The organism is Diaphorobacter limosus (genome assembly GCF_033100095.1).
Classification (GTDB): Bacteria; Pseudomonadota; Gammaproteobacteria; order Burkholderiales; family Burkholderiaceae_C; genus Alicycliphilus; species Alicycliphilus limosus.
The window spans coordinates 763,700-879,042 of sequence record NZ_CP136921.1 but is presented as its reverse complement, the minus strand read 5'-3'; the positions used below and the strand labels follow the sequence as shown (position 1 = coordinate 879,042).

The following is a 115,343-nucleotide window of genomic DNA, read 5'->3' as shown; positions in this document are numbered from 1 at the left end:
CTGGTGCGCATGAACCAGAAGTTTTGCGACCTGCTGGGCTATACCGAGCAGGAGCTGCAGCAGCTGCGCTTCCAGGACATCACCGTGGCCGAGGATCTGCAGGACGATCTGGCGCAAATGGCGCGCCTGCGCGCCGGCGAGCTGCGCGACTTCCGGATGGAGAAGCGCTACCGGCGCAAGGATGGTGGCGTCGTATGGGCCGAGCTGTCGGTGTCACGCCTGCGCCTGGCCGATGGCACTGGCTACCACCTGGCCGTGGTGCAGGACATCAGCGAGCGCAAGCGCATGGAGCAGGCCCTGCGCGGCAGCGAGCAGCGCTTGCTCGGCATCCTGAACCACATGCCCGTGGGCGTGAACCTGGTGCAGGACGAGCGCATCGTGTTCCGCAATGCCAGCCATGTGCAGATCTGCGGCTATGGCGCCGACGAAGCGCCCGATGTGGACAGTCTGTGGAGCCTGACCATCCCCGACGCCGCGCAGCGCGAGCAGGTGCGGCGCTCCTGGCAGGCCGCCTGCGCAGCGGCGCGCCGGGCCGCAGTGGATGGCGGCGCCGCCATCGCGCCGCTGGAATGCGTGATCACCGCCAAGTCCGGCGTGCAGCACATCGTCGAGCTGTCCGGCATGATGCTGGAGGACAGCCACATCGTCACCATGGTGGATTTGAGCCAGCGCCGCCGGGCCGAGCAGGAGGTGCGCTATCTGGCCTACAACGACCCGCTGACCGGCCTGCCCAACCGGCGCCTGCTGCTTGACCGCCTGCAGCAGGCGCTGGCCATCAGCGCGCGGCACCAATGGTGCGGCGCGCTGTTGATGCTGGACCTGGACAACTTCAAGCAGATCAACGAGACCCTGGGCCACGACATGGGCGACCGACTGCTGCAGGCCGTGGCCGAGCGCCTGCGCGCCTGTGTGCCGGACGACGACACGCTGGCGCGCCATGGCGGCGACGAGTTCGTGGTGGTGCTCAAGGATCTGGGCGCCACGCCGGCGGAGGCCGCAGCCAGGGCCGAGGAGGCCGCGCAGAAGATGCTGCAGGCCATGCGCGCGCCTTTCGTGATCGATGGCGGCGAGCCGCGCCACTCCACGCTGAGCGTGGGCATCGCCGTCTTCCAGGGCCAGCGCGAGTCGGCCGATGAACTGCTCAAGCGCAGCGACATGGCCATGTACGAGGCCAAGGCGGCCGGGCGCGACGCACTGCGCTTCTTCGACCCGCAGATGCAGGCCCAGATGGCCGAGCGCGTGGCGCTGGAGGCCGACATGCGCGCCGGGCTGGACAGTGGCCAGTTCGAACTGTTCTACCAGCCGAAGATGGTGCGCGGCCAGATCACGGGCGCCGAGGCGCTGCTGCGCTGGCGCCACCCTGTCAAGGGCTACGTGTCCCCGGCCGAATTCATTCCGCTGGCCGAGCAATGCGGCCTGATCCTGCGCCTGGGCCAATGGGTGTTGCGCACGGCCTGCGAGCGGCTGGCGCACTGGCAGGAGCACCCAGTGCTGGGCCAGCTGACGGTGGCGGTGAACGTCAGCCCGCGCCAGTTCTACGAGGCCGGCTTCGTACCCCAGGTGCTGGAGGCATTGGCCGGCGCCGGCGCCGATGCGCGGCGCCTGCGCCTGGAGCTCACCGAGGGCCTGCTGCTGCAGGACGTGGAGGACACCATTGCCAAGATGGTGCAGCTGCGCGGCTATGGCGTGGGCTTTTCGCTGGACGACTTTGGCACCGGCTATTCATCGCTGGCCTACCTGAAGCGCCTGCCGCTGCACGAGCTGAAGATCGACCAGAGCTTTGTGCGCGACGTGCTCACCGACCCCAACGACGCAGCCATCGCCCGCACCATCGTCGCCCTGGGCACCAGCCTGGGCCTGCAGGTGACGGCCGAAGGGGTGGAGACCGAGGCGCAGCGCCTGTTCCTGGAGCGCGCAGGCTGTCATGCCTGGCAGGGTTACTTGCTCAGCCGCCCGGTGCCGGGTCTGGCATTCGAGGACCTGGTGCTGGCACATGCAGCCGCCGTCGGCCCCCATGTCCCATAGTGCCGCCAGCGCAGAAGCCTGCGCAGTCCCGTCATGCAGGTAGTCACCACCCTGGCCCTGTTCCTGGCCACGGCGCTGGCCGAGATCCTCGGCTGCTATCTGCCCTGGCTGTGGCTGCGCCAGGGGCGCAGCGCCTGGCTGCTGCTGCCGGCCGCCGCCAGCCTGGCCCTGTTTGCCTGGCTGCTGACGTTGCACCCGGCCGCCGCCGGGCGTGTGTATGCGGCCTACGGCGGCGTCTATGTGGCCGTGGCATTGGCCTGGCTGTGGGCGGTGGATGGCATACGCCCCGGCCCCTGGGACTGGCTGGGCGTGGCCGTCACGCTGTGCGGCATGGCCATCATTGCCTTTGCGCCGCGCGGCTGACGGCAGTCACGGATGCATAATTGATAGCTGCATGCCATTGTTGTACAGGCGTTTCAGGACATTTTTGCTAAAAAAACAAAAGCGCTCGATGAGCGCTTTTTGAGGACGACAGAACTGCTTAGAGTTCTGGGTGCTCAAACCGGCTTGCGACGGCGGGCCAGCGCGGCGCCGAGCAGGCCCAGGCCCACCAGGGTGATCGAGGCAGGTTCTGGCACCTGCTTCGTCGTGCCTCCGCAGTTGAGTGTGCCCGAAATGCAGCCCGCGAATTCATGCGAGCCGCCGCCGTTGCCAACGCTTTGAAACTTCGCGTCAAAAGGGTTTTCGAATGTGATGCCATTTGTCAGAAAGTTGCCGGCGGTCGTCAGGGTCAGGACAAAGTCGGCGGCTTTCAATTGACCGAGACCCGCGTTGCCGCCGCCGGAACAGTTGTTGCCGGCATAAAGGCACAGATCCACGTTCTGGAAACCGGGGAGCGTCGTGTTGAGCTTGGTGCCCTTCCAATCACCGGTGGCCGTAGCCTTCGTGATTGAGGGGCTGACTATGTCGATGCCGATCGAAGTAAGCGTGTTTTTGCCCGGACCAGACGAGTCGTTCGCGACATGCACAGCAAAGGTGGCGCTGGTAGCCGTCCACGCAGTGAGGGTGAAGTCCACCGTGACAGACAACGTGGCGCCATCTTGGGTCGTGGAAAACAGGATCGAATTCTTTTCGTTCACATGATCGAACAACATTGCCGCGGCATGGCTGCTGGCCATGCCCGCCAAGCCACAGCACAAGACCAAGGCGCGCAGGACTGTCTTGAGTTTCATGGGGAATTCCTCCGAAGGGGGATGTTTAGTGATATGCGCAGAAAAAGCACGCATTTTTTATGCCAAGTAGGGATGTCGCTGCAATTGGAATTAGTGGGTATTAACTCGGCACAAAAACGTCGGTGATATGTAAAAAAAATCGACAGTCATGGAGAGTGAGCGCCGCAGCGGATAGACGATGCCCACCCGCGCCTGCACTGGACAGGGCCTGCCAGCTGCCTCAGGTAACATTCATGCTTTAAACCGCCGGGCCCGCCAGCGGCGCGGTGTTACAGGTAATTCGTGCGTCTCAATTCCATCAAACTCGCTGGCTTCAAGTCGTTTGCCGAGCCCACCCACTTCCAGTTGCCGGGCCAGCTCGTGGGCGTGGTGGGCCCCAACGGCTGCGGCAAGTCCAACATCATGGACGCGGTGCGCTGGGTACTGGGCGAGTCCAAGGCCAGCGAGCTGCGCGGCGAGTCCATGCAGGACGTGATCTTCAACGGCACCACGAGCCGCAAGCCCGCCAGCCGCTCCAGCGTGGAGCTGGTCTTCGACAACCACGACCACCGCGCCGGCGGGCAGTGGAACCAGTTCACCGAGATCGCCGTCAAGCGCGTGCTCACGCGCGACGGCACCAGCAGCTACTACATCAACAACCAGCCGGTGCGCCGGCGCGACGTGCAGGACGTGTTCCTGGGCACGGGCCTGGGGCCGCGCGCCTACGCCATCATCGGCCAGGGCACGATCAGCCGCATCATCGAAAGCCGGCCCGAGGAGCTGCGCCTGTTCCTCGAAGAGGCCGCGGGCGTGTCCAAGTACAAGGAACGCCGGCGCGAGACCGAGAACCGCCTGGCCGACACGCGCGAGAACCTGACACGCGTCGAAGACATCCTGCGCGAGCTGAACGCCAACCTCGAAAAGCTGGAGAAGCAGGCCGAGGTGGCGGCGCGCTACAACGCGCTGCAGGCCGACGTGACGCTCAAACAGCACCAGCTGTGGTTCCTGAAGCGCGCCGACGCTGAAGCCGAGATGGCGCGCGTGCGCACCGAGGGTCTGCAGGCCGTGAACGACCTCGAATCGCGCATGGCCGACCTGCGCCATGTGGAGGCCGACCTCGAATCCATACGCCAGGCGCATTACGAGGCCGGCGACCAGGTCAACCAGGCCCAGGGCCGGCTGTACGAGGCCACGGCCGAGGTCGGCAAGCTGGAGGCCGAGATCCGCTACGTGGTCGAGGGCCGCCAGCGCGTGGAGCAGCGCCTGCTGCAGTTGGCCGAGCAGATCCAGCAATGGTCGGCGCGCAAGGAAGAGGCCGAGGCCGAGGCCGAGCACCTGGCCGGCGCGGGCGAGAACGCCGAGGAACAGGCCGAGCTGCTGGCAGCCCAGGTCGAAGAACAGGCCATGCAGCTGCCGGATCTGGAAGACGCCCTGCGCCAGGCCCAGCAGCGCAGCGAACAGCAGCGCAGCGCCGTGGTGCAGATACAGCAGCAAATCCAGGTGCTGGCCGCCGAGCAGCGCAGCCTGGGCGAGCAAAGCCGCCAGTTGGACGTGCGCCATGAACGCCTGCGCAGCGACAGGAACGCCCTGGCCGCGCCCGACGAGGCGCGCCTGGCGAACCTGCGCCAGCAACTACAAGAGGCCGAGGAGGGCGCCGAACTGACCGCCGCGCGCCAGGAGGAGCTGCAGGACAGCGTGCCCCAGCTTGACGAAGAGCGGCGCCAGCGCCAGCAGACCGTGAACCACGAGGCCGCGCGCCAGGCCGACCTGTCGGCACGCCTGGAGGCTCTCAAGGCGCTGCAGGAAAAGCTGAAGGTCGATGGCAAGCTGCAGCCCTGGCTGGCCAGGCATGGGCTGGATGGCCTGCAGGGTCTGTGGAGCCGCATCCACATCGAGCCCGGCTGGGAGAACGCCCTGGAAGCCGCGCTGCGCGAGCGCCTGGCGGCCTTGCCCGTGGGGCGGCTGGACATGGTGCGCGGCTTTCTGGGTGCCGGCGGCGCTGATGCCCCGCCCGCGCGCCTGGCCTTCTACAGCGCCCCAGCCACCCCGCAACCCGAGCCCACCGCCACGCAGCCGCGCCTGTCCGACCTGCTGCGCGTGGACAACAGCGGCCTGCGTGCCGTGCTGGTGGACTGGCTGCATGGCTGCTTTACGGCGCAGACCCTGGACGAGGCGCTGGACCGCCGCGCGCAGCTGCAGCCGGGCCAGGCCATCTATGTGGCCGCGGGCCATGCTGTAGCGGCGCACAGCCTGAGCTTCTTTGCCCAGGACTCCGAACAGTCCGGCCTGCTGGCGCGCGCCCAGGAAATCGAGCACCTGGAAAAGGAGCTGCGCGCCCAGCAGCTGATTGCCGAAGAGGCGCGCACCGCCCTGGTGCGGGCCGAGGCCGCCTATGCCGACGCATCCCAGCGCCTGGTGGCCGCGCGCCGCGAGGCCAGCGAGGCCCAGGGCCGCGCGCACGAGCTGCAGGTGCAGACGCTGCAACTGACCCAGCTGGCCGAGCAGGCGCGCGCGCGCGGCGCGCAGATCAGCGCCGACCTGGCAGAGGTCGAGGCGCAGCTGTCCGATCTGCAGGAGCGCCGCGTGCAGTCCGAGGCGCGCTTCGAGGAGCTGGACATGCAGCTGGCCGACAGCCAGGAGCGCCATGCGCAGCTGGGCGACCGCGTGATCGAGGCCGAGCGCCGATTGAACGAATGCCGCGAGCAACAGCGCAGCCTGGAGCGGCGCGTGCAGGAGGCGCAGTTCTCCCACCGCAGCCTGCTGGCGCGGCGTGCCGAGCTGGCCCGCACCATGGACACGGCCGCCACGCAGGCGCGCACGCTGCACGACGAGCGCCAGCGCGCACAGGACGAGCTGGCACGCCTGTCCGACGCGGCGGCCCAGGGCGGGCTGCAGCAGGCGCTGGAGCTGAAGCTGGAGCGCGAGAGGCTGCTCGGTGCCCAGCGCAGCCAGTACGACGAGCTCACGGCCCGGCTGCGTGCCAGCGACGAGCGGCGCATGCAGCACGAGCGCCAGCTCGACCCGCTGCGCGCGCGCATCACCGAATTCCAGCTCAAGGAGCAGGCCGCGCGCCTGGGGCTGGAGCAGTACAGCAGCCTGCTGCAGGATGCCCAGGCCGACCTGCAGGCCGTGGCGCTGTCCATCGAGGAAGGCGGCGTGCGCGCCGCCGGCCTGCAGGGCGAGATCGACCGCCTGCAGCGCGAGATCACGGCCCTGGGCGCGGTCAACCTGGCGGCGCTGGAGGAGCTGACCCTGGCGCGCGAGCGCAAGGGCTTTCTGGACGCGCAGACCGAGGACCTGACGCTGGCCATGACCACGCTGGAGGATGCGATCAAGAAGATCGACGGCGAGACGCGCAGCCTGCTGCAGGGCACCTTCGACGCCGTCAACGGCCACTTTGGCCGCATGTTCCCCGAGCTGTTCGGCGGCGGCCAGGCGCGCCTCATCATGACCGGCGACGAGATCCTCGACTCGGGCGTGCAGGTCATGGCCCAGCCGCCGGGCAAGAAGAACCAGACCATCCACCTGCTGTCGGGCGGCGAGAAGGCGCTCACCGCGATTGCGCTGGTGTTCGCCATCTTCCAGCTCAACCCCGCACCGTTCTGCCTGCTTGACGAGGTGGACGCGCCGCTGGACGACGCCAACACCGAGCGCTATGCCAAGCTGGTCTCCGCCATGTCGCGCGGCACGCAGTTTTTGTTCATCAGCCACAACAAGATCGCCATGGAGATGGCCGAACAGTTGATCGGCGTGACCATGCAGGAGCAGGGCGTCTCGCGCATCGTGGCCGTGGACATGCAGTCCGCGCTGTCCATGGCCGAGGCTTAACTTCATACACCATGAGCAACTTCCAACTCAGCCTCATCATCATCGGCGCCCTGGTGCTGATCGTCGTCATTGCCTACAACGCCTGGACCACCCGGCGCAACACGCCCAAGCGTGCCAGCCCGCGCGAGGGCGACAAGGGGCAGGAGCCGGCCGTGCGCCAGGAGCCGGCGTTCGACGGTGCCGGGCTGGGGCAGGTCGATGCCGCCCAGGCCAGCGCCGCAGAGCCCCATTTCGAAGGCCATGCCGTGGATGCGCGCGACGCGCTGGATCTGCCCGTGCCACAGCCTGAGCGCCGCGGCGGGCTCGATCCGCTCATTGACGTGATCGCCCCCATCGTCGCCGAGCAGCAGGTCTCGGGCGACGCCGCCCTGGCGGCCCTGCCGCCCACGCGCCGCGCGGGCAGCAAGCCCTTTGCCATCGAGGGCCTGAATCTGGCCAGCAACCAGTGGGAGCAGCCCCAGCCCGGCCAGCGCTATGTGCAGTTCCAGGCCGGGGTGCAGCTGGCCAACCGCGTGGGCGCGCTCAACGAGATCGAGTTCTCGGAGTTCGTCATGAAGGCCCAGGCCTTTGCCGACGCCATCAACGCCACGCCCGACTTTCCCGACATGCTGCACGAGGTGGCGCGGGCGCGCGAGCTCGATCAGTTCGCCAGCGACCATGACGCCCAGCTGTCCTTCATGCTGCGCGCGCGCCAGGCCGCCTGGAGCCCCGGCTATGTGCAGCAGAATGCAGCGCGTTGCGGCTTCGTGGCCGGTGCGATTCCGGGGCGTCTGGTGCTGGCGGCCAGCGGCGTCGGCCTTCCACCCATGCTGACCCTGGGTTACGACAGCCAGGCCGCCATGTCCGACGACCCCGAGCAGTCCGCCGTGCGCGACATCATGCTCAGCCTGGACATTGCCCAGGTACACCGCAGCGAACAGCCCTTCGCCCGCCTGCGCGAGGTGGCCGCCCAGCTTGCCGAGGCCATGGACGGCGTGCTCTGCGACCAGAACGGCACACCGCTGCCTGCCATGACCATGGAACCCATCGCGGCCGACCTGGAGCAGCTCTACGACCAGCTGGACAGCCATGAGCTGTCGGCCGGCTCGGTGCTGGCGCGGCGGCTGTTCAGCTAACAACATGGCCGCCCTGAGTCGCCTTCGGCGCCTTCCCCCCAGGGGGACGCCACCAGCGCGGCGGGCCGGCCCTTGCGCGGTGGCCCCGGCCTGGGTTGCGCCAGTTGCATGCGCCGCGGGTGACGCGCAGCGCCGTGGAAAATCAAGATGACCGAGAGTTTGGATCTTTTTTCGGCTCCAGCGCCCGCTGCGTCAGCGTTGGTAGCTACAAAAATTGAGAATCTGCGGGCGCAGCTCAACCGCTGGGCGCACGAGTACTACGTGCAGGACGCACCCAGCGTGCCCGACGCCGAGTACGACCGCGTGTTCCAGCAGCTGCAGGCGCTGGAGGGCGCCTACCCAGGCCTGGTGACGCCCGACTCGCCCACGCAGCGCGTGATAGGCGCGGTGATGGATGGGCTGGCGAGCGTGCGCCACAGCGTGCCCATGCTCAGCATCCAGACCGAGACGGATACCGAGGCCAGCGGCGCCGAGGCCTTCGACGCCCGCGTACGCCGCGAGCTGGGCCTCGATGCATCAGCCCCGCCCGTGGAATACGTGGCCGAGCCCAAGTTCGACGGCCTGGCCATGAGCCTGCGCTACGAGCACGGCCGCCTCACGCAGGCCGCCACGCGCGGCGACGGCGAGGTGGGCGAGGACGTGACGCACAACATCCGCACCATCCGGCAGATCCCGCTGACGCTTCCGGCCGACGTGCCGCCGGTGCTGGAGGTGCGCGGCGAGGTCTATATGCGCCGCGCCGACTTCGGCGCGTTGAACGAACGCCAGCGCGAGCGGGGCGAGAAGACCTTCGTCAACCCGCGCAACGCCGCCGCCGGCGCGGTGCGCCAGCTCGACTCAGGGATAACCGCCAAGCGCCCGCTGTCCTTCTTTGCCTATGGCCTGGGCGAGATCACGCCGGCGGAGCAGGGCGGGCCCGACTTTGGCACGCATTACGCGCTGCTGCAGCAACTCAAAACCTGGGGGTTTCCGGTTGCACCCCAGGTTCAGATTGCGCTAGGCGCTTCTGAACTAATAGCATTCCACCGCCGCCTGGGCGCCGAGCGCGATGCGCTCCCCTACGACATCGACGGCGTGGTCTACAAGGTCAACAGCCTGGCGCTGCAGCGCCAGATGGGCTTCAAGACGCGCGAGCCGCGCTGGGCCGTGGCGCACAAGTACCCGGCGCAGGAGATGCTGACGCGCTGCGAAGGCATAGACGTGCAGGTCGGCCGCACCGGCAAGCTGACACCCGTGGCGCGGCTGGCGCCGGTGTTCGTGGGCGGCGTCACGGTGACGAATGCCACGCTGCACAACCTGTTCGAGATCCGCAAGAAGGGCGTGCGTGTGGGCGACCAGGTCATCGTGCGCCGCGCGGGCGACGTGATTCCAGAGGTGGTGGGCGTGGTCGCCGGCCAGCGCCCGGCCTACGTGCCCAACTTCCGCATGCCGCGCCAATGCCCGGTGTGCGGCAGTGCCGTGGTGCGCGAGGCCGGCGAGATGAACCACCGCTGCTCGGGCGGGCTGTTTTGCCCGGCCCAGCGCAAGCAGGCGCTGCTGCACTACGCGCAGCGCCGCGCCCTGGACATCGAGGGGCTGGGCGAAAAGCTGGTCGATCAGCTGGTCGATGGTGAGCTGGTGCGCAGCCTGGCAGACCTGTACCGCCTGGATCTGCCCACGCTGGCGCCCCTGGAGCGCATGGCCGAGAAGTCGGCGCAGAACCTGCTGGATGCGCTGCAAAAATCAAAGCGCACCACGCTACCGCGGTTTCTGTTCGGCCTGGGGGTGCGCCATGTGGGCGAGGCCACGGCCAAGGATCTGGCACGGCATTTCGGCAGCCTCGACGCCATCATGGACGCGGGAGCGGAGCAGCTCTTGCAGGTGAACGACGTGGGGCCCGTGGTGGCCGATTCCATCCATACCTTCTTCGCCCAGCCGCACAACCGCGAGGTGGTCGCTGCGTTGCGCGCGCATGGCGTGACCTGGGAGGAGGGTGCACCCGCCGAGCACACCGCTTTGCCCCTGGCCGGCAAGACCGTGGTGCTGACCGGCACTCTGCCGACCTTGAGTCGCGACGCGGCCAAGGATTTGCTGGAGGCCGCCGGCGCCAAGGTGGCAGGCTCGGTCAGCAAGAAGACGCACTACGTCGTCGCCGGTGCCGAGGCGGGCAGCAAGCTCGCCAGGGCCGAGGAGTTGGGCATCCCGGTGCTGGACGAGGACGGCCTGCGCGCGCTGCTGCGCGGGGCGCTGTAGCCATGGCCCTGGCACGGCGCGAACCCAAGGTAGGCCTGGCGCTGGGCAGCGGCTCGGCGCGCGGCTGGGCGCATATCGGCGTGCTGCAGGTGTTGCGCGACGAGGGCGTGCACCTTGACATGGTCTGCGGCTCGTCGATCGGCGCCCTGGTGGGCGCGGCCTATGCGGCGGGCGAGCTGGAGCGCTTTGCCGAATGGGTGCAGACCCTGGGGCTGCGCGAGGTGTTCGGCTTCATGGACTTCAATCTGGCGGGCGGCATGCTCAAGGGCGAAAAGCTGATCGCCTTCTGGCGCCGGCATTTTGCCGACTTCGACATCGATGCGTCTCCGCTGCCCTTCGCCTGTGTGGCGACCGATCTGCACTCGGGCGCCGAGGTCTGGCTGCGCGACGGCTCGATCGCCGACGCCGTGCGCGCATCGATTGCACTGCCCGGTCTGTTCACGCCGGTGGTGCATGCCGACGGGCGGCTGCTGGTCGATGGCGGCCTGGTGAATCCCGTGCCCACCTCGCTGGCGCGTGCCATGGGGGCCGACATCGTCATCGGCGTGGACTTGAACGCCGACATCGTGCAGCGCCATATGCACCCCCTGGCCGTGGTGCGCGAGAGCCAGCCGGGCGACGGCCCCGAGGCCCTGCCCGCGCCCGAACCCGCGCACAACGGCGACTGGATGCGGCGCCTGAAGTTCTGGGCCGGCAGCAATGGCAAGGCGCCGGCACCCAAGCAGCCGTCGATGCTGGACGTGATGATGACCAGCGTGAACATCATGCAGATGCGCATCACGCGAAGCCGCATGGCCGGCGACCCGCCCGAGGTGGTGATAGCGCCGCGCCTGTCGCACCTGGGCCAGCTGGACTTTCACCGCGCCCAGGAGGCCATCGACGAAGGCCGCCGCGCTGCCCAGGCCAGCCTGCCGCAGCTGCGTCAGTTCATGGGCTGAACGTTTGGAAAAACCTGTAAACCGTTGATTTCAAAGGATTGGCGGTATAAAGCACGCCTGTCGTCACCGCGGCGCCGGGCGCCGCACCATCGCCGGCCTTTCAGCGGCCCGCGCAGACGCTTTCAAATTTATAGCTGTTAGCGCTTTATCCATAAGCGCTACAGGCACTTTTTATCAACATTTATGGTGTTTTTCGATTCCTTGCGTGCGCGCACGGCCGGGCTGTGCGCGGCGCTGGTGCGCCGGCCCGACTCCTGGCTGTCCGCCCATGGCCTGCTGTGGCTGCTGGCGGTGCTGGCGCTGGCGGTTGTTCTGTACGTGCTGGCGCTGATCCCGTTCACGCCCGCCATCAGCGACATCCGCAAGGCCAAGAGCGATCAGCCGGCGCAGCTGGTCTCCAGCGACGGGCGCCTGCTGGCCGAATACCGCTGGGTGAACCGCGAATGGGTGCCGCTTTCCACCATCGCCAGGCCGGTGGTGGATGCGCTGATCGCCACCGAGGACCACCGCTTTTATGAGCACTTTGGCCTGGACTGGCGGCGCACTGCATCGGCCATGGTGCGCACCTTTGGGGGCGAGCGCCAGGGCGGCTCCACCATCACCCAGCAGCTGGCGCGCAACCTGTACCCTGAGGACATTGGCCGCGCCCCCACGCTCACACGCAAGATCAAGGAGGCCATCACGGCGCTGAAGATCGAGTGGTTGTACTCCAAGGACGAGATCCTGGAGACCTACCTGAACACCGTGCCCTTTCTCTACAACGCCTATGGCATAGAGATGGCTGCGCGTACCTATTTCGACAAATCGGCCGACAGGCTGACGGTGCTGGAGAGTGCCACGCTGGTCGGCATGCTCAAGGGCACGGCCTACTACAACCCGGTGCTCAACCCGGAGCGCGCGCAAGAGCGGCGCAACACCGTGCTGGCGCAGATGAAGAAGCGCGGCAAGCTCGCGAGCGCCGAGTACGACAAGCTCGCCAAGCGCCCGCTGCGCATACGCTTCGAGCGCCAGAGCGAGCTGTCCGGCCTGGCCCCGCACCTGGCGCAGCAGCTGCGCCGCCAGCTCATCGACTGGGCCGATCGCAATGGCTACAGCCTGTACAGCGACGGCCTGGTGATACGCACCACCATCGACGGCCGGCTGCAGGAAATGGCAAACCAGGCCGTGCAGCGCCAGGGCCGGCAGCTGCAGGGCGTGGCCGATGTCGCCTGGGCGCCACGCGCCGCCTGGAGCGCCAGGAGCCCGCTGGTGCAGCAGCTGGTGCGCGAGTCGCCCCAGTACGACAAGGCCGTGGCGGCCGGCGCCACGCCCGAGGAGGCGCTGCAGCAACTGCTGGCCGATGGCGATTTTTTGCGCCGGCTGCGCGCCGCCAAGACGCGCGTGCAGGCCGGCTTCCTGGCGCTCGATCCGAGGAGCGGGGCGGTGCTGGCCTGGGTGGGCAGCCGCGACTTCGAGCAGGACCCGTTCGACCATGTGCAGGCCGCCCGGCGCCAGCCCGGCTCCACCTTCAAGCCCTTCGTCTACGGCGCGGCCTTCGCCAAGGGCATGCTGCCCACCGACCAGCTGATGGATCAGGCCGTGGAGATACCACTGGGCGGCAAGCAGGTCTGGCGCCCCACGGACGGGCGCACGCCGCCCAGCAACGAGCCCATGCAGCTGCGCGACGGCCTGGCGTATTCCAAGAACACCATCACCGCCCAGCTGATGCAGCAGGTGGGGCCGCAGCAGGTGGCGCAGCTGGCACGCGCCATGGGCGTGCGCGAATCCAGGCTGGAGGCCGTGCCCGCGCTGGCTCTGGGCACCAGCGCGGTCACCTTGAAGGAAATGGTGGCCGCCTACGGCACCATCGCCAGCGGCGGGCTCTACCGGGCGCCCACGGTGATCACCCGCATCGAGGACAAGAACGGCAAGCTGCTCGAAGCCTTCCAGAGCGCTGCGCCCGAGCGCGCGCTGGGCCTGGCCGCCGCACAGCAGCTGCGCGACGCGCTGCGCGGCGCCGTGGACAAGGGTACGGGCGTGGCGATACGCGCGCGCTACGGCATCACCGCCGACGTGGCCGGCAAGACCGGCACCACGCAGGACAACACCGACGGCTGGTTCATCCTGATGCACCCGCAGCTGGTGGCCGGCGCCTGGGCCGGCTTCAACGACGGGCGCATCACGCTGCGCAGCGACTACTGGGGCCAGGGCGCGCACAGCGCACTGCCCATGGTGGGCGATGTGTTCCGCCAGGCGCTGCGCGGCAAGATCATCGATGCGCGCGAGCGCTTCATCGACGAGGAGGAAAGCAGCTGGATCGCCACGGCCACGGGCACGCTGCGCAACTGGGTCTATGACCTGTTTGGCCGCCCCACAGGCCAGCAGGCCAGCCCGGCTGCCGTGCCCGCGCCCGAGGCGCCCCGCGCCCCCGTGCCTGCGGCCAGCGCCCCGCCGCAGGACGAGCGTCCCGAGATTACCGAGGCACCGCTGGTGCCGCTGCAGGAAGTGGCACCGCGCGCCCCGGCGGCCGATCCGCCGGTATGGGTGGACCAGCCCGATGCGCAGCCGGTGCAACCGTACGCGCCGCCGCCGGCAATGGATTCGGCCGCCTTGCAGCCGGCGACTTTCAATCTCGATCGCTAAAGAATGTCGTAGGAGTGCACGCCGAACTGCCCACCGCGGCGGTCGGCAAAAAAGCATTCCAGCGTGCGCTTGACGGTCCGAAAGGCGATCTCGTCCCAGGGGATTTCGTCCTCGGCAAAGAGCCGCGCCTCCAGCGTCTCGTGGCCGGGGTCGAAGCGCTCGCTGAGCACCGTCGCCAGGTAGAAGATATGCACCTGCCCCACCTGGGGCACGCTGAGCAGGGAGAACAGCGGCCCCATCGTGATCAGGGCGCCGGCCTCTTCGTCGGTCTCGCGCGCGGCGCCTTGTTCGGCCGTTTCGCCCAGCTCCATGAAGCCGGCCGGCAGCGTCCACTTGCCCCAGCGCGGCTCGATGTTGCGCTTGCACAGCAGCACGCGCTCGCCCAGCACGGGCACCGTGCCCACCACCATCAACGGGTTCTCGTAATGGATGGTGTTGCAGGCCGGGCATATGGCGCGTGCGCGCGTGTCGCCATCGTCGGGCAGGCGGTAGGTCACGGCCGCGCCGCATTCGCGGCAATGCTTGATGGGGCGGCGAAAGATCATGCTATGTTATTAAAAATTGGCTCTAGCGCTCATGTATCAAGCGCGAACAGCTATATTTAATATAGTAAACTGGGTCAGGCCACGGCCACGCGCAGCGGGCACAGGCCGTCGATGCCGCCCTCCAGCACATCGCCGCGCGCCACCGCGTTCACGCCCTCGGGCGTGCCGGTGAAGATCAGGTCGCCGGGCCGCAGCTCCCAGGCTTGTGACAGATGTTCAATGGTCTCGGCGATGTTCCAGATCAGCTGGCTGACGTTGCTGCGCTGGCGGTCTGCGCCGTTGACCTGCAACCAGATCGCGGCCTGCTGCACATTGCCGGCCTGAGCCGCAGGAGTGATGGGGCCGATGGGCGCGCTGGCGTCAAAGCCCTTGGCGATGCACCAGGGGCGGCCCTGCTTCTTGGCCTCGGCCTGCAGGTCGCGGCGCGTCATGTCCAGGCCCACGGCGTAGCCCCAGACATGCTGCAGCGCATCCTGCGCGGCGATGTTGCTGCCGCCCTGGCCTATGGCCACGACGAGTTCGATCTCGTGGTGCAGATCCTGGGTCAGCGTGGGGTAGGGCAGGTGGCCGGTCTCGCCCTGGGCCACGGGCAGTACGGCGTCGGCCGGCTTCATGAAGAAGAACGGCGGCTCGCGCCCGGTAAAGCCCATCTCCCTGGCGTGCTCGGCGTAGTTGCGGCCCACGCAGTAGATGCGGTGCACGGCAAAACGCTCGGCGCGGCCGACAACGGGTACGCTGGCCGGGGCTGCGGGGGGGATGACATAGCTCATGGAGAAACCTCTGACGCTGGTGTTGCGGGCGAAATCGTCGCAGTGTGCCATGGGCCCGCGGCGCTTATGCTGCGGGGCATGAAGCTCTACAACTACTTTCGCTCCTCGGCCTCGTTTCGCGTGCGCATTGCGTTGGAGCTCAAGGGCCTGCCCTACGACTATGTGGCGGTGAACCTGCTCAAGGGCGAACAGCTGCTGCCCGCCTACGCCAGCCAGCTGGGCGACGCGCTGGTGCCGGCGCTTGAGTTGGACGACGGCCGGCTGTTGGCGCAGTCCATGGCCATCATCGAATACCTGGACGAAACCCATCCGGCGCCCGCATTGCTGCCGGGCGACCCCATCGCCCGCGCCCATGTGCGCGCCCTGGCGCAGCTCGTGGCCTGCGAGATCCACCCCTTGAACAATCTGCGTGTGCTCAAGTACCTCAAGCGCCAGCTGCAGCTGGACGACGCCGCCAAGGATGCCTGGTACAGCCACTGGGCACGCCAGGGCCTGCAGGCCTTCGAGCGCCAGCTGCTGCTGCTCGACGCCGAGCGCAAGGCCACCGGCCAGGCTCCCTCGCGCCTGTGCTGGGGCGACCAGCCCACGCTGGCCGACTGTTGCCTGGTGCCGCAAATCTTCAATGCCCAGCGTTTCCATGTCGAACTGCATGACCTGGCGCGCACCATGGCGGCTTTCCAGGCCTGCATGGCGTTGCCGGCTTTCCAGCGCGCCCAGCCGTCGGCCTGCCCGGACCATGGGGTTTGATGCCATGACGCACCGCATTCCCCACGACTGGCTGCAACCCGACTGGCCCGCCCCGGCCCATGTGCATGCGCTGTGCACCACGCGCAATGGCGGCGTGAGCGCGCCGCCCTGGGACAGCTTCAACCTGGGCCGCTACGTAGGCGACGCGCCCGAGGCCGTGGCCGCCAACTGGGCGGCATTGCAGGCGGCTGTCAGCGCGCGCGGCCAGCCGGTGCGCCCGGTGTATCTGCGCCAGGTGCATGGCACGGCGCTGGCGGCCCTGCAGGCCGACACGCCCGACGGCGGCGATGCCGATGCCTGCGCCACACGGGTGCCGGGCGTGGCCTGCACCGTCATGGCCGCGGACTGCCTGCCCGTGCTGTTCACCAACCGCGCCGGCACGCAGGTGGCCGCTGCCCATGCCGGCTGGCGCGGGCTGGCCGCCGGTGTGCTGGAGGCAGCCGTACAGTCATTTCAGGCTGAAAGCCTTGTTGATAAAGCGCATCAAGCTACAACAAATATAGCTCATCAGGCGCCACAGGAATTGCTGGCCTGGATGGGACCCTGCATAGGCCCGCAGGCCTTCGAGGTCGGCCCCGAGGTGCGCGAGGCCTTTTGCGCCCATGACCTGCGGGCCGCTGCCTGCTTCAAGCCCCATGGCCGGGCCGGCAAGCTGCTGGCCGACCTGGCAGGCCTGGCGCGCCAGCGCCTGCGCGCCATGGGCGTGGATGCGATCCATGGCAACGACAGCAGCCCGGCCTGGTGCACGGTGGCCAACCCGTCACGGTTCTTTTCGCACCGGCGCGACAGCCCCGTCCTGGGCACCAGCGGGCGCATGGCTGCCTGCATCTGGATCAGCGGCTGATGCGGCCAGGGCCTGCTCGCGCGCGCGAATGGCGCGTTTGCGCGCGGGCGTGCCCAGGATGTAGCCCACGATGGCGATAGGCAGCAGGCCATAGAGCACAAAGGTGATGCCCGCGCCCAGCAGCGTGCCCTGGGCCGACGTTGCCTCGGCCACCGCCATCATCACGGTTACATAAAGCCAGGCTATTAACACCAAATACATGATTGACTTCAAGCAAAATAGCCCCCTATTGTGAACTGCCACGTCGCTGCCACGCGCATGCAAAACCCTGTAGCACTGCTGAGGACTCTTGTGTGGCCGGGGACTGCTCGGCAACAATGACCACCTGTGCCTGCTTCCGGGCATATTCATGGAGACCGTATGAGCAACGACGCCGCATGGGCCGAAAGTGTCCAGCAATTTCAGCAAATGCTCAGCCAGAGCTGGGGCAACATGCTGCAGGCCATGCAGCCGGGGGAGCTGAACAAGGCCATGGCCATGCCACCGAGCACGCCGGTGAACTTTGCCGGCGACAAGTTGCTGGAGCTGCAGCAGCAGTACCTGCAGGACATGCGCGCGCTGTGGGGCCAGGGCATGCTGCCGCAAATGCCCAAGACCGGCGACAGGCGCTTTGCCGGTGAGAACTGGGCACAGAACCCGCTGTCGGTGTATTCGGTCACGGCCTACCAGATGCAGGCGCGCGCCCTGATGGGCATGGTGGATGCCGTGGAGGCCGACGAAAAGACCCGCGCACGCATCCGCTTCGGCGTCGAGCAATGGCTGGCCGCGATGTCGCCCAGCAACTTCCTGGCCTTCAATGCCGACGCGCAGAAGAAGGCGATAGAAACCCACGGCGAGAGCATCGCCAAGGGCGTGGCCAACCTGCTGCACGACATGCGCCAGGGCCATATCTCCATGACCGACGAGAGCCGCTTCGAGGTCGGCCGCAACGTGGCCACGACCGAAGGCGCCGTGGTGTTCGAGAACGAGCTGTTCCAGCTCCTCGAATACAAGCCGCTCACGGCCAAGGTGTACGAGCGCCCCTTCCTCATGGTGCCGCCCTGCATCAACAAGTACTACATCCTGGATCTGCAGCCCGAGAACTCGGTCATCCGCTACGCCGTATCGCAGGGCCACCGCACCTTTGTGATCAGCTGGCGCAACCCCGATGAGTCGCTGGGCCACAAGACCTGGGACGATTACATCGAGCAGGCGGTGCTCACCGCCATCGCCAAGACGCAGGAAATCTCCGGCGTCGAAAAGATCAACGCTCTGGGCTTTTGCGTGGGCGGCACCATGCTCACCAACGCCCTGGCAGTGCTGGCCGCGCGCGGCCAGGATGTGGTGGCCAGCGCCACCTTCCTCACCACGCTGATCAACTTTGCCGACACCGGCATCCTCGACGTTTTCATCGACGAAAACTTCGTGCGCATGCGCGAGATGCAAATGGGACAGGGCGGCCTCATGAAGGGGCAGGATCTGGCCTCCACCTTCAGCTTCCTGCGCCCCAACGAGCTGGTCTGGAACTACGTCGTCGGCAACTACCTCAAGGGCGAGACGCCGCCTCCGTTCGACCTGCTGTACTGGAACAGCGACAGCACCAACCTGCCCGGGCCGTACTACGCCTGGTATCTGCGCAACTTCTACCTGGAGAACAAGCTCATCGAGCCCGGCGCCCTCACGGTGTGCGGCGAACAGCTGGATCTGCGCCAGGTCAAGCTGCCGGTCTACATCTACGGCTCGCGTGAAGACCATATCGTGCCGGCCGATGCCGCCTACGCATCCACCCAGGTGCTGCCGGGCAAGAAGCGCTTCGTCATGGGCGCCTCGGGCCATATCGCCGGCGTGATCAACCCCCCGGCCAAGAACAAGCGCAGCCACTGGGTGCGCGAGGACGGCAAGCTGCCCGCCACGCTGCAAGGCTGGCTGGCCGGGGCCGATGAGCTGCCCGGCAGCTGGTGGGATGACTGGAGCGAATGGCTCAAGGGCCATGCCGGCAAGCAGATCGCCGCCCCCAAGGATTACGGCAGGGCGCCCGAATTCAAGGCCATCGAGCCCGCACCGGGGCGTTACGTCAAGCAAAAGGCCTGATAGGATTCATCCGCCCGGCGCAAGGCGCTGCCGGGCATTACTTCAGAGAGGACTCACATGGAAGACATCGTCATCGTTTCCGCCGTACGCACCCCCGTGGGCAAGTTTGGCGGCACACTCGCCAAGACCGCGGCCACGGATCTTGGCGCCATCGTCATCAAGGAGGCCCTGGCACGCGCCAAGGTGGGGCTGGATCAGGTGGGCGAGGTCATCATGGGCCAGGTGCTGGCGGCCGGCTGCGGCCAGAACCCGGCGCGCCAGGCGCTGATGAAGGCCGGCGTCGCCAAGGAAACCCCGGCCCTGACCATCAACGCCGTCTGCGGCTCGGGCCTGAAGGCCGTCATGTTGGCGGCCCAGGCCGTGGCCACGGGCGACAGCGAAATCGTCGTCGCCGGCGGCCAGGAGAACATGAGCCTGTCGCCCCATGTGCTGAATGGCTCGCGCGACGGCCAGCGCATGGGCGACTGGAAAATGGTGGACACCATGATCGTGGACGGCCTGTGGGACGTGTACAACCAGTACCACATGGGCATCACCGCCGAGAACGTGGCCAAGGCCTACGGCATCACGCGCGAGATGCAGGATGCGCTGGCCCTGGCCAGCCAGCAAAAGGCCGCCGCGGCCCAGGACGCCGGCCGCTTTGCCGACGAAATCGTCGGCGTCTCGCTGGCGCAGAAAAAGGGCGACCCAATTCTGTTCAATGCCGACGAATACCTGAACCGCAAGACCAATGCCGAAGCCCTGGCCGGTCTGCGCCCGGCGTTTGACAAGGCCGGGTCGGTGACGGCCGGCAATGCCTCGGGCATCAACGACGGCGCTGCCGCCGTGGTGGTGATGAGCGCCAAGAAGGCGGCGGCCCTGGGCCTCAAGCCCCTGGCGCGCATCGCCGCCTACGGCACCTCCGGCCTGGATCCGGCCACCATGGGCATGGGCCCGGTGCCGGCATCGCGCAAGGCACTGGCCCGCGCCGGCTGGAACGCCGCCGATGTCGACCTGTTCGAGCTCAACGAAGCCTTCGCCGCCCAGGCCTGCGCCGTCAACAAGGAGCTGGCCATCGACCCGGCGCGTGTCAACGTCAACGGCGGGGCGATTGCCATCGGTCACCCCATCGGCGCCTCGGGCTGCCGCGTGCTGGTGACGCTGCTGCACGAGATGCAGCGCCGCGACGCCAGGAAGGGCCTGGCTGCGCTGTGCATTGGCGGCGGCATGGGCGTGTCGCTGGCGCTGGAGCGCTAAGCCGTCAGAGATTCGGGCCTTCGCGTCATAGTCGAGTCAGTCGCCTGCGAGACAATGGCCAAGGCCCGTGTTTACCTTGATCGCACAGATCAGGATCTTGGGTAGAGTGTTTACGGATTTTTCCACCACACAAGGAGCACACAATGAGTCAGAAAGTCGCATACGTCACCGGAGGCATGGGTGGAATCGGCACGGCCATTTGCCAACGCCTGCACAAGGAAGGCTTGAAGGTCATCGCTGGCTGCGGCCCCACGCGCGACTACGCCAAGTGGCTGGCCGAGCAGAAGGCCCTGGGCTACACCTTCTACGCCTCTGCAGGCAATGTGGGTGACTGGGATTCCACGGTGGAGGCCTTCGCCAAGGCCAAGGCCGAGCATGGCAGCATCGATGTGCTGGTGAACAACGCCGGCATCACGCGCGACCGCATGTTCGTGAAGATGACGCGCGAGGACTGGGACGCCGTCATCGAAACCAACCTCAACAGCATGTTCAACGTGACCAAGCAGGTTGTTGCCGACATGGTGGAAAAGGGCTGGGGGCGCATCGTCAACATCAGCTCGGTCAATGGGGAAAAGGGCCAGGCCGGCCAGACCAACTACTCGGCCGCCAAGGCCGGCATGCACGGCTTCTCCATGGCGCTGGCGCAGGAACTGGCCTCCAAGGGCGTAACGGTGAATACCGTGGCGCCGGGCTATATCGGTACCGACATGGTCAAGGCGATTCGCCCCGATGTGCTGGAGAAGATTGTCGGCACCGTCCCCGTCAAGCGCCTGGGCGAGCCCAGCGAAATTGCCTCCATCGTCGCCTGGCTGGCCTCTGACGAGGGTGGCTACGCCACTGGCGCAGAGTTCTCCGTCAACGGTGGCCTACACATGCGCTGATACAGTGAAGAGCATTCCCGGCAACTGCTGCCGGGAATGGGCCATAAAAAAAAGGAACGTCACCAGACGTTCCTTTTTTTTCGGGCCACTGGTGCACTACCGCACTTCGACTTGAACCCGGTGGGCCGCGCCGCCCACGCAGGACTGGCGTACAGGGGGAGCCTGTCAACTCCCGAAATCAGGGCCTCGCAAGGCCGCAGGATGCCCTTACAGGCGGGTTGGCGCGCGCTTGCGATCGCGTTCGTCTTCGGGCCAGGCAGAGAGCATTGCAGTCATGGTCATGGGAAAAACTCCTTTGATGTAACCACAACGCGAACCCCGGGCGCAGCGTTGACAGCGAGTGGAAAGAAAGTGCAACCCCTGGATAGCACCTGTTTTTGCTCTCGATACAAGAGCTATAAATCCATGCTGCAAAAGCGCTAACGGGCAATTTCTTCCGTGTGTTATCCGGGCAGGCCGCCGCTATCGGCTCAATTCTTCAAGAGTCGTGGACATATCCAGCCACTTTTCTTCCAGTACTTCGATCTCGTCGGCGCAGGCTTTCAGGCGCCGCCCGCAGTCGGCAATCTCTGCCGCTGGCAGGGCTTGCATCAGGCGCTCTTCCAGCGCTGCCTTTTCCTGGCCCAGGGCTGCCAGGCGCTGGTCGATCTTGTCGAGCTCGCGCTTTAGCGGCCGAGTCTTCTCGGCCAGCAACTGGCGCGCCTGGGCGTCCAGGCGGCGCTGTTCGCGTGCGTCGCGCTGGGGTGGCGCAGCGGCCGCCGGCGCCGATACCGCGCTGCTGGCCGTGCGGGCCTGCTCGCGCAGACGCTTGGATTCTTCCAGCAGGTAGCGCTGGTAATCATCGAGGTCGCCATCAAAGGGGCCGACCTGGCCGCGGCCGACAAGCCAGAACTCGTCGCACACGGCGCGCAGCAGGGCCCGGTCATGGCTCACCAGCATCACCGTGCCCTCGAACTCGTTGAGCGCCATGGCCAGGGCCTCGCGCGTGGCCAGGTCCAGGTGGTTGGTGGGCTCGTCGAGCAGCAGCAGGTTGGGCCGCTGCCAGACGATCATGGCCAGTACCAGGCGGGCTTTTTCGCCGCCGCTCATGCTGCCCACGGCCTGCAGCACCATGTCGCCGCTGAAATTGAATGACCCGAGGAAGTTGCGCAAATCCTGTTCGCGCGCGTCCACGCCCAGCTCGCGCGCCAGGCGCACCATGTGCCCCAGCGGGTGATCATCCGGGTGCAGCACATCGAGTTCCTGCTGGGCGAAGTAGCCAATCGCCAGGCCCTTGCCCTCGGTGACCTTGCCCGAGAGCGGCGCCATGGTGCGGGCGATGGTTTTGACCAGCGTGGACTTGCCCTGGCCGTTGGCGCCCAGAATGCCTATGCGCTGGCCGGCCAGCACCGTTTTGCTGACGCCGGTGAGTATCGTGCTCTCGGCGCCGTCTTCACTGGGGTAGCCAAAGGCCGCATCGGTCAGCGCCAGCATGGGGTTGGGCAGGTTGGCCGGCTCCTGGAATTCAAAGGTGAATTCGGCGCTGGCTAGCACCGGGGCGATCTTTTCCATGCGCTCCAGCGCCTTGACGCGGCTTTGCGCCTGGCGTGCCTTGGTGGCCTTGGCCTTGAAGCGGTCGATGAACTTCTGCAGGTGGGCGATCTTTGCCTGCTGGCGCTCGAACGACGCCTGCTGCAGGGTCAGCTGCTGCGCCCGCAGCTCCTCGAACTGGCTGTAGTTGCCGCCGTAGCGCGTGAGCGTACCGTTGTCGATGTGCAGCGTGACGCCGGTCACGGCATCCAGAAACTCGCGGTCGTGGCTGATGACGATGAGCGTGCCCTCGTAGCGCTTGAGCCAGGCCTCCAGCCACACCAGCGCGTCCAGGTCCAAGTGATTGGTGGGCTCGTCCAGCAGCAGCAGGTCGGACGGGCACATCAGCGCGCGCGCCAGCTGCAGACGCATGCGCCAGCCGCCGGAGAAGCTGTTTACGGGGCGATCGAGTTCGGCCACCTGAAACCCCAGGCCCAGGATCAGCGCCTGCGCGCGTGCGGGCGCGTCATGCGCGCCGGCATCCTGCAGGTCGGCATGCGCCTGGGCGATGGCCATACCATCGCCGGTACGCTCTGCTTTTGATAGCTTATTGCGCAGACTGGACAAGCGTGTATCGCCATCCAGCACAAAATCCGTGGCCGGCTCGTCGGTCTCGGGCATATGCTGCGCGACTTGCGCCATGCGCCACTGCGGCGGCATGAAGAAATCGCCGCCGTCTTCGTGCAGCGTGCCGTTCAAGAGCGCAAACAGGGTGGACTTGCCCGCGCCGTTGCGGCCTACCAGGCCGACCTGTTCACCAGGGTTGATGGTGGCGCTGACGCCGTCTAGGAGCACCTTGCTGCCGCGGCGCAAGGTGACGTTTTTCAGAGTGATCATGCAGAAAAATGCGCCAGGGCGGCACGCGTGACGAGCAGCACCTGGTCTTCGCCGGCACTGGTGGGCAACCAGAACACGGGCAATTGGGGGAAGGCGGCCTCGAAGTGGGCGCGCTCGTTGCCGATCTCCAGCACCAGCACGGCATCCTGGCTCATGTGCGTGGGGGCGTCCTGCAGCAGGCGGCGGACGAAGTCCATGCCGTCTGCGCCGCCGGCCAGGGCCAGCGCGGGCTCGGCGCGGTACTCCTGCGGCAGGGCGGCCATGCTCTGGGCGTTGACATAGGGCGGGTTGCACAGGATCAGGTCCCAGGGGCCGGGGCAGGCGGCCAGGCCGTCGGACTCGATCAGGCGCACGCGCTGCTGCAGGCCATGTTTGTCGACGTTGATGCGCGCCACGGCCAGGGCGTCCGGCGAGATGTCGGCGCCGGTCACTGCTACCTCGGGCCAGGCCATGGCCGCCAGACAGGCCAGGCTGCCGTTGCCGGTACACAGGTCGAGCACGTTCCTGGTCTGGTCGCTGAGCCAGTCGTCGATGCCGCCGCCTGCCAGCAGCTCGGCGATGAAGCTGCGCGGCACGATGGCGCGCTCGTCCACGTAGAAGGGCACGCCCTGCAGCCAGGCCTCGCGCGTCAGGTAGGCGGCGGGCTTGCGCGTGGCGATGCGCTCTTCAAAAAGAGTAGCTACCAGCGCTTGATTGGCGGGCGTTACGGTTCGATTTTCAACTGAATCAGCCACACCTTCTTCGAGTACGCTGTCCAGCGGCAGGCCCAGGCGCCACAGCACCAGCCAGGCGGCCTCGTCCCAGGCGTTGGTCGTGCCATGGCCAAAGACCACGCCGGCCTGGGCCAGCTGTTCCGCACCGCTTTGGATCAGCGCGCCCACGGTGGCGCCTTGTACGGCCTGTGTCATGCCGCGGCCCGCGCGTTCAGGTTCTCCAGCGTGCGGCGGTAGATGTTCGTCAGGGGCTCTATGTCCACCAGGCGGATGTTCTCGTCGATCTTGTGGATGCTGTCGTTGGGCGGGCCGAGTTCGACCACCTCGGGGCAGATCTGGGCGATGAAGCGGCCGTCGCTGGTGCCGCCGGTGGTGGAGAGCTCGGTGGCCAGGCCGGTTTCGGCGGCAATGGCCTGCTGCACGGCATCGACCAGCTCGCCCGGCGTGGTCAGGAAGGGCTGGCCGCCCAGCGTCCAGGCCAGGTCGTAGTCCAGGCCGTGGCGATCGAGCAGCGCATGCACGCGGGCCTTCAGGCCATCGGCGGTGGATTCGGTACTGAAGCGGAAGTTGAAGTCGATCACCACCTGGCCGGGGATGACGTTGGTCGCGCCGGTGCCGGCGTGGATGTTGCTCATCTGCCAGCTGGTCGGCTGGAAGAAGGCGTTGCCCTGGTCCCACTCGGTGGCGGCCAGCTCGGCCAGCGCGGGCACCGCCTGGTGGATGGGGTTGCGCGCCAGCTGCGGGTAGGCGATATGGCCTTGCACGCCCTTCACGGCGAGCCGGCCCGAGAGCGTGCCGCGACGGCCGTTCTTGATCATGTCGCCGGTGCTCGTGACCGATGTCGGTTCGCCCACGATGCACCAGTCCAGGCGCTCGCCGCGTGCGCGCAGCCTCTCGACCACCACCTTCGTGCCGTCCACCGACGGGCCTTCCTCGTCGCTGGTGAGCAAAAAGGCGATGGCGATGGCCGGCTCGGGCGTGGCGGCCAGGAACTCCTCGACGGCGACGATGAAGGCGGCGATCGACGTCTTCATGTCGCTGGCACCGCGCCCGTACAGCCGGCCGTCGCGCTGCGTGGGCTGGAACGGCGGGCTGCCCCATTGCTCCACGGGGCCGGTGGGCACCACGTCGGTATGGCCGGCAAACACTATTGTTTTAATAGCTTCTTGCGCTTTATTGACGGACGCTGCAGGCCTTTTTGCCCATAGATTGCTGACGCGGAAGCTGGGCGGCCCGCTGTCCAGCCGCTCGCAGGCAAAGCCCAGCGGGGCCAGGCGTTCGGTCAGCAGATCCAGGCAGCCCGCGTCCTCGGGGGTGATGGAGGGGCGGGCGATGAGTTGTTCGGTCAGTTGCAGGGTGGGGGACATCGGGTGGGCGGTAGAGAGGCCGGCGCGCGAGCCGGCTGGGGCCGTCAGGCAGGCTTGACGTCCAGCACGATCTCGGTGAACGAAGGCTCTTCGTCCTCGGGCTGCTGGCTCGCCTCCTGCTGCGCCTTGGCGGCGCGGGCGGCGATGGTGAAGTCGTTTTGCAGGCGCCACATGAGGTTGGTGGGCGAGTCGGCGTAGGACAGGCCTTCCTTGCGGTCGATCTTGTCGCTCAGGATCATCTGCGCCAGGGCTTCCTCGAAAGTCTGCGAGCCTTCGGCCATGGATTTCTCCATGGCCTCGCGCACGCCGGAGAAGTCGCTCTGCTCGATCAGGTCGGCCACCAGCTTGGTGTTGAGCATGATCTCGGCCGCCGGCAGGCGCTCGCCCGTCTTGGTGCGCACCAGGCGCTGCGAGATGATGGCCTTGAGGGCCGAGCCCAGGTCGCCCAGCATGGTGGAGCGCACCTCGACTGGGTAGAACGACAAAATGCGGTTGAGCGCGTGGTAGCTGTTGTTGCCATGCAGCGTGGCCAGGCACAGGTGGCCCGACTGGGCATAGGCGATGGCCGCCGACATGGTCTCGCGGTCGCGGATCTCGCCAATCAGGATCACGTCCGGCGCCTGGCGCAGGGCGTTCTTCAACGCCGTCTGCAGCGACTGCGTGTCGCCGCCGATCTCGCGCTGGTTGACGATGGACTTCTTGTTCTTGAACTGGTATTCGACCGGGTCTTCGACGGTGAGGATATGGCCCGTCATGGCCTCGTTGCGCTCGTCGATCATGGCCGCCAGTGTCGTGCTCTTGCCTGAACCGGTGGCGCCGACGACCAGGATCAGGCCGCGCTTTTCCATGATCAGCTCGCTGAGCACGGGCGGCAGATTCAGGGTGGACAGCTTGGGTATCTCTTGGGCGATGAAACGGATCACCACCGCGTAGGTGCCGCGCTGGCGCATGGCGCTGACACGAAAGCGCCCCACGCCAGCGAGCGGGACACCCATGTTGAGCTCTCCCGTCTCCTCCAGCTCCTCGATGCGGTCGGGCGGCACGATCTCGGCCAGCAGGTTGCGCGGCGCATCGGGCGGCAGCAGCTGGTTGTTGATGGGCACGCATTCGCCGTTGATCTTGATCAGGGCCGGCGCATTCGCCGACAGGTAGACGTCGGAGGCCTTCTTCTCGCCCATCAGGCGCAATATGCGTTCCATCGTGCTCATGCTTGCTCCCTCTCTCGCGGTCGTGTGTATTGGTTATCCACTGCGGTTCGCGCGTCGCCCGCGACGCATGCAACTGGCGCGGCCCCACGCAGCGGACGCCGCGCAAGGGCCGCCCCGCCGCGCTGGCGTCGTCCCCCTGCCCGCGAAGCGAGAGCGGGGGTGAAGGCGCGAAGCGCCTCAGGGGGGTGTCGCATATCAATCGCGCAACAGGTCGTTCAGGCTGGTGGAGGCGCGCGTCTTGGCGTCCACCTTCTTGACGATGATGGCGGCGTACATGCTGTAGCGCCCGCCATCCTTGGGCAGGTTGCCACTGACCACGACCGAGCCCGCCGGCACTCGGCCGTAGGTGGTTTCGCCCGTGGCGCGGTCGTAGATCGGGGTGCTCTTGCCGATGTACACGCCCATGGAGATGACGGAGTTTTCCTCGACGATCACGCCCTCGACGATCTCGGAGCGCGCGCCGATGAAGCAGTTGTCCTCGATGATGGTGGGGCCGGCCTGCAGCGGCTCCAGCACACCGCCCAAGCCCACGCCGCCCGACAGGTGCACATGCTTGCCCACCTGGGCGCAGGAGCCCACGGTGGCCCAGGTATCGACCATGGTGCCCTCATCCACATAGGCGCCGATGTTCACGTAGCTGGGCATGAGGATGGCACCCTTGGCGATGAAGCTGCCGCGGCGCGCCACGGCCGGCGGCACCACGCGCACGCCGGTGGCGGCCATCTCGTCGGGCGTGAGATGGGAGAACTTTGGCGGCACCTTGTCGAAGAAGGCCAGGTCGCCGGCGCGCATGACGGCGTTGTCCTTCAGGCGGAAGGACAGCAGCACGGCCTTTTTGATCCACTGGTGCACCGTCCACTGGCCCACGCCTTCACGCGTGGCCACGCGCAACTGGCCGTTGTTGAGCTCGGCAATCACATGCTCGACGGCATCTTCGATCTCTTTGGGGGCGGCACCGGGCGCCAGGCTGGCGCGGTTGTCCCAGGCGTTGTCTATCAGGGTCTGCAGTTGTTGTGTCATGAAAGGAATCAGGTATGGGAGCGGATGAATTGCACGATGCGCTGGGCGGCCTGCAGGCACTCGTCGGCCTCGGCCACCAGGGCCATGCGCACGCGCTGGGCGCCAGGATTGATGCCATCCGTCTCGCGCGCCAGGTAGCTGCCCGGCAGCACCGTCACATTGTATTGAGCCAGCAGTTGGCGGGCGAAGTCGGTATCGCTCATGCCCAGCGCCTCGGGAACCTGGGCCCAGAGGTAGAAGCCGGCGTCGGGCAGGCTGACCTGCATGGCCTGGTCCAGCAGCGGCGTGACCTGGGCAAACTTGGCACGGTACAGGGCGCGGTTGTCCTCCACATGGGCCTCGTCGTTCCATGCGGCTATGCTGGCCGCCTGCACCGCCAGGCCCATGGCGCTGCCGTGGTAGGTGCGGTAGAGCAAAAAGGCCTTGATGAGCGTGGCGTCGCCGGCGACAAAGCCGCTGCGCAGGCCGGGCACGTTGCTGCGCTTGGACAGGCTGGTGAAGGCGATCAGGTTGCGGTAATCGTCGCGCCCCAGTTTGGCCGCAGCCTCCAGGCCACCCAAAGGGGGCTCGTCGCGAAAGTAAATTTCGCTGTAGCACTCATCAGAGGCAATCACGAAGCCATGGCGGTCGCTGAGCGCAAACAGCTTCTCCCACTCGGCCAAGGGCATCACGGCGCCCGTGGGGTTGCCGGGAGAGCACACGAACAGCAGCTGCGTTCGCTGCCACACGGCATCGGGCACGCTGTCCCAGTCAACGGCAAAGTTGCGCGCCGGGTCACTGGGGGCGAAATGCGGGTTGGCGCCGGCCAGCAGGGTGGCACCTTCGTAGATTTGATAGAACGGATTGGGGCAGACCACGGTGGCACCGGGCCGCGAGGCATCGACCACCGTTTGTGTGAACGCGAATAAGGCCTCACGCGAGCCGTTGACGGGCAGCAGCTGTGTAGCCGCATCCACGGCAATGCCATAGCGGCGTTGCATCCAGGCCGCGCAGGCCTCGCGCAAGCGCGGCTCGCCCAAGGTTGATGGGTAGCTGGCCAGGCCCGCCAGGTTGGCGGCAAGCGCTTCCTGGATGAAACGCGGTGTGGCGTGGCGCGGCTCGCCAATGCCCAGGCTGATGGCACTGTGCTGCGCAGACGGGGTAACCCCCGCGAAAAGCTGTCGCAGCCGCTCGAATGGGTAGGGCTGCAGTCGGGAGAGCAGGGGGTTCATGGTGCCGATTATCAAGGATGGCCAGCAATGTCTTGGAGCGTACTCGGGTGCCTTGACCGAGTCGGCCTTAGCCTCGATTTCTGCATTGATTGAATGTGTTTACATTGTTACCATCGGAATCATAATCATATGGCGCTCTGAATTGCGAGGGAGTTCGAGACGATGGCAGATTTGTTCATTCTGCGACCAGGCATCTGGCTGATGCGTCGTCTGCGCTTTAGCGCCAAATTGGCCCTGCTGGCTGGTGTCGCCGTGCTGGCGCAAATGCTTGTTGCAGGCGTGCAGGGGCTGGGTTCGCAGGTGCACTGGTGGGTGTCCGGCTTGGCTGTGTTGGCGGTCGTGTATCTGGCAGTCGCCTTGCGGATCAGCGTGATCCAGGACATGCGGCAGTTGAGCATGTCAATGCATCGGGCGGCACATGGCGATCTGTGCGCGCGCGTGCAGCTGAAGGGTGCGGATGAACTGGCGCACATGGGCTTGCAACTCGATCGCATGGTGCTCACGTTGTCCGCCATGGTGGCCGACATACGCAGCAACGCCGCCTTGGTCGCGCATGCGGGGCAGACCCTGGCGTCGGACAACCTGGAGCTCGCAGGCCGCACCGAGCAGCAGGCGGCAAGCCTGCAGCAGACGGTTGCCAGCGTGGCCCAGCTGTCCTCTGCAGTGAATGGCAACGCACAGACCGCGGGCGTGGCGGATCAACATGCCATTGAGCTGCGCACCATGGCCGAGGCCGGCACGCAGGCCATGGCGCGTGCCGTGGATTCGGTTCAGGGTATTCAGAATGATGCCCGTCGCATGGGCGAGATCATTCAGGTGATCGACAGCATTGCCTTTCAGACCAATATCCTGGCCCTCAATGCGGCCGTCGAAGCCGCCCGGGCAGGGGAACAGGGCCGAGGGTTTGCCGTCGTGGCGGCCGAGGTACGCATGCTTGCGCGTCGGTCCGCCGAGGCGGCACGCGAGATCCGCGGACTGATCAGCACCTCGGTACAACAGGTCGAGAGCAGTGCCGGCCTGATTCGCAGCTCCGGCGACGGTATTGCTTCCATGGCGAACGGCATTCGTGGCGTGGCGAGCCATGTGAGTGATATTTCGCATTCGGTGACCGAACAGCAGACCGGTCTGCAAGAAATCAGCGCGGCGGTGCAGCAGCTTGACCAAATCACCCAGCGCAACGCGTCCATGGCGGGCAATGCCCTGCATCAAGCCCAGGCACTGGAAAGTCGTGCCCACACCCTGTCACAGGCCGTGCGGAATTTCCGCCTGCAGCAGGGTACGGCCGATGAAGCAGTGGCCTTGGTCGAACGAGCGGCAGCGCTGCACGGTGGCTATTCGCGCGAGGCCTTTCTGCGCACCGTGAGCGATCCTGCGCAGCCCTACCATGACCGCGACATGTATGTGTTTGCCCTGGATGCCGCCGGAACCTACCGAGCATTTGGCGGTAACCCCGCTAAGGTTGGCAGCTGCGTACAGGACATCCCTGGGGTTGCGGGCGAACAGCTGCTGCACGCCATCGTGACTCAGGCCGAGCGGGCACCGGGTTGGGTGGAATACGACATCACGCACCCGACAACGGGCACGGTTCAAACCAAGATGTCCTTTGTGCGGCGCGCGGGGGATTTGTATCTTGGTTGCGGGGTCTACAAATCGCTCGCGGCTGCGGCGTAGCCCTGCTTCAGCGCCTGGCTCGCGCACGGGCCAATGCGGTAGCGATGGCGGCTTGCTTGGTGGCGGTTTCCACAGCAGCTGCCGCCTCAGGCGGATCGGCTGGTGACTGTCTGTCCGTGGACTCCGGCATGATCTGCGTCTGCTGCTCCCGCTGCAGGCGTTCTTGCCGGAACAGATAGCGGGTACGGGCCTGATCGGCTTGCAAGGCTGACCAGGCGGCCCAGCCTGTGGCCTCGCCGCTGATGTTTTCCATGCGAATGCAGTCCACGGGGCAGGCGGGAACGCACAGTTCGCAGCCCGTGCAATGCGGGGCAATGACGGTGTGCATGCGCTTGTTCAGGCCCAGGATCGCATCCGTGGGGCAGGCCTTGATGCACAGCGTGCAGCCTATGCACCAGTTTTCGTCGATGACGGCCACGGTGCGAGGTGCTTCCTGACCATGCTCGGCACTCAAGGGCTCAATCGGGCGGCCTGTGATGGTCGCCAGGCGCGCAATGCCCTGGGCGCCTCCGGGCGGGCATTGGTTGATGCCGGCCTCGCCACTGGCGACGGCCAGGGCGTATGCAGCGCAGTCGGGATAGCCGCAGCGCGTGCACTGGGTCTGGGGCAGGGCGGCGTTGATGCGTGCCGCCAGGGCCCGCAGCGCCTCTGTCGATGACAGCGACGGCAGCTCGGCCTCGACGGTGGACATGACGCGCTACTCAGGCGCTGCGCGCACGCTGCACGCGCGCGGCCGCAGCTGGCTGGCTGGGTTGGTTGGCGAGAATGAAGTCGCGCACCTGGGTGTACACATGCGTGCGCCAGCGCCGGCCGCTGAAGATGCCGTAGTGGCCCGCACCCTTGACTTCGTAGTGCGTGCGGCGTTCGGGGGGAATGCCGCTGCACAGGCCCTGTGCGGCCTCGGTCTGGCCGCAGCCGGAGATGTCGTCGAGTTCGCCCTCGACGGTCAGCAGCGCCGTGGTGGTGATGTCCTGCGGGCGCACGCGCTGGAGCTCACCGCTGGGCGCGCGCACATCCCAGGTGCCGTTGACCAGGCTGTAGTCCTGGAAAACGGTCTTGATGGTCTCCAGGTAATAGTGGGCGTCCATGTCGAGCACGGCGTTGTACTCGTCATAGAACTTGCGGTGGGCCTCGGCGCTGGCGCCGGCACCCTGGATCAAATCCCTGAAGTAGTCGTAGTGGCTGGTCGCGTGGCGATCGGGATTCATGGCCACGAAGCCCATGTGCTGCATGAAACCCGGATAGACGCGACGACCCGCTCCCGGGAAATTGCTCGGCACGCGGTAGATGACGTTGTTTTCAAACCATGAATAGCTACGTTTGGAGGCGAGGTTGTTCACCGCCGTGGGCGAGCGACGCGCGTCGATCGGGCCGCCCATCATGGTCATGGACAGCGGCGTGGTTTCGCCCCGGCTGGCCATCAGCGACACCGCGGCGAGCACCGGCACCGTTGGCTGGCAGACGCTCATCACATGGCAGTTGCCGTATTTTTCCTGCAGGTGACGAATGAACTCCTGTACGTAGTTCACATAGTCGTCGAGGTGGAAGTCGCCCTCGGACATGGGCACGGTGCGTGCGTTTTTCCAGTCGGTGATATAGACCTTGTGGCCCTGCAGCATGGAGCGCACCGTGTCGCGCAGCAGCGTGGCGTAATGCCCGGAAAGCGGCGCGACGATGAGCACCACGGGTTGTACCTTGAGCTTGAGCAAGGTGTCCGGATCGTCGGAGAAGCGCTTGAAACGGCGCAGCTCGCAGAACGGCTTGTCGATTTCGATGCGCTCGTGAATGGCGCAGCTGACACCGTCCACGTCCACGGTACGGATGCCAAACTCGGGCTTTTCATAGTCCTTGCCCAGGCGATGCATGAGATCGTAGCCGGCGGACAGGCGCTGGGCCAGTGGCGTCTCACTGAGGGGCGACAGCGGATTGCTGTAGAACTTGGCGGCCGCTTGTGCCAGATCGGCAAAGGGCTCCATCAGGGAGCGCTGGGATTCGTAGATGGTGTACAGCATATGAGCGATATTTTATGTTGCAGTGCACAATATGCAAGCAAATCGCTGTGTATGTGTGTAGGACTACCACGAATTTTACGTCTCGTAGGCGACAAAACAACCCAACTGTTGACTGGGGGGTTGATGGCAAATCGCGCTTTGTGGTAGGGGATTGATCCTTTTCTGGTGCCGGCTTGGGATCAGGTGGTTCCTTGCAGCCAGGCTTCGAAGGCCTCACGCGAAGTGTTGCGTAAAGCACGACGGAACAGCTGCTTGTCGCCCAGATACAGGCAGTGGCGCATCACCGTGAAGGGGTTGAAGCTGCTCTCGGGGTTGCGCTCTTCGTAATACTGCTTGTAGCGCTTGACGGTGGCCAGGGTTTCGCGCATCAGTGCATTGAAGCGGGCACGGGTGATGGCGGGTGACCAGGCGCGGATGTCGTCCACGAACTGATCGACCTTCTGGCCCTCGAATTCCACATCCTTGAAGAAGTGGTTGGCGATCTTCAAAAAGGTGAAAGCATTGAGCTCGCTGCCCGCTAGCGCGGGCCGGGCGCCGGGCGGGTCGGCCTCGGTGGTCTCGTCGGGCGCGCGTTGCAGCTCGGCCGCCGTCGCGTCGCGGATCTGAAGAAACTCGCGGTCGGCCAGCTCGAACAGCGCCGACAGCACGTTGATACGGCGCTTGAGCTGAGCCGGAATCGATTTTTTGTACTTGATCTTGTGATCCAGCACGCTCCACGCGTCCTGGATGATAGTGCGCACCTGTAACTCGAAGGGCTGATGGACATAAGCAGCATGCTGCGGCAAGGCGGCCTGGGCGGCGTTCAGGCGCAGATCCAGATGCAGGCCCTTGTAGCCGAAAGAGGCCTCGGTGCCCTCCATGGCGCTGACCTTGTCGGTTACGTCGATCACGTCGAAGTGCGATTGCACGATCTGCGCCACCTTCTCCAGCTCGTCCTCATACAGGCAGACCACGCGCACGCCTATCAGGTCGGTGATGTAGGGGCGGATTTCATAGGGAACGCCGCTTTCTTCCAGCGTCGTGCGGTACTTGCGCGAGAACTTGCGCAGACATTCGTCGCGGTCTTTCACGCGGCTTTCGATCTTGGCTATGTCGATGTGGCGCGCCTGCGCAAGAATGGTCTGCAGCAAATCCTTGAAAAAGACGCGGGCCTGCTCCAGGGCCGGGCGCTCCAGCGCATAGAAGGCGTGGAAGGCGGCTTCCTCGCGTGCAAGATGGGTGGAAGAAGACATGCGGTGGTAGGTGCCGTCGGGGGTGATGGCCGCCATCGTAGGGCAGCCGGTCGCTGCCTGCCAATGGTGGGCAGCAGTGCGTTCACGTCGTTGGTGGCCTGGTGCGCGCCAGGGTCATGACATCGCGCGCCGGCAGTGTCTTCAGGCGATGGTCGCTCCACACCTGGCGCCAGCGGCGCGCACCGGGCAGACCATGGCGCAGGCCCAGCATGTGGCGCGCAATCGCGTACCAATGCGTGCCGTGTTCTACGGCCTCGCGCTCCATGTAGGCCACCATGTCTTCCTCGACCTGCTCGCGTGTCAGCAGGCCCGGCGCCGCACCAAAGAACAGCTCGTCCCAGCGGGCCAACCACCAGGGGTTGTGATAGGCCTCGCGGCCCACCATCACGCCATCGACATGCGCCAGCTGTTCCTGGACGGCGGCATCGGTCTGAAAGCCGCCGTTGATGGCAATGGTCAGGTACGGGAAGTCGGCCTTCAGGCGTGCGGCGACGTCGTAGCGCAGGGGCGGAATCTCACGGTTTTCCTTCGGTGACAGGCCCTTGAGCCAGGCATTGCGCGCATGCACGATGAACACGGTGCAACCCGCGTCGGCCACGGTGCCGACAAAGTCGCGCACAAAACCATAGTCTTCCCCCTGGTCTATGCCTATGCGGTGCTTCACGGTGACGGGAATGTCCACCATGTCCCGCATGGCTTTCACGCAGTCGGCCACCAGGTGCGGCTCGTTCATCAGGCAGGCGCCAAAGGCGCCGCGCTGCACGCGCTCGCTGGGGCAGCCGCAGTTCAGGTTGATCTCGTCATAGCCCCATTGCGCGCCCAGGCGGGCGGCCTGCGCCAGGTCGGCGGGCTCGCTGCCGCCCAGCTGCAGCGCCACGGGGTGCTCGGCCTCGCCAAAGCGCAGGTGGCGCGGCACGTCGCCATGCAGCAGCGCGCCGGTGGTCACCATCTCGGTATAGAGCAGGGTGTGGCGCGACAGCAGGCGGTGCAGGTGGCGGCAATGCCTGTCGGTCCAGTCCATCATCGGCGCAACGGACATGCGCCAGGGGTTGTGTGGGGAGGAGGGAGGGGTGGGCTGCACGAAAGATCTTGGCGATGGGTGGCGCAGTATTGTCCCAGGTACCGCATCACGGATGCAGGCGGGCGGTTTTATGAGGTATTTTCGGCTTTCACGCCCGTAGTACAAGCGCCATAAGCTATTAAAATAATAGCAACCTCTGGTCACAGGGCGCAAGCCCGCCTACCATCAATGGCCATGCCCATGGCTTTGCAAGGAGGCGCACCATGCCGAACCATCAACCCCAGGGTGCGGCGCTGCGCACCGTGGTGATTCTGGGTGCGGGTCAGATCGGCCAGGCGATCGCACTCAAGTTGCTCGATGCCGGGGGCTATGCGCTGCTGGTGGCCGATCGCAATGCTGCCTCGCTGCAACGCTTGCATGCCTTGACGGGCATGCCCACGGCACATGTTCAGGACGCGGTGGCGCTTGAATCCGTGGTTGCCGGCGCCTATGCGGTGCTGAACGCCTTGCCATTTCACCAGGCAGCGCCGGTGGCCACCTTGTGCGCAAGGCATGGCGTGCATTATTTCGACCTGACCGAGGATGTGGCCAGCACGCAAGCCATACGCACCCTGGCGCGCGACGCGCGCAGCGTGCTGATGCCGCAGTGCGGTCTGGCGCCGGGTTTCATCGGGGTTGTGGGCAACGATCTGGCCGGGCGGCTGGATGTGGCGCGGTCGCTGCGCCTGCGCGTGGGGGCGCTGCCGCGCTATCCGCAGGGCAGCCTGCGCTACAGCCTGACCTGGAGCACCGAGGGCCTGATCAACGAATACTGCAAGCCCTGCGAGGTCATTGCCCAAGGCCGGCGCAGCACCGTACCGGCACTGGACGGCCTGGAGCCGCTGCTGATCGACGGCGTGGAGTACGAGGCCTTTCACACCTCGGGCGGCCTGGGCACGCTGACGCAGACCTGGGAGGGGCGTATCGAGCAGCTGGACTACAAGACCATCCGCTACCCAGGCCACCGCGCCGCCATGCAGCTGCTGCTGACCGAGTTGCGCCTGAGCGAGCGTCGCGAGCTGCTCAAGGAGCTGCTGGAAGGGGCGATTGCCGGCACCCAGCAGGATGTGATCGTCATCCTGGCCAGTGCCATGGGCCAGCGCGCAGGGCGCCTGGTGCAGGAGAGCTATGCCGCCCGCATCACCGGCACGCGGCTGCGCGGCACAACCCTGAGCGCCATACAGCACACCACGGCGGCCAGCATTTGCACGGCGCTCGACTTGGTATCTACCCAGCGACTGCCGCAGGCAGGCTTTGTCGGCCAAGAGCAGATGGCGTTGGCTGACTTTCTGGCAAACCGTTTTGGCTGCATTTACGACACCGGGCTCGGCCAGGCCTGATGCTCAGGCCGCCGCCTCCAGGCCCTGGGCGAAATGGTCGCGCATAGCGGCCATCGTGGCCTGCGCATCATGTGCGCGCAGTGCCGTCAATATGACCGCGTGCTCGGCCAGGGAGTCTTCTATGCGCCCCTGCTTGAGCAGGGAGTTGTGTCGGTTGAGCTTCATGACCTTGCGCAGATCCGCCACCATCTGGCTGCGCCAACGGTTGTCGGCCATCTCCAGCATGCGCATGTGGATGCGCTCGTTGATGGCAAAGAAGCGCTCGCGCTCGTCCAGGGCGGCGGCCAGGTCGGCGTGCAGCTGCTCCAGCTCGCGCAGCTGCTCGGGGGTCGCCCGCGCGGCCACCACGCCGGCGGCGTCGCTCTCCAGCAGCGCCAGCAGGTGGTACACGTCGCGCAAATCCTTGTCGCTCATTTCGGTGACGTAGGCGCCGCGCCGCACCTTCATGGTCACCAGGCCCTCGGCCGCCAGTACCTTCAGGGCCTCGCGCAGCGGCGTGCGGCTGATGCCGAATTCCTCGGCGATCTTCAGCTCGTCAATCCACCCGCCCGGCTCCAGCTCGCGCCGGAAGATGCGCTGGCGCAACTGCTCCGCCACCTGTTCGTAGAGCGCGCGCGGGGTCAGGGTGAGGGCGGACATGGGCAAATGGTAGCGCAAAAAGAGTTAAGAATTAATAATTACAGTTCGGGTAAACTCGGGAAAACCTGCGAAAAGCAGCGAGTGATCCTGCCCCTTTTTGCCATCTTTGCGAAAGCACCGCGCCACCATGAGCTCTGACAATCCCACTTTCCAGCCCGCCAGCCTTGACGCTTGGGTCCGCGCCGCCGCCAAGTCCGCTCCTGGCGGCGATGTGAACGCGCTCAACTGGGTGACGCCCGACGGCATCAGCGTCAAGCCGCTGTACACCGCCGCTGATACGCAGGATCTTCCCTACGCCAACACGCTGCCGGGGTTTGAGCCCTATCTGCGCGGCCCGCAGGCGACGATGTATTCCGTGCGGCCGTGGACGATTCGCCAATACGCCGGCTTTTCCACCGCTGAAGAGTCGAATGCGTTTTATCGCAAGGCGCTGGCCGCCGGCGGGCAGGGCGTGTCGGTGGCCTTCGACCTGGCCACGCACCGTGGCTACGACAGCGACCACCCGCGCGTCACGGGCGACGTGGGCAAGGCCGGGGTGGCGATCGACTCGGTCGAGGACATGAAGATTTTGTTCAACGAGATTCCGCTGGACAAGGTGAGCGTCTCCATGACCATGAACGGTGCGGTGCTGCCGGTGCTGGCGGGCTACGTGGTGGCGGCGGAAGAGCAGGGCGTGTCGCAGGAAAAGCTCTCGGGAACCATTCAGAACGACATTCTGAAAGAGTTCATGGTGCGCAACACCTACATCTACCCGCCCAAGCCGTCGATGCGCATCATCGGCGACATCATCGAGTACACGGCCAAGAATATGCCGAAGTTCAACTCGATCAGCATCAGCGGCTACCACATGCAGGAGGCCGGGGCGAACCAGGCGCTGGAACTGGCCTTTACCCTGGCCGACGGCAAGGAGTATGTGAAGACCGCCATCGCCAAAGGCATGGACGTGGACGAGTTCGCCGGACGCCTGTCCTTCTTCTGGGCGATTGGCATGAACTTCTACCTGGAGATCGCCAAGATGCGCGCCGCGCGCCTGCTGTGGTGCCGCATCATGAAGGGTTTTGACGCCAAAAACCCCAAGAGCCTGATGCTGCGCACGCATTGCCAGACATCGGGCTGGAGCCTGACCGAGCAGGACCCGTACAACAACGTGGTGAGGACGACGATCGAGGCCATGGCCGCCGTCTTTGGCGGCACGCAGTCCCTGCACACCAACGCGCTCGACGAGGCGATTGCCCTGCCGACCGAGTTTTCTGCTCGCATCGCCCGCAATACGCAGCTGATCATCCAGGAAGAGACACACATCACCAACGTCATCGACCCCTGGGCCGGCTCCTACATGATGGAGAAGCTGACGCAGGACATGGCGGATGCCGCCTGGAAGATCATCGAAGAGGTCGAAGGCATGGGCGGCATGACGGCCGCTGTCGATAGCGGCTGGGCCAAGCTCAAGATCGAGGCGGCGGCGGCGCAGAAGCAGGCGCTGATCGACTCTGGCAAGGAGGTCATCGTCGGCGTCAACAAGTACAAGCTGGCCAAAGAAGACCCGGTGGACATTCTGGAAGTGGACAACGTCAAGGTGCGGGACAGCCAGATTGCGCGCCTGAACAGCATCAAGCAAAAGCGAGATGCAGCCCAGGTGCAGCAAGCGCTGGCAGCTCTTACTTCTGCAGCAGAAAGCGGCACCGGCAACCTGCTCGACCTGGCGATCAAGGCCATCCGCCTGCGCGCCACCGTGGGCGAAGTCTCGGACGCCCTGGAAAAGTCTTTTGGCCGCCACCGCGCGGATACGCAAATGGTCACTGGTGTCTATGCCCAGGCCTACGAAGGCGCCGAGGGCTGGGAAAAGTTGAAGGGCGAGATCAACGCCTTTGCCGAACAACAAGGCCGCCGCCCGCGCGTGATGATCGCCAAACTGGGCCAGGACGGCCACGACCGCGGCGCCAAGGTGGTGTCCACGGCGTTTGCCGACCTGGGCTTTGACGTGGACATCGGCCCGCTGTTCCAGACCCCCGAGGAATGCGCGCGCCAGGCGATAGAGAACGACGTGCACGCGATCGGCGTCTCGACTCTGGCGGCTGGCCACAAGACCCTGGTGCCGGCCATCATCAACGCTTTGAGAGCGCAGGGCGCCGACGACATCATTGTTTTTGTCGGTGGCGTGATCCCGGCGCAGGACTACGATTTCCTGAACGCCGCGGGCGTCAAGGGCATCTTCGGCCCGGGCACGCCGATTCCGGCCAGCGCCAAGCAGGTGCTGGAGCAAATCAAGAGGAGTTTGACAGCTTGAAGATGTTGACATATACCTTTGGTATATATCAACACTAAAGGGATGAATCATGTCCGGCCTCGCCATTGCCAAGATCTTCATGAACGGTCGTAGCCAGGCGGTACGCTTGCCCAAGGAGTTCCGCTTCGACACCGACGAGGTGACGGTGGAGCGCCAGGAGGATGGCGCCGTCCTGTTGCGCCCCCGTCGCGCGACGCAGGACGAGTGGTGGGCGGCGCTGGAGGATCTCCTGGGGCGGTTCGAGGGCATGCCCGACGAAATCGAGCGTGACAAGACGCCGCCGCGCGACGTGCCAGGTTGGGATTAGAGCCATCCATGCCACGCTACTACCTGGATACCAATATCTGCATATATGCCTGGCAGCGCAGACATCCGCGCGTGCTGGAGCACATGCGCAAGGTGGATCACGAAGCCCTGGTCATTTCCGCGCTGGTGGCGGCGGAACTCGCCAGTGGCGTCATGCACAGCGCCCGTGCGGAACACAACCGGCTCCTGTTGGAAAAGGCATTGGCACTACACCGGGTTCAGCCCTGGGGGGCTGACGCCATCTGGCTCTATGGACAGCAATGGGCCCGGCTGCGCAAGGCGGGCACACCCATCGGCGCCGTGGATCTGCTGATTGGCTGCCAGGTGTTGGCCGACCCGGAGGGCGTCATGGTGACTCACAACGTAGGTGAATTCGAGCGCATCGAAGGCCTGCGCATAGAGGATTGGACTGGAGGTAAGTTGTAGTGGTCCGGACTGGTGAGAACAAGCAAAAAAAGGACCCGCATTTGTCCAGTGGCTGGGGCCATTGCTCGATGCATTGCGGGAGCTTGGAGGATCGGCAACTGCCAAGGAGGCAGTGGATGACGATGCTTTTTTCGCGCCCTTTCGTTGATTGAGAACACATGCAAGACGTCACTCAATTGATGAAATCCATTTGCGGGCACTCTGGGCCTATACAGCGCCGCGCCATGGCCAAGGCCATCACGCTGCTGGAATCGACCCGCGCCGATCACCGCACCCAGGGCGACGCCCTGCTGACGGCCCTGCTGCCGCACACCGGCCGCGCCCTGCGTTTAGGCATCAGCGGCGTGCCCGGCGTGGGCAAGTCCACCTTCATTGAGGCGCTGGGCCTGTACCTGGTGCGCCAGGGGCTCAAGGTGGCGGTGTTGGCCATAGACCCATCCTCGTCCGTCACCGGCGGCTCCATCCTGGGCGACAAGACGCGCATGGAGCAACTGTGCGCCGAAGAAGCCGCCTACATTCGCCCCAGCCCCAGCAGCGGCACGCTGGGCGGCGTCGCAGAGAAAACGCGCGAGGCCATGCTGGTGTGCGAGGCCGCAGGCTACGACGTGGTGATTGTTGAGACTGTGGGCGTGGGCCAGAGCGAGACGGCGGTGCACGGCATGACCGACATGTTCTGCGTGCTGCAGCTGCCCAATGCGGGCGACGACCTGCAGGCCATCAAAAAGGGCGTGATGGAGCTGGCCGACCTGGTGGTCATCAACAAGGCCGACATCGACCCGGCCGCCGCCACCCGCGCCCAGGCGCAGATCACGTCGAGCCTGCGCCTCTTGGGCTTTCACGGCAACCCCGAGCACGACCCGCACAACGCCCAGCAATGGACGCCCAAGGTATTGCAGATCAGCGCCTTGCAGCAGCAGGGCGTCGACGGCTTCTGGGCCGCCGTGCAGGACTACCGCCAGATGCAGAGCGCCAACGGCCGCCTGGCCGCGCGGCGCGAAAAGCAGGCCCTGGCCTGGATGTGGGAGCGCATCGACTTCGGCCTGAAGCAGGCTTTTCGTGCCCATCCGCAGGTGCAGGCGCTGCTGCCGCAGATGCAAGCCGATGTGGCCGCCGGCCGCATCGCCGCCAGTACTGCGGCAAGAAATCTGCTTGCAGCGCATATGGGATAAGCGCTACAAGCTATCAAGTTTATAGTTATCAGATTCCAACAAAGGACAGAACCGATGCAAACCATCCTCGACCAACTGGAGAAAAAGCGCGAACTCGCCCGCCTGGGCGGGGGCCAGAAACGCATTGACGCGCAGCACGCCAAGGGCAAGCTCACGGCGCGTGAGCGCATCGAGGTGCTGCTGGACGTCGGCTCATTCGAAGAGTGGGACATGTTCGTCGAGCACCGCTGTGCGGACTTCGGCATGGATGCCACGCATATTCCCGGCGACGGCGTGGTGACGGGCTACGGCACCATCAACGGGCGCCTGGTGTTCGTCTTCAGCCAGGACTTCACGGTGTTTGGCGGCGCGCTCTCCGAGGCGCATGCCGAGAAGATCTGCAAGGTGATGGATCAGGCCATGAAGGTCGGCGCTCCGGTCATCGGTCTGAACGACTCGGGCGGCGCGCGCATCCAGGAGGGTGTGGCCAGCCTGGGCGGCTATGCCGAGGTGTTTCAGCGCAACGTGATGGCCAGCGGCGTGATTCCGCAGATCAGCATGATCATGGGCCCCTGCGCCGGCGGCGCGGTGTATTCGCCCGCCATGACCGACTTCATCTTCATGGTCAAGGACACGAGCTACATGTTCGTCACCGGCCCCGAGGTGGTGAAGACCGTCACGCACGAGAGCGTCACGGCCGAGGAACTGGGCGGCGCGCTCACGCACAACACCAAGAGCGGCGTGGCCGACCTGGCTTTCGAGAACGACGTCGAGGCCCTCTTGATGCTGCGCCGCTTCTTCAACTACATCCCCGCCAGCAACCGCGAAAAGGCGCCGCACCGCCCCACGCAGGACCGCGTCGACCGCGCCGACCTGAGCCTGGACACCCTGGTGCCCGAGAACCCCAACCAGCCCTACGACATCAAGGAGGCCATCGTCAAGACGGTGGACGACGGCGAATTCTTCGAGCTGCAGCCCGACTACGCCGCCAACATCGTCATCGGCATGGCGCGCATGGACGGCCATGTGGTGGGCGTGGTGGCCAACCAGCCGCTGGTGCTGGCCGGCTGCCTGGACATCAAGAGCAGCATCAAGGCCGCGCGCTTCGTGCGCTTCTGCGACGCCTTCAACATCCCCGTCATCACCTTTGTCGACGTGCCCGGCTTCATGCCCGGCACTGCGCAAGAGTACGGCGGCATCATCAAGCATGGCGCCAAACTGCTCTACGCCTACGCCGAGTGCACGGTGCCCAAGATCACCGTCATCACCCGCAAGGCCTACGGCGGCGCCTACGACGTGATGAGCTCCAAGCACCTGCGTGGCGACGTGAATCTGGCCTGGCCGAATGCCGAGATCGCGGTGATGGGCGCCAAGGGCGCGGTGGAGATCATCTTCCGCGAGGAAAAGAAAGACCCCGCCAAGCTGGCCGCGCGCGAGGCCGAATACAAGGCCCGCTTTGCCAACCCCTTCGTCGCCGGCAGCCGCGGCTATATCGACGACGTAATCCAGCCGCACGAGACGCGCCAGCGCATCTGCCGCAGCCTGGCCATGCTCAAGGACAAGAAGCTGGACAACCCGTGGCGCAAGCACGGGAATATTCCGCTCTGATTTGAATAGCTGATCACGCAATGCCCAAGGCTGCCACCGCCCAACAGGCTGTCAAACTGACCGATATACCCAACATCGGCCCGTCGATTGCCGCCGATTTGAAGGGGCTTGGCGTGCATGCCCCAACCGACGTAGGACGCATGGACCCTTGGCATACCTACGACGCATTGCGTGGGCCCATGGGCCAGCGCCACGACCCCTGCGTGCTCGACGTGTTGTTGGCCGCGCACGAGTTCATGAATGGTGGCGCGGCCAAGCCCTGGTGGGTGTTCACGGCGCAGCGCAAAGCCCAGTGGGCGTCGCGGTTCAAGACCGCAGCGAAAGGCTTGAAGTGATGGTCTGGCTAGTGCAAGCCCAACACGGCGGCGAGCGCTTCGTCCAGCAGAAGCAGCGCATCGGCATCCAGGGTGTCGATGCGCTTGCGCAGTCGCGATTTATCCAGCACGCGCACCTGTTCAGGGCGAGCGCGGGTCTTGGAGCTGAAGCTGGGCAGGGCAATCAGCAAGGGCCAAACAGGCTCGGCCGTGGTGGTGGTGAGCGGCACGATGACAACGGTGCGCCGGATCGCGTTGAACTGCGTCGCCGAGACAACGACGCAGGGTCGAGTCTTGGCCATCTCGGAGCCGCGCACCGGGTCAAGGTCGGCCCAGTACACGTTGCCGCGTTCGATCTTCATCGCTTGGCCGGGAGAGCCGATTGGTTTCGGGTTTTCTGGGCTTCAGCCAGATCGCGCTCAAACATCTCGCGATCAAAGTCGGCGTCCCAGACATCGACCGAGTCGGTCAACTCGGCGGCTTCCCATTCACGGGCTTCCTGCAGCAACTCTGGATGCTTGGCTTCCAGTTCGTTCATGCGGTTGGCTGCATCGATCAACACCTGGTTTCGGGCCTCTTCTTGCTCGGCCAAGCCTTTGGCAAGCAGATCCACCAGAAACCGGTTGCGCTGGCGAGGTGCCACGGCGCGAGCCAGCTTTGCGGCCAGGTCTTCGGGCAGGCGCAGCAGCACCTGGCGGGGTGGGGCGTTCAACGTATGCATCATGATGTGATGATATCAAGTTATCAAAATTTAAGTTACTGAGAAAGAGATCACTATGTTCACCAAAATCCTGATAGCCAACCGCGGCGAGATCGCCTGCCGCATCATCACCACCGCCAAGCGCATGGGCATTGCCACCGTGGCGGTGTATTCCGACGCCGACAAGAACGCGCGCTTCGTGCAGCTGGCCGACGAGGCCGTGCGCCTGGGCCCGCCGCCGTCGCGCGAGTCCTACCTGCTGGCCGACAAGATCATCGAGGCCTGCAAGCAGACCGGCGCTCAGGCCGTGCATCCGGGCTATGGCTTTCTGTCCGAGAACGCCGAGTTCGCCAAGAAGGTGGAAGAGCAGGGCATCGCCTTCATCGGCCCCAAGCACGCTGCCATTGCCGCCATGGGTGACAAGATCGCCTCCAAGAAGCTGGCGGGCGAGGCCAGGGTCAGCACCATCCCCGGCTACAACGACGCGATAGAAACGCCCGAGAAGGCGGTGGAAATTGCCAAGGGCATTGGCTATCCGGTGATGATCAAGGCCAGCGCGGGCGGCGGCGGCAAGGGCCTGCGCGTGGCCTTCAATGACAAGGAGGCCTATGAAGGCTTTGCGTCCTGCAAGCACGAGGCGCTGAGCGCCTTTGGCGACGACCGCGTGTTCATCGAAAAATTCGTCGAGCAGCCGCGCCATATCGAGATCCAGGTGCTGGGCGACGCGCACGGCAACGTGGTCTATCTGAATGAGCGCGAATGCTCCATCCAGCGGCGCCATCAAAAGGTGATCGAGGAAGCGCCTTCGCCCTTCATCAGCGCCGCCACGCGCAAGGCCATGGGCGAGCAGGCGGTGCAGCTGGCCAAGGCCGTGGGCTACCAGAGCGCGGGCACGGTGGAGTTCGTGGTCGGCAAGGATCAGGATTTCTACTTCCTGGAGATGAACACCCGCCTGCAGGTCGAGCACCCGGTGACCGAGTTGATCACCGGCCTGGATCTGGTCGAGCAGATGATCCGCGTGGCGGCGGGCGAGAAGCTGGCCTTCACCCAAGCGGATGTCAAGTGCGAAGGCTGGGCCATGGAGTGCCGCATCAATGCCGAAGATCCGTTCCGCGGCTTCCTGCCCTCCACGGGGCGCCTGGTGCGCTTCGTACCGCCGGCGCAGGACCTGCACCAGGGCCTGCCTGCCACGGGGCTGGGCGTGCGCGTGGACACGGGCGTGCTGGACGGCGGCGAAATCCCGATGTACTACGACTCAATGATCGCCAAGCTGATCGTGCACGGCAAGGATCGTGCCGACGCCATTGCCCGCATGCGCGAGGCGCTCAACGGCTTCGTCATCAAGGGCGTGCAAAGCAACATCCCATTCCAGGCCGCGCTGCTGGCGCACCCGGATTTCGTCAGCGGCAACTTCAACACCGGCTTCATCGCCGAGCACTATGCACATGGCTTTCGGGCCGAGGATGTGCCGCATGAAGACCCGTCGTTCCTGCTGGCGCTGGCGGCGCATCTGCACATGTTCTACCGCAACCGCGCCAGCGGGCTGCAGGGCCAGTTCTGGGAGGGCTTCAAGCGCCTGCCGCGGCGCGAGTTCTCGGTATGCGTGCTGGGCGAGGGCGGGCACAACAGCTACACCCGGGCCACCGTGGCCGAAACCGAGCCCGGCCACGCCACGCCCGTGACCCTGCACCTGCCGGGTGGCGACAAGACCTACCACCTGAGCGTCGATCGCCACCTGGGCGAGGTGCGCATCACCGGCACGGTGGATGGCAAGGCCTTCACCGCGCAGGTCGAGCGCGGCAAGACGAGCAACCCGCTGGCCATCCGTGTGATCCACAACGGCACACGCCTGGACGCCATCGTCATGCACCCGCGCACCGCCGATCTGCACCGCCTGATGCCCTACAAGGCGCCGCCGGACTTGAGCAAGTTCGTGCTCTCGCCCATGCCCGGCCTGCTGGTGCAGGTGGCGGTGCAACCGGGGCAAGAGGTCAAGGCCGGCGAGCGCGTGGCCGTGATCGAGGCCATGAAGATGGAGAACGTGCTGCTGGCCAGCGCCGACGGCGTGGTCAAGGAAATCAAGGCGCAAAAGGGCGACAGCCTGGCGGTGGATCAGGCCATCGTCGAGTTCGAGTGAGCGTGGCGGGTTGAACGCCCGCGCAGAGGGTTTGGAGTGCGCTGTGCCACCTTGCTGGCCAACGACGGCGTGAATCCATGCCCCCGTCAACGCGGGCATGGCTGCACGTCTGATTTATGAAGAGAAAAATCGCTGTGACGCTTATGTGGCAAGCGCGGGCAGCTATTAAATCAATAGTTAAAGCGAAAAAGGAAGCCAATCCATGACACGCCCCTTCAAAGTCCTGGGCATCCAGCAGGTCGCCATCGGCGGCACCGACAAGGGCCGCATGAAAAAGCTCTGGGTGGACATGCTGGGTCTTGAGCAAACCGGCACGTTCCAGAGCGAGCGCGAGAACGTGGACGAGGACATCCTGGCCATGGGGCGCGGCGCGCACAAGGTCGAGGTGGACATCATGCAGCCGCTCGACATCGACAAGAAGCCGGCGGTGCACACCACGCCGCTGAACCATATCGGCCTGTGGATAGACGACCTGCCCAAGGCGGTGGAATGGCTCACGGCGCAAGGCGTGCGCTTTGCGCCCGGCGGCATCCGCAAGGGTGCGGCTGGCTACGACATCACCTTTTTGCACCCCAAGAGCAATGACGAGTTCCCCATAGCGGGCGAGGGCGTGCTCATCGAGCTGGTGCAGGCGCCGCCCGAGGTGATCGCCGCGCTGGGCTGAAACACGAGGCAGCGCCAGCGCGGCCGGCCGGGTTCTTACACTCGGCGCATGTCCACTGCCGCACCCCGACCATCCCCGGCCGCCCCGCGCGGCCAGCCGCGCGCGCTGGGCGCCTTGCTGCCCTTTCTGCGGCCCTATCGCTGGCCGATCGCCGCTGCGCTTGCCTTTCTGCTGCTGGCGGCACTGGCCACGCTGGCCTTTCCGCTGGCGCTGCGCCAGCTGATCGACCAGGGCGGCAGCAGCCAGGCGGCGGCGCTGCGCGATAACTTTGGCCTGCTGTTTGCCGTGGCCGTCGCCGTGGGCCTGTTCTCGGCCGCGCGCTACTACGCCATGAGCTGGCTGGGCGAACGCGTCACGGCCGACCTGCGCAGCCGCGTCTACGCCCATGTGCTCACGCAAAGCCCGGCCTTCTTCGAGACCACGCAGACCGGCGAGGTGCTCTCGCGCCTGACGGCCGACACCACCTTGGTGCAGACCGTCATCGGCTCGTCGTTCTCGCTGGGCCTGCGCAATGCCGTGCTGGGCCTGGGCGCGCTGGCCATGCTGGTGTGGACCAACCCCGTGGTGATGTCGGCGGCGCTGGCCGCCGTGTTGATGGTTGTGCTGCCCACCATGTGGATAGGCCGCAGCGTGCGCCGCCTGTCGCGCGCCAGCCAGGACCGCGTGGCCGATGCCAGCGCCATCGCCGCCGAGGTGCTGGGCGCCATTCCCATCGTGCAGGGCTTCACCGCCGAGCGGCGCGAGGCGGCGCGCTTTGCCGCCTCGGCCGAGGCCGCCTTCCAGACCGCCGTGCGCCGCAGCGGCGTACGTGCGCTGCTCGTGGCCTTCATCATCATCGCCAATGCCGCGCTGCTGCTGTGGGGTCTGTACCGCGGCAGCCAGGCGGTGCTGGCCGGGCAGATGAGCGCCGGCAGCCTGGGCCAGACCATCGTCTACGCGCTCTTCCTGGCCGGCGCCGTGGCCGTGCTGGGCGAGGTCTATGGCGACCTGCTGCGCGCGGCCGGCGCCATGGAGCGGCTGATGGAGCTGCTGGCCACGCGGCCCGCCATCCGCTCGCCCGAGGCCGGCACGCTGCAAGGGCTCGCCCCGGGCCAGCCGCTGGCCGTGGCCTTCGAGGCGGTGGATTTTCACTACCCCTCGCGCCCCGACCGGGCGGCGCTGGCGGGCTTCACGCTGCACCTGGCGCCCGGCGAGACGGTGGCGCTGGTGGGCGCCAGCGGCGCCGGCAAGTCCACCGTGTTCCAGCTGCTGCAGCGCTTCTACGACGTGCAGGCAGGGCGCATCCTGCTGGGCGGCCAGGACATCCGCGGCCTCGATCTGCACGCGCTGCGCGGGCGCATCGCCACCGTGCCGCAGGACGCGGTGATTTTTTCCAGCAGCGCGCTGGACAACATCCGCTACGCACGCCCCGAGGCGACGCGCGAAGAAGTCATCAACGCCGCACGTGCCGCCTTCGCGCACGACTTCATCGAGGCACTGCCGCAGGGCTACGACAGCTTCCTCGGCGAGCATGGCGTGCGCCTGTCGGGCGGCCAGCGCCAGCGCATCGCCATCGCCCGCGCACTGCTCAAGGATGCGCCGGTGCTGCTGCTGGACGAAGCCACCAGCGCCCTGGACGCGCACAGCGAGCGCGTGGTGCAGCAGGCGCTGGACGCGGCACTGCAAAGCCGCGCCGGCAGCCGCATCACCCTGGTCATCGCGCACCGCCTGGCCACGGTGCAGCATGCCGACCGCATCGTGGTGCTGGACCACGGCTGCATCGTCGAGCAGGGCAGCCATGCCGCCTTGATGGCCGCAGACGGCGCCTACGCGCGCCTGGCGGCGCTGCAGTTCACGGCGTGACGGCGGGCTCCTGCGATATTTCTGGCTTCATTTCGCCAGCGGTTTCGCCAGCATTCGCCGCAGTTGCCGCCTGATTGGCCGGCATTGGCGACGAATGGCGTTTGCGTCGTCATTTGCCTTCAAAAATGGCCAATTGGTCTGCTTCTGCCGCAAAAAATGAGCGCTTTTGGGCTGTTTTACAGGCAGAAATTAAGTGCCAACTATTTGCGGCGCGGGGGCTTCACAGCGCGCAACGGCATTCACACAATCGCAGCCGCCCTGCAGCCTGGCTGCGTTTTGGAGTGATGCATGACAACTGTTTTTCTGGCCGATGCGCCAACCCCCGCAAACCATGCCCGGCCCGCCCACGCGTCGCCTGCCGCGGCGCAGCGCTGGAGCGTACAGGCGGTGCAGGAGCTGCTGGATCGCCCCTTCATGGACTTGCTCTGGCAGGCCCAGGAGGTGCACCGCCAGCATTGGCCGGCGGGTGACATCGAACTGGCAACCCTGCTGTCAGTCAAGACCGGCGGCTGCGCCGAAAACTGCGGCTACTGCCCGCAGTCCAGTCATTTCGACACGGGGGTGCAGGCGCAAAAGCTGATGGCCGTGGACGAGGTGCGCAGCGCCGCCCAGGCGGCCAAAAATGCCGGCGCCACGCGCTTTTGCATGGGCGCGGCCTGGCGCGCGCCCAAGGAGCGCGACATTGAAAAGATGTCGGAGCTGATACGCACGGTGAAAGACCTGGGCCTGCAGACCTGCGCCACTCTGGGCATGCTGCAGCCGCAGCAGGCGCAGGCGTTGAAAGCCGCCGGGCTGGACTACTACAACCACAACCTGGATACCGCCCCCGAGTACTACCAGGACGTGGTCAGCACGCGCAGCTACCAGGATCGCCTGGACACCCTGCGGCATGTGCGCGCCGCGGGCATCCATGTGTGCTGCGGCGGCATCATCGGCATGGGCGAGGCGCCGGTGCACCGCGCCGGGCTGATCGCGCAGCTGGCCAACCTTGACCCGTACCCTGAATCCGTACCCATCAACAGCCTGGTGCCCGTGCCCGGCACGCCGCTGGCGGGCAGCGCGCCGGTTGATTCGCTGGATTTCGTGCGCGTGATTGCCGTAGCGCGCATCACCATGCCGCGCGCGCGCGTGCGCCTGTCGGCCGGGCGCGAGCAGCTGGGCGAGGCGGTGCAGGCGCTGTGCTTTCTGGCCGGGGCCAACTCCATCTTCTACGGCGAAAAGCTCTTGGTGACCGGCAACCCCGATGTCGCCGCTGATGAGCGGCTGTTGGCCAAGCTCGGCCTGCGCGCCCATGCCACCCATGGACAGGCGCAGCCGGCGGGGACTGACCGTGGTTGTGCATGCTCCTAAAATAGAAGCTGTTGGCGCTTATGGTGTATGAGATAAGGCCAAAAAAACCATAAACTTTTGATCCGCCTTCAAGCCGATCAGCAGCCCGGCTGTATGCCCAGCTTGCGCAGCATGGTCTCCAGCAGGCACCACTTGGTCAGCCCGCTTTGCAGCAGGTTGGCGCCCACGAAAGCCGTGAAGGCCAGCCACCATTGGCTGGCAAAAACCGGGCTGCCCGGAACGCCCAGCGCCAGCGACAGCAGGATGAAGAAGCCGGCAAAAATGCGGACGACGCGCCAAGAGGTCATGAGGGTTCTCCTAGAAAAAATTGATCAGCGGTACTGACCCAGATAGCGCGCCTCGAAACGGCGCTTGGCCCAGTGCATCAGGCGCAGCGGTGGCAGCACCAGGGTGCGCTGTGGGCTGCGCAGCACCAGGGTGCCGTGGCTGCCCGAGTCGATGATGCAGGCGAGCTGCGGCACAAAGCCGGCCTGCTCGGGCCTGCCCGCCAGGGCGTCCAGCAGGTTGGCCGCTGCCGCCTTGGCATGCAGTTCGGCCATGTGCGCCTGCTTGGGCGCCCATTCGGGGCCGGGAAAGCTGCCCGAGTCACCGACCACATAGCAGTGCTGCCAGCCCTCGATGCGGCATTGCGCGTCGGCGCGCAGCAGGCCACCGGGCGAGCGGGGCAGGGTGGTGGCATCGAACCAGGCATTGCCGGTCATACCGGGCATGAACAGGATCAGGTCGGCGGCGATCTCGCCGCCCTCGGTAACCACCTTGCCGGGCTCAAAGCGCAGCATCTTGTGGCCCAGGTGGGTGGCGATGCCGCGGCGCGCCATCTCGGCCAGCAGGCCCTGCACGGTCTTGGCGCCCAGGCGTGCGCCGGGCTCCTGGCTGGGGTTGAAGAACACCAGTTGGAAGCGCTCGCGCCGGCCTTCGCGGCGTAGCTGGGTATCGATGCCGAACAAAAATTCGAACATCGGCCCGCCGCGCACGGCCTGCGGCTCCTGCGGGTTGGCGGCAAAGCCGATGGCAATCGTGCCGCCCTGCATGGCGGCCAGGCGGTCGCGGATCAGCTCGGCCGCGGCAATGCCCTCGCAGGGCGTGATGGCGTTCTCAATGCCCGGCAGCTTCTTGAGGAAGCGCCCACCGGTGGCAATCACCAGCGCGTCGTTGTCGATGTCGCCGGCCGTGGTGTGCACGCTGCGGCCGTCATCCGTCAGCCCCGTGACCTCGGCCGCCACATGGCGCACGCCCATGCGCTCAAAGAACGGCCCCAGCGGCACGATCAGGTCCTCGCGCCGGCGCAGGCCGCTGGGTATCCAGATGATGCTGGGCAGGTAGTGCAGCTCAGGCCGCGGGGAGACGACGGTGATCTGCGCCCCCGCGTCGCGCCGGCGCAGCTCGCGCACCGTGGCCAGCGCGCCAAAGCCTGCGCCGAGGATGGTGATGCGGGCGGCCTGGGTCATGCGCGGCCTCCGAGGGCTTGCGCCAGGTAGCGCACGACCTGGGCCGGGCCCTGGTGGCCAGGGCCTTCGTCGAGCCATACTTCACCAGCCCAGGCCAGATGCTCGTGCAGGCCGGCGAAGTCCGTGCGCAGATCGTCCAGGGTGTAGCGCATGTCGGCATCCTTGGGCCCACCGCTGGTGTAGCGTAGTTGCTCGGGCGTGAAGGCCTCCAGAATCAGCCAGCCCCCGGGGCGCAGCGCCCGCACCAGGCGCTGGTGCACGTCTCGGCGCAGGGCCGAGGGCAGGTGGACAAAGGTCAGCACCACGCCGTCAAAGGCGCCCGGCGCGGGCTGCCAGCTGGTCAGGTCGGCCAGCTCGGTCTGCAGTGCCACGCCTTGCTCTGCGGCCCATTGCTGCGCCTTGCGCAGGCCGACGCCGGAGGCATCGACGGACAGCACCGCATGGCCTTGCGCCGCCAGCCAGACGCCGTTGCGCCCTTCGCCATCGCCGGGCACCAGCACACGGGCGGCAGGCCGCAGGCGATGGGCCTGCGCGCGCACGAAGGCATTGGGCGCAGTGCCGTATTTGAAGTGCGGCGTGTCGAAGGCTTGGTCCCAGAATGTCATGGTCAAATCACCGTGTAAGGCAATACAGATAAGCGCATGCAGCTATTGTTTTAGGGGTTGTATTGGCGCCAGGGCCTGATTCGCCTGGGCCAATGCAGCGGCATCGAGCTGACCGGCCAGCTGCGCCAGCTGCAGCCGGTGGATGACAAGCCGGCTGCGCGCCTGGGCCAGGGCCAGCGCGGTGGCGGCGCGGTCGTTGTCGGCGTGCAGCACGTCGAGCAGCGTGCGCTGGCCGACCTCGTAGCCGGTGCGCGTGGCGTCCTGCCGGGCGTCGCCGGCAATCAGGGCCTGCTGCAGCGCGCGCACCTGCTCGGTGCCCGCCTGCAGGCCCAGCCAGGCGGTATGCACCTGGCGCGCGACGGTTTCGCGCGTGGCGTCCAGCTGCGCCTGGGCTTCGTTCCATCGGGCCAGGCTTTCCTCCTCCTTGGCCGAGCGCCAGCCGCCGGTGTACAGAGGCACGGTGAGCTGCACGCCCAGCAGCGCGTTGGTCTGGCGGTTGCGCGCGCCGCTGCCGTAGTCGCCATGGCCTGACAGGCGCTGCTGCTCGGCCTGGGCCACCAGATCGAGCCTGGGCGCGGCGCTGGCGCGGTGCTTGTCCGCCTCGGCGCGTGCCAGGTCGGCGGCCAGCTGCTGCAGGCGTATGCCCAGATTGCCGGCGGCGGCCTGCTCCTGCCACAGCGCCAGGGCTTGCACCGGGGGCAAGACCGAGGAGGGCAGGCGCGCCTGCAGGCTGGCATCGGGCAGGCCGGTGGCATCGGCCAGCGCGCGGCGCTGGATGTCCAGCTCCGCCTGCGCGGCCAGGCGCCGTGCCTGCAGCTGGGCGCGCTGCGCGCTGGCCTCGTGCACGGCGGTGATCGGCGCGGCGCCTAGGTCGAAGCGGTCTTGCGCCTCGGTGGCGGCCTTGTCCACGGCGGTGAGCTGGCCGCCCAGCACGGCGAGCTGCTCTTGCGCCACGGCCAACGCCAGATAGCGCTCGCTGGTGCGCAGCATGGCGGCCTGCTGGGCTGCCTGCCATTGCAGCTCACCCATGTCGGCCTGCAGATTCAGTTGCTGCTGCTGGGCGCGGCGCTCGGGGTGGTAGAGCGGCTGGCTGGCCTGCAGGGCGACGCGCGTGGCCGCTCCGCTGGTGACCGAGGTGCCGAAGGCCACGCCGCTGCTCGTGCCCATGCCGGGGGCGGAGAACTGCGCGCCGCGCATCTCGCTCTCGCCATGGCCCCAGCCGGCGGCCGCCGTCACGCCCACGCCGGGACGCCACAGCGCGTCGGCCTGACGACGCAGCGGGTCGGCCGCGGCATGCGCGGCGCGCGCCACGGCCAGCTCGCGCTCATGCTGCTCGGCCGCCTGCCAGGCCTGCAGCAGATCGGTGGCTTTGGCATTGAATCCGGCCATGACGCCTACCAATAAAGCGCTGGCAGCTACATATTTCATAGTCATCATGCGCCTCCTTCTCCGCGCACCAGATCCACGCGCCGGCGGTAGGCCATGAAGTACAGAATGGGTATGACCACCAGCGTCAGCACGGTGGACACCGCGATGCCAAAGATCAGCGAGATCGCCAGGCCGTTGAAGATGGGGTCGTCGAGGATGAAGAAGGCGCCCAGCATGGCCGCCAGGCCGGTGAGCAAAATGGGCTGGGCGCGCGTGATGGCCGACTGCACGATGGCCTGCTTGAACTCCATGCCCGCCTGCACCTGCAGCCTGATGAAGTCCACCAGCAGGATGGAGTTGCGCACGATGATGCCGGCCAGCGCAATCATGCCGATCATGCTGGTGGCCGTGTACTGTGCGCCCAGGATGGCGTGGCCGGGCATGACGCCAATGATGGTGAGCGGTATCGGCGCCATGATGATCAGCGGCGTGAGGTAGGAGCCAAAGTGCGCGACGACCAGCAGGTAGATCAGGATCAGCCCCACGCCGTAGGCGGCGCCCATGTCGCGGAAGGTCTCGTAGGTGATTTGCCACTCGCCGTCCCACTTCAGGCTATAGCCGCGGTAGGGGTCGCTAGGCTGGCGGATGAAATATTCCTCGATCTGGCCGCCATCGGGCGCGGTGATCTGGTGAATAGCCGAACGCGCGTCAAACATGCCGTAGAGCGGGCTGTCCACCTTGCCCGCCATATCGGCCACGACCAGATTCACCGGCAGCAAATCCTTGTGGTAGATGGGCTGCTCCCTCAGCGTGTCGGTGATCGTCACCAGCTCGCGAATGGGCACGGTGCTGCCTGCGCTGGTGCGCACCGGCAGCTGCAAGAGCGCGTCCAGGCTGCCCTGCTGCTCGGCGGGCAGTTGCAGCAACACCGGCGTTGCGTATTTGCTCTGGCCATCGCGCAGCCAGGTGGCGTTCTCGCCGGCCAGGCCTGCGTGCAGGGCGCTGACGATGGCGCCCTGCGCCACGCCCATCAGCGCCGCCTTGCGCCGATCCACCAGCACCAGCTGGCGCGGTGCATCGGCAATCGAGGAATCATCCAGATCGACGATACCTGTCGTTTTTTGTAGCGCCTCGCGCACGGCCTGCGCGACCTGGCGCCTTCCCTGGGCATCAGGCCCGTAGATTTCGGCAACGATGGGGGAGAGCACGGGCGGGCCCGGCGGCACTTCAACCACCTTGACGTTCGCGCCCATTTTTTGGCCAATGGCTTGCAGGGCAGGGCGCACGCGCATGGCGATGGAGTGGCTTTGCTCCTTGCGCAGGTGCTTGTCCTGCAGGTTGACCTGAATGTCGCCCACGTTGCCGCCGGCGCGCAGGTCATATTGGCGCACCAGGCCGTTGAAGTTGATCGGCCCGGCCGTGCCGGCGTAGGCCTGGTAGTCGGTCACCTCGGGCACGGTGGCCAGATGCGCGCCCAGCGCGTGCAGCACGGCGGCCGTGGCCTCGGGCGGCGTGCCGGCGGGCATGTCGACGATGACCTGGAACTCGGATTTATTGTCGAACGGCAGCATCTTGAGCTGCACCCAGCCGATCATGGGCAGCAGCACCGACAGGGCGATCAGGCCCGCCACGGCCAGGCCCAGCAGCGTGCGGTTGCGCCGCCCGCGTGTGTCATCCAGCAGTGGGGTGAAGATGCGCGTGAACAGCGGCGCCAGCCTGGCCGCCAGGCCGGTGTGCTCCTGTGCGGCCTGGGACTGGCTGCCATGGCTTTTCATCCACAGCCGCGCCAGCCAGGGCGTGACGGTGAAGGCCACGGCCAGCGAGATCAGCATGCCCATGCTGGCGTTGATGGGAATCGGCGCCATGTACGGCCCCATCAGCCCGGTGACGAAGGCCATGGGCAGCAGGGCGGCAATCACCGTGAAGGTGGCCAGGATGGTCGGCCCGCCGACTTCATCGACCGCGCCGGGGATCAGCTCGGTCAGCGTCTTTTCTGGATAGAGAGACTGATGGCGATGGATGTTCTCCACCACGACGATGGCATCGTCCACCAGGATGCCGATGGAGAAGATCAGCGCGAACAGCGACACGCGGTTGAGCGTGAAACCCCAGGCCCAGGAGGCGAACAGCGTGGCCGCCAGCGTCAGGCCCACGGCCACGCCGACGATGACGGCCTCGCGCCGGCCCAGCGCGACAAACACCAGGGCCACGACGGAGACGGTGGCAAACAGCAGCTTCTGGATCAGCTTCTGCGCCTTGTCGTTGGCCGTAGCGCCGTAGTCGCGCGTCTCGGCTACCTGCACGGCGGCGGGGATGACGGTGCCGCGCAGATCCTGCACGCGCTGCATTACGGCACGCGCCACGGCGATGGCGTTGGCGCCGGCCTTCTTCGTCACGGCCAGGGTCACGGCCGGGTATTCGCTGGCCTGACCGTCCTTCACACTGGCGTACCAGACATAGCGCTGGGCGGGCAGGGGGCCGTCTTCCACCTGGGCCACGTCCTGCAGAAACACTGGCTTGCCGCCACGGCTGCTGACCACCAGCTCACCCACTTCCCTGGCGTGGGCCAGGAACGGCCCGGCATCTATGGCCACGGACTGGTTGCCACCCAGCAGCTCGCCCACGGGCAGGCCCTGGTTGGCGGACTGCAGCGTGGCGCGGATATCGTCCACCGTCACCCCGCGCCCGGCCATGCGCGCCGCATCAAGCTGCACGCGCACGGCGCGGCCCGGCCCGCCGATGGTGCTCACGGTGCGCGCGCCATCCACACGCATCAGCTCAGCCTCCAGGCTGTGCGCCACGCGCTCCAGGTCGTAGGCGCCGGTGTCATCCTGCTCGCTGTACAGCGTCAGCGTGACCACGGGCACGTCGTCTATGCCCTTGGGGCGGATGACGGGCCCCATCGCGCCCAGGCCGCGCGGCAGCCAGTCGGCGTGGCTGCGCAGCGTGTCGTGCAGGCGCACCAGCGCGTCGTTGCGCTGCACGCCCACCTTGAACTGCACCGTGAGCACCGCCATGCCGGGGTGCGAGACGCTGCTCACATGCTCCACGCCCAGCATTTGCGAGAGCACCTGCTCGGCCGGCGTGGCGATCAGCTGCTCCACGTCGGCGACCGACGCACCGGGGAAGGGCACGATGACGTTGGCCATGGTCACGTCGATCTGCGGCTCCTCCTCGCGCGGCGTGACCAACACGGCAAACAGCCCGAGCAGCAGCGCCAGCAGCGCCAGCAGCGGCGTGATCTGCGCCGCCTGAAAGGCCTGGGCGATGCGGCCCGAGATGCCCAGGGGGTGTTGTGGACGGGCCATCTCAGCGCACCCTGGCCGCGGCCTGCGGCTCCACGGCCACCTGGTCGCCCACGCGCAGGCCGCTCAGCACCTCCACCATGTCGCCCTGGGGCAGGCCCAGGCGCACCTGGCGCAGCTGCGGCTTGCCGTTGTCGCCTTGCACATAGACGCCCGTCATCTCGGCACGGCGCACGACGGCCGTGGACGGTATCAGCACCCGCTGAGCTGCATCCGCGGCATCACCCTGCCACCACAGGCGCGCAAACATGCCTGGCATGGCGCCCTGCTGATTGGCCGGCAGCTGCACGCGCACCGCCACGGTGTGGCTCAAGGGGTCGGCCGTGGGCAGCAGCTGGATTTGAGACGCTGCAATCGACAGGCGTTGCACGGTCAATCCTGGAATTTCCACCTGCACACCTGAACGCAGTTGCCGGGCTTGATCCTGCGTCAGCTGCGCCGTCAGGCGCAGAGCAGCGGGGTCGTACAAGGACAGCAGCGGCCGGCCCGGCATGGCCATGTCGCCCAGATTGACGGGCACGCTGGAGACAATGCCGGAATAGGGTGCGCGTACGCTGTGCAGCCCGGTTTGCGTGGCCGCCACACCGGCCTGTGCCTGCAGCGCGGTCACCTGCGCCTGGGCTGCACGCCACTGCGCCTCGGCGCCATCGAGCGCCGCCTGGCTGATGTAGCGCTTGGCAAACAGCTGCTTCTGGCGTTCGTACTCCTTGGTTGCCACGTTCAGGCCGGCCTGGGCTGCGGCCACCTGTGCGCTGCTGGCCGCCGCGCCTTGACTGGCCATGCGCGCGTCGATACGCGCCAGCTCCTGCCCGGCTTTCACGGCGTCACCGGCCTTGACCGGCAGGGCCACGATGGCGCCCGGCACCTGGGCCGCGAGCAGCGTCTCGCGCACCGCCTCGACCTTGGCATCCATGCTGCTCCAGCCGGTGCTGCCGGTGGCTTGCACCGTGTAATAGCCCGGTGCTGCAGCAGCTTCGCTGGCATGCACGTGCGCCTGAGCCGCCAGCCCAACGGTCAGAACGGACAACACCCAAGGTGCAAGGGACATGGCAAGGGGCTCCCTGTGAAAATCTGGACATTAATTAAGTAAACTCTAATGTATCATGTTACGCCACCAATCGTGTAGGTGCAGCGCGCCAGAAGCGCTGTCCAAACGCAGCCGTCGACGTAGCAACTTACGAGAGAATATTTAACATAATATACATTGTATCTAGTAGCCAAGTTAAGAAAAAAGGCTGTCAAGCCTTTCCTGGTCACTAGCAAGTCGCTTATGTTGCCGCCCGTTTCAGCCCTTCTGAACTGCACACGCCTCGGACTCTAGCCACCCTCAGAGCCAGTGTCAACCGATGTGGACGAATCCGCACGCCGATCTGTATCGACGAGCACCTTGATGTGTACCTCCTCATGCCAGTTGCAGCACCGGGTTGGCGGGCGGCACGGGCATGACCCAGCGATCGGGCTCCGTAAGCACGACCGCAGAAATCTTACCCACGGCGACAGCGCCACGTCCCAGCACCGCATAGCGCAGGATGTTGAGCCGGCCGCTGCCCTGGGCGCTGGTCATCCGATGCCAGCCGGCCTTGATGACCTCGCGCTGCACCTGCAGGCCATCGGTATCGGCATCCGCCTGGGGGCCGGTTTCGCTGGCGTACAGCTTGAAAATCAACGGTGACACCAGCGCCATGCCCTCGGACGTGAAATGCACCGGCGCACCGGCCTCGTTGTACTTGATCTGCCGGCTGGCCAGGCCTTGCTGCAGCCACTGCATGAAGGCCAGCGCGGTTGGGCTGGGCTCGGTCTTGCGCGCTGCGGTCTCCTGCGGCAACTCGGGCAGCTGGGGCGCCAGTAGCACCGGGCCGGGTTCCGCCGGGCCAAACATGGGCTGGACGAGATGCGTCCTGGCGCGCACTGGCGTCGAGGCCATTGCTGCAGTTTGGTGCTGCCAGGCTTCTGGCGCAGCTGCTTGCCGTTCGCGCGGTGTGCCTGGTGCACGCTCTTGTGCCTTGGCCGCAGCTTCTGGCGCATGCTGATGGCCGTTCTGCCGTGGTTTGACGCTTTGGCCGGCATGGGAGATGCCTGGCGCTGTCTTGTGCTTGTCGGGCAGCTGCCGCACATCATCGTCATCGCCCAGCAGGCCATCATCCACATCGAAGCCATCGACACCCCCGCCAACGGTGATCTCTCCAACTGGCACAGTCCGGGAAGGTTTCGACGCAGCAGGTGCTGCCTGGCGCTGAACCGGCTCTGCAGCATGCTTGGAATTCTTGCCTGTAGGCGCTGCGCCAGCCTTGGGTTTGTTGAATGCCGGCGCACGCAGCTGGGTTCCAGCAGCTGCAGCAGGCTTTTTGCCTTGGATGGGCGCAGCTGTTGCAGCTTCCTGCGGTGCGGTTGGTTCTGCTTCAGTTTCGGGCTCCAAAAAGCGTGGCACAGGCTCCAGGGATGTGGTTGCCACAGCCTCATCGGCGCCAGCCTGAGCGGACGGGTCTTCCTTCGGCCGCTTGTCCTTGACTTCGATGCGCCCAGTCATCACCGGCGGGTATCTGGCCTCATCCTCGTAGAGACGCGCCAGTGGAAACCGGAGCATGGTCAGTTGGTGCGAGTAGCTGGCCGCTTCGTCAGCGGCTGCGCCGCCCTCGCCCTGAGGCGCACCGGCGTTGCCCTGCACCACCACATACCAGACCGCCTGGCCGGTGTGTGGGTTGGGCTGGATGCAGCCATATTCCTGCCAGGTGTCGAACAGGCGATCGTTCTTGCTGTCGCCTGGAATGCTCTCCTCGGGTGCATGTTCGCGCAGCCAGGTGCGCACCGCGTCGGCCAGGCGCTTGGCGACGAACCATACCGATCCGTCATGCACCCAGCCGGCAGCGCCGGAACGGTTCAGCGGCAACGCGGTACCGTTGGCCAGCATGGCGCGGATGGCGCCCATGAGCAACTCGATCAGGGGCACGCTGCTGGCGGTGTCGAAACGCGCCCGGCTGCCCGCCAGGAGCGTCTTGGCTGTCGAGGCCTGATCGGCGCGGCTGACGATGCGCGCCACCAGGCTGCTCTTATCCTGGCCGGACAGGTATTGCGTCAGGGCATCCATGGCCTGCGGCGTGCCGGCCAGAAATGCCAGGGCGGAGGGCGGTGCAATCTGGCCCAGCAGCGTCAGGGCGAGCTTGCTGTGTGCGCCATAGTCGCGCAGGGACTTTGGCGTGAACTCCACGCGGTATTCGGCCTGGGCCCTGCCCTGGGCCAGCTGCACCAGATTGCCGGCCACGGGCGTCCAGCGCAGTGTCTCGCCCATGCCAGCGGCGCGCCACTGGATGCGCAGATCCGTGAGTGGCTTGGCAATGTCATGCAGCAGGGCGGCGTAGAACACCACATAAGTCCACACATCGCGCTCGGCGTCGATCTGCTCGATCTGGGCACCCGAGGGCAGGAAGTGCCCGTTGCGCCAGGTCACGGCCGCCAGCACCATCTCCAGCGTATGCGCGAGCAGCCCGCCGGCGTGTGCATGGTGGTGCGATTCCGAGGCCGGCATCAGCTGCACATAGTCGGCAAAGCGATGGATGGAGCTCAGCAGGTCGCGCTCCCAGACGGGCGCCGCCAGGCGTGACTGCCGCCAGGTGGCGTCGAGCGCCGATTGCGCATGCAATTGCGCCAGCAGTGCCTTGGCATCGAGCACCCTGATCCAACCCTGGGCCGTACCCTCTACGCCTGTTGCAGAGCGACCGGGTGGGGCCGTGGCGTCGGCGGCTGGCCGGGCCTGCTCGGCGCCTGCGGCGCGCTGGCTGCTGCCGCGGAGCAGCAGGGCTCGATAACCACTGATCCAGCGCCGCATCATTGCCCTACTCCTGGTTCAGAAACACGCGATGTGTCTCAAGCGGAGGCGTGATCCGGCAGGCGGTCAGATAGACCATCAGCTCATCGCCTGGGCGCGCCAGTTCCACGAAGGACAGCCAGGACTGTTGCAGCGGCACCCAGACCAGGGCACTGCCATCCTGGGCCATTCTGCGGCTCCAGTAGGCGCGGTACCGCAGGAAATCGAGGCACAACAGATCGTCGATGATGCGTTGCTTCAACTGGCTCGCATCCATTGAAGTCGCCGTATCTGCATTGTGCGGCCTGTCCGCGCTGCGCAGGCACAGCACATAGGACGCCAGCAGATCGCGCACGCACAGGCAGGGCTCCTGTCCCGGATCGACCCAGCGCTCCATGCCGTCATAGAAGGACAGCCAGCGCACGATGCGTGGCGTCCAGCGCTCCAGCGCCAGACTGTGCAGATGTGCCGCAATCGCAAAGATGGCATGGCTGTGATCGAGCTCATCGCGACCCCAGTGCGGAAATTCCGGGTTGCTGCGGTGCGGTTCATGCTGGCTATGCGCCTTGGGTGTCTCCGGTTCGTCGCCCATGGCAGCACCTCCCTGCCCTGCTCGGGCCGTCGCATGTAGGAATCGCCGGGTCAGCCTTGACCACGTTGCCATCGCACCATCGGTTTGATGGAACAAGTCCAAACCACCAGGACGGTACAACGTCCCCAACGTCATGCCCACGCCCGCTGGTAACGTGGTTCGGCCATGGGTTGCTGCGCCAGCTCACGATAGTTGGCCGCGACGATGGCGTGCATCGGCACGGGACTAACGGAATTGCCGCACATCCTGATCTGCGCCGTCTTGGACAGCGGCTGGCCCGCCGCGGTGCGGTCGATCACATAGTCCGGCGGGAAATCCTGTGCGTTGTACAGCTCGCGCGGCATCAGCATGCGCAGGGTGATGTCCACGATCACCCACGGCTCGCCCTGCAGCCATACGGTCACCAGCGCCAGGCGATCGCGCGTCGTGACGGTGGTCATGGGTTCGCGCAGATCGGCCCACTGGCCGCCGCTGGCGTGATAGCGCATCAGGAACGCCGCGCAGCGCAAGGCGCCGGCCTCGTCGTCCTGGCTCAGCTGGTACTGCACCAGGGCGTGGTGCTCGCCACCGGCCGCCACCGTCGCCAGCGGCTCGCGCAGGTCGCGGGCCGGCGTTGCATTGAAACCGCCGTTGGCCTGCACCATGAATGCCGTGGCGAGGCTCTGGCCGCCGCCGCTGGCAGTAACGGTTCCCAGCGGACTGGTGATGTCGTTGACGCCGTAGCTCCAGCGCTTGCCGCCGTCTTTTCCCTCGCCGTGGCCTGCCTGGACGAGGTAGGCTGAGGCCGTGGCGAACTTCTGCCCTCCAGCAACGATAGTGCCGAGCGGCGCCCCCAGATCCAGTGCGCGTGGCGCCTGCCCCGAGCGTTCGCCGTAGCCCATTTGGACGAGCGTCGGAGTGACGAGCATCTTGTGGCCTCCGGTCAACGCGCTGGCCAGAGGCTCGGACACGGTGCGCGGCCGGTTCCCCGAAAGGTTGTTGACGATGAACGGGGCATGGCTGCCCAGAACGTAGCGCTGCAGGCCGTGCGCGATACGTCGCATGGTGGCCTCGGCCAGCGGTTTCTTGCGTCCAAAGATGCTGGTACTCGCAATGCCCCAGTCGATGCATTCCGCCGCAGGCTTCCAGCGTTTGCGCCCGGCCTGCGCCTTCCTGGCATGGGTAGGTTCGGGCCAGATGATGGGCAGGCCGTCACGCCTTGCGATCAGGTACAGGCGCCGGCGCGTGCTGTGCGCACCGAGATCGGCGTTGCAGATCACGCGCCATTGCACGGCGTAGCCCAGGGCGCGCAGTCCCTCGACAAAATGCCGCCAGTTGCGCCCGAGTCGGGCGCGATCGGGCACCAGGTACTGCCTACCTATCGGCACCTGCTCACCCGGATCGGCGACGCGATAGCGGCTGGTGTCGGATGTGTCCGTGACGCGATCGAGCGTGACGATGCGCCCCGTGGCCGGGTCGCGCTTGGCCACCAGCGGCGACCATTGCAGCATCTGCTCGACGTTCTCCAGCGTGATGACCTCGGGGCGCACCTTGCCGGCCCAGCGATGCACCACCCAGGCCAGCGAGCGGATGCTGCGGCAACGTGGCTGACCGCCCAGGGCCTGCGAATGGTGCGTGCAGTCGGGAGACGCATGCAGCAGTCCGACCGGCCTGCCCTGTGTGGCTTCGAGCGGATCGACCTCCCACACGTCCGACAGCAGATGGCGTGTCTGCGGGTGATTGGCGGCGTGCATGCCTATGGCCTGCGGATCATGGTTGATGGCGATGTCCACGCAGCGGCCTATGGCCTGCTCGATGCCGCAGCTCGCGCCGCCGCCGCCCGCGAACAGGTCAATCACCAGCTTGGCGTGCAGCGGGAGTTTGAGTTGCGGACTCAGCATGGATCAGTCTCTCTCAAGGGCTTGGTCAACATGGCCCTTTCGATACTGCCGATGGCCTGGCCGGCTGTCAGCCGACTAGCCTCGGAAACGTGACCGAGGGTTAGCGCTTGCAGGCAGATCGATCTTGTGCTAATCGCGCCGTCAGACGATTGGCCGAGCGTCGCGTTGCGCGCGTTCTGCGCCACGCCGCACGATGCGTCGCCCTGCGGCAGGGCCGTCAGCGCCCGAGCGCCCCGCGCGGGCGCTGACCGATACCCCGTAAAGCACCCTTTCCCGTCCCCGTAGGCCGTTTCCCGCGCGTGCGACGACTTTAGGAGCACGCGCGGCCCTTTGGATTGGGCCCTTAACCAGTAGAAGGCCGTTTACCCGTCGGCCAGCCGCCCCGGCTGGCCCCGCCGTTTGCCATTTCGCATGGGCCATTTGGCACGGCAGATGATCAACGATGCCTGCCCAGGATGCGGCATCCTGATTTGCAAGCATGTTTAGAAGTGCTTGTCAAGCGCTTAGCCTCCGTCACGTAACCGAGGGCAAGCGCTGGTTTCGCCGGGCCATCGCGGCAACACTTTTCTCACTGGCGACGCTTCCGGCTTGTCCGAAGTGTCTTTTGCCCGGTGACAACGGCTTGAACCCTCTTGACTGTTCCCTCCCTTGGCTTTGGTTCGCGCTGTCACAGCACTGGAAACGGTGCTGGCCGGGTCTTTCTATTCGGGTGACCCCATGACACTTGCACGCTTTCTGACCGCCCTGGCCTGCACCGCCTGCACTGGGGCCATCGCGCAACCCGTGGGAGTCACCGATCCGCCTGGTGGTGCGGAACTCCCCTTGGGAGTTGTCCTGGCCGGCGGTCAGATGCAGGTTGGCCGCTACACCACCACGGTGGCGACGCCTGCGGGCCAGGCCGCCGACCCTCTGGATGTATTCGTGCGCCTGAGCTACCCGCGCCAGACCGTGAGCACCGTGGGGGACGCGCTGCGCCACACGCTGCTGCGCACTGGCTGGCGCCTGGTGGAGAGCAGCGCGCTCACGCCGCAGGCCGCACATCTGCTCGGCCTGCCACTGCCGGAATCACAGCGTCAGCTCGGCCCCTACAAGGCCCGCGCGATTCTGGAGGTGCTTACCGGCCCGAGCTGGCGCTGGCATGAAGACCCGATTCAACGCCTGGTGTGGTTCGAGCAGGCCGTGGCGCCCCTGGCGGCGACCACCGATGCGCACGCCGCGTACTGAGGCAGGGTGGAACTCATGCATACCGAACCGAACGACCAGCTCCTGATACAGGAGCAACAGGCCGAGCAAGTACGCCGCCTGCAACGTGCCGAGCAACAGCGCAGGCAAGAGCACCAGCAGCTGCTGGAAGATCAGGAGCGCGAGGAACAGCGCCTGCTGGAGCAGCGCCAACGCGCCGAAGAGCCGCGCGTAGATCGCGGGCGCAAGGCTGCTGCCCAGGCGGCCGATGGCGTCCGCACACCGGAACAGCAGGCACAGGATGAGGAGCAGCAAGAACCTCGCTCCGCCACATCCGGCTGGTTCAAGCGCCGCCTCCAAAAAAAGGACGTTGACGGCGACCAGGACGGCGAGGACGCCGAGGCTGACGATGATCAAGATCGGCCCGTAGCTCAGGAATCCACCAGCTCGACCGGTGGCACGGGTCTTGGCATCGGTTTCGTGGTCGTTGCGCTGCTCCTGGCCGCCGGCGCAAGTTTTGTCGGCTACCGCTTCTTGAACGGCCAGGCCGACGACCAGCCTGCAGCGGTCGCCAGCGAGGCACGGACTGCGCCCGCATTGCCGCTGGCAGAACCCCGAGATTCCCGTCCCGCCGTCGTGCAGGCGCCAGGCCATGCCGAGCCCGTGGCAGCGAAGCCGCCCGTTGCCCTGCCGGAGCCCACCGATGCGCCCGATGATCTGGCGCCAGCCGCGACAGCAGCCGCCACGCCGGCCGGGCCTGCACAGTCTCCCGCAGCTGTTGTCACGGCTGATGCAAAGCCGGCAAGTTCCGACGCAAGTGTTGGTGCAGCGGCTGTGACGCCCGACACACAAAGGGAGCAGATACAGGCCCTGGAGCAGCGCGTGGCCCACCTGGAGCAGCAGCTGCAAGGCCAGCAAGCAAACCCACGGCCGGCCCCTGCCAACGTCCGGCCCGCCGGGCAGTACCCGCGCGCAGCAACGGCGCAGGCGCCGACCAGGCCCGTGGCCGTGACACCAAGAGCCACGCCAGCGGCAACACCTGCGGCTCAGGGGCAGCTGCTGGCGATCGATACCTGGGATGGCCGCCCATCGGTCGTCGTGGGCACCGGCATGCCCGGCGACCAGCGCGTGCGCGTGCTGCAGCCCGGCGAGTCCTTCAACGGCATCAGCCTGCAGTCCGTCGATGTGCAGGCAGGCCGTGCCACCTTCTTGGCTGCTGGCGGCAAGCCGTTCACGCTGCAACTGCACGAGGCCGCTCAATGAAGCATCCCGCACGCACACCAACGGCCTTCGTTGACCTGGTCTGGGCCGTCGCCCTGGTGCTGGTGGCAGCGCTGATGGGATCGGGCCTGGCGCACGCGCAGAGCGTGGCCCGTACCGAGCAGCAGCGTACCCAGGAAGCCGGCTCACAGAACAGCTACACGACCCTGAGTGACCGTGATCGACTGCTGGGACAGATCTGGGGCCTGTCCAACGAGGAGATGACCCGTGCCAAGGTGCTGCTGGAGGGGCCGCGCAAGAGCTTTTCCGTGGAAAACCTCTCGCCCGTGGAAGCGTTGGGCATCCACGCGCGCACCGACGCCGAGCGGCGCAAGTACGCCGAGATGTTTGCCCGTGCCTTCCACGCGGACGTGGAACGCTCGCTGGCCTGGAACCAGGCATTCACCGAGGCCATGGGGCGCCTCTACCCCAACGAGCCCATCATCGACTACTCGGGAGGCACGCCGGTGGCCGCGCCCGTGGGCGCCGCCGATGCCCTGGGCGTGCCGCGCAGCCTGGTGATTGATCAGTCGCCATCGGCCCAGCCACGCCCGCGTCCCGCGAGCAAGCGCTGAGCACCACAGCACAGGCACCGCCATGATCGCCCACCCCCGCCTCTCCCAGCCATGCGGCGCAGCGCTGACACAGCGCCGCGGCCTGCTGGTGCGCGCTGCGGCCCTGCTCGCGGGCGCCGTGGCCTGGCCGGCGCAGGCCCGCGTCAGCGACTGGTTGCCTTACCGGCCGGATCAGGTGCGCCGCCTGGAGCCCAGGCTGTCTGAGGGGATGGATCACGCCGCCATGTCCGGTAGGACGCTGCGCATCGATCCGGTCATCACGGAATTTGAGCCTGCCACGTCCCGCGCCCCCGTCCGTCGTCCCGGCAAGGCCAGCGCCACATCGGCTGTCGCATCCGGCCTGCAGCCGCCCGGCGCCTACGTGCGCATAGCACGTCAGTACGGTGTTGATCCCTGGCTGCTCTATGGCGTGGCGCTGCAGGAATCGCAGCTCAAGTTCGGCGCGCGCACCCTGCCCTACCCGTGGACGCTGTGCGTGCGCGGCAAGGGCCTGCGCTATGCCGGCTATGGCGAAACCCTGGCCGCCCTCAAGGGCTATGTGGGCCGGGGCGTGACGAACGTCGATTGCGGCGCCATGCAGGTCAACTGGCGCTGGCATGCCGACAGGCTGGGCAGCTTCGAGCGTGCCCTCGACCCGTACCCGAATCTCAGCGTGGGCGCGCAGATCCTGCGCGGACACTATGACGCGCGTGGCGACTGGCGCCGTGCGATTGCGCTCTATCACACGGGTTCCGATGCCACGTTGGAAACCCGCCAGCGCGGCGAACGCTATGCCGCGCAGACCCTGGCCAGGCTGGAGCGCCTGGGCGTGCGCCAGGCCGCTGCGATCGCGGGAGGGCGCCATGGCTAAGTCCACGCACATTCTTGGCACCCTGGTGGCAGGTCTGGCCGGTATGCTGTGCCTGCCCTGGCCGGTGCTGGCCGGCCCTGGCAATTCAGGCCAGCCGCTGCAGGAAATCAACGCCGGCCCTGCCGTTCCCGTGGCGCCCTATCTGAGCCACCTGCTGGCAGGGCAAGACCAGCCGCTCACGGGCGTGGCGTTCCCCCTGGTGTCGCGGCTCAAGCCTGGCCGCCTCAAGGCCGGTCTCGGCCCGGTGCTCGACAGCCGCTGGCTCACCGAGCCGGTGTTTGTGATCGGCACCGACGAGGCATCCATGGCCTGGCTCGCACGCCACGCCGATGCACTGCGCCGCCTCGGCGCCAGCGGTGTGGTGCTGGCGGCGCAGGACGCCACGGCTTTCAAGCGCGTGCAGCAGCTGGCCAACGAGCACAGCCTGCCGATTACGCATGGCCCGGATCGCTGGCTGGAAGAGCGCCTGCTGGCCCGCAACGCCGGCGTCCTGCCCGTGTTGATCCTGCTCGACGGCCATGCCACCCAGGAGCCCTCCCCATGAAAAACCATGCCGTCCTGGAGGGCCTGCTGCGCCCGCCGATCGAGCTCTACAGCGCAGGCGTGTCCGCGGGCGTGGCCGTGGTCGCCGCGGCGGCGCCCTGGGCCTTGATGATGCCGCCTGTCCTGGGCTGGGGCGCCGCCGCCATTGCCGGTGGCTTTGCCTGGGTGCGCACGCGCCAGGCCCTGGAAGTCATGCACTACCAGCATGGCATGAAGTTCTACAAAGTCACGCGCGTGGCGCCCTCCAAGCTGCCGGTGAGTCAGGAGCTGCTGTACCTGGGCCAGGGCTTTGAGTGGACGCAGCAGCACACCCAGCGCAAGCGCGATGCGATACAGGTGGACGCCAAGCCCTTCGTGCGGCCAGGACGGCTGGAGCAGTCGCTGCGCCGGCGCGGCGCCGCATGGCAGGAGGCGGCAGGCCAGCCAGAGGCCCGGCCGATGGTGCGCGCCCTCGGGGCGCTGGCCAGTGTGGACAGCTGGCTGAACCCGTTTCGCGCCTATCCCGACCTGGGCGGATCGCCCATCCTGCACGGCGTGGGCGCCCCGCAGGAGGTTCCGGTGGCCCTGCGCCAGTCGGCGCGCACCGGCCACATGATCGTCATGGGCACGACGCGCGTGGGCAAGACGCGGCTGCTGGAGATGCTGGCGACGCAGGACATACACGCGGGCAAGGTGACCATCGTCATCGACCCCAAGGGCGATGCCGACCTGATGCTGCGCATGTACGCCGAGGCCAAGCGTGCCGGGCGCCTGGATCGCTTCTACCTGTTCCACCTGGGCTACCCGGATATTTCTGCGCGCTACAACGGCATCGGCAACTTCGCGCGCATCACCGAGGTGGCCACGCGGGCCACCAATGCCCTGCCCTCGTCGGGCAACTCGGCCGCGTTCAAGGAGTTTTCCTGGCGCTTTTCCAACATCGTCGCCCAGGCCCAGGTGGCCCTGGGCCGGGTGCCGACCTATGAGTCGCTGCTCAAGGACGTGACCGGCATCGATGGCCTGTTCCTGGACTACGCCACCATGGTGTTCGAGGGTCTTGCGGCCCAGGGGCGCTTTCCCGACTGGCAGGAGCGCGTGACCATGCTGCAGGCGCAGATTGGCGTCAAGGGCGGCATCCCGGTGCCGCGCAGCCTGCAGGACAGGCCGGCCGAGCTGGTGGCCATGTTTCTGTGGATCAAGGAAACCCGGCTCGATGACAAGGTGCTCACCGGCCTGGCCGCGGCCTTCAGCTACGAGCGCAGTTTCTACGAGAAGATCATCGCCAGCCTCGGCCCCTTCCTGGAGAAGCTCACCACGGGCGCCGTGGGCAAGCTCATCAGCCCGGACTACTTCGATCCCGAGGACAAGCGCCCGATCTTCGATTGGATGACCGTGATGCGCCAGGGCGGCATCGTCTATGTGGGCTTGGATGCGCTCTCGGACGCCGTGGTGTCCTCGGCCGTGGGCAACTCCATGCTGGCCGACCTGGTGAGCGTGGGCGGCAAGCTCTACAAGAGCGGGCTTGATCCCCATGATCCCGAGGGCAAGCTCAAGCTGCCCGAAGTCTGCTGCCATTTCGATGAGGTCAACGAGATTGCCGGCCCGGAGTTCGTGCCCATGGTGAACAAGCTGGGCGGCTCGGGGTTCAGGATCACGGCCTACACCCAGTCCATGTTCGACATCGAGGCCAGGGTTGGAGACAGGGCCAAGGCCGGCCAGATTCTGGACAACTTCAACCACCTGGTGATGCTGCGCGTGCGCAGCGTGACCACGGCGAATCTGCTGGCCGAACAGGTGCCACAGGTGGACGTGGTGCATCTGACGCCCATGTCCGGTGTCACCGACACGGCGGCGCAGGGCACCGGCGTGGACTTCACCAGCCGCAACGACGACATCGTCACCAAGACCAAGGTGCCCATGATCGAGGCCGCCGACATTCTGGAGCTGCCCCAGGGCCAGGCCTTTGCGCTGCTGGAGGGCAACCGGCGCTACAAGATCCGCATCCCGCTGGCGGATTCGCGCGGCGACCCCTTCGTGCCCGAATCGCTCAAGAAGGTGGCTTCGGACATGAAGCAGCGCTACCGCACGAGCGAGCAATGGGCCAGGGAAACCGACTGGCTCGGGCAGACGGGCGGCTGGCTGGCCGGCCAACCCCTGGGCGATGCCGGCTTAGGCGTGATCGATACCAGCCTGGCCGATGTCGATGAGGCCGGTGCCCGGCCCAGGGCCGGCGACGATGGGCCGTCCGGGGCGCTGGGCGATTCGGGCGTGCTCGGCCAGATCATGGAGCGTTCCGCATGACGCCGCGCCCCACCCAGGGCGGCACTCCGGTGCGTGCCCGCACCCGTGGCCCGGTCGAGCTGACGCTGGAAGTGGCGTTCGGCCTGATCTTCGTGTCGCTGTTTGCCTGGTTCATAGGCGTCATGATCGAACTCGCCGGGCATTACGTACTGTGGAAGGAAGAAGGTGCCCTGGCGCATTCGCAGCGCATCGTGGCGCAGGACATGGGCTACATCGCGGCGGCGCCGCGCAGCCTGCTGATCGACGATACCGAAGGCTTTGCGCACCGGCTCAACGGCTGGGCCGCCTGGCCCTATGAGCGCCTGGGGGTGCTGGCCTGGTACAGGCGCACGCATACGCCGGGCCAGGAGCCGGCACCATCGGCCAGCCAGCGCAAGGCATCGGCGCCACAGCAGCTCGGCCTGGGCCTGCAAAGCGCCACGCGCTCCATCGGCAAGACCGCCAGCTACTGGGCCGTGGTGTCCATGCATGTGGCGCAGGACGTGCTGCTGCGCCTGTCGGTGGCCCTGTTCGCCCTGCCCGCCTTCGCCCTGGCCTGCATCGTCGGCATTGTCGATGGCCTGGTGCGCCGCGACCTGCGCCGCTGGCAGGGCGGGCGCGAAAGCTCCTTTGTCTATCACCACGCCAAACGCTACACGGCCTGGGCGCTGACGGGCGGCTTCGGCCTGTACCTGACCTGGCCCTTCGGCGGCTTCAACCCGGCCTACATGGTGCTGGTGTTCACCGTGCTGGTGGCCGCCACGCTGTCCACCACGGTAGGCAGTTTCAAGAAATACGTCTGACGCAACCCGATTTTTCCAGCAAGGAGAACCCACCATGTCCCAAGCCATTCCTACCAACGCAGGCCAGCCCGGCGCCAGTGCCGGCACCCGCGTGCGCCGCGCCTGGCTGCTGGCCCTGTTCGTGGCCGCGGGCCTGGCCGCGCAGGGCGCGCAGGCCGGCGACGACGACAGCGAGCGCGAGAACTTGGCGCGCATCGCGCACGAGATTGCTCGCCTGCAGGCACAGGTGTCCGCCGCCGCCCAGGACGCACCGACCGGGCAGCGCGTGAAGTTCCGCTATGACTGGCTGCAGCGCGACCTGCAGATGCTGCGCGAGGGCGTGGAGCGCCACGCCGATGCCGCGCGCCAGCCGCGCCCCGTGCCGCCACTGCGCGGCGACTACCGCCAGTGATGGCGCGCGCAGGAGACAACCCATGAACGCCGCCATGCGCAGTGCATTCCAGTCGGGATCGGGCATCGATCCCCTGGTGCTCAAGTCCACCCTGGGCCTGATCGCGGTGGCGCTGATCCTCGTGGTCGCCAGCTGGTTCGTGGTGCAGCTCATCGACGCCTACCGCGACGACAGGCTGACCACGGGCGACATGGTTCTTGGTTCGGTGCGACTGCTGATCCTGGTCGCGCTGGTTGTGTTCGTCATCGTCTGAGGGAGGGCCGGCGCAGCAAGACCATTCGCAGCAAACACCCCAGAACCCCGTTTCAAGTGCTTTCGCAACCCTCCCACTTCAAAGGAGAACCTTCCGTGAAACAGCTCTCTCTCAAAAATCTCGCTGCCCGCGCCCGGGACAAGTCCGCCCGCCTGATGCTGGCGCCCGCCGTGGCCCTGCTGTGCAGCCCGGCCTTCGCCGCCCTGCCGACCATGCCCACCCCCGGCCAGGCCATCGGCGGCGGCGCCGTCGCCAGCGGCGACTGGCTGGGCGCCATGGGCGCCTGGTTCAAGGCCGGCGTGACCATCCTCGGCCTGGTGCTGGCCGCGCTGGGCTTCATCTACGTGGTCATGGGAGCGCTGGGCAAGTGGCGCGCCTACTCAATGGGCCGTGCGGAAATCGCCGACCTCAAGGAGTATTTCATCATGGCCGCAGTGCTCGGCGTGTTCCTGGTGATCATGGTCACCTACTCGCTGCAGATCCTGACCTGACCGCCCCGCCCCCAGGGATCAAGCCATGAGCACCCGCAACCGCTCCCAGGCCGCAGCCGATATCGAGGCCGTGCGCCACAAGGCGCCGGTCACCGATCGCGTGAACGTCGAGCCCTCCATCCTCAACGGCATGAACATGCCCGAGGCCCAGGTCATAGGCGCGGTGTCGCTCGTGGTGTTCCTGATCATCGGCGGCCTGGTCTTCTCGGTCACCCGACTGTGGCAGGTCTGGCTGCTGCTGTCGCTGATCGGGCCGACCCTGGCGCTGTGGTTCGGCTCGCTGTACCTGGCGCGCATCAAGCGCGGCCGGCCCGACGCCTACTACACCCAGGCCATCCACCTGTGGCTTGCCCAGCGCAGCCTCGTCAAGCCCAGGTTCATTACCTACCACGGCTGGTGGTCGCTGGGTCGCTCGTTCGACCTGTCGCTCGCCAGTCCTCTCGAACCACCCCAGGAATCGACCAAGCCATGAGCAGCAAGCAACAACTCGATGCGCTCGCCGCCGAGCGCTCCCACAACGCCACGCTGCGCAAGATGATCCTGCTGGTGGCCCTGCTCGGTGGCGTCGGCATGTACATCGCGCATTCCCTGCCAAAGTCCATAGACCTGCATGTGGCGACCGACATGAAGGCCGGCGATACCGTGCATTTCCAGGGCGGCCAGGCCGTGGTGCCGGACGTGAATGTGTATGGCTTCGCCTACTACATCTGGCAGCAGATCAACCGCTGGCAGGCCGATGGCGCGACGGACTACGGCGCGCAGATCTTCCGGTTCCAGGCCTATGTGACGCCAAGCTGCCGGGCGCAGCTCGAAGCCGACCTGGACAGCCGCTACCAGGCCGGCGAGCTCCGCGCCCGCACGCGCCAGATGACGGAAATCCCCGGTCTGGGCTACGCCGCCAACCGGGTGCTGCCCGATGGCCAGGCCGCCTGGACGGTGCTGCTGGACATGCAGCTGATGGAGGCCTTCAGGGGCCAGCCCGTCAAGGATGCCTTCATCCGCTACCCGATCCGTGTGGTGCGCTATGACGTGGACAGGGAGCGCAATCCCTGGCGCCTGGCGATCGACTGCTATGGCAGCCACAGGCCCGAACGGCTTGATGTACGCGACGTACAGGACGCCAGCAGCGGCAAGACCGAGGCCAGCCTCCCCTCCATCGTGACGCCGCCCGCGCTGCCACGCACCACGGGCGATGCCGTCGATCCCCACGCCACGCCCACGGCCACGCCCCTGCAGCACAGCGCTGCATCGGCGCAGTGATCCCGATCCCGCGAGGAAACACCACCATGACCCGTACTGCTTCAAAGCCCAGGCAAGTCCCGGCCCTGGCATGTGCCGTGCTGCTGTCCTGCGCCACTGGCGCCTGGGCGCAGGAGGTATCCGTTGCCACACTGCAGAACGTGCCTGCCGACATGATCGAGCCGGCGCCCGCCGCGCAGCCTGGTGCCATCGACCTGGGACAGAGCCTCACGTCCCCTGGCTCGCCAGGCACCGGCGCCGGCGCCGCCACGGGCGCCGCCAGCCGTGCGGCCAGCGCGGCACGCAAGAGCGACATGCGTACCCGCCGCCCCCCGGCGACTGCGGCCAGCGCCCGCGCCGGCATCGAGCGCGCCGTGTTCGAGCGCCAGCCCATCGCGGTGCCGCTGCCCGTGGGACGCGAGCGCCTCATCACGCTGCCGGCCCCGGCGGCGCTGCATGTGCCCAGCGACATGGCCAGGGTGGCACGCATCGAGATCATCGACCGCACCATCTATGCCACGGCCCTGGTGCCGTTCACGCCCATTCGCATCGTGGCCGAGCTGATCGACACCGGCCAGCAGCTGCCGATGGACATGGTGGCCGACAAGAGCACGGCAGATGCGCAGGCCGAGCTGGAGGTGTTCGTCGTTGATCCCGCGAACCCGCGCGCAGCCAAGGCCGGCGCCGCGGCCGACGACAGCAGCGATGCCGCACCCGAGCAGCCTGCCGCCGACATGGTGGAGCTGACCCGCCATGCGGCACGCCAGCTGTATGCACCGCGGCGCCTGGCCTGGACGCAGACCGGCGTGCAGCAGGTGGAACTGAACACCGATCCCGTGGATGGTCTGATACCGGGCGCCCGCGTTGAAACCGTGCCGCTTGGCCAGTGGCGCAGTGGGCAGCTGTATGTGACCGCCGTGCGCGTTACCAACCGTTCGGCCCGCCCGCTGGAGATTCCCCTGGAGGGCATTCGCGGGCGCTGGCTTGCGGCGTCGGCCCAGCATGGCCGTATCGGCCCGGGCGGCAGCGACACCGACACCACGGCGCTGTACCTGGTGTGCGACCGCAGCTTTGCGGCCTGCCTGCGCTGACAAGGAGGCCCGTCATGGCAACCACCAGCAACAAGCTCATCCCCATCGTCGCCGCCGTCGGCATGACCATCGTCGGCGTGGTGCTCTACAAGCAGTTCGCAGGGGACGGCAGCGTCAAGGCAGGCGCCGAAATGACCGCCGTGCCCAAGCCGCAACTGCCCAAGACCGATGGCGCGGACAACGACACGCCCACCGAAACCCTGCGCACGGTGACCACCAGCAACGCCGAGCTGCGATCGGAAGTGGCCAAGGTCATCAAGATCAACAACGACCTGATCGAAGAAAACAAAAAGCTGCGCGACCGCGAGCGCGGCGGTGCCGCCGGGGCCGCGGCCCAGGCCGCCGCCCCGGCGCCAGCGCCTGAACGCTCGCCGCTGGATAACGCGCTGGACACGGCGGCACAGGCCGCCGACAGCTTCACGCTCGGCCTGTCCAGCCTGGATACGGTCAAGGGCAAGACCCCGCAAGCGGGTGCTGGCGCTGCCGGCACCGCTGGCATGGCCGATGAGGCTACGGCCGAGGCCGCGGGTGCCGTGCGCTACAGCGTGTTGCCGCCCATGGGCTATGCGGTGCAGACCGAGCCGGCACGCGGCCAGGGCCAGAACGCGCCGCCCATGACGCGCTATGTGCGCACCATGCACACCGAAGGCCCTGGCACCACAACGGCGCCGGCCGATGGCCCGGCGTCCCAGGCCGCGCGTGCCGCCCAGGACAGGCGCGAGCCGGTGCCGTATTTCACGCTGCCGGAAAACGCCACGCTGGCCGGTGCCACGGCCATGACGGCGCTGATCGGCCGCGTGCCCATCGATGGACGGGTGACCGACCCGATGCAGTTCAAGGCCGTGATCGGCCGCGACAACCTGGCCGCCAATGGTTTCGAGCTGCCGGGGGATGTGTCCGGGATGATCGTGACGGGCGTTGCCATTGGCGACATGGCACTGTCGTGCAGCGAAGGCCGGGTGCGCTCGGTGACCTTTGTGTTCAACGACGGCTCCATCCAGACTGTTTCCGCGCGTGGTGCGGGCTCGCGCAGCATCAACACCGGAGCCGGCGCCAGCAGCAACAGTGATCTGGGCTTCATCAGCGACCTGCACGGCAATCCCTGCATCACGGGCAAGTTCGTCACCAACGCGCCCGCCTATCTGACCGACCTGATCGGCCTGGGGGCGCTGGGCGTGGCCGGCCAGGCCTATTCCGAGGCGCAGCGCACCACCTACAGCGGCATGCAGGGCAGCAGCAGCACGATTACCGGCAGTGCCGGCAGCTACGCCCTGGGCCAGGCCGTGGCCGGCGGCACAAACGAAGTCTCCAAGTGGCTGCTGCAGCGCCTGAAGAACAGCTTTGACGCCGTGATCACGCCCTCGGGCCACCAGCTCGTGGTGCATCTGGACAGGGAGATCCAGATCGACAAGGCGCCCAACGCACGCAAGCTCATCCATCGCAAGCAGGGCGGCCTGCAGCTCGCCCGAGGAGAACACCATGGTCTTGAATGATGTGAGGCGCCAGCGCGCCACCCTGCCCTGCGCGCTGGCCGCGCTGCTGCTGGCCGGCTGCTCGGTCACCGGCTCGCGCGAATCCCCCATCAACGAGGTCACGCGCGGCTCGCCCACGGTCGTGGACATCTATCGCGGCCAGACCGAAGGTGGCACACAGGGAGACGGCGCCAGGCGTGAGGCCGCGCCCCAGGAGCGGCTGCGCTCGCAGTCCCAGGCGCGCCCGATCGCGGCCGGCGACGGCAACACCCAGCGCTACTGGTCGGCCCTGGAGCCGCTGCAACAGCGCTTTGCCCGTGTTCCCAATCCGGATCTGGTGATGGTGGTCTATCCCCACCTGGCCAAGGGCAAGTACCCGGTGCCCGGCTATGTGACCGTGTTCCCGATGTACGAGCAGACCCAGTATGCGCTGCCCGGCGAGGTGGCCGAGGACTTGATCGCGGGACATGCCCGCTACCAGGGTTCCGAGACTGCGGCCAAGAACACCAGCGCCAAGGCGCCGCGCCAGCCCTGAGCCGGGCTGCGCCAGCTACAGACAGGGAGACTTGCATGGAACTGATACAGAAACTCGGCCTGGGACTGTTCGGCCTGGGTGCGCGGCGCGCATCCACGGGCAGCGGTACGCAGGGCGACGCCAGGACGCGCGGCCGCCAGGCCAGGCAGGAGCGAGACAGCGGCGACAGCCAGCAGCGCAGCGGTAAGCCAGGTCGCGGCGAAACCGTGGGGCAACGCCGCCGCATGGCGATGCGCCCGCCATCGTTCACGGACATGCTGCCCTATGTGTCCTATGACGGCGACGAGCAGGTTTTTGTGCTCAAGGATGGCTCCACCCTGGGCGTATTCTTCGAGCTGACCGCCGTGCCCACGGAGGCGCAGGCACTGGACTTCCTGGTCGATCACGCCAACAAGGTGCAGGAAGCGCTGCAGGCTCTGCCCGAGTCCGATGCTTCGCCCTGGATCGTGCAGTTCTTCCTCAACGATGACCGCAACATCGACGGCCTCAACGGTGCGCTGCGCGACTACATTGCCGAGCAGCACGGCCGCTACCCGGAACGGGCCAGCAACGTCCTGCAGTCCCCGTTCACGCGCTCGGTGCTGTCCGAGGTGGCAGAGCATATCGACCTGGCATCGCGCCCGCAGGGCCTGTTCACCGACACCCAGGTGACCGGCCAGGTCTGGCGCGGCCAGCAGCGGCGCGTGCGCTGCTGCCTCTACAAGCGCTTTGCGTCGCTGGCCGAAGACCCCTCGCCTGCCACAACCCAGATCGAGGCCGTCGCCGTGACCTTGACCGCCACGCTCAGCGAGGCGGGGGTGAAGACGCGCCGTTGCAACGGGCGCGACCTCTACGAGTGGCTGCTGCCCTTCTTCAACCGGAATGTTCCCTGGGCCGAGAGCGATGCGGGCCTGATGCGCCTGGCGCCCTACCCCGGCGACGATCCCCTGCAGGCCGGGCAGGCCGGCAGCATGACCGGCCCCGCCGCGGCCCCGATCTTTGGCTGGGACATGGCCGAGCTGCTCACCCTGTCCGAACCCTGTTCGGACGTGGAGGATGGCCTGTTCGAGTTCGATGGCGTGCCCGTGAAGGCGCTGGTACTGCAGTCCATGCGCTCATCGCCGCAAATCGGGCATTTCTCGGCGGAGCTGCAAAGCGGCAACGAGGCCTTCGCCCGCTTTGACCGCCTGCCGGCCGGCTCCATGCTGTCGATCTCGATCACGGTGGAGCCGCAATACAAGCTGGAGCGCCATATCGAGCGCATCCGGGATTCCTCGCGTGCGCGCAATGCCCTGGCCATGGAGACACACCGCGAATGCGAGCTGGTGTTGCACCGCATGGTCGAGGGCGACAAGCTGTTTCCGATGATGGTCACGCTGTACGTGACCGGGCCGAACCGCGAAGCCCTGGAGACGGCGGTATCCCAGACGAATGCCCTGCTGGTGCCCACCGGCCTGCGCTTTATCCATCCGCGCCAGGATCTGGTGCCGCTGGACGGCTTCATGCGCGGCCTGCCGTTCAACTTCGATCCGGCCTTCGACAACCGCGCCCTGCGCCGCTCGCGCCTGACCTTCGCCTCGCAGATCGCAGCGCTGCTGCCGGTCTATGGGCGGGCACGCGGCACCAACCATCCGGGCTTCTGGTTCTGGAACCGGGGCGGCGAGCCCATCTGGATCGACCCGCTGAACAAGCATGATCGCAAGAAGAACGCCCATATGCTGGTGCTCGGGCCTACCGGCGCCGGCAAATCGGCCACGCTGAACTACCTGGCGATGATGATGATGGCCATCCACCGGCCGCGCCTGGTGATCGTCGATGCCGGGCGCTCTTTCGGCCTGCTGCTGGACTACTTCCGCACCATGGGCCTGTCCACCCATTCGGTGACGCTGAGCAGCGAGGCCGACGTGTCGCTGCCGCCCTTCGTGCATGCCAACCGGCTGCTCGATGACGCGGACATCATGACCTCCTTCGATGCGGCAGAGCGCCAGGCGCGCATCAACGCCGGCCTGCCCGACGCACCGGTCATGGACGCGCTGCTGGGCGACAGCGACGCGGCGCAGGCCGGCACGGCAATGAACTCAGACCCGGAGCAATCCGAGGGCGAGGACGACCAGGCCGCCACCGACAAGCGCGACCTGCTCGGCGAGATGCTGATCGCCGCCATCATGATGATCACGGGTGGCGAGAGCAGCGAGACCGCGCGCATGGGCCGCGCCGACCGCTACCTGATCTCGCGCGCCATCATCCGCGCGGCGACGCGCGCCCGCGAGGAAGGCCGGCCGCACCCGCTCGCGCATGACGTGGCCATCGAGCTCATGGGCATGCACAAGGACGCCACGCTGTCCGGGCCGCGCCAGATCCGTGCCGAGGAGATGGGCCAGTCCATGATGAGCTTCACCCAGGGCCTGCGCGGCAAGCTGTTCAACCGCGAAGGCCAGGACTGGCCGGACGCCGACGTGACCCTGGTGGAAATGGGCACGCTGATCCAGGACGGCTATGGCGACGCCCTGGCCGTGGCCTACACCAGCCTGCTCGACTCGGTGCAGTCGCGAGGCGAGCGCTTCGTGGCCGAGGACAGGCCCATCATCTTCCTCACCGATGAGGGCCACCTGATCACGACCAACGACCTGCTCGGCCCCAAGATCGCCAAGGGAACGAAGATGTGGCGCAAGCTGAACATCTGGTTCTGGCTGGCGACGCAGAACCTGAAGGACTTCCCTGGCAGCATGGATCGCGTGCTGTCCATGTGCGAATACTGGATGCTGCTGACCATGGACAAGTCGGAGATCGAGGAGGTCACGCGCTTCAGAACCTTGACGACCGAGCAGCGCAAACTGATGGAATCGGCACGCAAGGAGCCGCCCAAGTACACCGAAGGCGTGATGATTTCCGCGACCGGCCAGTTCCTGTTCAGGAACGTGCCCCCGGCCCTGCCGATTGCCCTGGCCATGACCGAGGGCCACGAAAAAGCCCAGCGCAGGCGTCTCATGGAGCAGCATGGCTGCACCGAGATGGAGGCCGCCATGCTGGTAGCGCGCGAACTGGCGAGGACACGCTCATGACACGCCACCACCGGCTCGCATGCACGCTCGCCGCCCTGCTGCTGGCCGGCGCCGCCCATGCCCAGGGTGGTGCGGCAGGGGTCATGACGGTGGAGGTGTTCGCCAACTCGGCGATGCTGGTCACGCCCGAGCCCTCGCCCGCCCTGCCCTACCAGCTCAAGGTGTACCGGCTCGATGCCATGCGCAACATCGAGGCCGCGATCAACCAGAACCTGCCCCAGACCGAGGCCGAGGCGCAGCAGTGGATAGCGGCCAACGAGGCGCGCATCCGCCGACAGGTGCAGCCGCAGGTGGAATCGGCCGCCCAGGGCCTCACGCTGGCCGCCAACTACCGGCTCAGCCGCATTCCGGCCATCGTCATCAACCGCAAGACCGTGGTCTATGGCATCACGGACGTGCAGCAGGCCCTGGAGCTGGCGCGCCGCCAGCCGGGAGGCGAGCCATGACAATCCGCACGGCCTTGCAGCTGCTGGCGCGCCGCTGCCTGCTGGCCGCCCTGGTGTTGGCCCTGGCCTGTTCCATGGCGTTTCCTGCGCGGGCAGACACCATCACCACGCCGATGATCCTCACCAAGACCATCGCCGCCATGCCCAGCTGCCTCAGCTATCAGGTGAAGGGCATTTGCTTCTTCCTGTACTGCACCCTCAAGGGCTGCACGATTCGCACGTCGATACGCATCAGCCACTATGTGCCCGATGCGATCGTCAGCAGCTACCACGAGCCTCTGACCCACCCCTGGCTGGACATCGGCAAGCCACTGGCGGCGACCATGAGTGCCGTCGGCGCGGCGATGATGGGCATGCCGGTCGATGCCTCCTCCAGCTCGGCACGCGAGCACCGGGAAATGGCCACATTCAAGAGCGTTGACGCCATCGGCAACCCGGCAGGCATGATCCTGGCGGCGCTCACCAGCGGCACCCTGCCCGATCTGCCGAGTGCCTTTGGCGTGCCGGGGGTCGGCGAGCTGATGAAATTCCCCTATCAGGAGCTGCCCAGCATCCAGCAGCAATGGCTGTCCGTGCCGGGGACGCTCACCAACAACGTCCTGGCCGGCGCCGCCAGCCTGGCCAAGGCGCCTTCCGACATATTGGGCAAGATTGCCGCGATCCCCGGCTATCTCGGCAAGCTGCAGTCGGCCGTCGGCAATGTCGGCAGCCTCATGAACGCGGGCATGAAGCTAGGCGATCTGGGCATCACGGTTTCCAAGCTGACGGGGGTGGATCTGGGGCCGCTGCAGAGCGTCATGCAGATCGCCCAGGGCGCCAGTGGCGGCGGCTACCCGCTCGGTTCGCTGTTCTGTCCCGGCTCGGCATCGGCCTTCACGCTGCATTTCCAGTCGGATCTGGATTCGCTGTTCTGGCGTGAGCTGATTCCCGTTGAAATGCTCTACCCGGCAAGCTGGATTCCCACGATGCAAGAGGTCAGCAAATCGCCTGCACTCAGCACCTGGGGCGGACGCTATCCGCGCACCGGCAAACTGGTGCAGTCGCACCCGGTCAAGGCCTCGGCGGTGTATGCCGAACGGGTGGCATCCATCATCACCAGAAGCGCCCAGCCGCATATCTACGCGCCGCTGTCGCCTGGCGGTGGTTTCAAGTATTTCTCGCAGTTCAGTGGCAGGCGCTGGCAGATGCTGTCGCCCTCCAGCACCTCCTGCATCGAGTTCGGTGACAACGACTCGCTGTCACTGGCCTCATTCGGCGACTTCAAGACCAGCTCCACGGACGGCTATGTCTGGAACCTCTGGCACAACTACGACTGCTGCCAGCGCCGTGGCATCTACCTTTTCTCGGTTCCCTGACCACGGAGTAAGGCAATGCCTGCTTTGTCACACACCTATCCCCCAGCCTTGCGCCTGCTGTCGGCGGCCGTCATGGGCGTCCTGCTGTGCCATGCCCCGGCGCAGGCTCAGCCGGTGAACAACTCATCGCTCTACTACCGCATGGGCGGCGGCTCGCCGGGTGGCGCGGCGGCCTACCGCGGGCAGCTGGCCAACACCCTGGGCATACAGGGCAACATGCGGTTGAACTACTCCTGCGGCAAGTTCGACATCGGCCTGTCCTGGTCGAACCTGATGAACGGGTTCAGCAGTCTGGGCACGCAGGTCAGCAACGCGGTGAAGGCCGGCATCGCCTCGCTGCCGCTGTATGTGCTGCAACGTGCCCAGCCGGGCCTCTACCAGCTTTTCCAGAACTACTCGCTCAAGGCCGACACCATGATCGGTGCCGCGCTCAAGACCTGCGAGGAGATGGAGGCCGTCATCCGCCAGGGTCAGAATCCGTATGAGGATTGGGTGAAGATAGCCCAGGGCGACCTGTGGAAGATCAAGGCCACGGCCGGGGGTGACGTGGTACAGGCCAAGCTCGACCTGACCAAGAACGACCAGGCCCATATCCGCGGCATACCCTGGTTCGGCGGGCTTGCCGGCGGCGCCTCTTCCAAACCCATCTCTCCCATCCATGACATTTCGATAGCGGGCTACAACGTCACGCTGAACAAGCCGGCCACGGCATCGCCTACCACCAACTATTCCGCAAGTACCCTGGAAAAGGATGCCCGCCTGGTGCGGGCCTTCCCCACGCCCAACGACCTGGCCAAGTTCACCACCGAGGTGCTGGGCGACAAGCGCATCTACACCTGCACGGAAGGTACATCCGGCTGTCCCACCCCGACCACCGTGACCACGGCCACGGGCCTGGGCCCCAAGTACGAGGACGAGTACAACCTGGTGGCGCCAAAGCTGAACGTCCTCGCCAGTTCCGGCACGGGGGCAGGAACACCTGCCACCTATGCGGAGCTGCAGACCATCGCCGCGCCCGGCATGGCCGTGAGCCCGCAGCTGCTCGATGCGCTGCGCCGCCTGCCGGTGGAGACGCGCAGCATCGCCGTGAATCGCCTGTCCCAGGAGCTGGCCATGCACCGCGTGATCGACAAAGCGCTGGTGGCGCGCGCGGCCCTGCTGACCGGCATCAGCCTGCCCGAGGTGGCCGGGGCCGGCGACGCAATCCGCGACACCCAGGAAACCATCAACCGCCTGACGCGCTACATCGACGACCTGATGTACGAGTCACGCATCCGCAAGGAGCTGACGGCCGAGACGGCGCTGGCCATCATGGGCGGCCAGCTGCAGGCCGATACCCAGGCGATGCGCGTACCGGATGGCCGCAGGCCCGACCCCGCGCCGCTGGACAACGGCCGGGTCAAGCCATGAGCCTGGAGCGGAACATGACGCAGCACACGCCACCTCCCGAGTCGCCCAAGAGCGAGCGGACACCGCTCCAGGCCGACAGCACGAAGTCTCGCGCACAGCAGGCGCGTGGCATCGGACGGCTGGTGCTGCGCCTGGCGCTGCTCGTTCTGATCTGTGTGCTGGTGGCGGCATTACTGGCCTCGCTGGCCGCGCGCTCCCAGGTCAGCCAGCAGACCCTGCAGGACTGGCTGCAGCTGGCGGCCAGCATCAAGCGCTGGGGCCTGTTCGCGCAATGCCTGGCCCTCGCGGCCATAGGCATCTGGTGGCAGCGCATCGTGGCCTGGGGCCATGCCCGCAACATCGTCAAGACCCACGAGCTGGCCCGCGTGCTGCGCTTGCGCCCGGCCGTGCTGGCGCTGGGCGTGGCCTACCTGCTGCTGGTGCCCATAGGGCCGACGACCCTGTGGCGCTACCTGGGCTTGGGAGGGTGAGGCCGGCAGGCATCGCCCGTGAATGAAGAAAGGCAACGATCATGCAGCTCGACAGCTACCTGGAGATTTTCACGACCATGTACGGCTGGGCCTTCGCCAACATCATTGGCGAAGTCATCACCGGCACTGGCCTGGTGATCATTCCGTTCGCCATCATCATCTTCCAGAGCTGGCGCGAGGCCAAGGAGCAGGGTCTGGAGAGTTCGGGCGTGCTGGCCCTGCTGGAGCGCGCGATGACGCGCCTGATCATTGCGCTGTTCGTGATGTCGGTATGTTTTGCGACCACGCCGATCACGTCGCTGCACCACACCAATCTGGCCTACATGCCGCCGGCCACGCCGCTGGCTCCCAGCCCGGTGCAGGGCTCACGCGATGGCGGCACGGGTTCGGGCTTCGACAGCGCCATGCATGACAGTGTCGATGGTTCGATGAGCGGTACCGGCAATCTGTCCTATGTGCCGGCCTGGTGGTATTCGGTAATGGCCATCAGCTCGGGCGTGAACAACGCCGTGCGCAACGGCCTGAACAATTCCGGCAGTTCGATCCGCATGGTCGAAGACCTGGCGCGCACCGCCACCATCGAAGACCCGAAAGTGCTCAACTCCGTTCAGCGCTTCTACAGCGAATGCTTTGTTCCAGCCCGCAGCCGCTACCTGACGCTGACCGCGGGGGATATTTCTGGCGCGGGCCAGGCCGTCCTTGACCCCACCAACAAGGCCTATGGCCCGACCGACGTGGATTGGATGGGAAGCCAGCTGTTCCGCACCGAGCCGGGGTTCTACGCCCATATGCGCAGCTACAACCCGGTGCCTGGGTTCGCGGTGGATTTCACTCGGGACACGGACTACTACAACCCCAGCAGCGGCCTGCCGCCGCCCAATCCCGGCGTGATCAATCCCGCCTGGGGGCGCCCCACCTGCAAGGAATGGTGGGAGGATTCCTCGCAGGGCGTGCGCGAGCAGATGATTTCTCACTCATCGACGTGGCAGCAGCTGCTGAACGTCGGTGCCAGCGCTATGACCTGGGGCAGCAATGACCAGCGCAAGGACTCCTTTGCCAGGCTGGCACAGGCCAAGGCCAATCCCAGCTTTGTCGATCAGGATCGGATTTCCGGGTCGGACTATGACGTGGCGACCAGCATTGGGCGCATCGCCGGGGGCGCCCTGAGCACCATTGGTGTTGGCTCGGCCGCAGCGGTTGCGGGTGTGGCCTTCACGCCCCTCATCACGGCCCTGCCGATGATGCAGGCGCTGGTGCTCATGGGCATCTACATGTTCCTGCCGCTGGTGGCGTTTTTGAGCGGCTTTGAACTGAAAGTGATGTTCTACGGCGCGGTGGCCATATTTACGGTAAAGCTCTGGGCCGCGATGTGGTTCATTGCCCAGTGGATAGACGCGCGCCTGATCAGTGCCATGTACCCCGGGGGCCAGGGCAATATGTTGATTCAGGAACTGACGCACCTCGCCAGTGGGTCAATACCGCAGGGATACAAGCGGATGATTCTGAATATTCTGCTGCTGACCTTGTTCATCGGCCTGCCGCTGATCTGGACGGCAATGATGGGGTGGGTTGGTATTCGCTTGGGATCTGTGGTTGATCAAATGGTCAACTCAACCGGATCCGCAGCCGACAAAACTGCCAGCACATCAACGTCCATGGCAACCCGTGGAAAAGTCAGGTGAATTCTATGCAATCACCCTTTGCCGTTATCGCCGTAATAAAACTCCCACTGTTCATGAGAGGTATTTTCAACCCACGGAGTCCCGTCCGAGTAATACCCATGCTTCGGCTCCTTCTCGTCGGATTGATTTCCAGATTCAGCAGCTGCGGACTTGATGAGTTGCCAAAGCGAATACCCAACCACCGGCCCCAGGATCATGAGCACGCGCCACACCAGCCTGCCGCCTTGCAGGCCCAGCCGCTTGAGGTAGTCAACATGGTTCATTTTTTACTCCTGTGGTTCGTTCCCCTGCATCCCATGATGGATGGGACAGCTCCTGTCCGTCAATCGCCATGAGCCGATCAGCAACAACATCGATCGGCCCGCAGCCTGCCCCGTGCGTGGGCGACCCAGATGCCACGGTCAGCTACCGGGTGTGGCCCGATGGCACGGTGCAATCTGTCGAAGAAGGTGCGGCCTACACCTGGATGAGCGACGACTACATGCGGGTCGAGGCTACGAGCGAGGACGAAGCGCTACGCATAGCGCTCCAGCGAGAGGCCGAAAACTACAAGGATGACGCGCGCCATGAATAGCATGGTTTTCAGATAGCGTCAAGCGCTTACCCTCCGTCACGTAACCCAGGCTTGCGTGCTGACAGCCTTCAACCGCCCATCTATTCTGATCCCATGCACACAGACCCTACTTCAGCAGCACCAGCGAGCAGGACGGCCCTGGAGTCTGCGGCGATGCCGGTTCACTCCGGTATCAACGCGACGCCCGAAGTGCATGTGCTGTGGTCAGCCTCGGAGGGACAGGTGGTGAACGCCGGGGTGTTTGTGTTTGCCCTGTTCTGCTTCTGGCTGCTGTTTCCCGTGGCCTGGGCCTTGTACCGCTACCTGGCCACGGCGAATCACCGCTACACCCTGACCGACCAGCGGCTGCTGGTGGAGTCCGGGATCATCGTTAAACGGGTGGAGTCCCTGGAGCTCTACCGGGTCAAGGACATGTCCATCGGCAGCACGCTGATGCAGACCATCTTTGGCCGCGGCCGGATCACTCTGCACACGACAGATGCCTCGTGCCCCACGCTACTGATCAACGCCATCCCCAACGCGATGGACGTGTCACAGCTCATTCGCAACACCATCGAAACCTGCCGCGCTGCCAAGGGCGTGCGGGCCTTCGACTACTGACAGGGAGTCCCGTTGCATGAAACCCAGGCCCATCCTTGCCATCGCGCTGGCGGCGCTGTTTGCCAGCGGCAGCGCCCTGGCCCAGTCGCCCGCCACCATCAGGGCAAACATCGAACGCCTGACAGGCGGCAAGGTCAAGGTCGATCAGATTCAGGCGACGCCTGCCCCTGGCATCTACCAGGTGATTTCTGACGGTGAGGTGTTCTACACCGACGCCAGCGGGCGCTTCGGCATCATCGGCGGCACGATGCTCGACATGCAGACCCGGCAGGATCTGACGGCGGACACCATGAACCGGCTGACCTCGGTGCCGTTCTCCAGCCTGCCGCTCAGGCATGCGATCAAGGAGGTGCATGGCAACGGCAGCCGCCAGGTCGCCCTCTTTGAAGATCCCAACTGTCCCATCTGCAGGGTGTTCACCAAGTTCGTCGATCAGCTCGATGATGTGACCGTGTACCGCTTCATGTTCCCGGTCATCGACCCGAGCTCGCAGGCGCTGGCGCGCACGGCCTGGTGCTCGCCCGACCGGGCCGGCACCTGGAAGGCCATCATGGCGGGCCGGCGCCCGACCGGCAACCAGGACTGCGACGTGTCGGGCCTGGTGGAAATCCTCAAGTTTGGTGAAAAACACCGCATCCAGAACACGCCCACGGTATTCCTCGGCAATGGCAAGCGCCTGGTGGGAGCCACCCCGCCCGAACAGTTCGTGGCCGAGCTCGATGCCAGCGGCAAGGCGCAATAGCGGCGCAGTAGAGGCACCTTAGGAGTGATGAACATGCAGTTTCGCAAGACAGTTTCCGTCCTGGCCCTGGGCCTGTCACTGGCCGTGAGCGCCCAGGCCCAGGGCAAGAAGGTGGAGTTCCCGAAGGGCCTGCAGTGGCAAACCATGGATCTGCTGGCCTTCGATTTCAACTTCCCCGGCTATGAGGGCACGCCCGAATCGAGAAAGCTCGCCGCCGCGATCTGGGCGCCGACACTGGAGGGTCTTCCGCCGCATGAACGTGGAGGCAAATACCCGGCATTCGTGAACATTGCCGCATTCGAGTCAGGTGGCAATCGGTACATCTTCACCATCCTGAGCGCCGCATCGCTGGTCTATCCGCAGTGCGAAGACCCGCCCAACAGCAGCGCCATCAATACCCCCATCTATGCCATATGCCCGATGCGCGTGGTGATCCAAAGCCTGACAGGTGGACAGACCACGCAGCAGGACTTTCCGCGCTACTGCAACATCACCTCGAACGACCAGTTTCAGCCCAAGTCGCGCAACTACGAGCAGGTCGCGTTTGATGCGAAGACCAAGATGGCCTATGTCCGCGTGGTGCAGTACGGCAAGCCGGCACCGGAATGCAACCGGGCAATCAAGCTGCCCTGAGCCGCAGCCGAGGCGACCTCATGACGGCCCTGCCCTCCACCCTTCGCTGGCTGATCATCGCCCTGCTGGCCGTGGCGACACTTATGCTGGCCAGGCAGTCACATGCCCAGGATCGGGTTACGGCGGCGGATGTGGCGAACGCCGTGCGCAACTCGCCCCATGCCAGCCCATGGCTGCGCGCCAACGCGGACGCCGTGGGCAACCTGGCCATGTTCGAGAGCGGCGGCCGGCTGGGGATCTACAACGGCTCATGCTGTTTTGGCGTACTGCAATTGAACACGCAGAACGTCAAGGAGTTCGCCAAGGTTGAGCCAGCGGTTTTCCAGACCTGGAGCCTGCAGCAACAGGTCGATGCGTGGTCGAAGCTGACCACGCAGATGCTGGCCACCAAGCCGCCCGCGTCGCTGGTCGCACTGGGCAAGTTTGACGGCCGCACGGTCGATGGCAACCTGGTGCTGTCGTGCGTTCAGCTCGGTGTCGGCAACTGCCAGACGATGATCAACTCGGGCAAATGCACGGGCTTCGCCGACATCAACGGCACGACGATCTGCACCATGGCCGACAAGATGACGGGCGGCAGCTCCGGCCCGGCGCCCAGTCCGGGTTCTCCCCCCATAGCGGGAACCGGGACAAGCTACAACCCGTCCTGGACGCCGTCGAGTTGCGTGCGCGACGGCAGCGGCGGGTGCATGAGCATGAACGCGGCCATAGCGGCGGGCTTCCAGTCGGGCTCTGGCATCAGCATGGCAAAGCTGCGCTCGGTCAACCAAATGCTGCTGGTGGTGGTCACCCTGCTTGTGGTCGGCAGCGCAATGCTCGGTGTCTGGCAACGCTACACGAGGGGTGTGATCGCCACCGCCGATCTGCTGCTGTACATGAAGCGGGGATTGATCGTGGTCTGCATGGTGTTCGTGGTCATGTCGCTGTTCTGACGAGTCAGGCCCCTGTTGGCCTGGGGTGAACGAAGGACTGCGGTTACCGCTCAGGTGAACCAAAAGATCGGACGTTAAGCCTGAACCCCCAAAGATCCCGCATTAACCAACTTGCCGACAAACCAACTAGGTTAGAATCCATTGATGGAGAGACCGAGTCCGCATTGGAAGCTATCCATGGTGAAAGCCTTCGTAGAAGCGGGCAAAGTTCGTGCAACCCATTCTGCGAGGCTTGGGGCCACTGCGTTGGGCATGGAAGTCTCCGACATGCTGGCCGTAGTAATGACACTCACCCCAGCGGACATCTACAAGAGCATGACCACCCATGCCGATCACAAGGTATGGCAGGACGTGTACCGCCCAAGCACGCCGGCGGGCGACGTGTACCTGAAGTTGACGGTCATTGATGACGTGCTGATCGTGTCCTTCAAGGAGCTATGACCATGAAATGTCCTGTTTGCGGCGCGGCGGAACTCATCCACGACACCCGCGACCTGCCCTATACCTACAAGGGCGAAACCACGGTGATTCCTGCGGTGACGGCTGACTTTTGCCCGGCGTGCGATGAGTCCATCACCGATATGCTTGAGACCGAGCGCGTCATGCGTGAGATGCAGGCGTTCAACAAGCAGGTGAATGCGGCCATCGTTGACCCCGCCTTCATCGTCAACGTGCGCAAGAAGCTCGACCTCGGCCAACGCGAGGCAGCCGAAATTTTCGGTGGCGGTATCAATGCCTTCTCGCGCTACGAGAACGGTAAGACCAAGCCGCCCCTGGCCTTGGTCAAGCTGTTCAAGCTGCTGGATCGTCACCCCGACCTTCTCAACGAGGTCAAGACCGCTTGACCTTCTCGAATCTCGCCGTTCATAGCCCGGAGAATGGAGAATACCCCGGCCACACTGGCGTTCATGTCGCTGTTTTGACAAGCCAGCGATCAAACAAAGCGAGGTGATCTTTCTGCACGGGTCGCAACGATGTGACGGGGCGGATCAACATGTCCCGGGGTTGGCCACGTTGAGCTTGATCGTAGTGGATACCACGCGGATGAAAGTGTTCAATGAATGTCAGCATCAACTCTGGCGCTGGCCGGGCATAGATACAGGTCGTTGCCAGATGACTATGGCCGAGCAGTTCCTGGATGATCCTCAGGTTGGCGCCACCCTGGTAGAGATGGGTGGCAAATGCGTGGCGCAGCGAATGGGCGGTCAACAGGGGTAGCCCGGCAGCGTCCGCGTAATCCCGAACCATGCGCCGAAAGTTCTGATAGGACAGGCTCCCCATGTACCCGGGATGAACAAAGAACTGAGTTACCCGACCCGCGGGGATTTCGGCTCTGGCGAGCAGTTGCGGCCTGGCCACACGGAGGTAGTAGCGCAGCCATGTCTGTGCGGTTCGCCCGTAGATCACGATGCGTTCCTTCTGACCCTTGCCCATCACCGCAATGATCCGGTCGGAGTCTCCGATGGCGACCTGATGGCAGGCCAGGCCGAGCAACTCGGCCGCGCGCAGACCCGTCGCATACAACAGCTCCAGGATGGCGCGGTCGCGCACGCCGATCATGGTCGTAACGTCGGGTTGGGAAAGCAGCAGATCAACGGCGCGGATAGAGGGCGTGAAACGTGGGCGCCATGGTCTGTTGTTGCGTACACGAACGATAGGCTGCCAGGGGTCGGATTCGACGAGCTCGTGCTCCCGCGCCCACCGGTACAGGCTGCGCAGAATCGCGGTCTTTTTCTGCATCGTCGAGTCGGCGTACTCTCGATAGTGCCCTAGCCATAGCCGGATGTCCGAGGGTGTGACCCCATCCCACGCAATACCCCTGGCGTTGAGCCAGCGCAACCAGCCATTGAGTTCGATCCGCATGGTGTGGATTGACGAAAACGTCAGGCCATGCAGATGCATGCGCTCATCAAGGAACGCGTCCATCCATGCCGATGCTGAGTAGCGTTGCTGGATCATTGGCCCCACCTTGTTGTTCAACGTTGTTGGAAGGCCCAAGAACCCATGGAGGTTTCCGGCATGCCAGTATCCTCAGCGTCCCTTATTGAAGTCAATCGCGCATGCTTGCCGCCCTGCTTTGCCTGATCGTCGGAATATCCGACGGCGATACCCTGACGGCCCGCTGCCCCGCAGCTGATCCAGCCCATCCCTATCAGCAAGTACGCGTGCGCCTCGCCGAGATCGATGCGCCAGAGAGCCGCCAGGCCTTCGGCCAGCGCAGCAAGCGCCACCTGTCCGATCTATGCTTCAAGACGGATGCGACGATCAGGCCGACAGCCACGGATCGCTATGGCCGCACGGTGGCCAGGGTCGAATGCCGCGGTAAGGACGCCAATCTGGAACAAGTCAAGGCAGGCTTGGCCTGGGCCTACACCAGGTACCAGACAGATGCGGCATTTCCCGAGGCCGAGCAGGCAGCACGCGTGGCGCGTGTCGGGCTGTGGAGCACGCAGGGAACCGCAGCGCCCCCTATGGGGGTCTCCTCGTTTTCAGTGCAATAAGTGACGGTACGCAAAGCTAGCACTGGCGCGGGGGTGGTCTGGGTAGACCGTTGATTTCATTGACTTTCCTGTTCGCTTTGTAAACGGGTATGGTGGCCTCCCACTTTTGAGGTTCACGATGCAGGGTTGGCACACAACGTTTTTGGGGATGCGTGGGCTCCCCCGCGATATCAGCGACTTCGAGATGAAGGCATTTTTCACCTTCGATGGTGCCGAGCGCGACGCAATCAATGCACGCCGAGGTGATTCCCACAAGCTTGGTCTGGCGCTCCATATTGGTTTCCTGCGCATGAGTGGGCGTTTGCTCGGTGCCTTTCGGGTAATTCCAGTAGCCTTGTGGCGCCACCTTGGCAACGAGCTTGGCATTGCAGCACCAGAAGTCGCCTCGCTGAGAGCCATGTATGAACGCGGGCGCACGCTATTCGATCACCAACAAGTAGCCTGCACGGTCCTGGATTCCAGTGGATGAGCGAGCACCAGCGCCGCTCACTGGTACGTGAACTGCGCGACGAAGTGGCGCGCTGCGCCGACCGCGATCAGCTACTCGTGCGGGCGCGTCAATGGCTGTACAAGAACAAGCTGGTGATCGTGCACGAGCGGGCAATTCGGACACTGATTGCGGCGGCACTTGCCCAGCTTGAAGTTGAAACAGGCACCGCCATCGCCGCCAGCGTTGATCCAGCAACACTTGATCGCTGGCGAGCCTCAGTTTCAGAGCTGCGCCCAGATGGACAAACCCAGCAGAGTTGGCTATGGGCTGCACCGGCGAAACACTCAACCCGCCAAATCAGCGAGGTACTGGAGCGCATCGACCTGCTTTACACGCTGGACGTTCATAAGCACCTGGCAGACATCCCCGATCTCATCTTGCGCCGCTACGCGCGCCGACTTGTCTCCAGGCCGCCCTCAGCCGGAGCCAAGATCAAAGAGCCAGCGCGCACCGTGGAGGTCGCATGCTTTCTTCGGTATTGCCTGTTCACCACCACAGACCAGTTGATCCTTATGGTGCAGCGCCGGATCGCCGATCTGTGGCGTCAGGCTGCCGCCGATGTCCCCGCTACCGTCAATTGGGCCGCAATGTACAAAACGCTGCTCGGCGAACTTGTTGCCTTGAGCGCGCAAGGTGCGGTGCCAGATGCTGAGTTGCGTGCCCGTCTTGAAGCCTTGATCACCGAAACCCAGAAACGCAAACCACCGAGCAGGGCCTCCCTGGTCCGCGAGGGATTGATTGATGGAATTCGCCCCGTGCGGTCGTTGCTCGTCGCCATTGCAAAGCTGCCCTGGCAGGCCACCGGCGAGCATCCTGCCATCGAGTACCTTGCCAAGCTGCAAGCTTTATATCTCAAAGGATCCAGAAAGCTGCCAGTTGAAGTGGTGGCACCAAGTCTGGGAATGATCTGGCAGGTTTCGATCTCCAGCCCAGACCGGGAACGGGCGTTTCAGGCGTTGGAGGTGGCCACCCTGTTTGCCCTGCGCCGCGCGGTGCGCAATGGCTCGGTCTGGATTGAGCACAGCCTGAGCTTTCGGGGTCGTGCGCGCTTGTTCTTCACGGACGAGCGTTGGCAGGCAGAGTCCAAGAAACACTATGCCCGTCTATCGTTACCCAGCAAGGCTGCCACTTTCTTGAAGCCTTTGCTGGCCAGAGTAACTGCCGGTGTCGATGCGGTGGCCGCTGCAGCCCGCAGTGGCGTACTGCGCGTGGATGATGAACTCCATTTGTCGCCATTGCCCGCAGAGGACGAAGACCCAGAAGTGACCAAGCTGCGCGCGGCTTTGGATCACCGCATCGGTGAGGTTCAATTGCCGGAAGTGATTCTGGCCGTTGACGCCCAGGTGCGCTTTAGCTGGATCATGCTCGGACGTGAGCCGCGCTCTACCGACGAGCTGCTGATGGTCTATGCCGGCATCATGGCCCACGGCACCAGTCTGACTGCGGTCGAATGCGCGCGCATGATTCCGCAATTGTCTGCCACCAGCATTCGCCAGGCCATGCGCTGGGCGCGGGACGAACGGCGTCTGAGCCAGGCCTGCCAGGCTGTGCTGGAATTCATGCAGCGACACCCGATTGCCGCCACCTGGGGGCGGTGGATTTGGCATCTTCTGACATGATGAGCATGGAGACCACCAAACGGGTGTGGCAAGCCCGGCTTGATCCTCGGCGCAACACACCTTCCATTGGAATCTACTCCCATGTAAAAGACCGGTGGGGCATCTTCCATGCGCAGCCCTTTGTGCTCAATGAGCGCCAGGCGGGCGTGGCCATTGAAGGTGTCATCCGCCAAGAAAAGCTGGAGACCAGCCAGCTTGCTGTGGATACCCATGGCTACACCGACTTTGCCATGTCACATGCCCGTTTGCTTGGTTTTGATCTTTGCCCGCGGTTGAAGGAACTCAAACAGCGCCACCTCTTTGTGCCACGCGGCACCAAAGTGCCCGCAGAAATCGCTGCGGTGTGCGAAGCCAATGTCGACGTCGCTTTGATCGAAAAGCATTGGGATAGTCTGGTGCACCTGGCAGCCTCGGTCATGAGCGGACATGCCAGTGCGGTGGCAGCTCTTGCGCGGTTCGGTTCTGCCGCCCAGGGCGATCCAATCTATGAGGCTGGCGTGCAATTGGGGCGGTTGCTGCGTACGGCGTTTTTGGCTGACTACTTTGTCAAGGACGCTTTCAGGAACGAGTTGCGCCGGGTGCTCAATCGGGGCGAGGCTGTTAACGCCCTCAAGCGCGCCATTTATACCGGCCGGATCAGCCCGGCGCAGGCCAAACGTGTCGATGAAATGCAGGCTGTGGCCGATGCGTTGAGCCTGATGGCCAACATCGTGATGGCGTGGAATACCTCACAGATGCAGGCGGTCCCTGGATCGCTGGTCGAACCGCCGCCAGGTCATTCCACCGGAACTGATCGGGAAGATTGCGCCCACCAGGCTGGAGAGCATCAACTTGCGGGGTGTGTTTCGCTTCCCGGTTGACCGCTATGCTGACCAAATCCTGCCTTCGCGGCCAAATGCATCGATAACTGGCACCAATGGATGAAACCGACCACGGTTTGACGCCACGAATCGCAGATTTGAAAGTGAACAGGAAAGTCAATGAAATCAACGATCTACCAACACCACCTCCGCGCCAGTGCTAGCTTTTCGTACCGTCACTTATTGCACTGAAAACGAGGAGACCCCTGGTATGGCAACTTAGTGTTGGGTGAGGCCTATGGCGCGGGAGAGTTTCTGCAAGTTGAGAGCTACAAGAATTTAAGGCGATGGGCTAATGAAGTTCTTCAACGCCCTGCCGTCCAGCGTGGTCGAAAGGTCAACCGTACTTGGGGCAAGCTTTCAGATCAACTACACGAACGTCACGATGCAACGGACTTTGACCTCAAAACTCAAGACAAACTGGCACCTCCAAGTACCACTTGAAACGTGTGTGCTAAATGAACAAAAACCATGCTTCTAGATACCCCAATCTGTGATTTTGGCTGGCTGCTCCGGACTTCACTCTTAAGGCCCCCGATGGCTGGCGTTACCCCATAACGGTAGACAATTTCTATAGTATGAGTTGGAGTGAGTAGCACTTTGTACAGATCGATTTATGCAGCTTGCTTTTGGTCATCGACCGTGTAATAAAACGTGCAATGACTGAGAAAAATTGGCCTAAATAATGAGCTAAGTTTTAACCAGAGAACCTCTGATTAACAGAAAAACAGGCTCGTCAAAATCCCATATGAATCAATGACTTATTGGTGTTTTTGATAAACGTGTAATATTTCGTGCAATTGGGTCAAAAGTTGTGTTTCGCAACTTTTCCAAGGTTTAGTGCACTTTTGCTACGTTTGTGAGCCATCTTACTTCCCAAACGTTACACGTTACGAATAGCAAGCGAACTAAAACCTGTGGAAGTTCAAAGCTACATGGGAGGGGCGTCCAGATTCTGGACGGTTCAGCATTGAGTTGATCAACTTATTGGAGTTGAATAAGCAGGTCAATTTCCAGCGCAGGAGTAGATTTTGCAATTGGCGCTTTAAACAAGCAGGGGAAAAGTTAGGGAAATCCTGCAAAACTTCCCCCGATGTTTGGTAGGAGTCAGCAGGCGATGGCAATCTCACGGCCATGAAGCAAAGCAGCCTTGATCTGAGCCTGAGTACCAAGAAGACCCGCAAGCAGGAGCTTCTTGCCCAGATGGATCTGGTGGTTCCCTGGGCTGCGTTGGTCGAGCTCATCACGCCGTATTACCCCGAAGGCAAGAACGGTCGCCCACCCTTTGCACTGGAGACCATGCTGCGCATCCACTGCATGCAACAGTGGTTCACCCTGTCAGATCTGGCGATGGAAGAAGCCTTCTTTGACACCCCGATCTACCGAGAGTTTGCCCAGCTCGATGCCCATGGACGAATACCGGATGAGAGCACCATCCTGAGGTTTCGCCATCGGCTGGAGAAACATAAGCTGGCCGATCAGATTCTGGCCACCGTCAATGATCTGCTGGCAGCCCAGGGCTTGCTGCTCAAGGCCGGAACAGCCGTGGATGCCACCTTGATTGCAGCACCGAGTTCCACCAAGAACAAGGGCAGAAAGCGCGATCCAGAGATGCACTCCAGCCAAAAGGGCAACGAGTGGCACTTTGGCATGAAGGCCCATATCGGCGTGGACGCGGACTCTGGGCTGGTGCACACCGTCATCGGCACCTCGGGCAACGTGTCTGATGTGGTGGAAGGCAACAGTTTGCTCCATGGTCAGGAGACAGACGTCTTTGGGGATGCGGGCTACCAAGGCGCACACAAGCGCCCCGATGCCAGCAAAGACGTCACTTGGCATGTGGCGATGCGCCCAGGCAAACGCAAAGAGCTGGACAAAGAGAACAACCCCGTTGATGCGCTCATAGACCAAGTGGAGAAGATCAAGGCCAGCATCCGGGCCAAGGTGGAACACCCCTTCAGGGTGATCAAACGACAGTTTGGCTATACCAAGGTGCGTTACCGGGGGCTCAAGAAGAACACGTTGCAGCTCAAGACGCTGTTTGCACTATCGAACCTGTGGATGGTGCGCCACCAACTGCTGGCGGCGCAGGGATGAGTGCGTCTGCAAACAGGCCAGAGGCCGCAAAAGCGGCGCGAATGACCAGAAATGGCGTGAGAAATGGCGCGAAGACGCGAGCAAAACGGCTGCAATTGCGCCATCTAAAAAAACGGACCGGTAGCACTTACTAATCCGAGTTGTTCAGGACATCCTTAGACGCTTTGCTTAGTGCGCGAATCAAAAAAATTTTTTTGAGACCATGCACTGACATCGAACTGTGACAGCCCTAATTATTCGAGCTCAATTTTTAAAGTCGAACTGTTGTAGACCAGTAGCCTATAAAATTAAAAACGTGGAATTTACAGTGCGATTGAATTTGCTTTAGCTATGAAAACTTTAAATTGGTGACATAAATTTTCAATGTATTTACTTCAATCATGGGGGGACACCCTACATTTGATAGTCGAGTTGTTAGCGACCGCTGCATTTGCGTTGTCTGGACTGATGAAAGCTGCGGGTAAAAAGCTCGATGCGGTGGGCATTTGTGTTGTGGCTTTTCTGGCAGCTTTTGGAGGTGGCACCTTGCGCGACTTGCTGCTTGATCAACGCCCGTTTTTTTGGGTGCAACATACCGAAATGCTTTGGGGCGTATTGGCCTTGTGCGTATTTGCTATGGTCTTCATGCGACAGCGGCATTTTGAAGTAACTGAAAGAACAATACTCTGGCCCGACGCGCTGGGCTTGGGACTATTTACTGCGACGGGAGTTCACCTCGCCTTGCAGTCACTCATGCCGCCAGTAGTCGCCGTCTTAATGGGCCTGATCACGGGTGTTTTTGGTGGTGTGCTGCGTGACATGGTTTGCAATGAAATTCCCACGGCTTTCAAAGACCACCGCCCCTACGCGGTGTGTTCTTTTGCTGGTGGCTGGACTTACGTGGTCCTTTGGACATTAGATGCTCCAGACTGGATGGCCTTACTGGGGTGCTTATTTGTTACTGTGTGCCTTCGCGCACTGGCACTGTGGCGCAACTGGCAACTGCCGGCTTGGCGGGCTTGAATGTTAAAAAACTATAACCAATGATGAGGTTGTTTAATTTTTTAGAAAATCACCAACTAAGTTAAGAAAAAAAGCAGTAGAGAGCCGCAAGACCCCTACTGCTTATTATTTTGAACTCTAAATGTTGCCAGCAGCAACTGCATGCAAGTTCATTGAATATCCTGATTTCTTTGCTGCAGCTTTGACGATGGTGTCTGACACCAGCTCAGCTGTCACGGCTGATAAGGAAATCCTGCAAAACCTCCCCATTTGTCTGGTAGCTGTCAGCCACCGCTGGCATCCTCAGCATCTATGAAGCAAATTGGCCTCGCCCTGAACCTGAGCACGCGCCAGACCCGCAAGCAAGTCTTTCTCGAACAGATGGAGCAAGTCGTGCCCTGGCAAGACTTGGTGCAGCTGATCGCCCCGTACTACCCCCAGGGCAGGAACGGGCGCCCGCCCTTTGAGCTGCAGACCATGCTGCGCCTGCACTTCTTGCAGCAGTGGTTCAAGCTGTCGGACCTGGGGATGGAGGAAGCCTTGTTTGACACGCCCCTGTACCGAGACTTTGCCCAGCTCGATGCCCACGGGCGGCTGCCTGACGAGAGCACCATCTTGCGCTTTCGCCACCGCCTGGAGCGCCACAAGCTGGCCGAGCAGATGCTGGCCACCGTCAACGACCTGCTGTGCGCCAAAGGCCTGCAGCTCAAGGAAGGCACCATCGTGGACGCCACCTTGATTGCCGCGCCGAGCTCAACCAAGAACAAAGACAAGGCGCGAGACCCCGAGATGCATTCGAGCAAGAAGGGCAACCAGTGGTACTTCGGCATGAAGGCCCATATCGGCGTGGACGCCGACAGCGGCCTGGTGCATACCGTGCGCTGCACCTCGGGCAACGTCGGCGACGTGGTCGAAGGCAACAGCCTGCTGCACGGACAGGAGGTGCAGGTCTTTGGTGACGCTGGCTACCAGGGAGCGGACAAACGCGCCGATGCGCCCAAAGACGTGCCGTGGCACGTTGCCATGGGGCCGGCCAAACGCAAGGCATTGGACAAAGAACGCAGTGCCGTAGATGCCCTGGTCGATCAGCTCGAGCGCGTGAAGGCGCAAATCCGCGCCAAGGTGGAGCACCCGTTTCGCGTCATCAAGCGCCAGTTTGGCTACACCAAGGTGCGCTACCGAGGTCTGAAGAAAAACACCCTGCAGATCGTGACGTTGTTTGCGCTCTCGAACCTGTGGATGGCGCGCCATCAGTTGATGCAGCAGCAAGGAGCACGGGGATGAGTGCGCCCGAAAACAGGGCGCGGGCCGCCAAAAGCGGCAAAAAGCCCTGTTTCAAGGGCAAAAAGGCAGGGGAAACTGCCGAAATCAACTCAAGTTTGCACCATCTGAAAAATAGCCCAGGCGTAGCACGCCTGGGGATGGGTTGTTCAGGGCATCCATAACGTCCAACCCAAGTGCCCATGCCCGGTGTTGTAAAAAACATTGGGAGTTCTACCTTGACCCACCCGAGGCATCATGTTGGGCATCATAGGGCGCAAGCCTGCCCAAGGCACTACAGAGCGTGTGTTAACGCGGGGAAAACATTGTTCCACCCATTCAATCAATGGGCGGATGCGGTCTGCGCGAATGTCACGGTTCACGCCATTGAATTCGGCAGTGCCTGCAACGCGGAAACGGTTGAGGCCTAAGCGGCTGGTGACCAACTTGGTTTCGTCATCCAGTAAGCTCACGGTGGGGGCACCCAATTGACTTTCTTCATCGTTCAAGTTGACGGTGATGGAGTAGCCTTTGACGGGGTAGATGTTCACGCGATCGCCTAGCTGAGCTGCAAAGTCACGGCTGCCCACTCCTGCACACACCACCACGCTATCAAAGGTATGCAGGCTTGGGGTGGCGTCTTGTTGTGTCACGGTGATGACAGCTTGTTGGCCATCGCTTTGAATCGACGTCACATCTTGACCATACAGCGTGTGCACGCCGAGTCGTGATGCCGCATTTGCTAGTCCATTGGTGAATTTGTGAATGTCTCCCGTGGAATCGCTCTCAGTGAAGTAGCCACCGTAGTAGGTGCCTGCCAATGTCGGCTCGATGGCTTTCATTTCAGCTGGGGTCACGGCATAGCGAGGTAGGCCCCCCTTGGCCAGCATGACTGACACTTTGCCTGCATGGTCGAACCCTTTTTTGTCACGGTAAATGTGCAGGATGCCTTCCTTCTTCAGGTCGAAATCAATGCCTTCTTCCTGCGCCCAAGTAAACAAGTGTTTGCGGGCTGCGACTGCTAAGCGAGCTGTCTCAACCGTGTTGCGCTCGTAATGGGGCATCGCAGCAATGAACTCTGCAAACCAGGAGAGTTTGTGCCACGTAGGTGCTGGGTTGACCAGCAGCGGCGCATCACTTTTGAGCATCCACTTTAGCCCTTTGAGGATGGTGGACCAATGCGTCCAAACTTCTGCATTAGATGCAGAGAGTTGCCCTCCGTTTGCGAATGATGTTTCCATCGCAGCATAGCGATGGCGTTCAAACAAGGTAACGGAAAAGCCGCGTTTTGCCAAGGCATAAGCTGTTGTGACGCCCGTGATGCCGCCGCCAATAACTGCGATTGTTTTCATAGTGAATGAGCTTTCAAAAACGTCAAAGTGTTGAGCACCAACAAGCCCTGTGCATGGCTGGTGCACCCCCTCTGTTTAGAACCTGAGAGATTCGTGGTCCATCGTGTTCAATGCAACCACTTGCTCCTGCGGTGTGCCGGGTGACTAAGACCAGCAACTCTTCAGAGATATCAACGATTCAAACCGGTCCTTTTGCCTGAGAGTTTCCGGGGTGGTTGCTCCTTCGGCGTCGCGATTTAACGCGATCTCTCCCGATCTGAATTTCATAAAAAAACTACGCCAGAAAGCGCTCAGTCAACGCGACCCAGAACGCAGCACCCACAGGTATGTTGCGGTCTTCAAAATCGTAATTGGGGTTGTGCACCATGCAGGCCCCGTGACCTCCGTTAGTTGCATCGCCATTCCCGATGAATAGATAGCTGCCTGGCACTTTGTCGAGCATGTAGGCGAAGTCTTCACTGGCGGTGAGCGGTTCAGTTTGGAGCACCACGTTATCTGCGCCTACCAACGCCACCGCCACTTCGCGGGCTATTCCCGTCTCAATAGGGGTATTGACCAGCACCGGGTAACCGGGCAAAAACTCGACTTTTGCGGTCACGCCAAAACTTTTCGCCTGTAACTCAACGAGCTCCACAATGCGATTGCGCAACAACTCTCGCACATCCCGATCCAGCGCCCGTACGCTAAGCTTTAACGTGGCGTTTTGGGGGATGACGTTGTTGACCACACCCGACTGAAAAGAGCCGACCGTGATCACGGCCATGTGCAGTGGGGGTACGTTGCGTGAAACGATGGTTTGTAGCGCCATGACAATTGCCGAACCCGCAACGACCGGGTCAGCACTCTGGTGCGGCATGGCACCATGGCCGCCTTTACCTTCAATGTGCACCAGAATGTTTTCGCTGGACGCCATGGTTGCGCCTTCGCGCAATAACAACTGACCTGGCCGAAAGCCCGGCAGGTTGTGCATGGCAAAGATTGCGTCGCAGGGGAAGCGGTCAAACAGGCCGTCTTCAATCATCTTGCGCGCCCCCCCAAGCTTTCTTCAGCGGGCTGAAAGATCAAATTCAGCGTGCCATCAAACGTGGTGGACTTTGCAATATGTTCGGCCGCAGCCAGCAGCATTGCGGTGTGTCCGTCGTGGCCGCAGGCATGCATCAAACCCGCATGGCAACTGGCATGGGGCAGCCTCAGTCCTGATCGGTGTGCGTTTGCAGCCAGGCAAGTGGCGGCATGCCGACGCGGTGGGTGAAAGCGCGGGTAAGCGCTACAGCGCTGGCGTAACCCACCATGGGCGCAATGGACTTGAGCGGCTTGCCTCGTTTGAGCAAACCCTTGACTACTGTGATGCGCCAGGCCGTGAGGTAGTCGAGCGCGGTCAGGCCCGACACCTCTCGAAAGTGATTGGCAAAGCGTGCGCGCGACATGCCTGCGGTTTCGGCCAACGATTCCAGCGTCCATGCATGGCCGGGCCGGTCGTGCATGGACGTGACCGCTTTGGACAAACGTGGGTCGCCCAGCGCCGCCAGGATGCCGGTGGTGACCGATGAAATGTCAAGCAGGTGGCGCAGCAACAAGATGAGCAGGTATTCCATCAACAGGTCCAGCGCAGCTTGCCGACCACACTTTTCGTCAAAGGCTTCCTGGAACAACAGGTCCAACGCGGGTGAAAGACTGGACGACTGGTTCAGCGGAATCACCAGCACCTCGGGCATGGCAGAGATCAGCGCGCCTCGGGCCTCGTCGCCCAGATCGACAGACGCACACACCAGGTCAACACCGTCGGCGCTATCGGGCACCAGCCGGTGGGCAGAACTCTGCGGGAAAAACAACAAACTGGGCTCTTCAACCCTGCTGGCGCGCCCATGCCGGTCGATCACGCTCATGGTGCCCCTGCGCATCAAATGCACATGGCCCACATGAGCTTCGGCCTCAAAGGCGGAGATCTGGCACAGGTTGCCCGAATAGAACACGCGTGCGCTGGGCACCGAGCGGGCAAACAAAGGTGAAAGTCGGTCCATGGCGGCGCTTGATACTTTGGGTATGCTTTCTTGTACTTTCAGTGATTATACGTATCGCACAATTCACTGGTGCATGTCGCACAGCCATTCAAAACGAGAGTTTCACCATGACACGTATCGCACCTGTATCACTTGCCCAAGCCGACGCCACCACCCAAGCCACCCTCAACGGCGTCAAGGCCAAGCTCGGCATGGTACCCAACCTGTTTGCCACCTTCGCCCAGGCTCCAGCCGCCCTGAACGGCTACCTGGCTTTCTCCGACGCACTGAGCAAAGGCCGCTTGAGCGCCGCCCAGCGCGAGTTGATCGCATTGGCCGTGGGCCAAACCAACGCTTGCCAGTACTGCTTGTCTGCACACACCCTGATCGGTAAAGGTGCTGGTTTGTCGGAAGCAGCCATCCGCGCAGCCCGAAGCGGCACCGCCGAAGGCGAACAAGACAAGGCCTTGGTTGAGCTGGCCATCAAAATCGTCCGTCAGCGTGGCGTGTTGGCCGACAGCGATCTGGCCGATGCCGCAGCAGCGGGTGTGGACCATGGCCTGGTCATCGAAGTCACCGCCAACGTGGCCCTCAACGTGTTGACCAACTACACCAACCACATTGCCGACACCGACGTCGACTTCCCAGCCGTGCCAGTCGCCCTGTAAAGCCCAGCCTCGCTGACAAGCGGGGAACGCCAACGGCCACCTCCTGGTGGTCGTTGGCGCAGGTGGCCGTGTTGCTCCTGTTGGCACACAGATGGCCTTCACTCCTGCGGCCAAGCTCGCCCTCATTGACGGCAACAACTTCTACGTCTCCTGCGAACGCGTCTTCCAGCCCTGGCTGCAAGGCCCTGGGCATCAAGTTGTGCGCGCCTTATTCCAGCTGCGCGAGTCATCCATCTCCTCGCTCATCCCCACCATGCCCCAAGGCAAACCAGCGGGCGTGCCCTGCGTGCAACTTGACGAACAAATGCGCTGCAAAGTTTTTGGGCAACCCGAACGGCCCGCGATGTGTGGGCAACTGCAAGCGTCGGTGGAGATGTGTGGGGATGTGGCCGATGGCGGGGTGCACGCCCGGGCTTGGCTGATGCGGCTGGAGGAATTGACGCGGCCGGGGTGAGTGCGGCCTCATCGTTGGCAGCCCTTTACGCCCAGTCACCAACAAGTCATCCCCCCGCCCCGCTTGCCGCTAAGCTGAATCCCTTTTGCTGACCTGCGGAGCACAGCCATGGCGTTTGAGATTCCTTCCTTAAAAGATAGCGTTCACCCCGATGAATGGCAGCTGCGGCTGGGCTTGGCCGCGTGTTACCGGCTGGTGGCGCTGTATGGCTGGAGCGATCTGGTGTTCACCCACATCAGTGGCGTTACCCCATAACGGTAGACAATTTCTATAGTATGAGTTGGAGTGAGTAGCACTTTGTACAGATCGATTTATGCAGCTTGCTTTTGGTCATCGACCGTGTAATAAAACGTGCAATGACTGAGAAAAATTGGTCTAAATAATGAGCTAAGTTTTAACCAGAGAACCTCTGATTAACAGAAAGCCAGGCTCGTCAAAAATCCATATAAATCAATAATTTATAGGCAAAAACGATAAACGTGTAATAAACCGTGTAATAAGCCAAAAGTTACATAATGTAACTTTTCTGAGGTTTAAAGCACTTTTGATGTGTCCTATAGCATTTTACTCGGCAAATGATGAGCCAATCAAAAGGCAATCAAACTAGGAGCCAAGGGAAATCAAGGTTTGGTGCAGTAGTGAGACGAAAGTAGGGTGCATTGATCGAGTTCAATTTCGGGAGTCGAACTCAACGAAATGAGAAGCATACGAAGTGAAAACCGTGGAATTGACTGTGCGATTGCTCGCACTTCATATGCTGCTCATTAATTTCTTGTCTGATCAACTTACTTTGCTTGCCGTAAATCTGCCGAACCGATGTATTCTTTGAACTGCTTGCACCAAATTAGCACACTCGTTACGTCTTCTGGGTTTTGCGTTGGCAGGAGATAGAAAGCGGCACCATTAGGCTTTTTAAGCCGGCTAACTTCAATTTGTTGAACGCTAAATTCATCGTTGTCCTTGATGGCAGATTTGCTACTGATGTAGACATGGTAGTCAGGGCCTGGGCTGGATCTAAAGTTCTCGCTTGATTGCAAAAATAATTGATTTCCTACCTTTATGACAGACCACTCGCCAGAGGAGTTGTGGATTAAATCCTGCCCCTTTGCTGTTTTGTCAATCTGTCCTCGTTTGATGAGTTCGCCTTCGATTTTTTGGTGATCGTCAAATCGCACTCTTAGGTCTTGAGCATGACCACGAATTGCATCTAGCAGCTGTGCATTTGCATTTGGCACTGTGCAAAGAAGTATGAAACTTAAAAGTAGATGAAATTTCATAGCAATGATTACTCCGCTAGCTCCAACGAGTGAAGGACTGACTTGAGATCTGGCCCGGAATAATGCGGGCGAGGTGTCAAAGCCTCAAACGGCAAACCTTGTCGATTGACCCAGTGCGTTGTAAAGCCAAACCAAGTAGCACCTAGTGCATCCCATGCATTGCTTGATACGAACAGAATTTCATCTTTGTTTACGGGAATCGTCTGTTGCACAAGTCCATAGCTTTCGGGCGATGTCTTGAAAAGGCGTATTGAATCTACTGATATGACTTGATCTAAGACATCTTCCATGCCCGCGCTCTTGACAGCTGATGCCAGCATGTCCACGCTGCCATTAGAGAGGATGGCAGTCGTAACACCACTAGCTTTGATTTTCTGAAGGACTGCCAAATTTTCAGTAAACGGGGTCAGGTGAGCGTATTGCTGCATCAGTTTTTCTACCTGATCCGATTCACGATTTAGTTTCAGTCTGTCTAGGGTGTACTCCAATGACAGGCGTGTCAGCTCCCAAAATGGACGGAAGTATTGACTGCCAGATGCGTTGTGCGGATCAGACTGCGTAATCAACCTTGTGTACTCAATTTGCTTGTCGCGCCACTTCACCGCAATGTCAGCCCCATGGCTTGGGTAGAGCTCTTCAGCTAATACTTGGATGGAGTAAACATCAAACAATGTGCCGTAAGCATCAAAAACAACTGCTTTTATAGTCATGAAAATTTCCTAGTTGGGAATCAAACTACTGTCTTTGCATCTTGACCAAACAAAATGGATTTGGCGTTCTGGTCCACAGTAGGCGCGGTATTGATCGACTTTGCGATGTCATAGGCCTTTTGTGTTGCCGGACGACTTCCAATCCGTTCAAACCATGAAGATAGGTAGGGGAACTGGCTCATGTCTTGTCGTTGGCGTTCGTGTGGGACAACCCATGGATAGGAGGCCATGTCGGCAATAGAGTACTCACCGCAAATGTATTCGCGACCATCTGATAGATGCTTATTCAGCACGCCATACAAGCGTGATGTTTCTTTGACATAACGATCAATGGCATACGGCAGTTGCTCTGGTGCGTACTGGACAAAGTGATGGTTCTGACCAGCCATTGGGCCTAGACCACCCATTTGCCAGAAAAGCCATTGCAGGCATTCATTTCTTCCACGTAAGTCCTGAGGGATAAATTGTTTCGTCTTGTCTGCCAAGTACAAAAGAATGGCACCCGATTCAAAAATGGCAATGGGTTCGCTTCCACCAACAGGTGTGTGATCTACGATGGCCGGTATGCGATTGTTGGGCGCAATTTTCAAAAAATCAGGAACGAATTGTTCGCCTTTGCTGATATTGATTGGTTTGATGTTGTAGTCAAGACCTGACTCTTCCAAGAACATCGTGACCTTGTGGCCGTTAGGTGTGGTCCAGTAATAAAAATCAACCATGCCTCACACTCCAGAGGCTTTCAGGCGCTCGTTAGATGGGAACAGCTTTTTGCGTGCGTCTTCATCCATTTCGGTTTTGAAAGCAAACTTGGTCTTCAAGGCTTCTGCTCGTTGCGCCGCAGGACGTGCGTTGATTTCATCAAGCAAGCGTTTAACGTGCGGCAGTTTTTCCCAAGCATCAGCACCCAATACAAAGGGGACGACGCGAGCCCAGCCCCATACCGACATGTCCACTATTGAGTAATCATTGCCCATCATGTACGGCTGATGTGCCAAGTGGTCGTTGATGAGGTTCCAATGACGCCATGCTTCAAAGTCATAGCGGTTCACTGCGTATTCTTTGGGCTCTGGAGCGAAGTGCTTGAAGTGGACAGCCTGACCACAGTAAGGGCCAATACCTGTGGCTACAAACATCAGCCATGAATACATCTCAGCTTTGTTCTTTGGCGTCCCTACAGGCACAAACTTGCCAATCTTTTCGCCCAAATAAAGCAACATCGCATTGCTATCAAAAACTCGAATGTCGTCGTCAAGCATGGCTGGCGTCTTCGCGTTCGGGTTGATGACCTTAAAGCTATCTGAGTGCTGTTCGCCTTTACGTGTGTCGACAGGAATGAGCTCATAGGGCTCTCCTGTCTCTTCAAGGTACAGGGCAATCTTTAAAGGGTTGGGCGAAGGATGGAAATAAAACTTGATCAAGATGAACTCCTTTTTGCTTATGAATGAAAAACTTAAATGAATGCCAGCCAAATCCCGAGTGGCAGAAAAGCCAGACTCAGTAAATGTCCAACGATGACTGTGGAAGCCACCTTGTTAGGCTCCACCTGAAATTTGTCTGCAAGCATGAAATTGAAGACTGCCGATGGCAAGCATGCAAAAAGGATCAATGCCCCACGCTCTAGTCCTTCCAATGGAATGAACCAAAGGGCCAAAAGTACAGCAGCAAGCCTGATGATCAAAATAAGCACGCCTGAGCGAACACCTACCCATGCGTCCGCCACTTGACTGCTGGCAAGTCTTGCTCCGAGTGACATCAACATCATCGGGACCAGTACACTGCCAATCATGGTGCAGGATGTTTGAACCCACTCCGGAAGTGTTATCTGCAATTGAGAACTAGCAACACCCAATACGGTTGACCAAACAAGTGGGTTGGCATAAACCATCCGCCAGTCAACTTTGCCGCTCATCACGCCAGCACCAAGCGTGAAATGCAGGATATTAGAAATCACCAACAAAACGACCGCGGGAGCCATGCCCTCGGGTCCATAGGCAAGTGCAATCAAGGGAATGCCAATTGGACCAACATTAGTGAACATGGCACACGGCAAAAATGCTTGCACTGATGCGCCTGAGAATTTTGCGAATGGCCAAGCGATCAGGCCAGTCAGAAGAATCAACACGATCGATGCCCCAGTGAAAGACATGGCAGAAATGGGATCGAATGATTTAGCGGACAACGAGATAAAAATCAAAATAGGCAGTGCGATGTCCACCACCAGTTTGTTGGCTCCCCCTAGGTCCGGTTTGACGCGTCGGCTGTAGAGAAAACCAACCAGCACAAGGGTAAAAATTGGCAGCGTGATGGATGCGATTTTTGAAAACATGTGCCCTCACTTGTTACGTGAAAAACTAGAACAGATTGCAGTATCCTGCACTTGGTGCAACAATTCGTACATATAAATTTGCAATTCGTACAAATGGACGCTCCGCGCTTAGATCGACTCACCGCCTTGCTTGAGGGACTTAGTCCGAAAGTAACCTTGGCAACTAAGCCAGACGGGTTTTCGCTGCACATCATCAAGACGGGGACATCTGATCATCCAACCGACAGTTTCTCGGGTATTCAGCAGGACGCCTTGTCATTGTTGGTTTGCCCTGCGGCGAGCTATTTTGAGAATCTTCTGCAAGCAGATCAGCAGTGCTGCATGAGCTTTGATGTTGTCTTTGATGGGCCAATGGGGCCTAGCTTCTTAGCGGAGCAATCTAAGCCAATCTCAATCGTCATGAAGGATGCTGATCCATCGTTGGTGCAAGTCATGATGCTGATTGCAAACGAAATGCAGGCCAGTCGTTGTGGACAACCCTTCTTCATGAATCGGGCAGGCGATATTTTGTTGGTTAGCTTGATGCGACACCTGACTTCTCGACCACAACAATCCACAGGGTTGTTTCAGGCTTTGTCAGATCCGCGGATTGCTAAAAGTTTGGTAGCGATGCATTCCAAGCCAGCCCATCCTTGGACCTTGGAAAGTTTGGCTAACTTGGCTGGAATGTCGCGAACATCATTTGCCAATTACTTCAAGGAAGTGATGCAGGTATCACCAGGAAAGTATTTAGAAAACTTGAGGTTAGCTATTGCGCGGCAATTGGTTGACACCGGTATCGGGTTGAAGCAAATTGCAACGCGAACTGGTTATTCCAGCCCATCAACATTATCTAGGGCGCTGGGTCGCGTTGCTTAGATGACAAATTGGCGTTACCCCCAAACAGCATAAGCCACAAGGGCTTTGTTGCACAAACCAGCCCCATTGCACTGGTAACCTCGGCGCATGAATGAACCCCAAGGGCCTAAGACCCGCTACAAGACAACCAACTGGGCTGCGTACAACGCCGCACTCAAGGTCAGAGGGGCGCTGACGATCTGGCTGGACAAAGACATGCAGTGGTACGCACCTGCCAGTGGCAAACGGGGTCGCCAGCAGACGTTCACGGATGCGGCCATCCAGTTTTGCCTGAGCATCAAGTGCCTGTTTGGCTTGGCACTGCGCCAGAGCCTGGGACTGATTCAGAGCCTGCTGCGTCTGGCGGGGCTGAATTGGCGGGTTCCCGATTTCAGCACCATCAGTCGCCGTCAGAGGACGCTGCAGGTGCAGCTTCCTTACCAGCGCAGCGCCACAGCGCTGGATTTGCTGGTGGACAGTACGGGCATCAAGTTCCTGGGTGAAGGGGAATGGAAACGCAAGAAGCACGGAGCCGAATATCGGCGGCAATGGCGCAAGGTGCACCTGGGCATTGATGCCCACACGCTGGAGATTCGGGCCATTGAAGTCACAGACAACAGCGTGGGCGATGCTCCCATGCTGCCCGAACTGTTGGCCCAGATACCGCTCGATGAGCCGGTGGCAAGTGTCGGTGGGGATGGAGCCTACGACACAAAGGGGTGCCACGCGGCGATAGCGCAAAGAGGTGCGCAGGCGGTGATTCCCCCGCGCAAGAATGCAAGGCCTTGGAGACAAACGCTGGAGGGAGCGGGCGGGCGCAACGAAGCCCTGCGAGCTTGCCAAAGGCTGGGGCGCCGTATCTGGAAGAAGTGGAGCGGTTATCACCGAAGAAGCCTGGTGGAAACCAAGATGCATTGCTTCAAGCGCTTGGGCGAGCGGGTGATGGCGCGAACGTTTGAGCGCCAGGTCACAGAACTGCATGTGCGGGTGGCTTTGCTCAACCGCTTCACACAACTTGGGCGCCCGGCAACGGTGCCTGTGCCTGCTGTGGCGTAGCTGCGTCTGGGGCTGGGGTTATCTCGGCTCGCTTCTGGTTTGTGCAACAAAGCCCGCAGCATCTGGAAAAAGTGGAGCGGCTATCACCGCAGAAGTCTGGTGGAGACCAAGATGCACTGCTTCAAACGCCTGGGCCAACGGGTGATGGCGCGCACGTTTGAGCGGCAGGTGGTGGAGTTGCATGTGCGTGTGGCTCTGCTCAACCGTTTCACGCAACTCGGGCGCCCGAGCACGGTGCCCGTGGGTGCCATGGCATAGCTGCGTCTGGGGCTGGGGTAATCTCGTCTGCCTTCCGACTTGTGCAACAAAGCCGATGCTGCGCCCCAATCTGTCACAGGCTCGCAGCGCTTCGTTGCGCGCATGCGCTCCCACCAGGGTCGCCTTCCACGTCTGGGCGTTCTTGCGCGGGGGGATCACCGCCTGCGCATTTCGCTGGGCAATCGCCGCATGGCACGCCTTGGTGTCGTAGGCACCGTCCCCACTGACGCTGGCAATCGGCTCATCGGGTGGTATCTGCTCCAGCAACTCGAGCAGCATGGGCGCATCGCCCACGCTGTTGTCGGTCACCTCGATGGCCCGGATCTCCAACGTGTGGGCATCAATACCCAGGTGCACCTTGCGCCACTGGCGCCGGTACTCGGCACCGTGCTTCTTGCGTTTCCATTCGCCTTCGCCAAGGAACTGAATGCCGGTGCTGTCCACCAGCAGTTCCAGTGCGGTGGTACTGGCTCGGTAGGGCAGTTGTACCTGCAAAGTCTTCTGGCGTCGGCACACGGTGCTGTAGTCGGGCACCCGCCAGTCCAGGCCTGCCAGACGCAGCAGGCTTTCAACCATGCCCAGGCTTTGACGCAGGGCCAGACCGAACAGGCACTTGATGCCCAGACAGAACTGGATGGCTGCGTTGGAGAAGATGTGCTGGCGCCCGCGTTTGCCGCTGGATGGGGCGTACCACTGCATGCCTTTGTCCAGCCAGATTGTCAGCGACCCTCGGGCTTTGAGCGCGGCGTTGTACTCTGCCCAGTTGGTGGTCTTGTAGCGGGCCTTGGACCCCTTCGGTTCACTCATGTCTCGAGGCTACCAGCTCAGCGGACTGGCTTTGTGCAACAAAGCCCAGCCGAACTGGAAAGGGAGGCTGAGCTGCTCAGTGATCACTTTATCCGTTGGCTGATTTACGCCGGCATGTTCGCTACAGGCACTGAACGACAACGCAGATGGTATGGTCTGTGCGTTCTGACTCGTCAAGGATCGGCCAATGGATCGTTTGTCTAATTTGCTCTCGCGGTTCGGCGTGCGGGCCAATCTGTTCTATGACGGCGACCTATGCGGCTCTGCATCTTACGATGGCGCCGAGCGGCGAGGTTATATCCATCTGCTTCAGGCCGGCAGCGTGACGTTGCTTGGTCCCGATCGCAAGGATTTGCAGCTCACTCGCCCTAGCTTGATTTTTATGCCACGCCCCGCCAAGCATCAATTGTTTGCGGGTGAGTCCGATGGCGCAAAGTTGTTGTGTGCTTCCATGGAGTTTGAGGGCGGAATTGATAATCCTTTGTCGGCTTCATTACCGGACTGTTTGGTGCTCGCACTCGATGATCTGCCCATGCTGGCAGACACGTTGGAGTGGATGTTCGCCGAGGCGGCAAATGTGCATTGTGGAAGGGAAGCCGCGCTTGAGCGCTTATTTGAGCTCCTAATCATTCTGTTGCTCCGTTACCTGCTCGATCATCACCAGTTGCGCACCGGAATGATGGCTGGACTGGCCGACATGCGGCTTGCCCGATCGCTTTTACAGATGCACAACTCCCCGGAACATGCCTGGTCAATAGCAGAGCTGGCCAGTGAGTCAAATATGTCACGCGCTGCGTATGCCGTGCATTTCAAGAGTGTCATCGGACAGACGCCTGCTGATTATTTGTTGAGTTGGCGAGTTAGCCTGGCTCAGAAGCTGATGCGAGAAGGGCGCTCGATTACGCTGATTGCAGCTCAAGTCGGCTACGAAAGTCCTTCGGCGCTGTCTCGCGCATTTAGACGCAAGACGGGGTTGAGCCCTCGTGACTGGTTGAAAGATCTGGCGGGGGAAAATGACGGCAAAAAGGCCTAAGGCATTACTGCCTTAAGCCATTGAAAAAATTATGCATTAATTTTACGTTTTTCCAGTTCAACCAGCGAATGGCCTGCCACAAATATCGAAACAGCAAGCAACCCTAAGTCTTTAAGCAGAAACTGACCTGGCGCAACGGAAATCGCCGGAAACCCTAAACTAGGCTCAATGACGCCCGGAGTGGAAAACATAAAGCTAAGGGTTGTGAAGAACAGGCCTGCAGACAGAGCGCCTCCTACCACGGATAGTTTGGGTGACAGCATGCGGCCTGCGATCAGAGTGCCGATCGAAATCTCTAGTATGCCGAGCAGGCTGGAGAACATGTCGACCGAAAAAATGCTATACACCCATCCCAAAAGCGGGCTGTTGCTCACCAGTGGAACCAGGCCCTCGGCCTCGTAGTGGGTAAATTTCATGCCGCCGAACCAGAAGTAAATAATAGCGAGAGCCAAGTACGCGCCATAGATACCTAGCCCCATAGTTTTGGTTCCAAGCGTTAAGTGGGCCTGTACGCTGGACTTCGAGTTTTCAATGCCTATGGTTTTCATGTCTGAGCTTCCAGTAGTGAGTGAGAGTGTGTTGGCTGCCGAACGCCGTATGCGTTGGCGATGAGATGATTATGGCTGGCATCTCTAATCAAGAGGCATCAGAAAGTATTGATTTCAGTGCAGATCGTCTTGGGCGGTGCAATTCGCGATGAAGGGATCGCCGTGGAGAGCGATGAGTGCACTATTTCGATAAAGGAGTCGTTTTACATAGGTCGATGAAGCGCGTTGCGGCATCGCCTACTGTCATTTCTCAAATCTGACTATGGGGCTTGGGGCGAAGGGCGGCACTGACTAGGCTTAGAACAGCTACCAACTAGCCGCGCGGCCGCGATGCACAAAGAATGGTAACTGAGCCGTGAGTGCGGTGGGCGCCCGCATTTATTTCCAAACCCTACAGATACATCGATCTTCGACTTCAACCGGGCAGATAGCTGTTGCAGCAAGCCTATCAATCGACTTTGACGTGTTAAAGAGGATAGGTTTTCCAGGGTTGGGGAACAGCATGCCCTGCAGAACGACACACGTCACTTTTGTTAAATTAATAAGTTAGCTACCTATTGGGCAACGGATAGGCGTTTTAACCGCATGAGGCCAAGTATCGCACCGCGGAAGCGCCATCAAGCCGGCTGAGACACTCGATTTTCCCGCCCAGGTGTCAGGTTCACCACCAGGGTTTGGCGTTCAGGAGAGTGATTTGCGGCGCTCGGCGTGTACCGGGCGCAGAGCCAGTTCGCGGCAAGTCAAAATCGCCGCTTTGTTCATTCACCAACTGATGCGCTGATCGACCTCAAAGTCCGGTGCCGGTTGCGCCGCTAGGTCCCAGTCTGCTGGCTCGGTTTGCGCCCCGTCATCCATCTGCGCATCACTACAGTCATCCCACAGCGGTGGCCCGCGCGCCGGGGAGATGCGGGGTGGCTCTGAATCTGCCCCGATGTTACCCAGGATGTGCCGGATGTCAGCGCTGTGCGTAATGAACGCGATGATGCGCATATGCCCGCCACACAGCGGACACAAGAGGGGAACACCTCGTAGATGCGGGCGATCAGCACCGCCCACAGGTAGTGCGCTGCACGCTTGGGCAGCACCGGCTCGCTCTGGGATGGCAGCGCGCTGCTCATCGGTACCACACCAGGCGCGCACTCCCCCGTGCTGATCGACGCGCCCAGCACGGGAGCGGCTTGCGCCGGTGTCGCCAGCGCCGTCACCGCAGCCCTGAGCGGCGAGTTGGGTGCCAACACGCCAAAATAGCGGTGCCGGTGGGTGCGTGGCGGGGGAACCAGCGCGGCAATGCGGTCGATCAGCTCCAGCGGTGTGAGGTGCAGCTCATCAACCTTGGCACCGCGCTTGTCGCTGGTGGGTTCGCTGCGCTGCTTGCCGCAGCGGTACACCAGTTTGCTTCCCTCTTTGCGCAGCCTGTCCATCGCAAAGGGTGGGCGGGCGCAATAGCGCAAGAGCCGCTCAAGGCCTGGACGGTCGTGGGATTCAATGCACACCCCGGCATCCACCGAGAAACCGCTGTGTTTGTACCCCAGCATCTCTTTTGCCTCGAAGTTCTCCAGCTGCCCGCGGCCCACAAAGGCGCGCAGGATACGTTTTTGCAGTGTGGTCTGCACTTGTGCCACGGGTGTCGCATCGATGCCGGTGGCAGGGTGGAATACGACACCTGACGCAGAGACTTGCATTGCGGCATCAGCGCTGCCCTCGCCTGCCACTTCCTCAAACACCCCGTCCACCACACAAACGTGGAAGTGGACGTGTTCATTGAGGCTGGAGCCGAATCGGTGAATGAAGGCGATGGCACCGATGTGCAGGCCTGCCTTGTCCATATGGGGGTCTCCTCGTTTTCAGTGCAATAAGTGACGGTACGCAAAGCTAGCACTGGCGCGGGGGTGGTCTGGGTAGACCGTTGATTTCATTGACTTTCCTGTTCGCTTTGTAAACGGGTATGGTGGCCTCCCACTTTTGAGGTTCACGATGCAGGGTTGGCACACAACGTTTTTGGGGATGCGTGGGCTCCCCCGCGATATCAGCGACTTCGAGATGAAGGCATTTTTCACCTTCGATGGTGCCGAGCGCGACGCAATCAATGCACGCCGAGGTGATTCCCACAAGCTTGGTCTGGCGCTCCATATTGGTTTCCTGCGCATGAGTGGGCGTTTGCTCGGTGCCTTTCGGGTAATTCCAGTAGCCTTGTGGCGCCACCTTGGCAACGAGCTTGGCATTGCAGCACCAGAAGTCGCCTCGCTGAGAGCCATGTATGAACGCGGGCGCACGCTATTCGATCACCAACAAGTAGCCTGCACGGTCACCCTGGATTCCAGTGGATGAGCGAGCACCAGCGCCGCTCACTGGTACGTGAACTGCGCGACGAAGTGGCGCGCTGCGCCGACCGCGATCAGCTACTCGTGCGGGCGCGTCAATGGCTGTACAAGAACAAGCTGGTGATCGTGCACGAGCGGGCAATTCGGACACTGATTGCGGCGGCACTTGCCCAGTTTGAAGTTGAAACAGGCACCGCCATCGCCGCCAGCGTTGATCCAGCAACACTTGATCGCTGGCGAGCCTCAGTTTCAGAGCTGCGCCCAGATGGACAAACCCAGCAGAGTTGGCTATGGGCTGCACCGGCGAAACACTCAACCCGCCAAATCAGCGAGGTACTGGAGCGCATCGACCTGCTTTACACGCTGGACGTTCATAAGCACCTGGCAGACATCCCCGATCTCATCTTGCGCCGCTACGCGCGCCGACTTGTCTCCAGGCCGCCCTCAGCCGGAGCCAAGATCAAAGAGCCAGCGCGCACCGTGGAGGTCGCATGCTTTCTTCGGTATTGCCTGTTCACCACCACAGACCAGTTGATCCTTATGGTGCAGCGCCGGATCGCCGATCTGTGGCGTCAGGCTGCCGCCGATGTCCCCGCTACCGTCAATTGGGCCGCAATGTACAAAACGCTGCTCGGCGAACTTGTTGCCTTGAGCGCGCAAGGTGCGGTGCCAGATGCTGAGTTGCGTGCCCGTCTTGAAGCCTTGATCACCGAAACCCAGAAACGCAAACCACCGAGCAGGGCCTCCCTGGTCGCGAGGGATTGATTGATGGAATTCGCCCCGTGCGGTCGTTGCTCGTCGCCATTGCAAAGCTGCCCGTTTGCTTGGTTTTGATCTTTGCCCGCGGTTGAAGGAACTCAAACAGCGCCACCTCTTTGTGCCACGCGGCACCAAAGTGCCCGCAGAAATCGCTGCGGTGTGCGAAGCCAATGTCGACGTCGCTTTGATCGAAAAGCATTGGGATAGTCTGGTGCACCTGGCAGCCTCGGTCATGAGCGGACATGCCAGTGCGGTGGCAGCTCTTGCGCGGTTCGGTTCTGCCGCCCAGGGCGATCCAATCTATGAGGCTGGCGTGCAATTGGGGCGGTTGCTGCGTACGGCGTTTTTGGCTGACTACTTTGTCAAGGACGCTTTCAGGAACGAGTTGCGCCGGGTGCTCAATCGGGGCGAGGCTGTTAACGCCCTCAAGCGCGCCATTTATACCGGCCGGATCAGCCCGGCGCAGGCCAAACGTGTCGATGAAATGCAGGCTGTGGCCGATGCGTTGAGCCTGATGGCCAACATCGTGATGGCGTGGAATACCTCACAGATGCAGGCGGTCCCTGGATCGCTGGTCGAACCGCCGCCAGGTCATTCCACCGGAACTGATCGGGAAGATTGCGCCCACCAGGCTGGAGAGCATCAACTTGCGGGGTGTGTTTCGCTTCCCGGTTGACCGCTATGCTGACCAAATCCTGCCTTCGCGGCCAAATGCATCGATAACTGGCACCAATGGATGAAACCGACCACGGTTTGACGCCACGAATCGCAGATTTGAAAGTGAACAGGAAAGTCAATGAAATCAACGATCTACCAACACCACCTCCGCGCCAGTGCTAGCTTTTCGTACCGTCACTTATTGCACTGAAAACGAGGAGACCCCTACAACGCCAGCCAAGCCAAGGTGCAAGCCAATATGACCAGCATGATTGGCTTCTACAACGCCGAGGTGAAGCGCTTCAACGCTGCCCATCCTGGACTGGATAAAAAAGCCAGAGAGGACGTGCTGGATCGCTTTATCGACACCAACCCGGAGCGCATCAGTTGGACGCGCGCGCTCAAGAATGATTTGGCGAAAAACAGATCTTTTCAATACTTTTCAAGTTGCCTTACACCCTCGCTGTACCGTCCATTTACTAAGCAATGGATGTACTTCAACCGCACCTTCAATGAGATGGTGTACCAAATGCCCCGCATCTTCCCCGAGGCTGGGGCAGAGAATTTACTCATCATGGTCAAGCAGCGGATGAACAACGAGGGCCATTTCGTGCTGATGGTAAACGCTCCCCCAGAGCTGCAAACAGATGGCGGTAGCCAATGCTTTCCCCTCTACCTCTACGACGAGGAAGCCCAGAACCAGGCTGGCGACACGCCAGATATGTTTGCCGCTCCTGCTGCTGGCACTGCCCAGCGCCCACGCCGCGATGCCATCACCGATGCCGGACTGGCCCACTTCCAGGAAGCCTACCCAGGCGAGGCGATTACCAAGGAAGACCTGTTTTATTACATCTATGGCTTGTTGCACTCGCCGGACTACCGCGACCGCTACGCCGACAACCTGAGCAAAGAATTGCCGCGTATCCCTCACGTCAAAACCGCTGCCGACTTCTGGGCCTTCAGCCAGGCAGGCCGCGA

The 115,343-nt window shown here is 63.7% G+C and carries 97 protein-coding genes, 8 pseudogenes and 2 riboswitches (2 of these 107 running past the window's edge); of the genes and pseudogenes, 66 read left to right on the top strand and 39 right to left on the bottom strand.

Annotated features, from left to right (window positions below):
* Together P4826_RS04280 and P4826_RS04275 are read left to right on the top strand one after the other, a co-directional pair.
* Nucleotides 1–2,025, top strand: partial view of a bifunctional diguanylate cyclase/phosphodiesterase gene (locus P4826_RS04280; protein WP_317702678.1) — the 3' portion only. 1,155 nt of this gene lie to the left of the window's left edge; 2,025 of the gene's 3,180 nt are visible here — the last part of the coding sequence; its start codon lies beyond the left edge, outside the window; its stop codon occupies nt 2,023–2,025.
* A gap of 33 nt (nt 2,026–2,058) precedes the next feature.
* Nucleotides 2,059–2,388, top strand: a complete 330-nt coding sequence (locus P4826_RS04275) for a YnfA family protein (RefSeq protein ID WP_317702677.1) — start codon at nt 2,059–2,061, stop codon at nt 2,386–2,388.
* Between the two features lie 134 nt (nt 2,389–2,522).
* Here P4826_RS04275 and P4826_RS04270 read toward each other — a convergent pair whose 3' ends face one another.
* The gene (locus tag P4826_RS04270; RefSeq protein WP_317702676.1) at nt 2,523–3,197 is read right to left on the bottom strand and encodes a cistern family PEP-CTERM protein; all 675 of its coding nucleotides are present in this window, start codon (nt 3,195–3,197) and stop codon (nt 2,523–2,525) included.
* Nucleotides 3,198–3,479: 282 nt separating this feature from the next.
* On the opposite strand from P4826_RS04270, the gene smc reads away from it, so the two are divergent.
* The 5 genes from smc (at nt 3,480) to P4826_RS04245 (ending at nt 13,911) form a co-directional block, all read left to right on the top strand.
* A complete protein-coding gene (gene smc / locus P4826_RS04265) occupies nt 3,480–7,004 on the top strand; it encodes a chromosome segregation protein SMC (RefSeq protein ID WP_317702675.1) in 3,525 nt (1,174 codons plus the stop codon).
* A gap of 11 nt (nt 7,005–7,015) precedes the next feature.
* Nucleotides 7,016–8,119 carry a cell division protein ZipA C-terminal FtsZ-binding domain-containing protein gene (locus P4826_RS04260; protein WP_317702674.1) on the top strand — a complete coding sequence of 368 codons (1,104 nt, stop codon included), beginning with the start codon at nt 7,016–7,018 and terminating at the stop codon, nt 8,117–8,119.
* Nucleotides 8,120–8,266: 147 nt separating this feature from the next.
* The gene (ligA, locus tag P4826_RS04255) at nt 8,267–10,351 is read left to right on the top strand and encodes an NAD-dependent DNA ligase LigA (RefSeq protein ID WP_317702673.1); all 2,085 of its coding nucleotides are present in this window, start codon (nt 8,267–8,269) and stop codon (nt 10,349–10,351) included.
* Between the two features lie 2 nt (nt 10,352–10,353).
* A complete protein-coding gene (gene rssA / locus P4826_RS04250; RefSeq protein ID WP_317702672.1) occupies nt 10,354–11,289 on the top strand; it encodes a patatin-like phospholipase RssA in 936 nt (311 codons plus the stop codon).
* Nucleotides 11,290–11,472: 183 nt separating this feature from the next.
* A complete protein-coding gene (locus P4826_RS04245) occupies nt 11,473–13,911 on the top strand; it encodes a penicillin-binding protein 1A (protein WP_317702671.1) in 2,439 nt (812 codons plus the stop codon).
* On the opposite strand, the gene P4826_RS04240 is transcribed toward P4826_RS04245, so the two are convergent.
* Nucleotides 13,908–14,456 (bottom strand): NUDIX hydrolase, encoded by a 549-nt coding sequence (locus P4826_RS04240; protein WP_317702670.1) that lies wholly within the window; start codon nt 14,454–14,456, stop codon nt 13,908–13,910. The genes P4826_RS04245 and P4826_RS04240 overlap by 4 nt on opposite strands.
* 74 nt (nt 14,457–14,530) lie before the next feature.
* Complete coding sequence (locus P4826_RS04235) at nt 14,531–15,226, bottom strand: fumarylacetoacetate hydrolase family protein (RefSeq protein WP_317702669.1); 696 nt, start codon at nt 15,224–15,226, stop codon at nt 14,531–14,533.
* A 78-nt stretch (nt 15,227–15,304) separates the two neighbouring features.
* Between P4826_RS04235 and maiA the strand changes: the two genes are divergently transcribed.
* Both maiA and pgeF read left to right on the top strand, forming a co-directional pair.
* Nucleotides 15,305–15,973 carry a maleylacetoacetate isomerase gene (gene maiA, locus P4826_RS04230; RefSeq protein ID WP_317702668.1) on the top strand — a complete coding sequence of 223 codons (669 nt, stop codon included), beginning with the start codon at nt 15,305–15,307 and terminating at the stop codon, nt 15,971–15,973.
* A 4-nt stretch (nt 15,974–15,977) separates the two neighbouring features.
* The gene (gene pgeF / locus P4826_RS04225; RefSeq protein WP_317702667.1) at nt 15,978–16,817 is read left to right on the top strand and encodes a peptidoglycan editing factor PgeF; all 840 of its coding nucleotides are present in this window, start codon (nt 15,978–15,980) and stop codon (nt 16,815–16,817) included.
* Here the strand turns inward: pgeF and P4826_RS04220 are convergent.
* Nucleotides 16,734–17,018: a hypothetical protein gene (locus P4826_RS04220; RefSeq protein WP_317702666.1), complete on the bottom strand. Its 285-nt coding sequence runs from the start codon at nt 17,016–17,018 to the stop codon at nt 16,734–16,736. The genes pgeF and P4826_RS04220 overlap by 84 nt on opposite strands.
* A 159-nt stretch (nt 17,019–17,177) precedes the next feature.
* On the opposite strand from P4826_RS04220, the gene P4826_RS04215 reads away from it, so the two are divergent.
* From P4826_RS04215 to phbB, 3 genes are all read left to right on the top strand, one after another.
* Nucleotides 17,178–18,887, top strand: coding sequence for a PHA/PHB synthase family protein (locus P4826_RS04215; RefSeq protein WP_317702665.1), 1,710 nt, complete (start codon nt 17,178–17,180; stop codon nt 18,885–18,887).
* Nucleotides 18,888–18,944: 57 nt separating this feature from the next.
* The gene (locus tag P4826_RS04210) at nt 18,945–20,123 is read left to right on the top strand and encodes an acetyl-CoA C-acetyltransferase (protein WP_317702664.1); all 1,179 of its coding nucleotides are present in this window, start codon (nt 18,945–18,947) and stop codon (nt 20,121–20,123) included.
* Between the two features lie 143 nt (nt 20,124–20,266).
* Nucleotides 20,267–21,004, top strand: a complete 738-nt coding sequence (gene phbB, locus P4826_RS04205; protein WP_317702663.1) for an acetoacetyl-CoA reductase — start codon at nt 20,267–20,269, stop codon at nt 21,002–21,004.
* Between the two features lie 462 nt (nt 21,005–21,466).
* On the opposite strand, the gene P4826_RS04200 is transcribed toward phbB, so the two are convergent.
* The 6 genes from P4826_RS04200 to dapC all read right to left on the bottom strand — a co-directional run bounded on the left by P4826_RS04200 (nt 21,467) and on the right by dapC (nt 28,929).
* A complete protein-coding gene (locus P4826_RS04200; protein WP_317702662.1) occupies nt 21,467–23,410 on the bottom strand; it encodes an ABC-F family ATP-binding cassette domain-containing protein in 1,944 nt (647 codons plus the stop codon).
* The gene (gene prmB, locus P4826_RS04195) at nt 23,407–24,318 is read right to left on the bottom strand and encodes a 50S ribosomal protein L3 N(5)-glutamine methyltransferase (protein ID WP_317702661.1); all 912 of its coding nucleotides are present in this window, start codon (nt 24,316–24,318) and stop codon (nt 23,407–23,409) included. The genes P4826_RS04200 and prmB overlap by 4 nt, the downstream gene beginning before the upstream one ends.
* On the bottom strand, nt 24,315–25,490 hold the full coding sequence (dapE, locus tag P4826_RS04190) for a succinyl-diaminopimelate desuccinylase (protein ID WP_317702660.1): 1,176 nt from the start codon (nt 25,488–25,490) through the stop codon (nt 24,315–24,317). The genes prmB and dapE overlap by 4 nt, the downstream gene beginning before the upstream one ends.
* Before the next feature lie 44 nt (nt 25,491–25,534).
* A complete protein-coding gene (locus P4826_RS04185; RefSeq protein ID WP_317702659.1) occupies nt 25,535–26,698 on the bottom strand; it encodes a PilT/PilU family type 4a pilus ATPase in 1,164 nt (387 codons plus the stop codon).
* A 195-nt stretch (nt 26,699–26,893) separates the two neighbouring features.
* A complete protein-coding gene (gene dapD, locus P4826_RS04180; protein ID WP_317702658.1) occupies nt 26,894–27,718 on the bottom strand; it encodes a 2,3,4,5-tetrahydropyridine-2,6-dicarboxylate N-succinyltransferase in 825 nt (274 codons plus the stop codon).
* Nucleotides 27,719–27,726: 8 nt separating this feature from the next.
* Nucleotides 27,727–28,929 (bottom strand): succinyldiaminopimelate transaminase, encoded by a 1,203-nt coding sequence (gene dapC, locus P4826_RS04175; protein WP_317702657.1) that lies wholly within the window; start codon nt 28,927–28,929, stop codon nt 27,727–27,729.
* Nucleotides 28,930–29,091: 162 nt separating this feature from the next.
* Here dapC and P4826_RS04170 point away from each other — a divergent pair, with 162 nt between their 5' ends.
* Nucleotides 29,092–30,600, top strand: coding sequence for a methyl-accepting chemotaxis protein (locus P4826_RS04170; protein WP_317702656.1), 1,509 nt, complete (start codon nt 29,092–29,094; stop codon nt 30,598–30,600).
* 7 nt (nt 30,601–30,607) lie between these two features.
* Here P4826_RS04170 and rsxB read toward each other — a convergent pair whose 3' ends face one another.
* The 4 genes from rsxB to dusA all read right to left on the bottom strand — a co-directional run bounded on the left by rsxB (nt 30,608) and on the right by dusA (nt 34,883).
* On the bottom strand, nt 30,608–31,291 hold the full coding sequence (gene rsxB, locus P4826_RS04165; protein ID WP_317702655.1) for an electron transport complex subunit RsxB: 684 nt from the start codon (nt 31,289–31,291) through the stop codon (nt 30,608–30,610).
* Nucleotides 31,292–31,301: 10 nt separating this feature from the next.
* A complete protein-coding gene (locus P4826_RS04160) occupies nt 31,302–32,612 on the bottom strand; it encodes a polyhydroxyalkanoate depolymerase (RefSeq protein ID WP_317702654.1) in 1,311 nt (436 codons plus the stop codon).
* Nucleotides 32,613–32,791: 179 nt separating this feature from the next.
* Nucleotides 32,792–33,880: a GTP pyrophosphokinase gene (locus tag P4826_RS04155; protein ID WP_425605217.1), complete on the bottom strand. Its 1,089-nt coding sequence runs from the start codon at nt 33,878–33,880 to the stop codon at nt 32,792–32,794.
* Between the two features lie 46 nt (nt 33,881–33,926).
* Nucleotides 33,927–34,883 (bottom strand): tRNA dihydrouridine(20/20a) synthase DusA, encoded by a 957-nt coding sequence (dusA, locus tag P4826_RS04150; protein ID WP_317702653.1) that lies wholly within the window; start codon nt 34,881–34,883, stop codon nt 33,927–33,929.
* A gap of 245 nt (nt 34,884–35,128) precedes the next feature.
* Here dusA and P4826_RS04145 point away from each other — a divergent pair, with 245 nt between their 5' ends.
* Nucleotides 35,129–36,244: a saccharopine dehydrogenase family protein gene (locus P4826_RS04145; RefSeq protein ID WP_317702652.1), complete on the top strand. Its 1,116-nt coding sequence runs from the start codon at nt 35,129–35,131 to the stop codon at nt 36,242–36,244.
* 3 nt (nt 36,245–36,247) lie between these two features.
* On the opposite strand, the gene P4826_RS04140 is transcribed toward P4826_RS04145, so the two are convergent.
* Nucleotides 36,248–36,883, bottom strand: a complete 636-nt coding sequence (locus P4826_RS04140) for a GntR family transcriptional regulator (protein WP_317702651.1) — start codon at nt 36,881–36,883, stop codon at nt 36,248–36,250.
* A gap of 127 nt (nt 36,884–37,010) precedes the next feature.
* On the opposite strand from P4826_RS04140, the gene scpA reads away from it, so the two are divergent.
* From scpA to P4826_RS04110, 6 genes are all read left to right on the top strand, one after another.
* Entirely contained in the window at nt 37,011–39,170 is a 2,160-nt protein-coding gene (gene scpA / locus P4826_RS04135) for a methylmalonyl-CoA mutase (protein WP_317702650.1), read from the top strand.
* 49 nt (nt 39,171–39,219) lie between these two features.
* Nucleotides 39,220–39,477, top strand: a complete 258-nt coding sequence (locus tag P4826_RS04130; RefSeq protein ID WP_317702649.1) for an antitoxin — start codon at nt 39,220–39,222, stop codon at nt 39,475–39,477.
* 8 nt (nt 39,478–39,485) lie between these two features.
* Entirely contained in the window at nt 39,486–39,902 is a 417-nt protein-coding gene (locus P4826_RS04125) for a type II toxin-antitoxin system VapC family toxin (RefSeq protein WP_317702648.1), read from the top strand.
* 179 nt (nt 39,903–40,081) lie between these two features.
* On the top strand, nt 40,082–41,071 hold the full coding sequence (gene meaB, locus P4826_RS04120; protein WP_317702647.1) for a methylmalonyl Co-A mutase-associated GTPase MeaB: 990 nt from the start codon (nt 40,082–40,084) through the stop codon (nt 41,069–41,071).
* Between the two features lie 54 nt (nt 41,072–41,125).
* Nucleotides 41,126–42,658 (top strand): acyl-CoA carboxylase subunit beta, encoded by a 1,533-nt coding sequence (locus P4826_RS04115; protein ID WP_317702646.1) that lies wholly within the window; start codon nt 41,126–41,128, stop codon nt 42,656–42,658.
* 20 nt (nt 42,659–42,678) lie between these two features.
* Nucleotides 42,679–42,993 carry a helix-hairpin-helix domain-containing protein gene (locus tag P4826_RS04110; RefSeq protein WP_317702645.1) on the top strand — a complete coding sequence of 105 codons (315 nt, stop codon included), beginning with the start codon at nt 42,679–42,681 and terminating at the stop codon, nt 42,991–42,993.
* Nucleotides 42,994–43,001: 8 nt separating this feature from the next.
* Here P4826_RS04110 and P4826_RS04105 read toward each other — a convergent pair whose 3' ends face one another.
* Complete coding sequence (locus tag P4826_RS04105) at nt 43,002–43,334, bottom strand: type II toxin-antitoxin system PemK/MazF family toxin (RefSeq protein ID WP_317702644.1); 333 nt, start codon at nt 43,332–43,334, stop codon at nt 43,002–43,004.
* A complete protein-coding gene (locus P4826_RS04100; RefSeq protein WP_317702643.1) occupies nt 43,331–43,663 on the bottom strand; it encodes a hypothetical protein in 333 nt (110 codons plus the stop codon). Before P4826_RS04100 ends, P4826_RS04105 begins: the two co-directional genes overlap by 4 nt.
* Nucleotides 43,664–43,748: 85 nt before the next feature.
* On the opposite strand from P4826_RS04100, the gene accC reads away from it, so the two are divergent.
* From accC to bioB, 4 genes are all read left to right on the top strand, one after another.
* Complete coding sequence (accC, locus tag P4826_RS04095; RefSeq protein WP_317702642.1) at nt 43,749–45,809, top strand: acetyl-CoA carboxylase biotin carboxylase subunit; 2,061 nt, start codon at nt 43,749–43,751, stop codon at nt 45,807–45,809.
* Nucleotides 45,810–46,011: 202 nt separating this feature from the next.
* The gene (locus tag P4826_RS04090) at nt 46,012–46,473 is read left to right on the top strand and encodes a VOC family protein (RefSeq protein ID WP_317702641.1); all 462 of its coding nucleotides are present in this window, start codon (nt 46,012–46,014) and stop codon (nt 46,471–46,473) included.
* A gap of 48 nt (nt 46,474–46,521) precedes the next feature.
* A complete protein-coding gene (locus P4826_RS04085) occupies nt 46,522–48,315 on the top strand; it encodes an ABC transporter transmembrane domain-containing protein (RefSeq protein WP_317702640.1) in 1,794 nt (597 codons plus the stop codon).
* Between the two features lie 288 nt (nt 48,316–48,603).
* Entirely contained in the window at nt 48,604–49,665 is a 1,062-nt protein-coding gene (gene bioB, locus P4826_RS04080) for a biotin synthase BioB (RefSeq protein ID WP_317702639.1), read from the top strand.
* A 77-nt stretch (nt 49,666–49,742) separates the two neighbouring features.
* On the opposite strand, the gene P4826_RS04075 is transcribed toward bioB, so the two are convergent.
* From P4826_RS04075 to P4826_RS04035, 9 genes are all read right to left on the bottom strand, one after another.
* On the bottom strand, nt 49,743–49,952 hold the full coding sequence (locus P4826_RS04075) for a YgaP family membrane protein (RefSeq protein ID WP_317702638.1): 210 nt from the start codon (nt 49,950–49,952) through the stop codon (nt 49,743–49,745).
* A gap of 24 nt (nt 49,953–49,976) precedes the next feature.
* A complete protein-coding gene (locus P4826_RS04070; protein WP_317702637.1) occupies nt 49,977–51,113 on the bottom strand; it encodes an NAD(P)/FAD-dependent oxidoreductase in 1,137 nt (378 codons plus the stop codon).
* The gene (locus tag P4826_RS04065) at nt 51,110–51,718 is read right to left on the bottom strand and encodes an SAM-dependent methyltransferase (protein WP_317702636.1); all 609 of its coding nucleotides are present in this window, start codon (nt 51,716–51,718) and stop codon (nt 51,110–51,112) included. The genes P4826_RS04070 and P4826_RS04065 overlap by 4 nt, the downstream gene beginning before the upstream one ends.
* Nucleotides 51,719–51,760: 42 nt before the next feature.
* Entirely contained in the window at nt 51,761–53,155 is a 1,395-nt protein-coding gene (locus P4826_RS04060) for a TolC family protein (RefSeq protein WP_317702635.1), read from the bottom strand.
* Entirely contained in the window at nt 53,152–56,394 is a 3,243-nt protein-coding gene (locus P4826_RS04055; protein WP_317702634.1) for an efflux RND transporter permease subunit, read from the bottom strand. Before P4826_RS04055 ends, P4826_RS04060 begins: the two co-directional genes overlap by 4 nt.
* Nucleotide 56,395: 1 nt before the next feature.
* A complete protein-coding gene (locus P4826_RS04050) occupies nt 56,396–57,439 on the bottom strand; it encodes an efflux RND transporter periplasmic adaptor subunit (RefSeq protein ID WP_317702633.1) in 1,044 nt (347 codons plus the stop codon).
* A gap of 354 nt (nt 57,440–57,793) precedes the next feature.
* Nucleotides 57,794–60,217, bottom strand: a complete 2,424-nt coding sequence (gene mobH, locus P4826_RS04045; RefSeq protein ID WP_317702632.1) for a MobH family relaxase — start codon at nt 60,215–60,217, stop codon at nt 57,794–57,796.
* A 4-nt stretch (nt 60,218–60,221) separates the two neighbouring features.
* Complete coding sequence (locus tag P4826_RS04040; RefSeq protein ID WP_317702631.1) at nt 60,222–60,785, bottom strand: hypothetical protein; 564 nt, start codon at nt 60,783–60,785, stop codon at nt 60,222–60,224.
* Between the two features lie 131 nt (nt 60,786–60,916).
* A complete protein-coding gene (locus P4826_RS04035) occupies nt 60,917–62,665 on the bottom strand; it encodes a DNA cytosine methyltransferase (protein ID WP_317702630.1) in 1,749 nt (582 codons plus the stop codon).
* A 717-nt stretch (nt 62,666–63,382) separates the two neighbouring features.
* Between P4826_RS04035 and pilL2 the strand changes: the two genes are divergently transcribed.
* From pilL2 to P4826_RS03930, 21 genes are all read left to right on the top strand, one after another.
* The gene (gene pilL2, locus P4826_RS04030; protein WP_317702629.1) at nt 63,383–63,889 is read left to right on the top strand and encodes a PFGI-1 class ICE element type IV pilus protein PilL2; all 507 of its coding nucleotides are present in this window, start codon (nt 63,383–63,385) and stop codon (nt 63,887–63,889) included.
* A gap of 15 nt (nt 63,890–63,904) precedes the next feature.
* Nucleotides 63,905–65,110: a hypothetical protein gene (locus P4826_RS04025; protein ID WP_317702628.1), complete on the top strand. Its 1,206-nt coding sequence runs from the start codon at nt 63,905–63,907 to the stop codon at nt 65,108–65,110.
* On the top strand, nt 65,107–65,682 hold the full coding sequence (locus P4826_RS04020) for a hypothetical protein (RefSeq protein WP_317702627.1): 576 nt from the start codon (nt 65,107–65,109) through the stop codon (nt 65,680–65,682). The genes P4826_RS04025 and P4826_RS04020 overlap by 4 nt, the downstream gene beginning before the upstream one ends.
* A 22-nt stretch (nt 65,683–65,704) precedes the next feature.
* Nucleotides 65,705–66,532 carry a transglycosylase SLT domain-containing protein gene (locus P4826_RS04015; RefSeq protein WP_317702626.1) on the top strand — a complete coding sequence of 276 codons (828 nt, stop codon included), beginning with the start codon at nt 65,705–65,707 and terminating at the stop codon, nt 66,530–66,532.
* A complete protein-coding gene (locus P4826_RS04010; protein ID WP_317702625.1) occupies nt 66,525–67,076 on the top strand; it encodes a DUF2859 domain-containing protein in 552 nt (183 codons plus the stop codon). Before P4826_RS04015 ends, P4826_RS04010 begins: the two co-directional genes overlap by 8 nt.
* Nucleotides 67,073–69,355 carry a type IV conjugative transfer system coupling protein TraD gene (gene traD / locus P4826_RS04005; RefSeq protein WP_317702624.1) on the top strand — a complete coding sequence of 761 codons (2,283 nt, stop codon included), beginning with the start codon at nt 67,073–67,075 and terminating at the stop codon, nt 69,353–69,355. Before P4826_RS04010 ends, traD begins: the two co-directional genes overlap by 4 nt.
* Complete coding sequence (locus P4826_RS04000; protein WP_317702623.1) at nt 69,352–70,137, top strand: TIGR03747 family integrating conjugative element membrane protein; 786 nt, start codon at nt 69,352–69,354, stop codon at nt 70,135–70,137. The genes traD and P4826_RS04000 overlap by 4 nt, the downstream gene beginning before the upstream one ends.
* A 34-nt stretch (nt 70,138–70,171) precedes the next feature.
* Nucleotides 70,172–70,528, top strand: coding sequence for an integrative conjugative element protein, RAQPRD family (locus P4826_RS03995; RefSeq protein ID WP_317702622.1), 357 nt, complete (start codon nt 70,172–70,174; stop codon nt 70,526–70,528).
* A gap of 22 nt (nt 70,529–70,550) precedes the next feature.
* Nucleotides 70,551–70,781 carry a DUF3262 family protein gene (locus tag P4826_RS03990; protein WP_162844567.1) on the top strand — a complete coding sequence of 77 codons (231 nt, stop codon included), beginning with the start codon at nt 70,551–70,553 and terminating at the stop codon, nt 70,779–70,781.
* 95 nt (nt 70,782–70,876) lie between these two features.
* Entirely contained in the window at nt 70,877–71,272 is a 396-nt protein-coding gene (locus P4826_RS03985; RefSeq protein WP_317702621.1) for a DUF2976 domain-containing protein, read from the top strand.
* Between the two features lie 25 nt (nt 71,273–71,297).
* A complete protein-coding gene (locus tag P4826_RS03980) occupies nt 71,298–71,744 on the top strand; it encodes a TIGR03750 family conjugal transfer protein (protein WP_317702620.1) in 447 nt (148 codons plus the stop codon).
* The gene (locus tag P4826_RS03975) at nt 71,741–72,532 is read left to right on the top strand and encodes a PFL_4703 family integrating conjugative element protein (protein ID WP_297746851.1); all 792 of its coding nucleotides are present in this window, start codon (nt 71,741–71,743) and stop codon (nt 72,530–72,532) included. Before P4826_RS03980 ends, P4826_RS03975 begins: the two co-directional genes overlap by 4 nt.
* 26 nt (nt 72,533–72,558) lie before the next feature.
* Complete coding sequence (locus P4826_RS03970) at nt 72,559–73,602, top strand: TIGR03749 family integrating conjugative element protein (protein ID WP_317702619.1); 1,044 nt, start codon at nt 72,559–72,561, stop codon at nt 73,600–73,602.
* A 14-nt stretch (nt 73,603–73,616) separates the two neighbouring features.
* Complete coding sequence (locus tag P4826_RS03965; RefSeq protein WP_317702618.1) at nt 73,617–75,095, top strand: TIGR03752 family integrating conjugative element protein; 1,479 nt, start codon at nt 73,617–73,619, stop codon at nt 75,093–75,095.
* The gene (locus tag P4826_RS03960; RefSeq protein ID WP_317702617.1) at nt 75,082–75,609 is read left to right on the top strand and encodes a TIGR03751 family conjugal transfer lipoprotein; all 528 of its coding nucleotides are present in this window, start codon (nt 75,082–75,084) and stop codon (nt 75,607–75,609) included. Before P4826_RS03965 ends, P4826_RS03960 begins: the two co-directional genes overlap by 14 nt.
* A 35-nt stretch (nt 75,610–75,644) precedes the next feature.
* Nucleotides 75,645–78,650: a conjugative transfer ATPase gene (locus P4826_RS03955; protein ID WP_317702616.1), complete on the top strand. Its 3,006-nt coding sequence runs from the start codon at nt 75,645–75,647 to the stop codon at nt 78,648–78,650.
* The gene (locus P4826_RS03950) at nt 78,647–79,096 is read left to right on the top strand and encodes a TIGR03757 family integrating conjugative element protein (RefSeq protein WP_317702615.1); all 450 of its coding nucleotides are present in this window, start codon (nt 78,647–78,649) and stop codon (nt 79,094–79,096) included. Before P4826_RS03955 ends, P4826_RS03950 begins: the two co-directional genes overlap by 4 nt.
* Entirely contained in the window at nt 79,093–80,451 is a 1,359-nt protein-coding gene (locus P4826_RS03945; RefSeq protein WP_317702614.1) for a TraU family protein, read from the top strand. Before P4826_RS03950 ends, P4826_RS03945 begins: the two co-directional genes overlap by 4 nt.
* A gap of 15 nt (nt 80,452–80,466) precedes the next feature.
* Entirely contained in the window at nt 80,467–81,861 is a 1,395-nt protein-coding gene (locus P4826_RS03940) for an integrating conjugative element protein (RefSeq protein ID WP_317702613.1), read from the top strand.
* Nucleotides 81,862–81,875: 14 nt separating this feature from the next.
* Nucleotides 81,876–82,331, top strand: coding sequence for a hypothetical protein (locus tag P4826_RS03935; RefSeq protein WP_297746826.1), 456 nt, complete (start codon nt 81,876–81,878; stop codon nt 82,329–82,331).
* A gap of 41 nt (nt 82,332–82,372) precedes the next feature.
* On the top strand, nt 82,373–84,013 hold the full coding sequence (locus P4826_RS03930) for a conjugal transfer protein TraG N-terminal domain-containing protein (protein ID WP_317702612.1): 1,641 nt from the start codon (nt 82,373–82,375) through the stop codon (nt 84,011–84,013).
* An 11-nt stretch (nt 84,014–84,024) separates the two neighbouring features.
* Here the strand turns inward: P4826_RS03930 and P4826_RS03925 are convergent, their stop codons facing one another.
* On the bottom strand, nt 84,025–84,276 hold the full coding sequence (locus P4826_RS03925) for a hypothetical protein (RefSeq protein WP_317702611.1): 252 nt from the start codon (nt 84,274–84,276) through the stop codon (nt 84,025–84,027).
* Between the two features lie 68 nt (nt 84,277–84,344).
* Between P4826_RS03925 and P4826_RS03920 the strand changes: the two genes are divergently transcribed.
* The 7 genes from P4826_RS03920 (at nt 84,345) to P4826_RS03890 (ending at nt 88,339) form a co-directional block, all read left to right on the top strand.
* The gene (locus P4826_RS03920; protein WP_317702610.1) at nt 84,345–84,587 is read left to right on the top strand and encodes a hypothetical protein; all 243 of its coding nucleotides are present in this window, start codon (nt 84,345–84,347) and stop codon (nt 84,585–84,587) included.
* Nucleotides 84,588–84,740: 153 nt separating this feature from the next.
* Nucleotides 84,741–85,187, top strand: coding sequence for a PH domain-containing protein (locus P4826_RS03915; RefSeq protein WP_317702609.1), 447 nt, complete (start codon nt 84,741–84,743; stop codon nt 85,185–85,187).
* Nucleotides 85,188–85,203: 16 nt separating this feature from the next.
* Complete coding sequence (locus tag P4826_RS03910; RefSeq protein ID WP_317702608.1) at nt 85,204–85,929, top strand: DsbC family protein; 726 nt, start codon at nt 85,204–85,206, stop codon at nt 85,927–85,929.
* A 27-nt stretch (nt 85,930–85,956) separates the two neighbouring features.
* Nucleotides 85,957–86,562: a hypothetical protein gene (locus P4826_RS03905; protein ID WP_317702607.1), complete on the top strand. Its 606-nt coding sequence runs from the start codon at nt 85,957–85,959 to the stop codon at nt 86,560–86,562.
* Between the two features lie 20 nt (nt 86,563–86,582).
* A complete protein-coding gene (locus P4826_RS03900) occupies nt 86,583–87,494 on the top strand; it encodes a DUF3262 family protein (protein WP_317702606.1) in 912 nt (303 codons plus the stop codon).
* Between the two features lie 144 nt (nt 87,495–87,638).
* Nucleotides 87,639–87,935 (top strand): type II toxin-antitoxin system MqsR family toxin, encoded by a 297-nt coding sequence (locus P4826_RS03895; protein ID WP_317702605.1) that lies wholly within the window; start codon nt 87,639–87,641, stop codon nt 87,933–87,935.
* A gap of 2 nt (nt 87,936–87,937) precedes the next feature.
* Entirely contained in the window at nt 87,938–88,339 is a 402-nt protein-coding gene (locus P4826_RS03890; protein WP_297746796.1) for a type II toxin-antitoxin system MqsA family antitoxin, read from the top strand.
* 61 nt (nt 88,340–88,400) lie between these two features.
* Here the strand turns inward: P4826_RS03890 and P4826_RS03885 are convergent, their stop codons facing one another.
* Nucleotides 88,401–89,453 (bottom strand): tyrosine-type recombinase/integrase, encoded by a 1,053-nt coding sequence (locus tag P4826_RS03885; protein ID WP_317702604.1) that lies wholly within the window; start codon nt 89,451–89,453, stop codon nt 88,401–88,403.
* A gap of 101 nt (nt 89,454–89,554) precedes the next feature.
* Between P4826_RS03885 and P4826_RS03880 the strand changes: the two genes are divergently transcribed.
* The 5 genes and pseudogenes from P4826_RS03880 (at nt 89,555) to P4826_RS03855 (ending at nt 97,326) form a co-directional block, all read left to right on the top strand.
* On the top strand, nt 89,555–89,995 hold the full coding sequence (locus P4826_RS03880) for a thermonuclease family protein (protein WP_317702603.1): 441 nt from the start codon (nt 89,555–89,557) through the stop codon (nt 89,993–89,995).
* 118 nt (nt 89,996–90,113) lie between these two features.
* Nucleotides 90,114–93,028, top strand: a pseudogene (locus P4826_RS03875) (Tn3-like element IS1071 family transposase).
* Between the two features lie 1,070 nt (nt 93,029–94,098).
* Nucleotides 94,099–95,061 carry an IS5 family transposase gene (locus P4826_RS03865; protein WP_046462844.1) on the top strand — a complete coding sequence of 321 codons (963 nt, stop codon included), beginning with the start codon at nt 94,099–94,101 and terminating at the stop codon, nt 95,059–95,061.
* 363 nt (nt 95,062–95,424) lie between these two features.
* The gene (locus P4826_RS03860; protein ID WP_092701314.1) at nt 95,425–96,063 is read left to right on the top strand and encodes a trimeric intracellular cation channel family protein; all 639 of its coding nucleotides are present in this window, start codon (nt 95,425–95,427) and stop codon (nt 96,061–96,063) included.
* A gap of 291 nt (nt 96,064–96,354) precedes the next feature.
* Nucleotides 96,355–97,326 carry an IS5 family transposase gene (locus tag P4826_RS03855; protein ID WP_317701056.1) on the top strand — a complete coding sequence of 324 codons (972 nt, stop codon included), beginning with the start codon at nt 96,355–96,357 and terminating at the stop codon, nt 97,324–97,326.
* 158 nt (nt 97,327–97,484) lie between these two features.
* Here P4826_RS03855 and P4826_RS03850 read toward each other — a convergent pair.
* The 3 genes and pseudogenes from P4826_RS03850 to P4826_RS03840 all read right to left on the bottom strand — a co-directional run.
* Nucleotides 97,485–98,654, bottom strand: a pseudogene (locus P4826_RS03850) (D-amino acid dehydrogenase); the annotation flags it as partial.
* 61 nt (nt 98,655–98,715) lie between these two features.
* Nucleotides 98,716–98,828, bottom strand: a riboswitch (glycine riboswitch).
* Nucleotides 98,829–98,918, bottom strand: a riboswitch (glycine riboswitch). It abuts the riboswitch before it with no gap.
* A gap of 10 nt (nt 98,919–98,928) precedes the next feature.
* Nucleotides 98,929–99,842: pseudogene (locus P4826_RS03845) on the bottom strand (amidohydrolase); the annotation flags it as partial.
* A gap of 2 nt (nt 99,843–99,844) precedes the next feature.
* Nucleotides 99,845–100,675 (bottom strand): AraC family transcriptional regulator, encoded by an 831-nt coding sequence (locus tag P4826_RS03840; RefSeq protein WP_044398509.1) that lies wholly within the window; start codon nt 100,673–100,675, stop codon nt 99,845–99,847.
* A gap of 107 nt (nt 100,676–100,782) precedes the next feature.
* Between P4826_RS03840 and P4826_RS03835 the strand changes: the two genes are divergently transcribed.
* The 3 genes and pseudogenes from P4826_RS03835 to P4826_RS03825 form a co-directional block, all read left to right on the top strand.
* Nucleotides 100,783–101,322: a carboxymuconolactone decarboxylase family protein gene (locus P4826_RS03835; protein ID WP_044398511.1), complete on the top strand. Its 540-nt coding sequence runs from the start codon at nt 100,783–100,785 to the stop codon at nt 101,320–101,322.
* A gap of 199 nt (nt 101,323–101,521) precedes the next feature.
* A complete protein-coding gene (locus P4826_RS03830) occupies nt 101,522–101,776 on the top strand; it encodes a hypothetical protein (protein WP_052521058.1) in 255 nt (84 codons plus the stop codon).
* A gap of 108 nt (nt 101,777–101,884) precedes the next feature.
* Nucleotides 101,885–102,028: pseudogene (locus P4826_RS03825) on the top strand (class II aldolase/adducin family protein); the annotation flags it as partial.
* A 533-nt stretch (nt 102,029–102,561) separates the two neighbouring features.
* Here the strand turns inward: P4826_RS03825 and P4826_RS03820 are convergent.
* Genes P4826_RS03820 through P4826_RS03800 form a run of 5 tightly spaced genes read right to left on the bottom strand, consistent with a single transcriptional unit; the run spans nt 102,562 to nt 106,089 of the window.
* Nucleotides 102,562–103,053, bottom strand: coding sequence for a DM13 domain-containing protein (locus P4826_RS03820; protein ID WP_081770863.1), 492 nt, complete (start codon nt 103,051–103,053; stop codon nt 102,562–102,564).
* 8 nt (nt 103,054–103,061) lie between these two features.
* Nucleotides 103,062–103,763 carry a haloacid dehalogenase type II gene (locus P4826_RS03815; protein ID WP_044398513.1) on the bottom strand — a complete coding sequence of 234 codons (702 nt, stop codon included), beginning with the start codon at nt 103,761–103,763 and terminating at the stop codon, nt 103,062–103,064.
* A 20-nt stretch (nt 103,764–103,783) separates the two neighbouring features.
* The gene (locus P4826_RS03810; protein WP_044398515.1) at nt 103,784–104,482 is read right to left on the bottom strand and encodes a glutathione S-transferase N-terminal domain-containing protein; all 699 of its coding nucleotides are present in this window, start codon (nt 104,480–104,482) and stop codon (nt 103,784–103,786) included.
* 3 nt (nt 104,483–104,485) lie between these two features.
* On the bottom strand, nt 104,486–105,181 hold the full coding sequence (locus P4826_RS03805) for a glutathione S-transferase family protein (protein ID WP_043387357.1): 696 nt from the start codon (nt 105,179–105,181) through the stop codon (nt 104,486–104,488).
* Nucleotides 105,182–105,213: 32 nt separating this feature from the next.
* Nucleotides 105,214–106,089, bottom strand: coding sequence for an AEC family transporter (locus P4826_RS03800; protein ID WP_044398520.1), 876 nt, complete (start codon nt 106,087–106,089; stop codon nt 105,214–105,216).
* 93 nt (nt 106,090–106,182) lie between these two features.
* On the opposite strand from P4826_RS03800, the gene P4826_RS03795 reads away from it, so the two are divergent.
* From P4826_RS03795 to P4826_RS03785, 3 genes and pseudogenes are all read left to right on the top strand, one after another.
* On the top strand, nt 106,183–106,947 hold the full coding sequence (locus tag P4826_RS03795) for a helix-turn-helix domain-containing protein (protein ID WP_084601294.1): 765 nt from the start codon (nt 106,183–106,185) through the stop codon (nt 106,945–106,947).
* Nucleotides 106,948–107,034: 87 nt separating this feature from the next.
* The gene (locus P4826_RS03790; protein ID WP_044398522.1) at nt 107,035–107,982 is read left to right on the top strand and encodes an IS5-like element ISAte1 family transposase; all 948 of its coding nucleotides are present in this window, start codon (nt 107,035–107,037) and stop codon (nt 107,980–107,982) included.
* Between the two features lie 54 nt (nt 107,983–108,036).
* A pseudogene (locus tag P4826_RS03785) lies at nt 108,037–108,240 on the top strand (IS5/IS1182 family transposase); the annotation flags it as partial.
* A 54-nt stretch (nt 108,241–108,294) separates the two neighbouring features.
* Here the strand turns inward: P4826_RS03785 and P4826_RS03780 are convergent.
* Nucleotides 108,295–109,047: pseudogene (locus tag P4826_RS03780) on the bottom strand (IS5 family transposase); the annotation flags it as partial.
* A gap of 187 nt (nt 109,048–109,234) precedes the next feature.
* On the opposite strand from P4826_RS03780, the gene P4826_RS03775 reads away from it, so the two are divergent.
* A complete protein-coding gene (locus P4826_RS03775; protein ID WP_003464995.1) occupies nt 109,235–110,080 on the top strand; it encodes an AraC family transcriptional regulator in 846 nt (281 codons plus the stop codon).
* A gap of 29 nt (nt 110,081–110,109) precedes the next feature.
* Here the strand turns inward: P4826_RS03775 and P4826_RS03770 are convergent, their stop codons facing one another.
* Together P4826_RS03770 and P4826_RS03765 are read right to left on the bottom strand one after the other, a co-directional pair.
* Complete coding sequence (locus P4826_RS03770; protein WP_003464991.1) at nt 110,110–110,628, bottom strand: YkgB family protein; 519 nt, start codon at nt 110,626–110,628, stop codon at nt 110,110–110,112.
* 762 nt (nt 110,629–111,390) lie between these two features.
* Nucleotides 111,391–112,466, bottom strand: a pseudogene (locus tag P4826_RS03765) (transposase); the annotation flags it as partial.
* A gap of 136 nt (nt 112,467–112,602) precedes the next feature.
* On the opposite strand from P4826_RS03765, the pseudogene P4826_RS03760 reads away from it, so the two are divergent.
* Together P4826_RS03760 and P4826_RS03755 are read left to right on the top strand one after the other, a co-directional pair.
* A pseudogene (locus P4826_RS03760) lies at nt 112,603–114,267 on the top strand (Tn3 family transposase); the annotation flags it as partial.
* A 357-nt stretch (nt 114,268–114,624) separates the two neighbouring features.
* Nucleotides 114,625–115,343: the 5' portion of a type ISP restriction/modification enzyme gene (locus P4826_RS03755; protein ID WP_317702601.1), read on the top strand. The gene runs 400 nt beyond the window's last position; only the first 719 of its 1,119 coding nucleotides appear in the window; its start codon is at nt 114,625–114,627; the stop codon falls past the right edge of the window.

Bases quoted from the DNA above. Each gene is read 5' to 3' on its own strand.
- P4826_RS04275 (WP_317702677.1), top strand. From the start codon at position 2,059: ATGCAGGTAGTCACCACCCTGGCCCTGTTCCTGGCCACGGCGCTGGCC.
- P4826_RS04270 (WP_317702676.1), bottom strand. From the start codon at position 3,197: ATGAAACTCAAGACAGTCCTGCGCGCCTTGGTCTTGTGCTGTGGCTTG.
- P4826_RS04260 (WP_317702674.1), top strand. From the start codon at position 7,016: ATGAGCAACTTCCAACTCAGCCTCATCATCATCGGCGCCCTGGTGCTG.
- ligA (WP_317702673.1), top strand. From the start codon at position 8,267: ATGACCGAGAGTTTGGATCTTTTTTCGGCTCCAGCGCCCGCTGCGTCA.
- rssA (WP_317702672.1), top strand. From the start codon at position 10,354: ATGGCCCTGGCACGGCGCGAACCCAAGGTAGGCCTGGCGCTGGGCAGC.
- P4826_RS04245 (WP_317702671.1), top strand. From the start codon at position 11,473: ATGGTGTTTTTCGATTCCTTGCGTGCGCGCACGGCCGGGCTGTGCGCG.
- P4826_RS04240 (WP_317702670.1), bottom strand. From the start codon at position 14,456: ATGATCTTTCGCCGCCCCATCAAGCATTGCCGCGAATGCGGCGCGGCC.
- P4826_RS04235 (WP_317702669.1), bottom strand. From the start codon at position 15,226: ATGAGCTATGTCATCCCCCCCGCAGCCCCGGCCAGCGTACCCGTTGTC.
- maiA (WP_317702668.1), top strand. From the start codon at position 15,305: ATGAAGCTCTACAACTACTTTCGCTCCTCGGCCTCGTTTCGCGTGCGC.
- pgeF (WP_317702667.1), top strand. From the start codon at position 15,978: ATGACGCACCGCATTCCCCACGACTGGCTGCAACCCGACTGGCCCGCC.
- P4826_RS04220 (WP_317702666.1), bottom strand. From the start codon at position 17,018: ATGTATTTGGTGTTAATAGCCTGGCTTTATGTAACCGTGATGATGGCG.
- P4826_RS04215 (WP_317702665.1), top strand. From the start codon at position 17,178: ATGAGCAACGACGCCGCATGGGCCGAAAGTGTCCAGCAATTTCAGCAA.
- P4826_RS04210 (WP_317702664.1), top strand. From the start codon at position 18,945: ATGGAAGACATCGTCATCGTTTCCGCCGTACGCACCCCCGTGGGCAAG.
- phbB (WP_317702663.1), top strand. From the start codon at position 20,267: ATGAGTCAGAAAGTCGCATACGTCACCGGAGGCATGGGTGGAATCGGC.
- P4826_RS04200 (WP_317702662.1), bottom strand. From the start codon at position 23,410: ATGATCACTCTGAAAAACGTCACCTTGCGCCGCGGCAGCAAGGTGCTC.
- prmB (WP_317702661.1), bottom strand. From the start codon at position 24,318: ATGACACAGGCCGTACAAGGCGCCACCGTGGGCGCGCTGATCCAAAGC.
- dapE (WP_317702660.1), bottom strand. From the start codon at position 25,490: ATGTCCCCCACCCTGCAACTGACCGAACAACTCATCGCCCGCCCCTCC.
- P4826_RS04185 (WP_317702659.1), bottom strand. From the start codon at position 26,698: ATGAGCACGATGGAACGCATATTGCGCCTGATGGGCGAGAAGAAGGCC.
- dapD (WP_317702658.1), bottom strand. From the start codon at position 27,718: ATGACACAACAACTGCAGACCCTGATAGACAACGCCTGGGACAACCGC.
- dapC (WP_317702657.1), bottom strand. From the start codon at position 28,929: ATGAACCCCCTGCTCTCCCGACTGCAGCCCTACCCATTCGAGCGGCTG.
- P4826_RS04170 (WP_317702656.1), top strand. From the start codon at position 29,092: ATGGCAGATTTGTTCATTCTGCGACCAGGCATCTGGCTGATGCGTCGT.
- rsxB (WP_317702655.1), bottom strand. From the start codon at position 31,291: ATGTCCACCGTCGAGGCCGAGCTGCCGTCGCTGTCATCGACAGAGGCG.
- P4826_RS04160 (WP_317702654.1), bottom strand. From the start codon at position 32,612: ATGCTGTACACCATCTACGAATCCCAGCGCTCCCTGATGGAGCCCTTT.
- P4826_RS04155 (WP_425605217.1), bottom strand. From the start codon at position 33,880: ATGGCGGCCATCACCCCCGACGGCACCTACCACCGCATGTCTTCTTCC.
- dusA (WP_317702653.1), bottom strand. From the start codon at position 34,883: ATGTCCGTTGCGCCGATGATGGACTGGACCGACAGGCATTGCCGCCAC.
- P4826_RS04145 (WP_317702652.1), top strand. From the start codon at position 35,129: ATGCCGAACCATCAACCCCAGGGTGCGGCGCTGCGCACCGTGGTGATT.
- P4826_RS04140 (WP_317702651.1), bottom strand. From the start codon at position 36,883: ATGTCCGCCCTCACCCTGACCCCGCGCGCGCTCTACGAACAGGTGGCG.
- scpA (WP_317702650.1), top strand. From the start codon at position 37,011: ATGAGCTCTGACAATCCCACTTTCCAGCCCGCCAGCCTTGACGCTTGG.
- P4826_RS04130 (WP_317702649.1), top strand. From the start codon at position 39,220: ATGTCCGGCCTCGCCATTGCCAAGATCTTCATGAACGGTCGTAGCCAG.
- P4826_RS04125 (WP_317702648.1), top strand. From the start codon at position 39,486: ATGCCACGCTACTACCTGGATACCAATATCTGCATATATGCCTGGCAG.
- meaB (WP_317702647.1), top strand. From the start codon at position 40,082: ATGAAATCCATTTGCGGGCACTCTGGGCCTATACAGCGCCGCGCCATG.
- P4826_RS04115 (WP_317702646.1), top strand. From the start codon at position 41,126: ATGCAAACCATCCTCGACCAACTGGAGAAAAAGCGCGAACTCGCCCGC.
- P4826_RS04110 (WP_317702645.1), top strand. From the start codon at position 42,679: ATGCCCAAGGCTGCCACCGCCCAACAGGCTGTCAAACTGACCGATATA.
- P4826_RS04105 (WP_317702644.1), bottom strand. From the start codon at position 43,334: ATGAAGATCGAACGCGGCAACGTGTACTGGGCCGACCTTGACCCGGTG.
- accC (WP_317702642.1), top strand. From the start codon at position 43,749: ATGTTCACCAAAATCCTGATAGCCAACCGCGGCGAGATCGCCTGCCGC.
- P4826_RS04090 (WP_317702641.1), top strand. From the start codon at position 46,012: ATGACACGCCCCTTCAAAGTCCTGGGCATCCAGCAGGTCGCCATCGGC.
- P4826_RS04085 (WP_317702640.1), top strand. From the start codon at position 46,522: ATGTCCACTGCCGCACCCCGACCATCCCCGGCCGCCCCGCGCGGCCAG.
- bioB (WP_317702639.1), top strand. From the start codon at position 48,604: ATGACAACTGTTTTTCTGGCCGATGCGCCAACCCCCGCAAACCATGCC.
- P4826_RS04075 (WP_317702638.1), bottom strand. From the start codon at position 49,952: ATGACCTCTTGGCGCGTCGTCCGCATTTTTGCCGGCTTCTTCATCCTG.
- P4826_RS04070 (WP_317702637.1), bottom strand. From the start codon at position 51,113: ATGACCCAGGCCGCCCGCATCACCATCCTCGGCGCAGGCTTTGGCGCG.
- P4826_RS04065 (WP_317702636.1), bottom strand. From the start codon at position 51,718: ATGACATTCTGGGACCAAGCCTTCGACACGCCGCACTTCAAATACGGC.
- P4826_RS04060 (WP_317702635.1), bottom strand. From the start codon at position 53,155: ATGATGACTATGAAATATGTAGCTGCCAGCGCTTTATTGGTAGGCGTC.
- P4826_RS04055 (WP_317702634.1), bottom strand. From the start codon at position 56,394: ATGGCCCGTCCACAACACCCCCTGGGCATCTCGGGCCGCATCGCCCAG.
- P4826_RS04050 (WP_317702633.1), bottom strand. From the start codon at position 57,439: ATGTCCCTTGCACCTTGGGTGTTGTCCGTTCTGACCGTTGGGCTGGCG.
- mobH (WP_317702632.1), bottom strand. From the start codon at position 60,217: ATGATGCGGCGCTGGATCAGTGGTTATCGAGCCCTGCTGCTCCGCGGC.
- P4826_RS04040 (WP_317702631.1), bottom strand. From the start codon at position 60,785: ATGGGCGACGAACCGGAGACACCCAAGGCGCATAGCCAGCATGAACCG.
- P4826_RS04035 (WP_317702630.1), bottom strand. From the start codon at position 62,665: ATGCTGAGTCCGCAACTCAAACTCCCGCTGCACGCCAAGCTGGTGATT.
- pilL2 (WP_317702629.1), top strand. From the start codon at position 63,383: ATGACACTTGCACGCTTTCTGACCGCCCTGGCCTGCACCGCCTGCACT.
- P4826_RS04025 (WP_317702628.1), top strand. From the start codon at position 63,905: ATGCATACCGAACCGAACGACCAGCTCCTGATACAGGAGCAACAGGCC.
- P4826_RS04020 (WP_317702627.1), top strand. From the start codon at position 65,107: ATGAAGCATCCCGCACGCACACCAACGGCCTTCGTTGACCTGGTCTGG.
- P4826_RS04015 (WP_317702626.1), top strand. From the start codon at position 65,705: ATGATCGCCCACCCCCGCCTCTCCCAGCCATGCGGCGCAGCGCTGACA.
- P4826_RS04010 (WP_317702625.1), top strand. From the start codon at position 66,525: ATGGCTAAGTCCACGCACATTCTTGGCACCCTGGTGGCAGGTCTGGCC.
- traD (WP_317702624.1), top strand. From the start codon at position 67,073: ATGAAAAACCATGCCGTCCTGGAGGGCCTGCTGCGCCCGCCGATCGAG.
- P4826_RS04000 (WP_317702623.1), top strand. From the start codon at position 69,352: ATGACGCCGCGCCCCACCCAGGGCGGCACTCCGGTGCGTGCCCGCACC.
- P4826_RS03995 (WP_317702622.1), top strand. From the start codon at position 70,172: ATGTCCCAAGCCATTCCTACCAACGCAGGCCAGCCCGGCGCCAGTGCC.
- P4826_RS03990 (WP_162844567.1), top strand. From the start codon at position 70,551: ATGAACGCCGCCATGCGCAGTGCATTCCAGTCGGGATCGGGCATCGAT.
- P4826_RS03980 (WP_317702620.1), top strand. From the start codon at position 71,298: ATGAGCACCCGCAACCGCTCCCAGGCCGCAGCCGATATCGAGGCCGTG.
- P4826_RS03975 (WP_297746851.1), top strand. From the start codon at position 71,741: ATGAGCAGCAAGCAACAACTCGATGCGCTCGCCGCCGAGCGCTCCCAC.
- P4826_RS03970 (WP_317702619.1), top strand. From the start codon at position 72,559: ATGACCCGTACTGCTTCAAAGCCCAGGCAAGTCCCGGCCCTGGCATGT.
- P4826_RS03965 (WP_317702618.1), top strand. From the start codon at position 73,617: ATGGCAACCACCAGCAACAAGCTCATCCCCATCGTCGCCGCCGTCGGC.
- P4826_RS03960 (WP_317702617.1), top strand. From the start codon at position 75,082: ATGGTCTTGAATGATGTGAGGCGCCAGCGCGCCACCCTGCCCTGCGCG.
- P4826_RS03955 (WP_317702616.1), top strand. From the start codon at position 75,645: ATGGAACTGATACAGAAACTCGGCCTGGGACTGTTCGGCCTGGGTGCG.
- P4826_RS03950 (WP_317702615.1), top strand. From the start codon at position 78,647: ATGACACGCCACCACCGGCTCGCATGCACGCTCGCCGCCCTGCTGCTG.
- P4826_RS03945 (WP_317702614.1), top strand. From the start codon at position 79,093: ATGACAATCCGCACGGCCTTGCAGCTGCTGGCGCGCCGCTGCCTGCTG.
- P4826_RS03940 (WP_317702613.1), top strand. From the start codon at position 80,467: ATGCCTGCTTTGTCACACACCTATCCCCCAGCCTTGCGCCTGCTGTCG.
- P4826_RS03935 (WP_297746826.1), top strand. From the start codon at position 81,876: ATGACGCAGCACACGCCACCTCCCGAGTCGCCCAAGAGCGAGCGGACA.
- P4826_RS03930 (WP_317702612.1), top strand. From the start codon at position 82,373: ATGCAGCTCGACAGCTACCTGGAGATTTTCACGACCATGTACGGCTGG.
- P4826_RS03925 (WP_317702611.1), bottom strand. From the start codon at position 84,276: ATGAACCATGTTGACTACCTCAAGCGGCTGGGCCTGCAAGGCGGCAGG.
- P4826_RS03920 (WP_317702610.1), top strand. From the start codon at position 84,345: ATGAGCCGATCAGCAACAACATCGATCGGCCCGCAGCCTGCCCCGTGC.
- P4826_RS03915 (WP_317702609.1), top strand. From the start codon at position 84,741: ATGCCGGTTCACTCCGGTATCAACGCGACGCCCGAAGTGCATGTGCTG.
- P4826_RS03910 (WP_317702608.1), top strand. From the start codon at position 85,204: ATGAAACCCAGGCCCATCCTTGCCATCGCGCTGGCGGCGCTGTTTGCC.
- P4826_RS03905 (WP_317702607.1), top strand. From the start codon at position 85,957: ATGAACATGCAGTTTCGCAAGACAGTTTCCGTCCTGGCCCTGGGCCTG.
- P4826_RS03900 (WP_317702606.1), top strand. From the start codon at position 86,583: ATGACGGCCCTGCCCTCCACCCTTCGCTGGCTGATCATCGCCCTGCTG.
- P4826_RS03895 (WP_317702605.1), top strand. From the start codon at position 87,639: ATGGAGAGACCGAGTCCGCATTGGAAGCTATCCATGGTGAAAGCCTTC.
- P4826_RS03890 (WP_297746796.1), top strand. From the start codon at position 87,938: ATGAAATGTCCTGTTTGCGGCGCGGCGGAACTCATCCACGACACCCGC.
- P4826_RS03885 (WP_317702604.1), bottom strand. From the start codon at position 89,453: ATGATCCAGCAACGCTACTCAGCATCGGCATGGATGGACGCGTTCCTT.
- P4826_RS03880 (WP_317702603.1), top strand. From the start codon at position 89,555: ATGCTTGCCGCCCTGCTTTGCCTGATCGTCGGAATATCCGACGGCGAT.
- P4826_RS03865 (WP_046462844.1), top strand. From the start codon at position 94,099: ATGAAGCAAAGCAGCCTTGATCTGAGCCTGAGTACCAAGAAGACCCGC.
- P4826_RS03860 (WP_092701314.1), top strand. From the start codon at position 95,425: ATGTATTTACTTCAATCATGGGGGGACACCCTACATTTGATAGTCGAG.
- P4826_RS03855 (WP_317701056.1), top strand. From the start codon at position 96,355: ATGAAGCAAATTGGCCTCGCCCTGAACCTGAGCACGCGCCAGACCCGC.
- P4826_RS03840 (WP_044398509.1), bottom strand. From the start codon at position 100,675: ATGGACCGACTTTCACCTTTGTTTGCCCGCTCGGTGCCCAGCGCACGC.
- P4826_RS03835 (WP_044398511.1), top strand. From the start codon at position 100,783: ATGACACGTATCGCACCTGTATCACTTGCCCAAGCCGACGCCACCACC.
- P4826_RS03820 (WP_081770863.1), bottom strand. From the start codon at position 103,053: ATGAAATTTCATCTACTTTTAAGTTTCATACTTCTTTGCACAGTGCCA.
- P4826_RS03815 (WP_044398513.1), bottom strand. From the start codon at position 103,763: ATGACTATAAAAGCAGTTGTTTTTGATGCTTACGGCACATTGTTTGAT.
- P4826_RS03810 (WP_044398515.1), bottom strand. From the start codon at position 104,482: ATGGTTGATTTTTATTACTGGACCACACCTAACGGCCACAAGGTCACG.
- P4826_RS03800 (WP_044398520.1), bottom strand. From the start codon at position 106,089: ATGTTTTCAAAAATCGCATCCATCACGCTGCCAATTTTTACCCTTGTG.
- P4826_RS03795 (WP_084601294.1), top strand. From the start codon at position 106,183: ATGGACGCTCCGCGCTTAGATCGACTCACCGCCTTGCTTGAGGGACTT.
- P4826_RS03790 (WP_044398522.1), top strand. From the start codon at position 107,035: ATGAATGAACCCCAAGGGCCTAAGACCCGCTACAAGACAACCAACTGG.
- P4826_RS03775 (WP_003464995.1), top strand. From the start codon at position 109,235: ATGGATCGTTTGTCTAATTTGCTCTCGCGGTTCGGCGTGCGGGCCAAT.
- P4826_RS03770 (WP_003464991.1), bottom strand. From the start codon at position 110,628: ATGAAAACCATAGGCATTGAAAACTCGAAGTCCAGCGTACAGGCCCAC.